Annotated in this window: 102 protein-coding genes and 1 pseudogene (1 of these 103 only partly in view); 59 read left to right on the top strand and 44 right to left on the bottom strand. The window is 70.1% G+C overall.

Annotated elements, in window-relative coordinates; genetic code table 11:
- The first annotated feature begins 151 nt into the window (after nucleotides 1-151).
- Nucleotides 152-337, top strand: a complete 186-nt coding sequence (locus ACWEIJ_RS24430) for a hypothetical protein (RefSeq protein ID WP_449839526.1) — start codon at nucleotides 152-154, stop codon at nucleotides 335-337.
- A gap of 25 nt (nucleotides 338-362) precedes the next feature.
- On the opposite strand, the gene ACWEIJ_RS24425 is transcribed toward ACWEIJ_RS24430, so the two are convergent.
- Genes ACWEIJ_RS24425 through ACWEIJ_RS24415 form a run of 3 tightly spaced genes read right to left on the bottom strand, consistent with a single transcriptional unit; the run spans nucleotide 363 to nucleotide 3,169 of the window.
- Nucleotides 363-1,127: an ATP-binding cassette domain-containing protein gene (locus ACWEIJ_RS24425; RefSeq protein ID WP_449839525.1), complete on the bottom strand. Its 765-nt coding sequence runs from the start codon at nucleotides 1,125-1,127 to the stop codon at nucleotides 363-365.
- Nucleotides 1,124-2,149 (bottom strand): ABC transporter permease, encoded by a 1,026-nt coding sequence (locus tag ACWEIJ_RS24420; protein WP_449839524.1) that lies wholly within the window; start codon nucleotides 2,147-2,149, stop codon nucleotides 1,124-1,126. Before ACWEIJ_RS24420 ends, ACWEIJ_RS24425 begins: the two co-directional genes overlap by 4 nt.
- A 3-nt stretch (nucleotides 2,150-2,152) precedes the next feature.
- Nucleotides 2,153-3,169, bottom strand: a complete 1,017-nt coding sequence (locus ACWEIJ_RS24415) for a substrate-binding domain-containing protein (RefSeq protein WP_449839523.1) — start codon at nucleotides 3,167-3,169, stop codon at nucleotides 2,153-2,155.
- Between the two features lie 157 nt (nucleotides 3,170-3,326).
- On the opposite strand from ACWEIJ_RS24415, the gene ACWEIJ_RS24410 reads away from it, so the two are divergent.
- Nucleotides 3,327-4,361, top strand: a complete 1,035-nt coding sequence (locus ACWEIJ_RS24410) for a LacI family DNA-binding transcriptional regulator (RefSeq protein ID WP_449839522.1) — start codon at nucleotides 3,327-3,329, stop codon at nucleotides 4,359-4,361.
- Here the strand turns inward: ACWEIJ_RS24410 and ACWEIJ_RS24405 are convergent.
- Genes ACWEIJ_RS24405 through ACWEIJ_RS24390 form a run of 4 tightly spaced genes read right to left on the bottom strand, consistent with a single transcriptional unit; the run spans nucleotide 4,350 to nucleotide 6,740 of the window.
- Nucleotides 4,350-5,066 carry an alpha/beta hydrolase gene (locus ACWEIJ_RS24405; protein WP_449839521.1) on the bottom strand — a complete coding sequence of 239 codons (717 nt, stop codon included), beginning with the start codon at nucleotides 5,064-5,066 and terminating at the stop codon, nucleotides 4,350-4,352. The genes ACWEIJ_RS24410 and ACWEIJ_RS24405 overlap by 12 nt on opposite strands.
- Nucleotides 5,067-5,113: 47 nt before the next feature.
- Complete coding sequence (locus tag ACWEIJ_RS24400; RefSeq protein ID WP_449839520.1) at nucleotides 5,114-5,524, bottom strand: hypothetical protein; 411 nt, start codon at nucleotides 5,522-5,524, stop codon at nucleotides 5,114-5,116.
- A gap of 2 nt (nucleotides 5,525-5,526) precedes the next feature.
- Nucleotides 5,527-5,949 (bottom strand): hypothetical protein, encoded by a 423-nt coding sequence (locus ACWEIJ_RS24395; protein WP_449839519.1) that lies wholly within the window; start codon nucleotides 5,947-5,949, stop codon nucleotides 5,527-5,529.
- 38 nt (nucleotides 5,950-5,987) lie between these two features.
- Entirely contained in the window at nucleotides 5,988-6,740 is a 753-nt protein-coding gene (locus ACWEIJ_RS24390; protein WP_449839518.1) for a sulfite exporter TauE/SafE family protein, read from the bottom strand.
- Between the two features lie 64 nt (nucleotides 6,741-6,804).
- Between ACWEIJ_RS24390 and ACWEIJ_RS24385 the strand changes: the two genes are divergently transcribed.
- A complete protein-coding gene (locus ACWEIJ_RS24385) occupies nucleotides 6,805-7,554 on the top strand; it encodes a hypothetical protein (RefSeq protein ID WP_449839517.1) in 750 nt (249 codons plus the stop codon).
- Nucleotides 7,555-7,657: 103 nt separating this feature from the next.
- On the opposite strand, the gene ACWEIJ_RS24380 is transcribed toward ACWEIJ_RS24385, so the two are convergent.
- The 4 genes from ACWEIJ_RS24380 to ACWEIJ_RS24365 are packed head-to-tail and all read right to left on the bottom strand — an operon-like array spanning nucleotide 7,658 to nucleotide 12,981.
- Nucleotides 7,658-8,632 (bottom strand): PP2C family serine/threonine-protein phosphatase, encoded by a 975-nt coding sequence (locus ACWEIJ_RS24380; protein WP_449839516.1) that lies wholly within the window; start codon nucleotides 8,630-8,632, stop codon nucleotides 7,658-7,660.
- Nucleotides 8,632-10,773: a tetratricopeptide repeat protein gene (locus ACWEIJ_RS24375; RefSeq protein WP_449839515.1), complete on the bottom strand. Its 2,142-nt coding sequence runs from the start codon at nucleotides 10,771-10,773 to the stop codon at nucleotides 8,632-8,634. The genes ACWEIJ_RS24380 and ACWEIJ_RS24375 overlap by 1 nt, the downstream gene beginning before the upstream one ends.
- Before the next feature lie 13 nt (nucleotides 10,774-10,786).
- Nucleotides 10,787-11,743 carry a transporter substrate-binding domain-containing protein gene (locus tag ACWEIJ_RS24370; RefSeq protein WP_449839514.1) on the bottom strand — a complete coding sequence of 319 codons (957 nt, stop codon included), beginning with the start codon at nucleotides 11,741-11,743 and terminating at the stop codon, nucleotides 10,787-10,789.
- The gene (locus tag ACWEIJ_RS24365) at nucleotides 11,740-12,981 is read right to left on the bottom strand and encodes a hypothetical protein (RefSeq protein WP_449839513.1); all 1,242 of its coding nucleotides are present in this window, start codon (nucleotides 12,979-12,981) and stop codon (nucleotides 11,740-11,742) included. The genes ACWEIJ_RS24370 and ACWEIJ_RS24365 overlap by 4 nt, the downstream gene beginning before the upstream one ends.
- A gap of 330 nt (nucleotides 12,982-13,311) precedes the next feature.
- Between ACWEIJ_RS24365 and ACWEIJ_RS24360 the strand changes: the two genes are divergently transcribed.
- From ACWEIJ_RS24360 to ACWEIJ_RS24315, 10 genes are read left to right on the top strand one after another with little or no spacing between them, the layout of a single operon-like run.
- Nucleotides 13,312-13,863, top strand: a complete 552-nt coding sequence (locus ACWEIJ_RS24360) for an LOG family protein (protein WP_449839512.1) — start codon at nucleotides 13,312-13,314, stop codon at nucleotides 13,861-13,863.
- The gene (locus ACWEIJ_RS24355) at nucleotides 13,860-14,714 is read left to right on the top strand and encodes an SAM-dependent methyltransferase (protein WP_449839511.1); all 855 of its coding nucleotides are present in this window, start codon (nucleotides 13,860-13,862) and stop codon (nucleotides 14,712-14,714) included. Before ACWEIJ_RS24360 ends, ACWEIJ_RS24355 begins: the two co-directional genes overlap by 4 nt.
- 39 nt (nucleotides 14,715-14,753) lie before the next feature.
- A complete protein-coding gene (locus tag ACWEIJ_RS24350) occupies nucleotides 14,754-15,605 on the top strand; it encodes a methyltransferase domain-containing protein (protein WP_449839510.1) in 852 nt (283 codons plus the stop codon).
- A 33-nt stretch (nucleotides 15,606-15,638) separates the two neighbouring features.
- Entirely contained in the window at nucleotides 15,639-16,841 is a 1,203-nt protein-coding gene (locus ACWEIJ_RS24345; protein ID WP_449839509.1) for a cytochrome P450, read from the top strand.
- A gap of 28 nt (nucleotides 16,842-16,869) precedes the next feature.
- Complete coding sequence (locus ACWEIJ_RS24340) at nucleotides 16,870-17,796, top strand: radical SAM protein (RefSeq protein WP_449839508.1); 927 nt, start codon at nucleotides 16,870-16,872, stop codon at nucleotides 17,794-17,796.
- A complete protein-coding gene (locus tag ACWEIJ_RS24335) occupies nucleotides 17,756-18,442 on the top strand; it encodes a thiamine pyrophosphate-dependent enzyme (RefSeq protein ID WP_449839507.1) in 687 nt (228 codons plus the stop codon). The genes ACWEIJ_RS24340 and ACWEIJ_RS24335 overlap by 41 nt, the downstream gene beginning before the upstream one ends.
- Nucleotides 18,443-18,455: 13 nt before the next feature.
- The gene (locus ACWEIJ_RS24330) at nucleotides 18,456-19,352 is read left to right on the top strand and encodes a transketolase family protein (RefSeq protein WP_449839506.1); all 897 of its coding nucleotides are present in this window, start codon (nucleotides 18,456-18,458) and stop codon (nucleotides 19,350-19,352) included.
- A gap of 17 nt (nucleotides 19,353-19,369) precedes the next feature.
- Nucleotides 19,370-20,068 carry an isopentenyl transferase family protein gene (locus ACWEIJ_RS24325; RefSeq protein WP_449839505.1) on the top strand — a complete coding sequence of 233 codons (699 nt, stop codon included), beginning with the start codon at nucleotides 19,370-19,372 and terminating at the stop codon, nucleotides 20,066-20,068.
- Nucleotides 20,055-21,380 carry an FAD-binding protein gene (locus tag ACWEIJ_RS24320; RefSeq protein WP_449839504.1) on the top strand — a complete coding sequence of 442 codons (1,326 nt, stop codon included), beginning with the start codon at nucleotides 20,055-20,057 and terminating at the stop codon, nucleotides 21,378-21,380. The genes ACWEIJ_RS24325 and ACWEIJ_RS24320 overlap by 14 nt, the downstream gene beginning before the upstream one ends.
- Entirely contained in the window at nucleotides 21,377-22,864 is a 1,488-nt protein-coding gene (locus tag ACWEIJ_RS24315; RefSeq protein ID WP_449839503.1) for an MFS transporter, read from the top strand. The genes ACWEIJ_RS24320 and ACWEIJ_RS24315 overlap by 4 nt, the downstream gene beginning before the upstream one ends.
- Here ACWEIJ_RS24315 and ACWEIJ_RS24310 read toward each other — a convergent pair.
- Nucleotides 22,785-23,537: a TetR/AcrR family transcriptional regulator gene (locus ACWEIJ_RS24310; protein ID WP_449839502.1), complete on the bottom strand. Its 753-nt coding sequence runs from the start codon at nucleotides 23,535-23,537 to the stop codon at nucleotides 22,785-22,787. The two genes, ACWEIJ_RS24315 and ACWEIJ_RS24310, sit on opposite strands and share 80 nt — an antisense overlap.
- 41 nt (nucleotides 23,538-23,578) lie before the next feature.
- On the opposite strand from ACWEIJ_RS24310, the gene ACWEIJ_RS24305 reads away from it, so the two are divergent.
- From ACWEIJ_RS24305 to ACWEIJ_RS24295, 3 genes are read left to right on the top strand one after another with little or no spacing between them, the layout of a single operon-like run.
- Nucleotides 23,579-25,870: a DEAD/DEAH box helicase gene (locus ACWEIJ_RS24305; protein ID WP_449839501.1), complete on the top strand. Its 2,292-nt coding sequence runs from the start codon at nucleotides 23,579-23,581 to the stop codon at nucleotides 25,868-25,870.
- On the top strand, nucleotides 25,870-26,628 hold the full coding sequence (locus tag ACWEIJ_RS24300) for an SWIM zinc finger family protein (protein ID WP_449839500.1): 759 nt from the start codon (nucleotides 25,870-25,872) through the stop codon (nucleotides 26,626-26,628). The genes ACWEIJ_RS24305 and ACWEIJ_RS24300 overlap by 1 nt, the downstream gene beginning before the upstream one ends.
- Nucleotides 26,625-27,275 carry a DUF2238 domain-containing protein gene (locus tag ACWEIJ_RS24295; protein ID WP_449839499.1) on the top strand — a complete coding sequence of 217 codons (651 nt, stop codon included), beginning with the start codon at nucleotides 26,625-26,627 and terminating at the stop codon, nucleotides 27,273-27,275. Before ACWEIJ_RS24300 ends, ACWEIJ_RS24295 begins: the two co-directional genes overlap by 4 nt.
- Here the strand turns inward: ACWEIJ_RS24295 and ACWEIJ_RS24290 are convergent.
- Nucleotides 27,226-28,182, bottom strand: a complete 957-nt coding sequence (locus tag ACWEIJ_RS24290) for a helix-turn-helix transcriptional regulator (RefSeq protein ID WP_449839498.1) — start codon at nucleotides 28,180-28,182, stop codon at nucleotides 27,226-27,228. The genes ACWEIJ_RS24295 and ACWEIJ_RS24290 overlap by 50 nt on opposite strands.
- A gap of 66 nt (nucleotides 28,183-28,248) precedes the next feature.
- On the opposite strand from ACWEIJ_RS24290, the gene ACWEIJ_RS24285 reads away from it, so the two are divergent.
- Together ACWEIJ_RS24285 and ACWEIJ_RS24280 are read left to right on the top strand one after the other, a co-directional pair.
- Nucleotides 28,249-28,725, top strand: coding sequence for a hypothetical protein (locus tag ACWEIJ_RS24285; protein WP_449839497.1), 477 nt, complete (start codon nucleotides 28,249-28,251; stop codon nucleotides 28,723-28,725).
- A 62-nt stretch (nucleotides 28,726-28,787) separates the two neighbouring features.
- Nucleotides 28,788-29,291 (top strand): DUF2087 domain-containing protein, encoded by a 504-nt coding sequence (locus ACWEIJ_RS24280; protein WP_449839496.1) that lies wholly within the window; start codon nucleotides 28,788-28,790, stop codon nucleotides 29,289-29,291.
- Here the strand turns inward: ACWEIJ_RS24280 and ACWEIJ_RS24275 are convergent.
- Both ACWEIJ_RS24275 and ACWEIJ_RS24270 read right to left on the bottom strand, forming a co-directional pair.
- Nucleotides 29,273-30,004, bottom strand: a complete 732-nt coding sequence (locus ACWEIJ_RS24275; protein WP_449839495.1) for an SDR family oxidoreductase — start codon at nucleotides 30,002-30,004, stop codon at nucleotides 29,273-29,275. The two genes, ACWEIJ_RS24280 and ACWEIJ_RS24275, sit on opposite strands and share 19 nt — an antisense overlap.
- A 496-nt stretch (nucleotides 30,005-30,500) precedes the next feature.
- Nucleotides 30,501-30,686, bottom strand: coding sequence for a hypothetical protein (locus ACWEIJ_RS24270; RefSeq protein WP_449839494.1), 186 nt, complete (start codon nucleotides 30,684-30,686; stop codon nucleotides 30,501-30,503).
- 114 nt (nucleotides 30,687-30,800) lie between these two features.
- Between ACWEIJ_RS24270 and ACWEIJ_RS24265 the strand changes: the two genes are divergently transcribed.
- From ACWEIJ_RS24265 to ACWEIJ_RS24215, 11 genes are all read left to right on the top strand, one after another.
- Nucleotides 30,801-31,388: an RNA polymerase sigma factor gene (locus ACWEIJ_RS24265; protein ID WP_449839493.1), complete on the top strand. Its 588-nt coding sequence runs from the start codon at nucleotides 30,801-30,803 to the stop codon at nucleotides 31,386-31,388.
- A gap of 80 nt (nucleotides 31,389-31,468) precedes the next feature.
- A complete protein-coding gene (locus ACWEIJ_RS24260; protein WP_449839492.1) occupies nucleotides 31,469-31,612 on the top strand; it encodes a hypothetical protein in 144 nt (47 codons plus the stop codon).
- Nucleotides 31,609-32,838 (top strand): hypothetical protein, encoded by a 1,230-nt coding sequence (locus tag ACWEIJ_RS24255; RefSeq protein ID WP_449839491.1) that lies wholly within the window; start codon nucleotides 31,609-31,611, stop codon nucleotides 32,836-32,838. The genes ACWEIJ_RS24260 and ACWEIJ_RS24255 overlap by 4 nt, the downstream gene beginning before the upstream one ends.
- Nucleotides 32,839-32,926: 88 nt before the next feature.
- Nucleotides 32,927-34,558 carry an MFS transporter gene (locus ACWEIJ_RS24250; RefSeq protein ID WP_449839538.1) on the top strand — a complete coding sequence of 544 codons (1,632 nt, stop codon included), beginning with the start codon at nucleotides 32,927-32,929 and terminating at the stop codon, nucleotides 34,556-34,558.
- Nucleotides 34,540-35,799, top strand: a complete 1,260-nt coding sequence (locus ACWEIJ_RS24245; RefSeq protein WP_449839490.1) for a GNAT family N-acetyltransferase — start codon at nucleotides 34,540-34,542, stop codon at nucleotides 35,797-35,799. The genes ACWEIJ_RS24250 and ACWEIJ_RS24245 overlap by 19 nt, the downstream gene beginning before the upstream one ends.
- A gap of 41 nt (nucleotides 35,800-35,840) precedes the next feature.
- Entirely contained in the window at nucleotides 35,841-36,347 is a 507-nt protein-coding gene (locus ACWEIJ_RS24240) for a general stress protein (RefSeq protein WP_449839489.1), read from the top strand.
- A 63-nt stretch (nucleotides 36,348-36,410) separates the two neighbouring features.
- Complete coding sequence (locus ACWEIJ_RS24235; protein ID WP_449839488.1) at nucleotides 36,411-37,115, top strand: hypothetical protein; 705 nt, start codon at nucleotides 36,411-36,413, stop codon at nucleotides 37,113-37,115.
- 68 nt (nucleotides 37,116-37,183) lie between these two features.
- The gene (locus ACWEIJ_RS24230) at nucleotides 37,184-37,939 is read left to right on the top strand and encodes a TetR/AcrR family transcriptional regulator (protein ID WP_449839487.1); all 756 of its coding nucleotides are present in this window, start codon (nucleotides 37,184-37,186) and stop codon (nucleotides 37,937-37,939) included.
- Entirely contained in the window at nucleotides 37,936-38,757 is an 822-nt protein-coding gene (locus ACWEIJ_RS24225) for an NAD(P)H-binding protein (RefSeq protein WP_449839486.1), read from the top strand. The genes ACWEIJ_RS24230 and ACWEIJ_RS24225 overlap by 4 nt, the downstream gene beginning before the upstream one ends.
- A gap of 72 nt (nucleotides 38,758-38,829) precedes the next feature.
- A complete protein-coding gene (locus ACWEIJ_RS24220) occupies nucleotides 38,830-39,060 on the top strand; it encodes a hypothetical protein (protein WP_449839485.1) in 231 nt (76 codons plus the stop codon).
- Between the two features lie 7 nt (nucleotides 39,061-39,067).
- The gene (locus ACWEIJ_RS24215) at nucleotides 39,068-40,318 is read left to right on the top strand and encodes an RNA polymerase sigma factor (RefSeq protein ID WP_449839484.1); all 1,251 of its coding nucleotides are present in this window, start codon (nucleotides 39,068-39,070) and stop codon (nucleotides 40,316-40,318) included.
- Here the strand turns inward: ACWEIJ_RS24215 and ACWEIJ_RS24210 are convergent.
- On the bottom strand, nucleotides 40,315-40,905 hold the full coding sequence (locus ACWEIJ_RS24210; RefSeq protein WP_449839483.1) for a LysE family translocator: 591 nt from the start codon (nucleotides 40,903-40,905) through the stop codon (nucleotides 40,315-40,317). The two genes, ACWEIJ_RS24215 and ACWEIJ_RS24210, sit on opposite strands and share 4 nt — an antisense overlap.
- 108 nt (nucleotides 40,906-41,013) lie before the next feature.
- Here ACWEIJ_RS24210 and ACWEIJ_RS24205 point away from each other — a divergent pair, with 108 nt between their 5' ends.
- Complete coding sequence (locus ACWEIJ_RS24205; RefSeq protein ID WP_449839482.1) at nucleotides 41,014-41,451, top strand: VOC family protein; 438 nt, start codon at nucleotides 41,014-41,016, stop codon at nucleotides 41,449-41,451.
- On the opposite strand, the gene ACWEIJ_RS24200 is transcribed toward ACWEIJ_RS24205, so the two are convergent.
- A complete protein-coding gene (locus ACWEIJ_RS24200) occupies nucleotides 41,444-42,208 on the bottom strand; it encodes an AraC family transcriptional regulator (RefSeq protein ID WP_449839481.1) in 765 nt (254 codons plus the stop codon). The genes ACWEIJ_RS24205 and ACWEIJ_RS24200 overlap by 8 nt on opposite strands.
- A 67-nt stretch (nucleotides 42,209-42,275) precedes the next feature.
- On the opposite strand from ACWEIJ_RS24200, the gene ACWEIJ_RS24195 reads away from it, so the two are divergent.
- Nucleotides 42,276-42,839 (top strand): TIGR03086 family metal-binding protein, encoded by a 564-nt coding sequence (locus tag ACWEIJ_RS24195; protein WP_449839480.1) that lies wholly within the window; start codon nucleotides 42,276-42,278, stop codon nucleotides 42,837-42,839.
- Here ACWEIJ_RS24195 and ACWEIJ_RS24190 read toward each other — a convergent pair.
- On the bottom strand, nucleotides 42,826-46,137 hold the full coding sequence (locus ACWEIJ_RS24190) for a tetratricopeptide repeat protein (RefSeq protein ID WP_449839479.1): 3,312 nt from the start codon (nucleotides 46,135-46,137) through the stop codon (nucleotides 42,826-42,828). The genes ACWEIJ_RS24195 and ACWEIJ_RS24190 overlap by 14 nt on opposite strands.
- 100 nt (nucleotides 46,138-46,237) lie before the next feature.
- Here ACWEIJ_RS24190 and ACWEIJ_RS24185 point away from each other — a divergent pair, with 100 nt between their 5' ends.
- Both ACWEIJ_RS24185 and ACWEIJ_RS24180 read left to right on the top strand, forming a co-directional pair.
- On the top strand, nucleotides 46,238-46,930 hold the full coding sequence (locus tag ACWEIJ_RS24185) for an aspartate/glutamate racemase family protein (protein ID WP_449839478.1): 693 nt from the start codon (nucleotides 46,238-46,240) through the stop codon (nucleotides 46,928-46,930).
- A gap of 96 nt (nucleotides 46,931-47,026) precedes the next feature.
- Nucleotides 47,027-50,185 carry a S8 family serine peptidase gene (locus tag ACWEIJ_RS24180; RefSeq protein WP_449839477.1) on the top strand — a complete coding sequence of 1,053 codons (3,159 nt, stop codon included), beginning with the start codon at nucleotides 47,027-47,029 and terminating at the stop codon, nucleotides 50,183-50,185.
- A gap of 142 nt (nucleotides 50,186-50,327) precedes the next feature.
- Here the strand turns inward: ACWEIJ_RS24180 and ACWEIJ_RS24175 are convergent, their stop codons facing one another.
- From ACWEIJ_RS24175 to ACWEIJ_RS24160, 4 genes are all read right to left on the bottom strand, one after another.
- Complete coding sequence (locus ACWEIJ_RS24175; protein WP_449839537.1) at nucleotides 50,328-50,741, bottom strand: YciI family protein; 414 nt, start codon at nucleotides 50,739-50,741, stop codon at nucleotides 50,328-50,330.
- Nucleotides 50,742-50,746: 5 nt separating this feature from the next.
- On the bottom strand, nucleotides 50,747-51,145 hold the full coding sequence (locus ACWEIJ_RS24170; RefSeq protein ID WP_449839476.1) for a VOC family protein: 399 nt from the start codon (nucleotides 51,143-51,145) through the stop codon (nucleotides 50,747-50,749).
- A gap of 89 nt (nucleotides 51,146-51,234) precedes the next feature.
- Nucleotides 51,235-51,906: an RraA family protein gene (locus ACWEIJ_RS24165; protein ID WP_449839475.1), complete on the bottom strand. Its 672-nt coding sequence runs from the start codon at nucleotides 51,904-51,906 to the stop codon at nucleotides 51,235-51,237.
- Nucleotides 51,907-51,917: 11 nt separating this feature from the next.
- Entirely contained in the window at nucleotides 51,918-53,075 is a 1,158-nt protein-coding gene (locus ACWEIJ_RS24160) for an MFS transporter (RefSeq protein ID WP_449839474.1), read from the bottom strand.
- A 65-nt stretch (nucleotides 53,076-53,140) separates the two neighbouring features.
- Here ACWEIJ_RS24160 and ACWEIJ_RS24155 point away from each other — a divergent pair, with 65 nt between their 5' ends.
- Genes ACWEIJ_RS24155 through ACWEIJ_RS24140 form a run of 4 tightly spaced genes read left to right on the top strand, consistent with a single transcriptional unit; the run spans nucleotide 53,141 to nucleotide 55,363 of the window.
- Entirely contained in the window at nucleotides 53,141-53,887 is a 747-nt protein-coding gene (locus ACWEIJ_RS24155; protein WP_449839536.1) for a DeoR/GlpR family DNA-binding transcription regulator, read from the top strand.
- The gene (locus tag ACWEIJ_RS24150; RefSeq protein WP_449839473.1) at nucleotides 53,884-54,417 is read left to right on the top strand and encodes an HAD family hydrolase; all 534 of its coding nucleotides are present in this window, start codon (nucleotides 53,884-53,886) and stop codon (nucleotides 54,415-54,417) included. The genes ACWEIJ_RS24155 and ACWEIJ_RS24150 overlap by 4 nt, the downstream gene beginning before the upstream one ends.
- Nucleotides 54,418-54,453: 36 nt before the next feature.
- On the top strand, nucleotides 54,454-54,771 hold the full coding sequence (gene cmtR / locus ACWEIJ_RS24145; protein WP_449839472.1) for a Cd(II)/Pb(II)-sensing metalloregulatory transcriptional regulator CmtR: 318 nt from the start codon (nucleotides 54,454-54,456) through the stop codon (nucleotides 54,769-54,771).
- Entirely contained in the window at nucleotides 54,764-55,363 is a 600-nt protein-coding gene (locus ACWEIJ_RS24140) for a cation transporter (RefSeq protein ID WP_449839471.1), read from the top strand. The genes cmtR and ACWEIJ_RS24140 overlap by 8 nt, the downstream gene beginning before the upstream one ends.
- Here the strand turns inward: ACWEIJ_RS24140 and ACWEIJ_RS24135 are convergent.
- From ACWEIJ_RS24135 to ACWEIJ_RS24120, 4 genes are all read right to left on the bottom strand, one after another.
- Entirely contained in the window at nucleotides 55,360-55,893 is a 534-nt protein-coding gene (locus ACWEIJ_RS24135; protein WP_449839470.1) for a vitamin K epoxide reductase family protein, read from the bottom strand. The two genes, ACWEIJ_RS24140 and ACWEIJ_RS24135, sit on opposite strands and share 4 nt — an antisense overlap.
- On the bottom strand, nucleotides 55,890-56,486 hold the full coding sequence (locus ACWEIJ_RS24130) for a DsbA family protein (protein ID WP_449839469.1): 597 nt from the start codon (nucleotides 56,484-56,486) through the stop codon (nucleotides 55,890-55,892). The genes ACWEIJ_RS24135 and ACWEIJ_RS24130 overlap by 4 nt, the downstream gene beginning before the upstream one ends.
- A 51-nt stretch (nucleotides 56,487-56,537) precedes the next feature.
- Nucleotides 56,538-56,906, bottom strand: coding sequence for a hypothetical protein (locus ACWEIJ_RS24125; RefSeq protein WP_449839468.1), 369 nt, complete (start codon nucleotides 56,904-56,906; stop codon nucleotides 56,538-56,540).
- A 274-nt stretch (nucleotides 56,907-57,180) separates the two neighbouring features.
- Nucleotides 57,181-57,399, bottom strand: a complete 219-nt coding sequence (locus ACWEIJ_RS24120; RefSeq protein WP_449839467.1) for a hypothetical protein — start codon at nucleotides 57,397-57,399, stop codon at nucleotides 57,181-57,183.
- Between the two features lie 117 nt (nucleotides 57,400-57,516).
- Between ACWEIJ_RS24120 and ACWEIJ_RS24115 the strand changes: the two genes are divergently transcribed.
- Together ACWEIJ_RS24115 and ACWEIJ_RS24110 are read left to right on the top strand one after the other, a co-directional pair.
- Complete coding sequence (locus tag ACWEIJ_RS24115) at nucleotides 57,517-58,374, top strand: helix-turn-helix domain-containing protein (RefSeq protein ID WP_449839466.1); 858 nt, start codon at nucleotides 57,517-57,519, stop codon at nucleotides 58,372-58,374.
- The gene (locus ACWEIJ_RS24110) at nucleotides 58,337-58,495 is read left to right on the top strand and encodes a DUF397 domain-containing protein (RefSeq protein ID WP_449839465.1); all 159 of its coding nucleotides are present in this window, start codon (nucleotides 58,337-58,339) and stop codon (nucleotides 58,493-58,495) included. Before ACWEIJ_RS24115 ends, ACWEIJ_RS24110 begins: the two co-directional genes overlap by 38 nt.
- Here ACWEIJ_RS24110 and ACWEIJ_RS24105 read toward each other — a convergent pair.
- Together ACWEIJ_RS24105 and ACWEIJ_RS24100 are read right to left on the bottom strand one after the other, a co-directional pair.
- Complete coding sequence (locus tag ACWEIJ_RS24105) at nucleotides 58,485-59,750, bottom strand: aspartyl protease family protein (protein ID WP_449839464.1); 1,266 nt, start codon at nucleotides 59,748-59,750, stop codon at nucleotides 58,485-58,487. The genes ACWEIJ_RS24110 and ACWEIJ_RS24105 overlap by 11 nt on opposite strands.
- 64 nt (nucleotides 59,751-59,814) lie before the next feature.
- Nucleotides 59,815-60,861: a 4Fe-4S binding protein gene (locus ACWEIJ_RS24100; RefSeq protein WP_449839463.1), complete on the bottom strand. Its 1,047-nt coding sequence runs from the start codon at nucleotides 60,859-60,861 to the stop codon at nucleotides 59,815-59,817.
- A 99-nt stretch (nucleotides 60,862-60,960) separates the two neighbouring features.
- On the opposite strand from ACWEIJ_RS24100, the gene ACWEIJ_RS24095 reads away from it, so the two are divergent.
- Nucleotides 60,961-61,422, top strand: a complete 462-nt coding sequence (locus tag ACWEIJ_RS24095) for a winged helix-turn-helix transcriptional regulator (protein ID WP_449839462.1) — start codon at nucleotides 60,961-60,963, stop codon at nucleotides 61,420-61,422.
- Here ACWEIJ_RS24095 and ACWEIJ_RS24090 read toward each other — a convergent pair.
- The 3 genes from ACWEIJ_RS24090 to ACWEIJ_RS24080 all read right to left on the bottom strand — a co-directional run bounded on the left by ACWEIJ_RS24090 (nucleotide 61,415) and on the right by ACWEIJ_RS24080 (nucleotide 63,536).
- A complete protein-coding gene (locus ACWEIJ_RS24090) occupies nucleotides 61,415-62,461 on the bottom strand; it encodes a M4 family metallopeptidase (protein WP_449839461.1) in 1,047 nt (348 codons plus the stop codon). The two genes, ACWEIJ_RS24095 and ACWEIJ_RS24090, sit on opposite strands and share 8 nt — an antisense overlap.
- 116 nt (nucleotides 62,462-62,577) lie before the next feature.
- Complete coding sequence (locus ACWEIJ_RS24085; RefSeq protein WP_449839460.1) at nucleotides 62,578-62,985, bottom strand: hypothetical protein; 408 nt, start codon at nucleotides 62,983-62,985, stop codon at nucleotides 62,578-62,580.
- Nucleotides 62,982-63,536 (bottom strand): RNA polymerase sigma factor, encoded by a 555-nt coding sequence (locus ACWEIJ_RS24080; RefSeq protein WP_449839459.1) that lies wholly within the window; start codon nucleotides 63,534-63,536, stop codon nucleotides 62,982-62,984. The genes ACWEIJ_RS24085 and ACWEIJ_RS24080 overlap by 4 nt, the downstream gene beginning before the upstream one ends.
- A gap of 216 nt (nucleotides 63,537-63,752) precedes the next feature.
- Between ACWEIJ_RS24080 and ACWEIJ_RS24075 the strand changes: the two genes are divergently transcribed.
- On the top strand, nucleotides 63,753-63,929 hold the full coding sequence (locus ACWEIJ_RS24075; protein ID WP_156093641.1) for a hypothetical protein: 177 nt from the start codon (nucleotides 63,753-63,755) through the stop codon (nucleotides 63,927-63,929).
- Here the strand turns inward: ACWEIJ_RS24075 and ACWEIJ_RS24070 are convergent, their stop codons facing one another.
- A complete protein-coding gene (locus ACWEIJ_RS24070) occupies nucleotides 63,930-64,421 on the bottom strand; it encodes an FBP domain-containing protein (protein WP_449839458.1) in 492 nt (163 codons plus the stop codon). It abuts the gene before it with no gap.
- Between the two features lie 67 nt (nucleotides 64,422-64,488).
- Here ACWEIJ_RS24070 and ACWEIJ_RS24065 point away from each other — a divergent pair, with 67 nt between their 5' ends.
- A complete protein-coding gene (locus ACWEIJ_RS24065; RefSeq protein WP_449839457.1) occupies nucleotides 64,489-65,058 on the top strand; it encodes a TetR/AcrR family transcriptional regulator in 570 nt (189 codons plus the stop codon).
- On the opposite strand, the gene ACWEIJ_RS24060 is transcribed toward ACWEIJ_RS24065, so the two are convergent.
- Nucleotides 65,055-66,266, bottom strand: a complete 1,212-nt coding sequence (locus ACWEIJ_RS24060) for an epoxide hydrolase family protein (RefSeq protein ID WP_449839456.1) — start codon at nucleotides 66,264-66,266, stop codon at nucleotides 65,055-65,057. The genes ACWEIJ_RS24065 and ACWEIJ_RS24060 overlap by 4 nt on opposite strands.
- Nucleotides 66,267-66,336: 70 nt before the next feature.
- Between ACWEIJ_RS24060 and ACWEIJ_RS24055 the strand changes: the two genes are divergently transcribed.
- Complete coding sequence (locus tag ACWEIJ_RS24055) at nucleotides 66,337-67,080, top strand: M15 family metallopeptidase (RefSeq protein ID WP_449839455.1); 744 nt, start codon at nucleotides 66,337-66,339, stop codon at nucleotides 67,078-67,080.
- A gap of 19 nt (nucleotides 67,081-67,099) precedes the next feature.
- Here ACWEIJ_RS24055 and ACWEIJ_RS24050 read toward each other — a convergent pair whose 3' ends face one another.
- The gene (locus ACWEIJ_RS24050) at nucleotides 67,100-67,537 is read right to left on the bottom strand and encodes an Lrp/AsnC family transcriptional regulator (RefSeq protein WP_449839454.1); all 438 of its coding nucleotides are present in this window, start codon (nucleotides 67,535-67,537) and stop codon (nucleotides 67,100-67,102) included.
- A 125-nt stretch (nucleotides 67,538-67,662) separates the two neighbouring features.
- Between ACWEIJ_RS24050 and ACWEIJ_RS24045 the strand changes: the two genes are divergently transcribed.
- A complete protein-coding gene (locus ACWEIJ_RS24045) occupies nucleotides 67,663-68,922 on the top strand; it encodes an ArgE/DapE family deacylase (RefSeq protein WP_449839453.1) in 1,260 nt (419 codons plus the stop codon).
- Nucleotides 68,923-68,929: 7 nt separating this feature from the next.
- Here ACWEIJ_RS24045 and ACWEIJ_RS24040 read toward each other — a convergent pair whose 3' ends face one another.
- Nucleotides 68,930-69,694: a hypothetical protein gene (locus tag ACWEIJ_RS24040; RefSeq protein WP_449839452.1), complete on the bottom strand. Its 765-nt coding sequence runs from the start codon at nucleotides 69,692-69,694 to the stop codon at nucleotides 68,930-68,932.
- Between the two features lie 14 nt (nucleotides 69,695-69,708).
- Nucleotides 69,709-70,533 (bottom strand): SDR family NAD(P)-dependent oxidoreductase, encoded by an 825-nt coding sequence (locus tag ACWEIJ_RS24035; RefSeq protein WP_449839451.1) that lies wholly within the window; start codon nucleotides 70,531-70,533, stop codon nucleotides 69,709-69,711.
- Between the two features lie 102 nt (nucleotides 70,534-70,635).
- Between ACWEIJ_RS24035 and ACWEIJ_RS24030 the strand changes: the two genes are divergently transcribed.
- Nucleotides 70,636-71,469, top strand: coding sequence for a helix-turn-helix transcriptional regulator (locus ACWEIJ_RS24030; RefSeq protein WP_449839450.1), 834 nt, complete (start codon nucleotides 70,636-70,638; stop codon nucleotides 71,467-71,469).
- A gap of 3 nt (nucleotides 71,470-71,472) precedes the next feature.
- On the opposite strand, the gene ACWEIJ_RS24025 is transcribed toward ACWEIJ_RS24030, so the two are convergent.
- The gene (locus ACWEIJ_RS24025) at nucleotides 71,473-71,826 is read right to left on the bottom strand and encodes a winged helix-turn-helix transcriptional regulator (protein WP_449839449.1); all 354 of its coding nucleotides are present in this window, start codon (nucleotides 71,824-71,826) and stop codon (nucleotides 71,473-71,475) included.
- A 106-nt stretch (nucleotides 71,827-71,932) separates the two neighbouring features.
- Between ACWEIJ_RS24025 and ACWEIJ_RS24020 the strand changes: the two genes are divergently transcribed.
- The 4 genes from ACWEIJ_RS24020 to ACWEIJ_RS24005 all read left to right on the top strand — a co-directional run bounded on the left by ACWEIJ_RS24020 (nucleotide 71,933) and on the right by ACWEIJ_RS24005 (nucleotide 75,275).
- The gene (locus ACWEIJ_RS24020) at nucleotides 71,933-72,229 is read left to right on the top strand and encodes a DUF1330 domain-containing protein (RefSeq protein WP_449839448.1); all 297 of its coding nucleotides are present in this window, start codon (nucleotides 71,933-71,935) and stop codon (nucleotides 72,227-72,229) included.
- 3 nt (nucleotides 72,230-72,232) lie between these two features.
- On the top strand, nucleotides 72,233-73,108 hold the full coding sequence (locus tag ACWEIJ_RS24015; RefSeq protein ID WP_449839447.1) for a PhzF family phenazine biosynthesis protein: 876 nt from the start codon (nucleotides 72,233-72,235) through the stop codon (nucleotides 73,106-73,108).
- A 178-nt stretch (nucleotides 73,109-73,286) separates the two neighbouring features.
- A complete protein-coding gene (locus ACWEIJ_RS24010) occupies nucleotides 73,287-74,462 on the top strand; it encodes a hypothetical protein (RefSeq protein ID WP_449839446.1) in 1,176 nt (391 codons plus the stop codon).
- 21 nt (nucleotides 74,463-74,483) lie between these two features.
- Nucleotides 74,484-75,275 (top strand): pentapeptide repeat-containing protein, encoded by a 792-nt coding sequence (locus tag ACWEIJ_RS24005; RefSeq protein WP_449839445.1) that lies wholly within the window; start codon nucleotides 74,484-74,486, stop codon nucleotides 75,273-75,275.
- A gap of 15 nt (nucleotides 75,276-75,290) precedes the next feature.
- Here the strand turns inward: ACWEIJ_RS24005 and ACWEIJ_RS24000 are convergent, their stop codons facing one another.
- A complete protein-coding gene (locus tag ACWEIJ_RS24000; RefSeq protein WP_449839444.1) occupies nucleotides 75,291-75,749 on the bottom strand; it encodes a hypothetical protein in 459 nt (152 codons plus the stop codon).
- Nucleotides 75,750-75,867: 118 nt separating this feature from the next.
- Here ACWEIJ_RS24000 and ACWEIJ_RS23995 point away from each other — a divergent pair, with 118 nt between their 5' ends.
- Nucleotides 75,868-76,281 (top strand): hypothetical protein, encoded by a 414-nt coding sequence (locus ACWEIJ_RS23995; protein ID WP_449839443.1) that lies wholly within the window; start codon nucleotides 75,868-75,870, stop codon nucleotides 76,279-76,281.
- A 4-nt stretch (nucleotides 76,282-76,285) separates the two neighbouring features.
- Here the strand turns inward: ACWEIJ_RS23995 and ACWEIJ_RS23990 are convergent, their stop codons facing one another.
- The gene (locus ACWEIJ_RS23990) at nucleotides 76,286-77,050 is read right to left on the bottom strand and encodes an alpha/beta fold hydrolase (protein ID WP_355438514.1); all 765 of its coding nucleotides are present in this window, start codon (nucleotides 77,048-77,050) and stop codon (nucleotides 76,286-76,288) included.
- A 124-nt stretch (nucleotides 77,051-77,174) separates the two neighbouring features.
- Nucleotides 77,175-77,711 carry a TetR/AcrR family transcriptional regulator gene (locus ACWEIJ_RS23985; RefSeq protein ID WP_449839442.1) on the bottom strand — a complete coding sequence of 179 codons (537 nt, stop codon included), beginning with the start codon at nucleotides 77,709-77,711 and terminating at the stop codon, nucleotides 77,175-77,177.
- Between the two features lie 85 nt (nucleotides 77,712-77,796).
- Between ACWEIJ_RS23985 and ACWEIJ_RS23980 the strand changes: the two genes are divergently transcribed.
- Nucleotides 77,797-79,008, top strand: a complete 1,212-nt coding sequence (locus ACWEIJ_RS23980) for an FAD-dependent monooxygenase (protein WP_449839441.1) — start codon at nucleotides 77,797-77,799, stop codon at nucleotides 79,006-79,008.
- A 10-nt stretch (nucleotides 79,009-79,018) separates the two neighbouring features.
- On the opposite strand, the gene ACWEIJ_RS23975 is transcribed toward ACWEIJ_RS23980, so the two are convergent.
- Nucleotides 79,019-80,677, bottom strand: coding sequence for a M14 family metallopeptidase (locus ACWEIJ_RS23975; protein ID WP_449839440.1), 1,659 nt, complete (start codon nucleotides 80,675-80,677; stop codon nucleotides 79,019-79,021).
- Nucleotides 80,678-80,841: 164 nt separating this feature from the next.
- Between ACWEIJ_RS23975 and ACWEIJ_RS23970 the strand changes: the two genes are divergently transcribed.
- Together ACWEIJ_RS23970 and ACWEIJ_RS23965 are read left to right on the top strand one after the other, a co-directional pair.
- Entirely contained in the window at nucleotides 80,842-81,591 is a 750-nt protein-coding gene (locus tag ACWEIJ_RS23970) for a class I SAM-dependent methyltransferase (RefSeq protein ID WP_449839439.1), read from the top strand.
- A gap of 5 nt (nucleotides 81,592-81,596) precedes the next feature.
- On the top strand, nucleotides 81,597-82,187 hold the full coding sequence (locus tag ACWEIJ_RS23965; protein WP_449839438.1) for a DinB family protein: 591 nt from the start codon (nucleotides 81,597-81,599) through the stop codon (nucleotides 82,185-82,187).
- A 50-nt stretch (nucleotides 82,188-82,237) separates the two neighbouring features.
- On the opposite strand, the gene ACWEIJ_RS23960 is transcribed toward ACWEIJ_RS23965, so the two are convergent.
- Nucleotides 82,238-82,681 carry a hypothetical protein gene (locus ACWEIJ_RS23960; RefSeq protein WP_449839437.1) on the bottom strand — a complete coding sequence of 148 codons (444 nt, stop codon included), beginning with the start codon at nucleotides 82,679-82,681 and terminating at the stop codon, nucleotides 82,238-82,240.
- 136 nt (nucleotides 82,682-82,817) lie between these two features.
- On the opposite strand from ACWEIJ_RS23960, the gene ACWEIJ_RS23955 reads away from it, so the two are divergent.
- Nucleotides 82,818-83,393: a pyridoxamine 5'-phosphate oxidase family protein gene (locus tag ACWEIJ_RS23955; RefSeq protein WP_449839436.1), complete on the top strand. Its 576-nt coding sequence runs from the start codon at nucleotides 82,818-82,820 to the stop codon at nucleotides 83,391-83,393.
- Nucleotides 83,394-83,444: 51 nt separating this feature from the next.
- Nucleotides 83,445-83,934: pseudogene (locus ACWEIJ_RS23950) on the top strand (pyridoxamine 5'-phosphate oxidase family protein); the annotation flags it as partial.
- Here ACWEIJ_RS23950 and ACWEIJ_RS23945 read toward each other — a convergent pair.
- Nucleotides 83,926-85,212 carry a M20/M25/M40 family metallo-hydrolase gene (locus tag ACWEIJ_RS23945; RefSeq protein WP_449839435.1) on the bottom strand — a complete coding sequence of 429 codons (1,287 nt, stop codon included), beginning with the start codon at nucleotides 85,210-85,212 and terminating at the stop codon, nucleotides 83,926-83,928. The pseudogene ACWEIJ_RS23950 and the gene ACWEIJ_RS23945 overlap by 9 nt on opposite strands.
- Nucleotides 85,213-85,227: 15 nt before the next feature.
- Entirely contained in the window at nucleotides 85,228-86,055 is an 828-nt protein-coding gene (locus ACWEIJ_RS23940; protein WP_449839434.1) for a M55 family metallopeptidase, read from the bottom strand.
- Nucleotides 86,056-86,100: 45 nt separating this feature from the next.
- Here ACWEIJ_RS23940 and ACWEIJ_RS23935 point away from each other — a divergent pair, with 45 nt between their 5' ends.
- The 4 genes in view from ACWEIJ_RS23935 to ACWEIJ_RS23920 are tightly spaced (at most 8 nt apart) and all read left to right on the top strand, a layout consistent with a single transcriptional unit that may run on beyond the window.
- Nucleotides 86,101-87,852 (top strand): ABC transporter substrate-binding protein, encoded by a 1,752-nt coding sequence (locus ACWEIJ_RS23935; protein WP_449839433.1) that lies wholly within the window; start codon nucleotides 86,101-86,103, stop codon nucleotides 87,850-87,852.
- A complete protein-coding gene (locus tag ACWEIJ_RS23930; protein ID WP_449839432.1) occupies nucleotides 87,853-88,803 on the top strand; it encodes an ABC transporter permease in 951 nt (316 codons plus the stop codon).
- 8 nt (nucleotides 88,804-88,811) lie between these two features.
- Nucleotides 88,812-89,636: an ABC transporter permease gene (locus tag ACWEIJ_RS23925; RefSeq protein WP_449839431.1), complete on the top strand. Its 825-nt coding sequence runs from the start codon at nucleotides 88,812-88,814 to the stop codon at nucleotides 89,634-89,636.
- Nucleotides 89,637-89,641: 5 nt separating this feature from the next.
- Nucleotides 89,642-90,469, top strand: partial view of a dipeptide ABC transporter ATP-binding protein gene (locus ACWEIJ_RS23920; protein ID WP_449839430.1) — the 5' end (the start) only. The gene runs 1,131 nt beyond the window's last position; the window shows 828 of its 1,959 coding nt (coding positions 1-828); its start codon is at nucleotides 89,642-89,644; its stop codon lies beyond the right edge, outside the window.

Raw genomic sequence — 90,469 nt, 5'->3', positions numbered from 1 at the left:
TCCTGGTTCAACGGTGACGATCCCGCGCTGGACGCCACCGGCAACGGCCACGACCTCACCGTGACCGGCCTCGATCCGGCCAGGGCAGGTCGCACACGCCTGGCACCGCGACGTCGTCCGGCGCGGGTTCTCGGACTCGGTCCAGGAGCTGATGGCCGACCTCGAACAGGAACTGGGACACCGGCCGATCTTCGAGCTGGAGGTGCTCCAGATCCCGGTCGAAGGGCAGTTCTGGCAGCGGCTGCGCCGCGACAAGGTGCTGGCGTCGGAGGAACTGCTGGCCTCCCGCAACGTCATCGCGCCGCTGGAGTCGGTGATCCGCGACCTCGTCCGATGATCCACCGGACGAGGTCGCACGGCGCCTACTCCGGCGGCTCCATCGCCCCGGTCATGATCGCCACCGCGTCCGACATCGACACCGACTTCGGGTCCACGACGGCCTTGCGGCGGCCGAGCCGCTGGATGTGGATGCGGTCGGCCACCTCGAACACGTGCGGCATGTTGTGGCTGATCAGGATCACCGGCAGACCCCGGTCACGGACCTGCAGCACCAGGTCGAGCACCGCGCGGGACTCCCGCACACCCAGCGCGGCCGTGGGCTCGTCCATGATCACGACCCGGCTGCCGAACGCCGCCGCGCGCGCCACCGCCACGGCCTGGCGCTGGCCGCCCGACAGGGTCTCCACCGCCTGGCCGGGGTTCTGGATCGTCATGATCCCCAGCGCGTCGAGCTGACGGCGCGCCTCCTCGCGCATGCCCTGCCGGTCGAGCATCCGGAACACCGACCCCAGCACACCCTTGCGGCGCCGCTCGCGGCCCAGGAACAGGTTCGCCGCGATGTCCAGCGACGGCGACACCGCCAGCGACTGGTGCACCGTCTCGATGCCGGCGCGGCGCGCGTCCAGCGGCGACGAGAACGACACCGGCTCACCGTCGACGAGGATCTCGCCCTCGTCCGGCACGACCGCCCCGGACAGGGCCTTGATCAGCGACGACTTGCCCGCGCCGTTGTCGCCGATCACCGCGAGGATCTCGCCGGGCAGCAGCTCCAGGTCCGCGCCCGCCAGCGCGGTCACCTTCCCGTACCGCTTCACCAGGCCCGTGGCCTGCAGCACCGGCGTGGTCATGCCTTCACCTTCCTGATCCACTGGTCCAGCGACACGGCCACGATGATCAGCACACCGACCGCCATCGTCTGCCACAGCACGTCCACCCCGGCCAGGGCCAGGCCGTTGCGGAACACGCCGACGATCAACGCGCCGATCAGGGAACCGACCACGGCGCCGCGGCCGCCGAACAACGACGTCCCGCCGATCACCACCGCGGTGATCGAGTCCAGGTTGTCGGTCTGGCCCGCCTGGGGGCTGGCCGAGGCGATGCGGCCGATCAGCGTCCACGCCGCCAGCGCGTAGATCAGCCCCGCCGTCGCGTAGACGCTCAGCAGCACCCGCGCCGTGCGGATGCCCGACAGCCGCGAGGCTTCGAGGTCGTCACCGGTGGAGTAGACGTGCCGGCCCCACGCGGTGTTCTTCAGCACGAACGCCATCGCCGCCACCAGCACGACCAGCATGATCGAGCCGTAGGTGATGCGGGTGCCGGCGATGTTGAACGTCTGCCCGGTCCACAGCAGCAGCTTCGGCATGTCCGTGCCGCGGATCGTGGCACTGCCGGAGTACCAGAGGTTCACCGCGAAGAACACGTTCAGCGTGCCCAGGGTGACGATGAACGGCGGCAGCTTCAACCTCGTCACCAGCACACCGTTGAGCAGGCCGCACAGCGTGCCCACCGCGAAGCCCAGCAGCAGCGCGGGCAGCCCCGGCAGGCCGGTTCCCGCCGCCACCTTGGCCATCACGATCGAGGTGAGCACCATGATCGCCCCGCACGACAGGTCGATGCCCGCGGTCAGGATCACGATCGTCTGCCCCACCGCCAGCGTGCCCACCACGGCGACCTGCTGCAGGATCAGCGAGATGTTGCCCGGCGTCAGGAACCGGTCCGACAGCAGCGCGAACACGATCACCGCCACCAGCAGCACCACCGCGGGCCCGATCGTGGCCTGCGCGTGCAACAGGTGCTGCAACCGGGTCAGGATCGAACGGTCGCGCTGCTCCGGCAGGGGAGCGGGAGGCCGGGTAGCCGTCGTCGTCATGGCTCAGCCCCAGCAGTTCTGCAGGCCGAACGCCGAGTCCTTCGACTCCACGCCCTGCGCCGGCTGGTCGGTGATCAACGTGACGCCCGTGTCGGTGTTCTGCGGCTTCGACCCGTCCTTGGCGAACTTCGTCACCGCTTCCACGCCGAGCTTCGCCATCTTCAACGGGTACTGCTGCGACGTCGCCCCGATCACCCCGGCCTTGACGTTGTTCACGCCGGGACAGCCGCCGTCCACGGAGACGATCACGACGTCCTTCTCCTTGCCCGCCGCCTTCAACGCCTCGTAGGCACCGGCGGCCGCGGGCTCGTTGATCGTGTAGACGAGGTTGACGCCGGGGTCCTTCTGCAGCAGGTTCTCCATCGCCGTGCGGCCACCCGACGGGTCGCCGTTGGTCACGTCGTGGCCCACGATCCGCGGATCGGCCTCGTCACCGATCTTGTTCTTGTCCTTCACGTCGACGCCGAAGCCCTCCAGGAAGCCCTGGTCGCGCTGCACGTCCACGGACACCTGGTTCGGGTTGAGGTCCAGCAACGCGATCTTGGCCTGCTTGCCGTTCGTGGCGAACTTCGCCTTCGCCCACTGCCCGATCAGCAGCCCCGCCTTGTAGTTGTCCGTCGCGAACGTCGCGTCCGCCGCCGACGCCGGCTCCAGCGGCGTGTCCAGCGCGATCACCAGCAGCCCCGCCGCCCGCGCCTTGTCCACCGACGGCACGATCGCCTTCGAGTCGCTCGGCGTGATCAGGATGCCCTTCGCGCCCGAGGCGATCAGGTTCTCGATCGCGTCCACCTGGGTCTGGTTGTCGCCGTCCTGCTTGCCCGCGAACGACTGCACCGTCGCACCCGAGGACGAGGCCGCCTGCTGGGCGCCCTCCTTCATCTTCACGAAGAACGGGTTCGTGTCGGTCTTGGTCACCAGGCCGACCAGCGTCGTCCCGCCCGACGAACCACCGCCCCCGCAGGCCGCCGCGGACAGCGCCAGCACCGCCACCGCCGTCAGCCCGAACGCTCTGCGCGACATGACTCCTCCTACGTCAACGTTGACGTAACCGACCGGACTGGAAGCGGGCGCGGTTACGTGAGAAGTGGGGATTCCTTTACGTCATCGTTGACGCTAGCTTTCTGGGAGAAGACGCGACAAGCGGGCGTTACGCAAGCGTTACCCGGGGTGGGCAGACATGGATCAAGCAGGCGAAAGACGCGAACCCACGATGCGCGACGTCGCGGCACTGGCGAAGGTCAGCACGAAGACCGTCTCGCGCGTCATCAACGGACTGCCCGGCGCGGGCCCGGAGGTCGTCGACCGCGTCCGCGCCGCCGCCCGCACCCTGGGCTACCGCCCCAACCTCACCGCCAGCAGCCTGCGCCGCTCCGACCGCCGCAGCGCCACCATCGGCGTGCTGTTCGAGGACCTCTCCAACCCGTTCGACTCCGCCCTGCTGCGCGCCGTCGAGGACCGCGCCCGGCAGAACGGCGTGCTCGTGCTCGCCGGCAGCAGCGAGGACGACCGCGCCCTGCAGGGCGAACTGCTCGTGTCGCTGTCCGCGCGCCGCGTCGACGGCGTCGTCGTCATGGCCGCGGGCGGCCACCAGGACGCGCTGCAGCAGGAACGCGAACGCGGCACCCCGATGGTGCTCGTCGACCGGCCACCCACCTTCGGCGGCACCGACTGCGTGACCACCACCAACCGCGACAGCTCCCGCGAGGCCGTCCTGCAGCTCGCCGCACTCGGACACCGCGACATCGCGTTCCTCGGCGACCGCCGCACCCTGTGGACCAGCCAGGAGCGCTACACCGGCTACCTCGAAGGCCTCGCCCAGGCCGGGCTCACCCTGCGCGAGGAGCTCGTGCGCACCGACCTGCACGGCGCCGACCTCGCCGAGACCGCCGCGCGGGCACTGCTCGACCTCGACCGGCCGCCCACCGCCCTGTTCACCGCCCAGAACCTCGTCACCGTCGGCGCCATGCGCGTGCTGCGCGCCCGCGGCGTGCAGCACCGCGTCGCCCTCATCGGCTTCGACGACTTCCCGCTCGCCGACATGCTCGAACCCGGCATCACCGTCGTGCGCCAGGACGTCCCCGGCCTCGGCCGCAAAGCCGCCGAACTCATCTTCGCCCGCATCGACGGCGACACCTCACCACCCGTGCACGCCGTCGTGCCGGCCGCCATCGTGCGCCGCGGCTCCGGCGAGATCGCGCCCTCAGCCGACTGACAGCACCGCGTCGACGACCTGCGGACCCGAGCACAGCGCCGCGTCGTTGTGATCGGCACCGGCCACCTCGACCAGCCGCGCCCGTGCCGCGGCCGCCACTTCGCGGCTCTGCGCCGGCGGCACCACCGAGTCCGCCGTGCCCAGCACCACGACCGTCGCGACGTCCACACCGGACACCCGTTCGGCCACGGGGTACTTGTCCTGCAACAACATCTTCACCGGCAGCCACGGGTAGTGGTGCGACCCGACCGCCGCCAGCGACGTGAACGGCGACCGCAGCACCAGCCCCAGCGGCGGGCGGTGGGTCGCGAGCTCGACGGCGACCGCCGCCCCCAGCGACTCGCCGAGGTAGATCACCGGGCCGTCGACCAGGTCCAGCGCCGCCCGCGCGTCGTAGGTCAGCCCCTCCTCCGAGGGCTTACCGGGATTGCCGCCGTAGCCGCGGTAGTCGAACAGCAGCACCGACAACCCGCGCTCGGTCAGCGACCGGGCCAGCGGCACCCGTCCCTCCCGGTTGCCGCCGTTGCCCGGGAACACGATCACCGTCGCCCGCGCGTCCGGCACCTCGAAGTGCCAGCCGTCCAGCAGCAGGCCGTCCGCCGTCACCAGCCGGACGTCGCGCCCGCCGGGCAGCACGTCCGGCGCGGACGGCACCGGACCGGGGGAGGGGAAGTAGACCAGCTTGCGCTGAAAGGCGAAGACCACGGCGACGATGGTGACAACCACCGCCGCCGCGATCAAATCAGCTCACCTCAGCAGCGCTTGTCCGTGTTCGCGAAGTACCCGTACTCGGGGTTGTCCACCATGGTCCCCTGCGCCTGCGTGCACACCGACAACGTGGCCGTGCCCTTCGACCACACCTCGCGGTCGCGGTTGGCGCCCTTGACGTAGCCCTGCGTCCCGTTCGGCGTCAGGACGCCCACGGTGACGTAGTAGTCTTTGCCCTTGTTGTGGTACGAGTCCCACACGTACACGTAGCCCCAGTTCTTGCCGCACCCCTTGAACTGCTTCACCGACGCGACCGGGCCACCGCCCTCGTCGATGTAGGCGGTGCCGCCGATCTGGGTGACCGGACCGCATCCCGGCGCCGACTCCGCGTGCGCCATCCCCGGCGACAGCATCGCGACGAACAACGCCCCGGCCAGCACGAGCGAACGCCTCATCCTCAGCACCTCCAGTCGGTCTCGGCGGTCAGCCAGGTGTCGCTGATCACGAAGTTCTTCAGGGCCCCGACCGCACGGGTGCACTGGGTCAGCGAGTTGGTGCCCTCCGACCAGCCCTCCTGCTGGTTGCGGGGGTAGGTCCGCTGGCCCTTGATCTGCTCGGCCACGTCCATGGCCACCGTGATCTGGAAGTCACCGACCTCACGGGCGAACGAGTCCCACACGAAGATGTACGCGTAGTTCTTGCCACAACCCTTGAACTGCTTCACCGACGCCTTCGCGCCCCGGGAGTCACCACCGATGTAGGCGGTCTTGCCGATCTGCGTCACCGAACCACAACCCGGCGCCGACTCCGCGTGCGCCACCCCGGACGACATCCCGGCCAGCGCGAAGGCGGCCACCGCCGCGACAGAAACGAATCTCACGCCCCGACCGTGCCCGCGACCGGTTACCCGGCGGTAAATCAGCTGGCGGTCGCGTACAGCCACACCGCCAGCGCGACGCCGCAGAGGGCGATGAGCCACCGCATGACGTCCTGACGGACCCGCCGGGCGATCGAGGGCCCGATGAGCCCGCCGACGACAGCTCCCGCGCCCAGCGGTACCGCCGCCTGCCAGGCGACGGTGCCGGTGAGCGCGAACAGCACCGCCGGCAGGACGTCCGACGCCAGCAGGATCACGTTCTTCATCGCGTTGGCCCGGTGCAGCACCGGTTCCTCGGTGAACAGCAGCAGCGCGATCAACAGGATGCCCGAGCCCGCGCCGAAGTAGCCGTTGTAGAGCGCGACCCCGCCGAGACCGCCCAGGACCGCAGGACGGTTCCAGTTCTGGTCACGCTGCCAGCGGCTGATGGCGGGTTGCAGCAGCAGGATGAGCGACCCGGCGAGCACCAGGAACGGCACGATGCGGTCGAAGACCTCTCCCGGCGTGACGACCAGCAGCACCGCGCCGGCCAGCGAGAACACCACGCTCAGCAGAGCCCACCGGCGGATGGTCGCGCCGTGCCCCGCCACGTCCGGCGCCGCCCGGCTCGCGGAGCTGATCCCGCTGCCGAGCAGAGCGACCGAGTTGGTCACGTTCGCCGTCAGCGGCGGGATGCCCGCGGCCAGCAACGCCGGGTAGGCGACGAGACTGGTGATGCCACCCGCCGTGCCGATGACCCCCGCCACCACACCCGACGCGAACAGGAACAACGCGACCAGGACGGCGTGGGACACAGGCCGATCATGCCAGCAGCGTTCACCGGGCACAGCACGCGAGTGCTCGTCTCGCCACGAGGAATTGCGCGCAGAAGAGCGGGCGCCGTTCCCGTTTCACTTCCGCCATCACTCGAACGGTCGCTGGCCGGAATGGGAGGCGCGGGCAGAGAATCGCTTTCCCAATCGGCGTGAAACAAAGGGAAAGATCGTCATGAAGGCAATTCGCGTTCTTGTCGCGCGCGTGAATCGTGCTTTCCGGCCCTCCGCCACTTCCTCGAGAACCCGCCGCGGCCGGCACGCGGCCGCGGTGCTCGCGGTGAGCCTCGTCCTGAGCTCCGCCGTGGCCGCGCCCGCCGCCCACGCGGCCCTGGGCGACCTGGTGTGCACCGGCGCCTTCCAGCTCGACATCGACCCGCCGCTCACCCCGCTGCGGCTCACCTCGACCGCCTACGCCACCGGCGAGTTCACCAACTGCGTGTCGCTCAACGGCAACTACGCAGGCATCCAGTCGGGCGCGATCGCCACCCCGGCGACCGTCAGCGCCAACGGCAGCGCCCTCAACATCTGCCAGCTGCTGCTGACCTTCACCGGCGGCAACGCGGCCGCGAGCACCTTCGTCTGGCAGCCCGGCGCCGGAACCAGCCACTACACCTGGAGGATCAACACTGATCCCACCCAGGGCCAGATCACCCTCGAAGCCGCCCTTTCCAGCGGCCCGATGGCCGGTGACAAGGGAACGGCCGTTCCCGTGCTGGCGAATCCCAACCCGGACTGCGCGGTCAACGGCCTCAAGTACCTGACGGCCGACGTCGGCGCGTTCAATTTCGGCTGACCGAAGGAGGCTCCGCCGATTTCCGGCGGAGCCTCCGATAAGAATTCTCAATCATTGTCACGACGACGCAGGCGCGCTCAGCATCGAATTCCCGAATAACGCGTCACTCGACAGGACGAGGCGTGAACGGCACCAGCACCACGGTGATGTTGTCGTGGCCACCGGCGTCCAGGGCCACCTTCACGAACTCCTCCGGCCCGGACCCCAGCAGCGGCTCCAGGTCCTCCGGCTGCGGCCGGTAGTTGTGCAGCCCGTCCGAGCACAGCAGGAACACCCCCGGCGACGTCGGCTGCAGCGTCACGACCTGCGGCTCCACCCGCCCGGCGTCCGCGCCGATCCACCGCGACAGCACGTGCGCGCGACGGTCCGTCCGCGCCTGCTCCTCGGTCAGCACACCCTCCGCCACGAGCTGCGCCGCCCACGTGTCATCGGTGGTGAGCTGCTCGGAGCCCTCCGCCGACAACCAGTAGGCCCGCGAGTCACCGACCCACCCGACCGTCGCCGAGGAGTCCGTGACCAGCACCGACACGAACGTGCACGACGGCGCGACACCCCGGCCGCCCGCCTCGACCGGCTCGGCCTCCACCAGCTGCTCGACCGCGAAGCACGACGCCGCCACGGCGTCGACCATCGCCTGCTCCGGGTCCGCGGTGTCGATCAACGCGTTGATCAGCACGTCCACCGCCGCGTCGGCGGCCGCCTGCGAGGCCTGCTCCGCCCGTTCGGACGACGCCACGCCGTCGCAGACCACGGCGGCGACACCCTTGCCCGCGACGTGCCCGAACGCCATCGAGTCCTCGTTGCGCGCCCGCCGCTTGCCCCGGTCCGACACCCCGGACACCGCGCCGAGCGTGTACTCGACCCTGTCCCGCGCCGACGGCTGGTGCCGTCCGCACTGGGTGCAGTAGTCCTCGTCGTCGATGTCGGGTGAGCCGCACAGGATGCACGAGGCCTGCGCGGGACCGGTCGGTCCGCCCAGCGGCGTGCGGCGGACCAGCAGGTTGCGTCCGCACGCCTCGCAGAACCGGTCCTCCGGCGCGACGGGCGCGAAGCACTCCGGGCACTTCAGGGTGTCCATCAAACCAACGTCCTAGGCCTTACCGCGTTCGCGCGGTCCACCAATGCGATCCGTTCCTCCGGCGTGGCCGCGAACCGGGCCAGCGTGCGGTAGCGCCGCTCGAGACCCAGCCGAAGCTCGTGTTCGGAGAGTGCACAGTCCAGCACCCTGCCCTCGGCGGCCTGATTGCGGGTCACGTAGTCGTACGCCGCCTCCAGCACCTCCGCCGACAGCTGGGTGTGCGAATGCACGTCGATGTCCAAGGCGTGCAAGCGTTCCCCGGCCGCGACGAGGTCCTCCGCGCCGCAGTCGCCGAGCTGCGCGCGCACCGCCGCGATCTGCGCGGCGAGGTGTTGTGAGGAAGTGTCCGGAACGGACAGCAACACGTCGACCGCTCGCGCACGGTCACCGCACGCGAGCAACACACGCGCCAGCCCGAACGCCGCCGACACGTACGCGTGGTCGGTCCGCCACACCAGCTCGTACCAGCCCGCCGCCGCCTTCAGCTCACCCGTGGCCTCGTAGCACGCGCCGAGCGCGAGCTTGGGCGCCGCCTCGCCCGGCACCGCCGAGCACACCGCGTCGAAGAACCCCAGCGCGTCCCGCGCGCGTCCGTCGGTCAGCGCGGCCAGACCCCGGTACCAGTCGGGCCGCCAGTCCTCCGGATCCAGTTCGGACTCGTCGAACATCGACGGCGCCGTCAACGCCTCCAGCTCGCGCATCGCCGCCTCGGTGTCCCCGGACTCGATCAGCACCCGCACGATCCGCAACCGGACCTCCACGGTGTACTCAGGAGCCTTGCGCAGGCCTGCCGGATCCGACGTCGTCGCCGTCGCGAGCCACGACGCGGCCGCGTCCGACGTGCTCACGCTCGGTGCCGGCAACGCCAGCGCCACCTCCGCCAGGTCCAGCGCGCCCTCCACCCCGAACCGGCGGCGTTCCGGCGTGAACTGCCGCGACAGCCCGGGCCGCTGCTCGCCGTCCTCGATCGCCAGCACCTCGCGCAGCACGCCCGTGAGCTGCTCGGCCATGTCCTCCGCGGAGGAGAACCGCAGCTCGGGGTTCGGGTTGGTGGCGCGCAGCAGCAGCCGGTGGAACGACTCGAACCGGCCCAGCAGCGGTTCCTCGTCGATCGTGGGCAGCCGGTCCTTGCAGCGGCCGCGGAAGTCGAACGGGAAGCTCATCACCGCCAAAGCTCGCCCGATCGTGTAGATGTCGGAGAACACCGACGGGCCGATCGTGCCGATCTCCGGCGCCTGGTAGCCGATCGTGCCGTAGATGGGGGAGTGGTGGTCGTCGATGCGCCGCACCGCGCCCAGGTCGATCAGCTTGAGCTGCTCCTCGGTGTGGATCATGTTGTCCGGCTTGAAGTCGCAGTACAGCAACCCGACCCCGTGCAGGTAGCCGACCGCGGGCAGGATCTCCAGCACGTACGCGATCGCCTGCGCCAGCGGCAACGCCTCGTCGCCGCGGCCCTCCCGGCGCCGGCGCGTGATCATGTCCTTGATCGACTCGCCGCCGACGTACTCCATCACGATGTAGTCGACCAGGTTGCCGCTCTTGCGGTCCGCGTGCCGGATGAAGTTGTGGATCTTCACGATGTTCGGGTGCTCGACCTCGGCCAGGAACCGCCGCTCCGCCAGCGCCGCCGCCATCGCGTCCGCGTCACCGGAGTCGAGCAGGCCCTTGAGCACCACCCACCGGTCGCTCACCGCGTGGTCCAGCGCCAGGTACAGCCACCCCAGACCACCGTGCGCGAGACACCCCAGCACCTCGTACTGGTCGTGCAGCAGCTCACCCGGCTCCAGCTTCGGCGTGAACGAGTACGCGTGCCCGCACTGCGGGCAGAACCCCTCCACCCGGCCCGGCTTGCCGTCCTTGCGCCGCCCGACCTTCTTGCCGCACCTCGAGCAGAACCGCTTGGCCTCCGGCACCTCCGGGTTCTCCAGCACCGCGGTCTTCGGGTCCCGGTAGGGCACCCGCGGCACCTCGACCAGCCCGGCACCCAGCCGGCCGCGGCTCATCGACCGGCCGCTGCCCCTGCGCGCACGCCCCGAACTCGAGCGCGACAACCCCCGCGAGGCCTCCTGCGACACCGACCAGGGTGCGGTCCCCGGCGACGTCGCGGGCCCCGTGACGGGCAGCTCCAGATCCTCACTCATCTCGCGACCCTCCCTAGTCCCGATAACGAGCGACGGGCGGCGTCGGTGCCGGACCCAGCCGGTTGAGCCACCGCGAGTAAATCCCGGTCCACGTGCCGTCGCCGCGCATCCGCTCCAGCACGCCGTTGACGAACCTGACCAGGTCCTCCTGCCCCTTGGGCATCCCCACGCCGTACGGCTCCTCGGTGAACCGCGCCCCCACCACCTCGGTGTACGGGTCCTGCGCCGCGAGGCCCGCCAGGATCGTGTCGTCGGTGGAGATCGCGTCGGTCTGCCCCTGCTGCAGCATCACCAGGCAGTCCGTCCAGTTCGGCACGCTCACCGTCGTCTTCGCCCGGCCCACGACGTTGCCCAGCGACGTCGACCCCGTCGCCACGCACACCTTCTTGTCCTTCAGGCCGTCCACGCCGGTGATGCCCGAGTTGCCGCGCACCAGCACCCGCTGCCCGGCCTGGTAGTAGACCTGCGAGAAGTCCACGTCCGCCAGCCGCTGGCAGGTGATCGTCATCGTGCGCACCACGACGTCGACGTCACCGTGCTGCAGCACCGGGATCCGCTCGGCCGCCGTGACGACCTTGAACTGCACCTTCTTCTCGTCACCGAAGATCGCCTTGGCGATCTGCCGGGCCACGTCGACGTCGAAGCCCTCGATCTCGCCGGTGAACGAGTTGCGGAACCCCATCAGGTACGAGTTCTGGTCCACCCCGGCGATCAACCGGCCCCGCTTGAGGATCCGCTCCATGTTCGAACCCGCCGGCATCTGCCCCGCGGGCGGCAACGGGCCCGGCCGCAGGCTCGCCGTCGCGTCGCACGACGGCGCCGGCCCCGCCGAGCTGCTCGGCGCGGCCGTGACCGTGCTCGCGTCGCCCGGCTGCGGCGCCGGAGCGTTGCGCGGCACGACCTCGCTGGGCGCCGGACCCGCCGAGCACGCGCCCACGAGCAGGACCGCCGCCAGTGCCAGTCGCCTCATCGGTACTCCTTGAGCCGCTGCCACAGTCCCATCGTCGACCCCACCGCGCTGATCACCGCCAGCACCAGCACCCCGACCACCGTGCCCGCGAGCGCCGCCCGCGCCACCGCCACCTCGTCGCTGAAGTCCTGCCGCGCCCGGCCGATCGCGCGCACCAGGTCCTGGTCCAGCGAGTCGAAGAACGGGTTGTCGATCAGCGCCACGGCGTCGTTGTACTGACCGGCGTCGTCCGCCGCGCGGATGCGCTGGTGCACCTGCTGCCACTGCCGGAAGTGCCGCATCGCCTGGTCGACCGCCTCGCTGTTCTCCTGCTGCTTCGCCCGGTCCAGCAGGCCCTCCAGCCGTTCGGACACCTCGACGAAGTTCTTCTCGTACGTCTGTCCCGATCCCCGCGCGACCAGCGTCAGCGTCTCCTCACCCCGCGCGGTGAGGGTCGCGATCCGCGCCTGCGCCAGCACGTCGACCTTCTCCGACGCCGACCGCGAGCCCGCGACGTCACGCATCACCAGCACCGACACCGTCGTCGCCCACAGCAACGACACCACCGCCGCGGCCGTCGCCACCAGCAGGCCGATGTTGAGCAGGCGGTTCGTCCTGCGGGTCAGGTAGACCTGGGTGAGCACCAGCGCGACCACGAACGCCAGCGCCACGGTCACCGAACCCCACGGGAAGTTCGCCTCGTCCTGCGCCCGCGCCACCCGGTCGGTCTCCGCCCGGTACAGCTCCTGCGCCGACGGCAGCAGCTGCGTGCGCATCAGCCCCGAGGCCTCCCTCAGGTACGCGGCGCCCACCGGGAAGCCCTGCCGGTTGTTCGTGCGGGCGGTCTCGATCAGCCCCGTGTAGACCGGCAGCTGAGCCGCGAGCGTCGCCGTCAGGTCGGGAGAGGAGGCGGTGGCCACCGACAGCGCCGCCTGCGCCTGCGCGATGTCCGCCTCGTAGCGTTCCCGCAGCTGAGGAGGCTCCAGGCCGCCGGACAGGAACGCGCTCGCCGCCGTCGCGTCCGCGTCCTGCAACGCCCGGTAGACCTCCTGCGCGGCGTGCGCGAGCGGCTCCGACCGCGTCGCGAGGTCCTCCAGCGCCTGCTGCTGCCGGTTCACGCTCCACGTCGTCAGCCATCCGCTGGCCAGGCTCGCCACGACCAGCACCACGACGATCAGGCTCAGCCGCCCCGGTGTCGACCGCGCCAGGCCGGTGACCCGGCGCACCAGCGCCTGCCGCGGCTGCGAGTCGATCACCACGAGCGGGCCTCCCGACGGCAAGTTGATCGGCGTGGCGTAACTGTAGGCATCCGGACCACACCGCGTGGGAATTAGCGGCTCATCCCGCGAGGTGTCACCAGGCCGTAACCACCCGATCAAGCTCACGACCGCACCGCCAGGGGCCACCGGACGGCACACGTCCGCCTCCTGCACCGCGAACTCACGTCCGCGATTGAAGTTTCGGACACGGTCGGCGTGCATTGACAAGAAGCCGTGCACTGGATGACAAGAACGCCGAATTCCGCTCTGGCACTCTCGTGGTGTGGCAACCAAGAGCATTGTCAAGCGAACTCGACACGGGTGCCTTCGGTGAACAGCGTCACCGTTTTCTGCGGAGCGCATCCAGGGCGTGCCGAGGCTTATGCGAATGCCGCGGCCGAACTGGGCCGGGCGATCGCGCAGGCGAATCTCCGGCTCGTCTACGGCGGGGCCGGATTCGGGCTCATGGGGATCGTCGCGGACGCGGCGCTGAGCGCGGGCGGCACCGTCGTCGGGGTCATCCCGGAGAGCCTGGGCGGCCGCGAGGTCGCACACACGGGACTGACCGAACTGCACGTCGTGCCCGACCTGCACCGCCGCAAGGCCCTCATGGCCGAGCTCGGCGACGCTTTCGTGGCACTTCCCGGCGGGCTGGGCACCGCCGAGGAGTTCCTCGAAGTCCTCACCTGGTCCAAACTCGGCCTGCACCGCAAACCCTGCGTGCTGTTCGACGTCAACGGCTATTACCGATCCCTGCTCGCCTTCCTCGACGATGCCGTTCACGAAGGCTTCTTCGTCCCCGACTCCTCTCAACGCGTCATCGTGTGCCAGAAAGCCGACCAGGTCCTCGCGGCACTCGACGGAGAAATGGGAAACCAATGACCACCACGACGGAAAGTCATGCGCGCGACGACTACGAACGCACGCTGAAAGCGCATTGGGACGCCAAGACGGCCGACGACATCAATTTGTTGCTCGGCGCCGAGGACGACCTGTACCACCACCACTACGCCATCGGCGACTTCGACCACTCGGTCCTCGACGCGCCCGCCGACCGGCGCGAGGAGCACATCCTGCGCGAGCTGCACCGCATGGAGAGCGAGCAGGTCCGGCTGATCCTCGACGCCCTCGGCCCGACCCCGGCCACCGCGCGGGGCATGGACGCCGGATCCGGGCGCGGCGGCACGTCGTTCACGCTGGCCCGCGAGTTCGGCTGCCGGATGGACGGGGTCAACTTCTGCGACCACCACGTCGAGTTCTCCGAACGGATCGCCCGCAAGCGCGGCTGGGACGACCTGGTCCGGTTCCACCTCGGCAACATGCTGCAGACCCCGTTCGACGACGGCACGTTCGACTTCGTCGTGTCGAACGAGACGACGATGTACGCCGACGCGTTCGAGGCGATGCGGGAGTTCTCGCGCGTGCTGCGGCCCGGCGGGCGGTACGTCATGACGACCTGGTGCCGAGACGACGTGGTCGACCCGCGGTCGGAAGCCACTCAGCGGATCGACACCCACTACGTCTGCAAGATGCACCGGCGCAGCACCTACTTCGCCGCGTTCAAGGCCAACGGCCTGGTGCCCTACTACGCCCAGCGGTACACGCGTGAGGCCATGCCGTACTGGGAGCTGCGCAACCACAGCAGCCTGTGCACCGGCGTGGAGGACGCGTTCCTGGAGGGCTACCGCGACGGGTCCCTCAACTACCTGGTCGTCGCGGCCGAACGCGTCTGATCGCCCGGAAACCCATCTCTACCAAGGAGTGACGCAGAAATGTCGCAAATGGACGTGGTCACGCTCGGCGAGCACGACGCGGAGCAGCGGGGCTACTGGGACGCCAAGCGGTCCGACGACATCAACCTCCTGCTGGGGGCCGACGACGGGCTCTACCACCACCACTACGGCATCGGCGACTACGACCACGCCGTGCTGGACGCCCCGGCCGAGACGCGGGAGGAGCTGATCCTGCGCGAGCTGCACCGCCTGGAGGGCGCCGAGACCGAGCTGATCCTCGACGCGCTGGGCGACGTGCGGCCCGAGCACCGCGTGATGGACGCCGGGTCCGGCCGCGGCGGCACGTCCTTCATGATCGCCGACCGGTTCGGCTGCCGCGTCGACGGCGTGAACTACTGCGCCCACCACGTCGAGTTCACCCAGAAGCTGGCGCGCGAGCGCGGCAGCGCCGACCGGGTCGGGTTCCACTTCGCGAACATGATGCAGACCCCGTTCGAGGACGACACGTTCGACTTCATCGTGTCCAACGAGACCACGATGTGCGTGGACCTCGACAAGGCGTTCGCCGAGTTCGCCAGGGTGCTGCGCCCCGGCGGCCGCTACGTGGCCGTCACCTGGTGCCGCAACGACGTCGTCGAGGACAGGTCGGTGGCCTCCCAGCAGATCGACGACCACTACCTGTGCGCGATGCACACCCGCAGCAAGTACTTCGAAGCCTTGTCCGCCAACGGTTTCGTGCCGTTCCACGTGCAGCGCTACACCGACGAGGCGATTCCCTACTGGGAGCTGCGCGAGCACTCCACCATGCGCACGGGCGTCGAGGAGCCGTTCCTGACCGGCTTCCGCGAGCGCAGCATCGACTACCTGGTCATCGCCTCCGAGCGGCTCTGACGGTCAACATCGAGAGGAGTGGGGTGACGGGCGATGACAGAAGCGCCGGAGCTGTCACTGGATTTGCGGCGGGACGGGCTGGACCCGGTCGAGGAGCTCGCCAGGGCGCGCGACGACGAGGGCGTCGTGCAGGTGCCGACGTTGTTCGGCGTGCCCGCCTACCTGGTGTGCCGGTACGAGGACGTCCGCGAGGTGCTGGCGGACTCGGCCCGGTTCAGCATCGCCCGCACGCCGCTGTTCGGACTGGCCGAGGGCGGTGACGTGAGCGAGGAGGAGCTCGCCCGGATGCGGGCGGGCAACCTGCTCGGCTTCGACCCGCCCGAGCACACGCGGCTGCGCCGGATGCTCATCCCGGAGTTCACGGTGCGCCGGATGAACCGGCTCGAACCGCGGATCGTGGAGATCGTCGACGCGGCTCTGGACGACCTGGAGCAGGCCGGCAAGCCGGCCGACCTGATGACGCACTTCGCCCTGCCGGTGCCGTCACTGGCGATCTGCGAGCTGCTGGGCGTGCCCTACGCCGACCGCGACGACTTCCAGGACCGGTCCGCCCGGCTGCTGGACCTGTCGCTGCCGCCGGAGGAACGGATCGCGGCACGGCGGGAGGACCAGCAGTACATGATCGACCTGGTCACCCGCGCACGAGCCGAACCGGGTGACGACACGCTGGGCATGCTGGTGCGGGAGCACGGCGACGAGCTGAGCACCGACGAACTGGTCGGCATCGCCAGCCTGATCGTGCTCGCCGGGCACGAGACGACCTCGAACATGATCGGCCTGAGCACGCTGGTCCTGCTGCGCGACCCGGACCAGCTGGACCTGCTGCGCACCGACCCCGCGCGGATCGACTCCGCCGTCGAGGAGCTGCTGCGCTGGTTGTCCATCGCGCACTCGCTGCCGCCCCGCACGACCACCACCGAGGTCGAGATCGCCGGGCACGTCATCCCCGAGGGCTCGTTCGTGATCCCCTCGATCCCCGCCGCGAACCGCGACCGCGCCTTCGTCGACGATCCCGACACCCTCGACCTCACCAGGGAACCCGGCAGCCACCTCGCCTTCGGCCACGGCGTGCACTTCTGCCTCGGGCAGCTGCTGGCGCGGATGCAGCTGCGCATCGCCCTCCCCGCCCTGCTGCGGCGCTTCCCCGGACTCGCACTGGCCGATCCGGACGAGGAGATCGAGTACCGCGCCTCCAGCCTCGTGTTCGGCCTCAACTCGCTGCGCGTGACCTGGTGACCAGCGGCGAGGAGGGGAGGAGGTCGACATGGCGATGACGATGCTCGAACGCACGGCGAGCGATGCCGACCGCAGCGTGAAGTACGCGTGGTCCCTTTCGGACGGTTCAGTGGTCGAGTCGGTCGCCTTCTGGAAGGACGCGTCGTGGGTGAAGCAGCAGCGCGACCGCGGTGAGGAGGCAGACGTGCTGCACGTCTGCCTCTCCTCCCAGGTCGGCTGCAACGTCGGTTGCACGTTCTGCGCCACCGGTCTGCAGAGATCGCGGCGCAGCCTGACCGCCGCGGAGATCCTCGAGCAGCTCGACGCCGTGCTGGCCGACAGCCCGGGCGTCCGGGACGTCGGCGTCACGTTCGCGGGCATGGGCGAGCCCCTGCTCAACTTCCGCGGCGTGACCGAGTCGGCACGGCGGATGATCGCCGACGACCGGATCGCCAACGTCTCCCTGTCGAGCATCGGCATCGTGCCGAACGTCTACCGGCTGGCGGACCTGCGGCTCCCGTTGCGGCTGTTCCTCTCCCTGCACGCCCCCGACGACGATCTTCGCGAGCGGCTGATCCCGTTCAACAAGCACTTCCCGCTCGACGAGGTGATCGCCGCGGGCCGCGCGTACGCGGACCGGACCGGGTCACGCGTCGAGGCCAGCTACCTGCTGCTGGCCGGGGTGAACGACGACGAGGAACAGGCGCGCCGCCTGGCGCGGCAGCTCGACCCCGACCGGTTCAACGTGCAGATCCTCATGTGGAACAAGGTGCCGGGGTTCGACTTCGAGCGGGCCACCGACGAGCGGGGCGAGCGGATGGCCGCGGTCTTCCGGGAGTTCGGCTTCCACGCCTATGTGATGGGGTCCAAGGCCCGTGAAATCCAGGGCGCCTGCGGGCAGCTCGCCGGCCGCACGACAGTTGGAGGGAGACGGGATGACCACGTCCGTGACATTCGGCTACGACGACCTTCCTGACCTGATCGCCCGGATGACCGGCGACGAGCGGCACTCCTTCTCGTCGTCGTCCACCAAGGACGTTCTCTGGGTGCTCTACGACCGGGTGCTGAACGTGGCGCCCGACCGGCTGGACGACCCGGACCGCGACCGCTTCGTGAACTCCAAGTCGCACGGCCCGATGGCCTACTACGCGGTGCTCGCCGCGAAGGGGTTCATCCGGCCGGAGGACCTGGACGACTGGGGCGCGTTCGACTCGCCGTTCGGTTACGTGCCGGACCGGGTCAAGGTGCCGGGCGTGGAGCTGTCGGGCGGTTCGCTCGGCCACGGCCTGCCGGTCGGGGTCGGGATCGCGCTGGCCTGGCGCGTGCAGAAACGGCGTGCGCCCAGGGTCTTCGTGATGATCGGCGACGGCGAGTTCGACGAAGGCAGCAGCCACGAGGCGATGGCCTTCGCCGGCAGGGCGAAGCTGAACCAGCTCACGGTCATCGCACTGGACAACGGGACGTCGAGCCAGGGCTGGCCGGGCGGGATCGACCGGCGGTTCGCCGGTGAGGGCTGGGACACCGCCGTCGTCGACGGCACGAACCACGACGAGATCTACGCCGCGCTGACGCAGGAACACCCGGACCGGCCGCTCGCGGTCGTGGCCACCGTCACCCGCTAAGGAGTGGATCACCATGGACATGTGGAGCGCCTTCGGCGCGACGATGTCGAGCGCACTGGACACCGACCCGCGGGCGGCCGTCGTGCTCGCCGACATCGGCACCCACTTCTTCAAGCAGGCCAAGCAGAAACACCCCGATCGGGTGATCAACGTGGGCATCCGGGAACAGCTCATGATGGGCGTGGCCAGCGGGCTCGCGATGTGCGGCCTGCGGCCCGTGGTGCACACCGTCGCCTCGTTCCTCGTCGAGCGCCCGTACGAGCAGGTCAAGCTGAACTTCGGGCAGCAGAACACGGGAGCGGTGCTCGCGAGCTGGGGTGCCTCCTACGACCTCTCCGAGTTCGGCTGGTCGCACTACACGCCAGGAGACGTCGCGGCACTCGACTCGCTGCCGAACTGGACGGTGCACGTTCCCGGGCACCCGAAGGAGGCCGGCGAGCTGCTGCTGCGCTCGCTGTCCGGAGACGACCGGGTGTACGTGCGGCTGTCGAGCCAGGCCAACGAGGAACCGCACGGCGTGCCGGGCTCCTTCACCATGATCAAACAGGGCGACCGAGGGGTGGTCCTCGCGGTCGGCCCGACCCTGGACCGGGTGCTGGCCGCGACCGCCGCGCTCGACGTGACCGTGCTGTACGCGTCGACGATCCGGCCGTTCGACTCGACCGGGTTGCGCACCGCGGTGCTGGCCGGGAGCCAGTCCGACGTCGTCCTGGTCGAGCCCTACCTGGCCGGCACGTCGGCGCACGAGGTGGCCTCGACCCTGGTGAACGTGCCGCACCGGCTGCGCTGCCTGGGCGTCCGGCGAGACGTCGAAGTCCGCCGCTACGGCACGCCCGAGGACCACGACCGCCTGCACGGCCTCGACGCGGCGAGCCTGGGCGAGCAGATCAGGTCTTTCTTCATCCTCTAGGCAAGGGGGACCGTCTGATGCTCGTGCGCGCGATCGTCGGCCCGACGGGAATCGGGAAGAGCGCGGTGGCGACCGAACTGGCCTCCGCCACCGGAGCGCCCATCCTCGTGGCCGACCGGATCCAGTGCTACACCGATCTGACGGTGTCGAGCGCCCGTGCCGAGAGTGCGGAAGGGGTGCACCGCGTCTGGCTGGCCGAACGAACCGTGGGCGACGGTGACTACCCACCTGGCGATGCGGCGGAAATGCTGCTGACCAGGCTCTGCGACCTCGTCGAACACCATCGGCTCGTGGTGCTGGAGGGCGGCTCGATCTCCGTCATGCTCCGCTTCGCCGAGAACGTCGGCCGGCTGCCGTTCCCGGTGTCCGTGCAGGTCCTGCGCATCGGGGACAAGCGGGACTACGTGGCGCGGCTGCGGGCGAGAGCACGGAGCATGCTCTTCCGCGACCAGCTCGGCAGAAGTGTCCTCACGGAGTTCGTCGCGGCCTGGACCACACCGGGACAGCGACTCTTCACGGCGTCGCTCAGCGGGATGGACTCCATTCTCGAATGGTGCGCGAAATATTCCGTGCCACCGGAGGACATCGCGGACATCGACATTCCGCCGGAGAGGTTCGACGAGCTGGCGGGCATGATCGGCGAGCGGTACGCCGAGCACGGTTTCGTGCAGGACAAGGTCTTCGCGGAGGTCTTCGGCCGACATGCTGGACATTGACGGAAAGTGGCACACCGACGAAGCCCGGCTGACGAGCGCGGCCGATGACTTCGGGCATTGCGTCCACGCGAAGCCCGCGGCGGTGCTCGTGCCCGGATCAGCGGCCGAGATCAGGGAAGCGGTGTCGTTCGCGGCAGCGAGAGGCCTGCCGATCGCCGCACGAGGCGCCGGGCACTCGACCTACGGTCAGGGCCAGGCCGCCGGCGGGCTCGTGGTGGACATGACCGGCCTCAACACCGTGCACGAGGTCGAGCGCGGCCACGTCGTGGTGGACGCGGGAGCGCTGTGGTCCGACGTCGTCGACGCCGCGCTTGCGCAACTGCGGACACCACCCGTGCTGACCGACTTCCTCGGCACCACGGTCGGCGGCACCCTGTCGGCCGGCGGTTTCGGCGGAGCGAGCCACCGGCACGGCCTGCAGACCGACAACGTGGTGGCCCTGGAGGTCGTCACCGGGACGGGCGAGCGGATGACGTGCTCCGCGACCGAGAACCGCGCCCTGTTCGACTGCGTGCGCGGCGGCCTCGGCCAGTTCGGCGTGATCACCAGGGCGACCGTGCGACTCGCGCCCGCGTCCGACCGCACCCGCTGGTACAAGCTCTGGTACGACGACCTGGCGGTCTTCCTCTCTGACCAGGCACGTCTCGTGCGTGAAGGCCTGGCCGACCACGTGGAGGGCAGGATCGTCGCGGGGGAGAACGGCTCGTGGCGCTACCGGCTCGACCTGGCCCAGCACTTCTCCACCGATGACCGCACCCTGATCCGGAGTCTGCGGCACGAGCGCGCCACCGAGCACGCCGAGGACCTCCCGCACGCGGACTTCCTCGACCGGATGGCCGCCGGTGAACGAGAACTGCGCAGGACCGGGGAGTGGTTCCACCCCCATCCGTGGCTCAACCTCCTGCTCCCCGCGAGCACCGCCGAGCCGTTCATCCGGCACGTTCTCGGCGGACTGACCGCGGCCGACATCGGGAGGTCGGGACTGGTCATCGTCTACCCGATGCCGACGGAAAGGCTGAGAACACCACTCGTCCGCAAGCCGGCCGGCGCGATGGCGTTCATGTTGGCTTTGCTGCGCACGTGCCCGCCCGGCGAAGAGCCCTCGATGATCTCGACCAACCGGAGCATCTACGACCAGGCGCTCACCGCGGGCGGGGTGGCCTATCCGGTCAACGCGCTGCCGATGTCGCCCCAGGACTGGTGCCGGCACTTCGGGCCGAGATGGCACGACTTCGTCCAGGCCAAACACCGCTTCGACCCGCACGGGATCCTGACGCCCGGCCACGGCATACGAATTCGAGGCCTCGCATGACCGACGTCGCGCACCCTTCTGCCCGCCGGCGCTGGCCGGCGTTCGCCCTCCTCGCCATGACGCAGTTCGTCGTGGTCCTGGACATCACGATCGTCAACGTCGCCCTGCCGTCGATCGAGACGTCCCTGGGCTTCTCCCGCGCGGGCCTGGCCTGGGTCATCGACGCCTACCTGCTCACCTTCGGCGGGTTCCTGCTCCTCGGCGGCCGGGCGGCGGACCTCTTCGGGCGCAAGCGGGTGTTCCTCACCGGCCTGGCGATCTTCGGCCTCGCCTCCGTGGCCTGCGGTCTCGCCGCGACCGGCGGCCAGCTCGTCGCCGCCCGCGCCGTGCAGGGCCTCGGCGGCGCGATCCTCTCACCGGCCGCGCTGTCCCTGGTGACCGTGACCTTCCCACAGGAAGCGGAGCGGAACAGGGCCATGGGCATCTGGGGCATGGTGGCCGGCGCCGGCGGCGCCACCGGCGTCGTGCTCGGCGGCGTGCTCACCGCAGCCCTCGGCTGGGAGTGGGTGTTCTGGGTGAACACACCCCTGACCCTCGGAGGCGCCCTGCTCGGCCTCAAGCTGATCACCGGCACCGAAGCCCGGCGCGGCACGCCGCTGAGGGAGTTCGACGTGCTCGGCGCGATCACCGCCACGGCCGGACTGTCCGCGCTCATCTTCGGGCTGATCCAGATCGGCGAGCACGGCGTCGGCTCGGCCCAGGGCCTGGTCGCGTTCGTCGTGGCCGCGGTGCTGCTCGGCGCCTTCGCCGTCACCGAACTGCGCGTCCCCGCACCGCTGGTCAGCTTCGGCATCTTCCGCTCGCGCCCGCTGAGCGCGGCCAACGGCATGATGCTGATCTTCATCGCGGGCGTCGTGGCCACGAACTTCTACGTCACCCTCTACTGCCAGCAGGTCCTCGGCTACGGTCCCGTCGCGTCCGGTCTGTCGCTCCTGCCACTGGCGCTGGGCCAGATCCTGTTCTCGCAGCTCGCCCCGCGCGTGCTCGCCCGGTTCGGCGTGCTCACCGTGCTGGTCATCGGCATGGGCGCCGCGATCCTCGGTTTCTGCTGGTTCTCGCTGGTCTCGCCCGGCGGGTCCTTCCTCGCCGACGTCCTCGGCCCGGCGATCCTGGTCTCCGTCGGCGGCGGCTTCGGCTTCGTCGTGCTCATCGTCATGGCCGTGTCCGGGGTCGAACCGCGGCAAGCGGGCCTGGCCGGCGGCCTGATCAACATGTCGCAGCAGGTCGGAGGCGCCCTCGGGCTCGCCGTGCTCGCCTCGCTGGCCACCTGGCGGACCGCCCGGCAGATCGAGGCCGGCGTGGCCGTGCCCTCCGCGCTGACCGGCGGCTTCCAGCTCGGCTTCCTGGTCGCGGCCGGACTCGTCCTCGCGGGCCTGACCGCGGCCACCCTGACCCTGCGGCCGGTCAGCCGCGTGCGGCGATCAGCCGCGCGACCCCGTCCAGGATCATCTCCAGACCGAACTCGAACGAGTGCTCCGGGCTGAACGCGCTCTGGTGCGCCTGCCCGACGGCGTCACCGACCCGTGCCGCGACGGGATAGCGCGCCGGGTCGAACACCGTCATCAGGAACGGCACCGCCGCGTCCCACCACTGCTGGTCGGTCAGCCCGGTCTCCTGCTCGGTCACCGCCGCCGCGGTCAGCCCCCGCGCCGAGTTCTGCACGTGTCCGAGCACGAGGTTGAGCACCGAGTCCATCTCCACGTCCGACAGGCCGATGCCCTCCAGGCCGCGCAGCTCGAAGTCGTACTTCGCCGCCACCTGCGGGCCCAGCACCGTCCGCGACGGCGCCACCTGCAGCAACCACGGGTGCCGCCGGTACAGCGCCAGGTTCTCCCGCGCCACGTACGTCAGGTGCTCGCGCCAGCCCTCGACCACCTCGCGCCCGGTCGCGGCCTGCACGGTGTCCACCATGACGTCGATCAGCTCGCCCTTGCCGGGCACGTAGGTGTAGAGCGACATCGTCCCGACGCCCAGCGACTCGGCCACGCGCCGCATCGACAGCGCCTTCAGCCCGTCGGCGTCGGCGAGGGCGATGCCCGCCTGCACGATGCGGTCCACGCTCAGGTCGGGCTTGCCCCTGCGGCTGGTGCGCTCCTGGGTGCGCCACAGCAACGCGAGCGTCCGCGCCGGGTCACCGCTGCCGGTGTGTTCGATCACGAGCGCGACCCTACCGTACCGTATGCTGTACGGTACAAGATATGTTCGGTCAGCTCAGGGGGAAAGCCCTGCTCGAAGCCCTACCCGACGCGCTGAACGACTCCGGTTACTGGGGAGTGGCCACCGCGACGGCGCTCAACCTCGTCGCCCGCGGCCGGATCGTGCCGAGCGTGACGGACGACGGCCACGACACCTGGCGGATCGGACCGCTCGACCACGCCGACGAGGTGCACCTGCGGCAGCTCGCGGCGCACGGCGACTACAACGAGCTGCGGGCGTTCCTGGACGCCGTGGCGGACGTGCTGCCCCGTGGTGGCGAAGGCCCGTTCGCCGACCCGGAACCCCACCACGTGCCCGAGCTCAAGGCGTGGGCCGACGGGCAGATCAGGCTCTCCCTGCGTGTCGAGACCACCGACGACCTGCGGTTCCGCGCGATCGTCCAGATCCGCGGCATCACCGACCCCTACCCGCGCGACGTGCGCGGCTCCGGCCGTGAGCTCGACGCGATCCGCGCGATCGGTCGCGCCACCTGGCCACCGCTGCACCGCCTGCTCGACCAGGCCGACCTCACCGACGACGAGGTCGCCGAGCTCCTCGGCACCGACCTGGAGGTCCACTGGCCCAAGAACCTCACCACGTCGTTGTCCGCGAAAGCCGTCATCGGCGAGCCCAGCGGCAGGTTCCGGGCCGACGACCTGCTGAGCCTCGACTGGCGGCTCGCACTCGGCGGCGACGAGCTCACCGACGCCGAGAAGGACGTCATCGCCGACGCCGCCCGCCCGGTCGTGCGGCTGCGTGACCAGTGGGTGCTCGTCGACCCGGAGCTCAGGGAGAAGGTCCGGCGGCGACTCGGCCCGATCACCGCGGTCCAGGCCGTGACCGCCGCCCTCACCGGCTCCGCGCTGATCGACGGCGAGCACGTCGACGTCGCCCCGCACAGCCTCACCACCGCCATCACGACGATCCCCGAGATCCCGCCACCGGCCGGACTGAACGCGATCCTGCGCGACTACCAGCTGCACGGCCTGCGCTGGCTCGCCCACCTGACGAGCCTCGGCCTCGGCGCCTGCCTCGCCGACGACATGGGCCTCGGCAAGACCGTCACGCTGATCGCCCTGCACCTGCACCGCGACCAGGAGCCGACGCTCGTCGTCTGCCCCGCCTCGCTGCTGGGCAACTGGGAACGCGAGATCCGCCGCTTCGCCCCCGGCACCCGAGTCACCCGCTACCACGGTCCACAACGGACACTCGCGACCGACGGCATCGTGCTCACCACCTACGGCACCATGCGCCTGGACGCCGAAGCGCTCCGCGACCACACGTGGGGCATGGTCGTCGCCGACGAAGCGCAGCACGTCAAGAACCCGCACTCCGGCACCGCCAAGGCACTGCGCTCCATCCCGGCGGGCGCCCGCGTCGCACTGTCCGGCACCCCGGTGGAGAACTCGCTGGCGGAGCTGTGGTCCATTCTGGACTGGACGACACCGGGCCTGCTCGGCACGCACCGCGCGTTCCGCACCCGCTGGCCCGAACCCGACGACACCCTCGCGAAGGTCGTCAAACCGTTCCTGCTGCGCCGCCGCAAGTCCGACCCCGGCGTCGCCCCGGAACTGCCCGCCAAGACCGAGACCGAGCTGCCCGTCTCGCTCACCACCGAGCAGGCGGCCCTGTACGAGGCGCTGACCAGGGAGACCCTCGACCGGATCGCGCACAGCGACGGCATGGCCCGCCGCGGTCTCGTGCTGAAGCTGCTGACCGGCCTCAAGCAGATCTGCAACCACCCGTCGCACTACCTCGGCCACCCCGAGCTGCGCGGGACCTCGGGCAAGCTCGACCTGCTCGACGAACTGCTCGCCACGATCGTCGCCGAGGGCGGCTCGGCGCTGGTCTTCACCCAGTACGTCGGCATGGCGAGGCTCCTGGAGCAGCACATCGGCCACCCCACCCGGTTCCTGCACGGCGGCACCCCGATCCCGCGGCGCGAGCGGATGGTCGAGGACTTCCAGCAGGGCAGAGCACCGGTGTTCCTGTTGTCGCTCAAGGCCGCCGGCACCGGCCTCAACCTCACCAGGGCCGACCACGTGATCCACTTCGACCGCTGGTGGAACCCCGCCGTCGAGGACCAGGCCACCGACCGCGCGTACCGCATCGGCCAGACCAGGCCCGTGCAGGTCCACAAGCTCGTCACCGAAGGCACCGTCGAGGAACGCGTCGCCGCGCTCCTGCAGGACAAGCGCGACCTCGCCGACGCCGTCCTGCACGGGGGAGAGGCCGCGTTCACCGAACTGACCGACGCCGAACTCGCCGAACTCGTCCAGCTCAGGAGCGCCTGATGACCGCACGCGGGTTCGCCGCGTTCCCCAAGGTGAAACGCCGCGTCGCCACCACGTGGTGGGGCAAGGCCTGGGTCAGGGCGCTGGAGGACACCGCGCTCGACACCGGCCTGGTCCGGCTCGGCCGCCGCTACGCCCACGCCGGCGTCGTCGGCCCGATCACCGTCAGCCCCGGCCGCCTGCACGCGCAGGTCCACGACGACGACACCGTCCACAGCACCACGGTCCACGTCCCGCAGCTGCCGGAAGTCCACTGGGGACGGTTCCTCGACCGCGTCGCCGAAGACGCCGGCCACGTCGCCGCCTTGCTGGACAACGACATGCCGCGCGATCTCGTCGCGGCCGCGGAAGAGTCCGGTGTGGACCTGCTGCCCGGCATCGGCGACCTGGAACCGGAGTGCGACTGCGACGGCTGGGAGCTGCCGTGCCGGCACGCGGCCGCGCTGGCGTTCCAGGTCGGCTGGCTGCTCGACGCCGACCCGTTCGTGCTCCTGCTGCTCAGGGGCAAACCGGAGCAGGAGCTGCTCGACGCGCTCCAGCAGCGCGTCGCCGGACCCGTCGGCACCAGAACACCTGTGGTGGTTTCGCTCGAACCCGCAGGTCAGCTGCCCGCGAAACCCGGGCTTCCGGCCACCACACCTGTGGTGCTCGCGGTCGAACCGCCGCCGGGAGTCGATGCCGAGCAGCTGACCGCGTTGATGGAGACAGCCGCGAGGAGGGCGCGCTCGCTGCTGCAGTCCGGCACTCTCGACGGATGAAGCGCACCGCCGCGGAGCCGTTGGTCCTGCTCGCGTTGACGGCCATTGCCCTGATCGTGTCGGGCATCGGCCCCTACAGCCGCACGACCTGGTACCTCGAAGTGGCTCCGGTCGTGATCGGCGCCGTCGTCCTGGTCGCGACGTACCGGCGCTTCCCGCTGACACCCCTGCTGTACCGGCTGATCTTCCTGCACGCGCTGGTACTGATCCTCGGCGGTCACTACACCTACGCGCGGGTGCCACTGGGGTTCTGGCTGCAGGACCTGCTCGACCTCGGGCGCAACCACTACGACCGGCTCGGTCACTTCGTGCAGGGCTTCGTGCCGGCGATCCTCGCCCGCGAGATCCTGCTGCGGAAGACGCCATTGCGGCCAGGCGGCTGGCTCTTCGTCCTCGTCACCTGCGTGTGCCTGGCGTTCAGCGCGACCTACGAGCTGGTCGAGTGGTGGACGGCCGTGCTCGGAGGCTCGGCGGCCGACGACTTCCTCGGCACCCAGGGCGACGTCTGGGACACGCAGTGGGACATGTTCATGGCCCTGCTCGGCGCGCTCACCGCGCAGCTGACCCTGGCCAGGGCCCACGACCGGCAGCTCGCCGTCAGCGCGACGGGAGGTAGATCGACGCCAGCCGCCGCACCGCCGTCGTGACGTGGTCGCGCAGCTCCGGCGGCGCCAGCACCTCGACCTCACCGCCCATCCGCAGCAGCATGCCCGTCGCGTGCCCGATCGACTCGATCGGGATCGTCACCCGCACCCACTCGCCGTCGTCCACAGCGGACTCCGCCGCCGCACGCGCGACCGCGGGCAGCACGTGCGAGGAGAACGACGCGAAACCGCGCGCGGACAGCCTGATCACCGCCTCACCGGTGTACTGCCGCGCCTGGAAGTCCTCCAGCGACGCCGCCCAGTGCGCCGCCAGGTCGAACCCGGAAGGCCGCTCGAACGACTCGTCCAGCACGGTCACCGCCTGCATCTGCGACACCCGGTACGTCGAGATCCGCGACGACCCCCGCGCGACCAGGTACCAGCGCCCGGCCTTCAGCACGAGCCCCAACGGCCGCAGCGTCCGCGTCACCTCCTCCGGCGCCTGCCACCGCCGGTAGGAGACCTCCAGCAACCGTTCCCGCCACACCGCGTCCGCCACCAGCTCCAGGAACGGCGCCCGCTCCGCGTCGTAGTACCAGGCAGGCGCGTCCAGGTGGAACCGTTCCGCCATCCGCGAGGCCCGGTCGCGCATCGGCGACGGCAGCGCCGCCATCAGCTTGAGCTGCGCCGCCGACACCGCGTCCCCGAGCCCCAGCTCCGCGGCCGGACCCGGCAGCCCGGCCAGGAACAACGACTCCGCCTCCTGCTCGGTGAGCCCGGTCAGCCGCGTGCGGTAGCCGTCCAGCAACTGGTAACCACCGGCAGGTCCCGCGTCGCCGTACAGCGGCACGCCGGCCGCGTGCAACGACTCCACGTCGCGGTAGATCGTGCGGACCGACACCTCCAGCTCGTCGGCCAGCGCCTGCGCGGTCATCCGCCCCTTGGTCTGCAACAGGAGCAACAATGACACCAACCGGCTCGCACGCACGCGAACACACTGCCACAGGATGTCAGTGATAGCTCATATGTTCGACCCATGGCTTTCTACGAGAAGCAGCTGGCGGTCAAGGAACCGCTGGTCGTCGCGGGCAGGCACGTCAAGCGCTACGAGGTCGTCACGCCCGGCCTCGAGATCACCGACGACATCCGCGCGGCCGCCTACGCGTTCCTGCCGAAGATCTACCCGGACTTCGCCGATCCGACCCCGCTCGCCACCGTCACGGTCCTGCACCGCAGCGCCGCGGGCATGTACCTCAACGCCTACAACTGGGTGTGGGACAACGTGCTGCACTGCCGCACCGCCGTGTCCGGCGACCAGCCGTTCCTCGGCTCGACCGACCCGGACCTCACGCACTTCAGCGTCATCCCGAAGGACCTCATCGGCTGCGTGTGGGAGCTGCCGCCGCTGTCGCACGAACGCACCGCGTGGGTGCGGCACGTGCTGGAACCCGACGAGCCCGACTTCGAGGCCTACCTCGCGGACACCATGGCCGAGGGACCGGTGGGCAGATGAGGGACTGGCAGGGCGCGCCCTCGCGCTGAAATCGGGTGGACGGCGTGGTTACGGTCGCAGACATGACCACACCGGAAAACGTTGTGCGCGTGCTGGCCGAACCGGCGAGGCTGCGGGCGTTCGCCGCGGTCGTCCTCGGCGCGGGGACCCTGGCCGACGTCGCCGCCGCCTCCGGGCTCAAGGTCAAGGACGCCGACACCGCGCTGCGCAAGCTCCGCGAGGCCGGGCTGGTCGAGGGGGACCCGGCCCGGCCGGCCGACCTGAAGCCGCTCGCCGCCACGCTCACCGAGTCCGTGCCCGCCGACGGCCTCGCGCCGTTCGTGCGCGGCGACAAGCTGATCTCGCTGCCGGTGGCGTTGGAACGGCGCCGCAAGATCCTCGAACATGTCGCGTCGAAGGCCTTCGTGCCGCAGACGTACTACGAGGAGAGCGAGATCAACGAGCGGCTGCAGGCGTGGTGCGACGGGGGAGAGGTCGACCACGTGACCATCCGCCGCTACCTCGTGGACTTCGGGTTGCTGGAGCGCGGCGGTGGTTTGTACCAGGCTCAACCTCTGCCGATGTAGGGCATCGTCGTGGCCATCACGGTCATGAACTGCACGTTGGCGTTCAGCGGCAGCTGAGCCTGGTACAGCACCGCGTCGGCCACGTGCTGCACGTCGAACGTCGGCTCCGGCCTGGTCTCGAAGTTCGCCTGCAGCACGCCCTGGCCCATCCGCGCGGTCATGTCGGTCGCGGCGTTGCCGATGTCGATCTGCCCGCACGCGATGTTGTGCGCGCGGCCTTCCAGCGACAGCGACTTGGTCAGCCCGGTCATGGCGTGCTTGGTCGCGTTGTAGGCGACCGCGTTCGGGCGCGGCACCGACGCCGAGACCGAGCCGTTGTTGATGATCCTGCCGCCGCCGTGGGTCTTCATCACCTTGAACGCCTCACGCGCGCACAGGAACGCACCCGTCAGGTTCACCGCGACGACCTTCTCGAACGCGCTGAGGCTGAACTCCTCGATCGGCGTGGCGCTCACGTTCGTGCCCGCGTTGTTGAACAGCACGTCCACGCGGCCCCACTGCTCGACCACCGCGGCGAACAGCGCGACGACCGAGTCCTCATGCGACACATCGGTCGGTACGACCAGGGCGCCGTCGGTGAAGCCGGAAGCCGTCTCCTGCAGCGCTTCCGCGCGCCGCCCGGCCAGCGCCACCTGGAAACCGGCCGCCAGCAGGGTGCGCGCCACCGCGCGACCCACTCCGGAACCGGCTCCCGTCACGACCGCGACTGTCATCGGTGATGTCCCCTCGATTCAGCGATTGCGGCCAGTGTCCCCTGTGGAGTAATTACCTTGCGTGGAGTGTGAAGAGGACACCTGCCTGCTCTGCGCGGGGTCCGGAACCATGACCTGGCAGCAACCTGTTCCCGGGCCGCAAGGCCTTGTGCTACATGAGATGTCGCATCCGTGCCCACGTGGCTGTTCGGGCTGGTGGAAGCTCCCGCACGGCGAGGGCGGAACCGTCGTTCCCGGTCTTGTCGCAGGCAATGTCGCACGTGCCAACGAAATTCCGGCGGGACCGTCCACCTCGGCCTGATCACCGAGCGTGAACGATGGGGGTCACCCATTATTGCCGGGACGGTCCCTGCTTGGCGGCTGCGTCCACTCGGAGTAGAGGCGGACACTGATCCTCTGTGAAGGAGTGCAGCCGTTGCCTTGGTTCCGGGCTCAACGAGGACCGGACCGCCTGCCGGGTCTGCGGTGGGCTGGGCCAGGTCCCCGACCGCTAGGACTATTTCTTCGTCATCAGGGTCGGGCCGAGGATCCGGCGGGCGATCCGGCGGGTGAGCGACTTGCGCGGGCGCGCGGGTGCCTGCGCGGCAGGGGTCGCCGGCACTGTCGGTTCCTCGGTCGTGATCTTCGCGAACACCTGGGTCTCCGGCTCGACACTGCCGGACTGCTGCTGCTCGATCGGCACGCGAAGATCTTGCCATCGGGGTCGTCCACGCCTGCCGTGAGGGGCGGATCCCTCCGCGCCGCGTGACGGGCGTCACGCAGCACACTGGGCGCTCCCGGCCCCAGGCGGAGTGTGATGACTGAGACGACCGAGCGCGCGGACGTGGGGCCGCCGCCGGACGCGCACCTGTGGGACCGGATCGCCCAGGGCGACCACGCCGCGTTCACCGAGCTGTTCGAACGTCACGCCGAGGCGGTGTGGAACTACGCCTACCGGCTGACCGCGTCCTGGTCGCAGGCCGAGGACCTGCTGTCCGCGACGTTCCTGACCGCGTGGCGCAAGCGCGGCCAGGCCCAGCTGGTGCGCGACTCCGCCCTGCCCTGGCTCTACACCGTGACGGCCAATCTCGCCCGCACCGAGTGGCGGGCGTCGCGCCGGGCGCTGCGGCTGGTGGCGAGACTGGCCCCGCAGCACGAGCGCGACCACGCCGACGAGGTCGCCGCCCGCACCGACGCCCAACGACGGCTGGCGGAGGTGGTCGCCGCCATCGCGAAGCTGCCGCCGTCCGAACGCGAGATCGCTCAGCTGTGCCTGCTCGGCGACGTCTCCACCGCCGACGCCGCCACGCTGCTCGGCATCGCCGAGTCGAGCGTGCGCGCCCGCGTCGCCCGCACCCGCACCCGCACCCGCCTGCGCGGCCTGACCTCCGAGGGCGACGAATGATCCGCCAGCTGCCCGAGCGCTGCCGCTCCTTGCTTGCCCGGCGACGCCCGCCTGCGCGACCTGACCTCGGAGGACGGCGAATGATCCGCCGGCTGCCCGAGCACCGCCACTCCCCGCCTGCCGACGTCCGCCCGCGTGACCTGATCCCCGTAGGACGACGAATGACCGACCACCTGTCCGGCGACGTCCGCCCGCGTGAGCTCACCCCCGAGGACAACGAATGATCGACCAGCTGCCCGAGCACCGCCCCCTGCCCGACGACGTCCGCCTGCGCGCCCGCCGCCGCCTCGCCGAGGGCATGGACCCCGCCGCCTCCAACCGCACCCCCGCGCTGATCGCCGCCGGCGTCAGCCTGCTCGCCGCGGGCGCCGTCTTCGCCGGTCAGGCCCTCGTCGGCGGATCCGCGGAGCTGGCGGACCCCACGGTGCAGCACAACGGCGAGTTCGTCGGCAAGGACCGCGCGGTCGTCAACCACGTCGAACGCGGCGCGGTGAACCCGGATGCGCTCGCGCGGTGCGTCGCTGCGGCCAAAGGGCACCCGCCTGCTGCTGAGTGGCAGGCCATCGCCACGAGCCGCCAGAACGGCACGACGCTCACTGCGTTCCGCGGCCCGACCGGAGTGTTCTTCTGCGCGAACACCGTCACCACCACCACGATCTCCGCACCCGACCCGGTGAAGGTCGAGGACGGCCGGCTCAAGGTGAAGGTGCTGTTCAGCACGCCTACCGGGGCGATGGCGGGCCTGGTGTCGCCGGACGTGAAGTTCCTCAGCCTGTCCCGCATCGGCGACCAGGGCTGGAACACCACCTCGCCCGCGCTGGTCGACGGACTGTTCCTCGCCCCCAGCGGTTTCACCAAGGCCGAGAACGGCACCCAGGCGCTGGTCAACGGTGAGGAGATGGCGCTGCGCGGCGTGCCGAAGCCGACCCCGTCGGTCGCCGATCGGCCGCTGCCGCCCGCCGTGCGCGACACGCCGGAGGCCGCGCGGTTCGCCGAGTGCCTGAAGGACCGGCCGGTGCCGGACGCCGACCAGTTCTGGCTCGGCGTCACGGCCAACGTCAGCGCCACCGACACGATCGTGCTCGGCCGCTTCGGCGACGTCCTGGTGTACTGCCTGGACAGCGCGCAGCGGCCGTTGCGCGGCATGCTCTACGAGCCCGACGGGATGGACGAGGTCCACGGCCGGACGATCGCCGCGGCGCCGGCGTTCTACGACTTCGTCAAGCGCGAGGACGGCTCTTCGGCCAGTTCGAGCCTCGCCGTCGTCGGCCTGGTCCTGGACGAGAAGGTGGCTTCGATCACCTACACCCGGCCCGGCATGGCCGACGTGCCCGCCTCGCTCGCCAACGGCACGTTCGTGCTGGCCGCGCCGCTGATCGACCATCACCCCGATGCGCGCGTCGTCGTGCGGGACGCCTCGGGGACGGTGCTGGAGACGATCAAACCGTAGACAGGTTGTTTAGCATGGCGAAGTGACGTTACAAGCGGAGGCTCCGGCCGGGTACAAGTGGATCGCGCTGTCCAACACGACCCTGGGCATGCTGATCGCGACGATCAACTCGTCGATCGTGCTGATCGCGTTGCCCGACATCTTCAAGGGCATCGCGATCAACCCGCTCGACCCGGCCAACACCGGCTACCTGCTGTGGATGATCATGGGCTTCCTGGTCGTCACCGCGGTGCTGGTGGTGAGCTTCGGGCGGCTGGGCGACATGTACGGCCGGGCCCGCATGTACAACCTGGGCTTCGCGATCTTCACGTTCTCGTCGATCATGCTGGCCGTCACGTGGTTCCACGGTGACGCCGCGGCGATGTGGCTGATCGGGTGGCGGGTCGTGCAGGGCGTCGGCGGGGCCTTCCTGATGGCGAACTCCTCGGCGATCCTGGCCGACGCGTTCCCGGTCACCCAGCGCGGCATGGCGCTCGGCATCAACGGTGTGGCCGCGATCGCCGGCTCGTTCCTCGGTCTGGTGATCGGCGGCCTGCTGGCGCCGGTCGACTGGAACCTGGTCTTCATCGTCTCCGTGCCGTTCGGCCTGTTCGGCACGGTCTGGGCCTACCTGAAGCTGCACGACACCGGCGAACGCCGGCACGCCGAGATGGACTGGTGGGGCAACATCACCTTCGCCATCGGCCTGATCGCGGTGCTGGTCGGCATCACCTACGGCATCCAGCCGCACGGCACCTCCCAGACCGGCTGGACCAGCCCGTTCGTGCTGACGTGCCTGATCGGCGGGGTGCTGGTGCTGGCCGCGTTCGTCGTGATCGAGCACCGCGTGCCCAACCCGCTGTTCGACCTGCACCTGTTCCGGCTGCGGTCGTTCACCTGGGGCAACGTCGCGAACTTCACCTCGGCGCTGGGCCGCGGCGGGCTGCAGTTCATCCTGATCATCTGGCTGCAGGGCATCTGGTTGCCGCTGCACGGCTACTCCTACGAGGAGACGCCGTTGTGGGCGGGCATCTACATGCTGCCGATGACCGTCGGGTTCCTGCTCGCCGCGCCCACCGCCGGCATCCTGTCCGACCGGCTCGGCAGCCGGATGCTCGCCTGCGCGGGCAACCTGGTCGCGGCGCTGACGTTCGCGCTGCTGATCGCCCTGCCGGTCGACTTCCCGTACTGGGCGTTCGCGCTGATCCTCGTGTTCACGGGCATCGGCATGGGCATGTTCTCCTCGCCCAACCGCGCCGAGGTGATGAACTCCCTGCCCGCCAACGCCCGCGGCTCCGGCAGCGGCATGATGACCACGTTCCAGAACACCGCGATGGTGCTGTCGATCGGGTTCTTCTTCAGCCTGATCATCGTCGGCTTCTCCCAGTCGCTGCCCGGCTCGATGCGGACCGGTCTGGTGGAGCACGGCGTGTCCCCGGCCGCCGCCGCGCAGGTCGCGTCGCTGCCCGCGGTGGCCGTGCTGTTCGCCGCCTTCCTCGGCTACAACCCGATCCAGCAGCTGCTCGGCGACCAGCTGGCGACCCTGCCACCGGACCAGGCCGCGTTCCTGACCGGTCGCGGGTTCTTCCCGAGCCTGATCGCCGGACCGTTCGCGCAGGGGCTCGCGATCGCGTTCGGCTTCGCGATCGTGCTGTGCCTGGTGGCCGCCGCGGCGTCACTGCTGTGCGGTAAACCGGTGGACAACCGGGGCACGATTTCGTCGTGGAAACCGAACGACTGACGCTGCGCCCGCTCGGCGAGTCCGATGTGGACGAACTTGACGCTCTCCACGCCGACCCCGAGGTGATGCGGTTCCTGGACCCCGAACCGGTCGAGCACTACCTCGGCGACAGCTTCCTCGCCGCGCACGAGAAGGACAGCGGCCGGTTCGTCGGCTGGTTCGAGTTCAAGCCCGTCGGCGACGGCGTGGCCGAGCTCGGCTACCGGCTGCACCGCGAGTTCTGGGGCCGCGGCTACGCCACCGAGGGCGGGAAGGCCCTGATCGCACGGGGTTTCACGACCGGCGACGTGCGGCGGGTCGTGGCCACCACGATGTTCATCAACGCCGGGTCGCGCCGCGTGATGGAGAAGTGCGGGCTGCGGCACGTCCGCACGTTCCACGTCGACTGGCCCGAACCGCTGCCCGGCTCCGAGCACGGCGAGGTCGAGTACGCGCTGACCCGGGAGGAGTGGCGGAGCGTCGCCCTGTGGCAGACGGACCTGGTGGACCTCGACGCGTACTTCGAACGTACCGGGGCGTCGGCGTCGAGCTCGCTGACGGAGCTGCACGAGAAGCACGTGCGCGCCATCCCGTTCGAGAACATCGACGTGATGCTCGGCCGTGTGCCGTCGCTGGATCTGGCCGACATCCAGGCCAAGATGGTCGGCCGTCGTCGTGGCGGCTACTGCTTCGAGCACCAGCTGCTGTTCACGGCGGTGCTGGAACGTCTGGGCCACACCGTGGCGCGCCGCATGGGCCGGGTGATGACCGGGCCGCGCACGCACTTCATGTCGATCGTCGACGACCACCTGCTCGATGTCGGCTTCGGCGCCGGGATGCTGCACCCGATGCCGCTCGTGGACGGCGCCGTCGTGGACCAGGCGGGGTGGCCGCACCGGCTGCGTTTCGCCGAGGGGTGCTGGGTGCTGGAAAAGGAGACGGCGGAGGGGTGGCGGCGCATGCACGCGTTCGAGCCCGACGTCGAGCAACTGCCGGTCGATTACATGATGGCCAACTACTACATCGCCACGCATGAGCGTTCACCGTTCAGCCGTCAGCTCGTTGTCATGCGTCTCGAACCGGGACTGAGCCGTCGATTGGTCGGATCGACCCTGACCGTCGAACGCCCTGGTGAGAAACCTGAGAATTCTCAGGTTGAGGACCTCGGGAAAACGCTGGAATCGCTGGACATCACGCTCACCGAAGGGGAGCTGAGTCACATCGGCGCAATTGCGGGAACAATCGCGGGCGCACGTTCGTAGTACTGGGCATAAGGGGATCGCATATCGGAGGTGTTGCACAAATGACCACCGCGACTCCGTTCACCGCGGGTGCCGACACCGGCATCAACGCACTGCCCACGCCGCCCTCGGGCTGGCCGATCGGTTCGTACGCCACCTACGAGGAGGCGCAGCGGGCCGTCGACCACCTGGCGGACAACGACTTCCCGGTCGCCGACGTCACCATCGTCGGCGTCGAGCCGATGATCGTCGAACGCGTCACGGGCCGGCTGACCTGGGGTCGCGTCCTCGGCGCCGGTGCCGCGTCGGGTGCCTGGTTCGGTCTGTTCGTCGGTCTGCTGCTCGGCTTCTTCTCGACCGGCGGCGCGCTGGCCCCGATCATCACGGGCCTCGTCGTGGGTACCGTGTTCGGCCTGGCCGGCGCCGCGATGCGCTACTCGGCCCAGCGCGGCCGCCGCGACTTCGCCTCGACCACCCAGCTCGTGGCCGGCCGCTACGACGTGCTCAGCCAGCCGCGCAGCGCCGAGCGCGGCAAGGAGATGCTGGCCACCCTGGCCTGGCGGTCCTGACCACCACCTCATCCGAAAACGCCGTCCCGGCAGCCGGGGCGGCGTTTTCCGCATACTGGCCAGGTGTGGATCACTGGGGTGCGTGCGAACTGGTGGCGTTTTGCGTTGGGTGCCGCGGGACTGGCCGTCTCCGCGCTGGCTCCGGATTCCAGGTTGTTCGGCATCCTGCCGATCCTGTTGTGGTGCGTGCTGGCGCGGACCCGGCGGACCGGGCTCGCGGTCGGGCTGGTCCTGCTGGCGCTGCAGGCGTGGTTCGTCCTGCCGCGCGGCCTGGGCTGGTCCGGGCCGTGGGTGCCGTCCGCGCTGGACGGGCTGTGGCTCTACCCGGTGCTGACGGCGGTGGTGAGCTCGGCCGGCCTGCTCGTGGACCGGCGGTGGCTCGCCGGCGTCATCTGGCTGGCGGCCTTGGCGGGGCTGGGATTCCTGAGCGCCGCGTTCGTGGTGGTGGTCGTCTACGAGGGCGCCGCACCGAATGACGAAGGCGTCCTGCCCGGACCGGCCGGGGTCCGGGTCAAGGAGGTCGACGGCTGGTGCGGTTCCGGCCACGGGGCCAACTGCGCACGGGTGCTGGAGGCGACCGGTGACCGCGCCCACGACGTGATGCGCGCCCATCTGCAGTCACATGGCTACACCTCGGCGACGCCGTTCAACACGGACGAGAGGTTGTGCCGGAGGACCGGGCTCGTGTCGGTGCAGGAGGTGTGCGCCGACCTGAAAGACCTGTCGGCGACCAGCGTGCGGGTCACCTGGTACGTCAACAGGACCTGACCCGAGCCGCCATTTCCGCAGGGCGTACGGTATTGTTTTCGTATGGCCTACGGAAATGGGGTGGACGGATGGCCGCCGAACGCAGCGGCGGGGGAGACCCGGTCAGGACGCTCGCGCTGCTCTGGCGCAGACCGCCGGAACCGAAACCGGTCGGCAGGAAGCCCAAGGTGAGCGTCGACCAGATCGTGACCGCGGCGATCGCGGTGGCCGACCGCGAAGGGCTCGGCGCCATGTCGATGGCCCGCGTCGCGCAGGAGCTGAGCGTCGGCACGATGTCGCTCTACGGGCACGTGCCCGGCAAGGCCGAGCTCATCGACCTGATGGCCGACACGGTGCTGCAGGAACGCGACCTCACGCCGGAGGGCACCTGGCGCGAGCGCGTCCAGCACTACGCCGACCGCACCCGCGCCGTCTACCAGAAGCACCCGTGGATGCGGGACGTGTCGATGGTGCGCCCGCCGCTCGGCCCGGGACTGATGGACGGCCAGGAGTTCGTGCTGGCCGCGCTCGCCGACGCCGGTCTGGAGCCGCGGCAGGTCACCGTGGCGCACGTGGCGATCGAGGGGTTCGTCCACGGCGCGGCGGCGTCCGAAGTGGACGATCGGCAGCTGGAGGAGAAGACCGGCGAGTCCGGTGACGCGTGGTGGCGCGAACGGCAGGTGTTCTGGGACGACTACTTCGACGTCGAGCGCTACCCGACGATGACGAGCCTGTGGAACGCGGGCGCCTACGACACCGGCGGCACGCTCGCCGACACCGCGCGGAGCTCGTTCGACTACGGCTTGGCGAGACTGCTGGACGGAATCGAAGGGGCACTGCGATGACGATTCTGGTGACCGGCGCGACGGGCAACGTGGGCCGCCTGGTGGTGCGCGGCCTGGCCGGACGAGCCGAGGTGCGGGCAGTGAGCCGCAAGCCCGCGACGGGAACGGTGTACGGCGACCTGGACGACCCGGACAGCATTCCGTTCGACGGCGTGGAGAGGCTCTACCTGTTCGCCTACCCTCCGACGGCACAGGAGGTCGTCGACCGCGCGGTGAAAGCGGGCGTGCGCCGGATCGTGACGTTGTCGTCGGGCGCGGTGACCCACGGCTACGACACCAGCCACCACCTCCCGGTCGAGCAGGCCGTGGAGGCGTCCGGAGTCGAGTGGACCCACCTGCGGCCCGGCGAGTTCGCGGCCAACAAGATCGACCTGTGGGGTCCGTCCATCCGCGAGGACGGCACGATCGTGCATCCCCGCCCCGACGACTTCGGCCAGCCGATCCACGAGGCCGACATCGCCGAGGTGGCGGTGAAGGCGCTGCTGGAGGACGGGCACGCGGGCAAGGCCTACGACCTGACAGGCCCGCCGCGGCTCACCCAGCGGGACATGGCGAAGGCCATCGGTGAGGCGATCGGGCGCGAGCTGACGTTCCGCGACGTCACGGCCGAGGAGGCGCTCGCCTACTACGTCAGCGTGGGCTGGCCGGAGGAGATCGCCCGCTACATCCTCGGCCTCGGCGGCTACGAAGGCGGCGACCCGGACGACTTCACCGGCTACGAGTTCGTCGTGTCACCGGACTTCGAGGCGGTGACCGGCAAGCCCTACCGCACGTTCGCCCAGTGGGCGCGCAATCACGCAGCCGACTTCACGGCCTGAACCGGGCTGATCATCCGTCGATTCCGGCCCCTCCTCGTTCGACGTACGGGTAACAGCGAACGAGGAGGCCCGGTGCGGTTCATGGTGTTCGTCAGAAGCCCGAAACCGGTGGCGGCACTGCACGGGGACGCCCTCCTGCGCGCGGGCGTCCTGCTCGACGCGGGCGATCTCGTCCCGCACGCCTGCGGGGTGTCCGGCTACTGGCTGATCGACGTCCGCAACCGCGAGGAGGCCGTCGAGCGGATCAGGCGCATCCCCCTTCCGGCGTGCGTCGTGGAAATACGGCAGGTGGCTGTGGTCTGATGCCCCCATGGGGGCTACTACCTCGGTGCACCGCACCATCGACGCGGTCTGGCGGATGGAGTCGGCGAAGGTCATCGCCGCGCTCGCCCGGTACACGCGTGACGTCGGCCTGGCGGAGGAGATGGCCCAGGACGCCCTGGTCGCGGCACTGGAGCAGTGGCCGGCCGAAGGCGTGCCGCGCAATCCCGGGGCGTGGCTGATGACGACGGCCAAGCGCCGGGCGATCGACCAGATCCGGCGGCGCGAGAACTTCAACCGCAAGGTCGAGGAGATCGGCCGCGAGGTCGGGGAGGCGACGCCGGACGCCAGCGAGGGCGTCGACGACGAGATCGGCGACGACCTGCTGAGCCTCATCTTCACGGCCTGCCACCCGGTCCTGGGCACCGAGGCGCGGGTCGCGCTGACGTTGAAGATGCTGGGCGGCCTCAAGACCGAGGAGATCGCCCGCGCGTTCCTGGTCAGCGACGCGACCGTGGCCCAGCGCATCGTGCGCGCCAAGAAGGCGCTGGCCGACGCCGGGGTGCCGTTCGAGGTCCCGGAAGGCCCCGAGCTCGCGACCCGGCTCGCCAGTGTCCTCGAAGTGATCTACCTGATCTTCAACGAGGGCTACTCCGCCACGCAGGGCGACGACTGGATGCGCCCGGAACTGTGCGCGGAGGCCCTGCGGCTCGGCCGCGTGCTCGCCGAGCTGGCGCCGAAGGAGGCCGAGGTCCACAGCCTGGTGGCGTTGATGGAGATCCAGGCCTCCCGCGCCAAGGCCAGGACCGGCCCCAACGGTGAGCCGGTGCTGCTGCTGGAGCAGGACCGCGGCAGGTGGGACTGGCTGCTCATCGGCCGCGGTCTCAAGGCCCTCGAACGCGCCGAGGCCCTCAACCAGCCGCCCGGCAACTACTACGTGCAGGCGGCCCTCGCCGCGTGCCACGCCCGCGCCCGCAGGCCGGAGGACACCGACTGGCAGCGCATCGCCGCGCTCTACCAGGTGCTCGCGGAGATCTCGCCGTCGCCGATCGTCGAGCTCAACCGCGCGGTCGCGTTGTCGATGGCGTTCGGTCCCGCCGCCGGTCTCGCGCTGGTCGACGAGATCTCCGGCGAGAAGGCGTTGCGGGGCTACCACCTGCTGCCCAGCGTCCGGGGCGACCTCCTGGCCAAGCTCGGCCGCACGGCGGAGGCGAAGGCCGAGTTCGAGAAGGCCGCCTCGCTGACCCGCAACGAGCGCGAGAAGACGCTGCTGCTGGAACGTGCCGCCGCCTGCGGTTAGGTCAGCGCGAGCTTCGCGCCCAGGGCGGCGAACGACGCGGCGAAGAACCGGCGCAGCCACACCACCACGCGCGGCCGGGCCAGCACCCGGTCGCGCATCGACGCCGCGAACACCCCGTACACGGCGAAGACCACGAACGTCAGCGCCATGAACACCGCGCTCAGCGTGACCATCTCGCCGAACCCCGTCGCGAACTGCGGCAGGAACGCCACGAAGAAGATCGTCAGCTTCGGGTTGAGCAGGTTGATCAGCACGGCCGACACGACGATCTTCCGCGCGGACGCCGGCGCCGTCCCGGGATCGACCACCAGCTCGCTCTTGTCCCGCAACGTCGTCCACGCCAGGTACACCAGGTACGCCACACCCAGGTACTTCACGATCTCGAACGCCACCGCGCTCGCGTGCAGCAGCGCCGCCAGTCCCGTGACGGTTGCCAGCACGTGCGGCACAATCCCGAGGGTGCAGCCGAACGCGGCGATCACGCTGGCTTTGCGGCCGTGTGCCAGACCGGCCGACAGGGTGTACAGCACTCCGGTGCCGGGCGTGGCGACCGCGATCAGCGTCGTGATCAGGAAGGCGAGGCTCATGCCGGTGACTCTGCCGCCAAAGCGGTCCAGAGAGCAGAGCCAGAACTCGTCTTCGAAGTTGGACCACTTCGGATGTCGAGAACCCGTCCGCGACTCCGTCCCAGCGGCATGACCATCAAGAGCATGCACCACCTCGGCATCACCGTCACCGACCTCGCGGCCGCCGTCGCGTTCTTCACCGACCTCGGCATGGAGCTCGAAGGCAAGGCCCACATGGAGGGCACCTTCGTCGACAACGTCATCGGCCTCGACGGCTCCGACAGCGAGATCGCGATGATGCGCACCCCGGACGGCCACCACCGCATCGAGTTCAGCCAGTTCCAGACCCCGTCCGCCATCGACGGCGGCTCCCGCAGCCCGATCAACGCGCTGGGTCTGCGGCACGTCGCGTTCGTCGTGGACGACCTCGACGACACGCTGGCCCGGCTCAAGCCGCACGGTGCCGAACTGGTCGGCACCGTCGAGACGTACGAGAACATGCTGCGGCTGGTCTACGTCCGCGGTCCCGAGGGGATCATCGTCGAGCTGTGCGAGTACTTCAGCTGAGTGCCCGCGCATAGGCCGTGGGAGACACACCAACGGTCTGGGTGAAGTCCCGCACGAGGTGGGCCTGGTCGCTGTAACCGAGGTCGGCGGCCAGCCGAGCCCACTCCACCTCGGACTCGGCGCGCTCCAGCGCCTCGTGGATGCGGTACCGCAGGATGACCCACTTCGGGCTCACCCCGACGTAGTCCGCGAACAGCCGTTGCATCGTCCGCACCGACACGCCCGCCTCCCGCGCGAAGTCCGCGACCCGGCGGATCTCCCGGTCGTCGCGGATCCGTTGGACCAGGTCCATCGCCAGCGTCGCCTGCGGGTCGGCCACCGGTCCCATCGTCAGCAGGAACCGGTCGAGCGCGGCCACCCGGTCGTCCTCGTCGAGCACCAGCGACGAGGAGACCTCGGTCAGCCGCACGTGCCGGCCGGTCCACTCCGACACCGGCTCGGCGCGGAACGGCCGGAACCCGCCGGGCCGGAACTGCACTCCCGCCACCCGCACCCGCCCGCGCAACGTGCGGCTGAACAACCCGAGCCCCACCCCGGCGATCTCCGGGTGCGCGTACCCGTGTTCGAAGACGATGTTCACCGATGGATGCGGCACGACGTGCGAGGTGTACGGCTCGTCGAGCACACCGTCGATCAGCCAGTAGTGCTCCAGGTACGGCTGCAGCTCCGCGCACGGCAGCCGGCGGCGGAACCGCACGCGGGCGAACAGCTCGCGCGCGGCCACGATCCCCCGAGTGTCCCGGCGCGGCCCCTGCACAGCGCCGATCCTAGGTTGGCGCGTTTCTTCAAGAGCGGGGAACCTCACGGGCCATAGCGTCGAGCCCATGAAGCTCAGTGTTCTGCTCGACCGCGCCCGCGACCACGCGTTGCCCGTCATCGCGTCCATCCGCGACGAAGACCTGACCAAGCCCACCCCGTGCGCCGACTACGACGTCCGCGCCCTGCTCGATCACCTGCTGCACGTCGTCGTCGAGTTCCAGAAGCTCGCCGTCAAGCAGGACGCCGACTTCAGCCACACACCGTCCTATCCGGACTGGCGCACGCGGTTCCCCGCCGAGACCGCGAACCTCGTCGAGGCGTGGGGCCGGCCCGGCGCGGACGAGGGCATCGCCGGCAACATGCAGCTGCCCGCGCAGACCGTCGGCGGCCTCGCGTTGCTGGATCTCACGATCCACGCCTCCGACCTGGCGAAGGCGACAGGCCAGACCTTCTCCCCGGACCCCGAGGTGTTCGCTGAGGTCGCGAACCTGGTCGAGCAGATGGGCCCGACGGCCATCGAGTGGAACGTCTTCAAGGCCCCCGTCGAGGCCCCGGCCGATGCCTCGGACCTGGACAAACTCCTGGCTCGCACCGGCCGAGACCCGCGCTGGAACGTCACGACTCCATGAGTGCGTTGATCGCGTCCTGATCGACCTCGCGGAGAACGGCCAGGTCGCGGAGATCGTCGCGGAAGTCCATGACGGCCTCTCGGCTCGGACTTCGCTGCAGGACGTCGCGCGCCACCGCCGCGGCCTGGTCGTACTCGTGCAGCGCGGCGTGGTAGACCGCGATGTTGAAACGCTCGTGGGCAGCGTTGGGATTTTCCTCGACGTACTGCGCCGACAGGCCGATCGCCGCGCGGATGTCCGCCTCGTCGCCCCGCGCCAGTCCTCGGCTGTACCACGCCCAGCCACTGGCGGGGCGCAGGTCGACAGCGCGGTCGAGATCGGCGATGGCAGCCTCCTGATCACCGCTGAGCAGGAGGGCAATGCCTCGATTGGTCAGTGCCCAGCCGTCAGGATCGAGTTCGACGGCCCGGCTCAGGTCGGAGATCGCTTCTCGGTGACGGCCCAGCGCCATCAGCGTGCGGCCGCGCATCTCCACCGCCCAGTCGTAGTCAGGCTCGAGTTCGACCGCGCGGTTGAGGTCCGCCAGGGCCTCGTCGTGACGGCGTTCCCCGCGCAGGGCGTGCCCGCGGTGGGCGTGGAACGACGCGGAATCCGGCTCCAGCTCGATCGCGCGAGTGAGGTCCGCCATCGCCTCGGCCTGGCGGCCCGCCGCGCGGTGGGCGATGCCGCGCTGGAGCCATGTCCAGCCGTTGTCGGGGTCGAGCTCGATGGCCCTGTCGTAGTCGGCGATGGCGTCGTCGTACCGGCGCAACGACCAGTAGGTCGCAGCTCTGCGGGTCAACGCCCAACCGTAGGCCGGGTTCAGCTCGATCGCGCGGGTGAAATCGGCTATCGCCCGCTCGTGGTCTCCTGCCAGAAAGTGGGTCTGGCCGCGTCCGCCGAGGGCCCAGCTGTAGTCCGGGTCGAGCGCTATGGCTCGGTCGTAGGCGGCGATCGCCTCGTCGTACCTGTCCAGCAGCCGGAGGGCTTCACCCCGGCTGGCGAGCACCCAGTCCGTGGGCTCCAGCTCGATCGCGCGATCGAAGTCCGCGAGAGCTCGGTCGTAGTCGTCCATCCGGATGCGGATGGTGCCGCGCTGGGCGATGGCCCAGTGGTAGTCGCCGTCCAGCTCGATCGCGCGATCGAAGTCCGCGAGCGCCTCGTCGAGCCTGTCGCTGGACAGGTAGGTCATCCCCCTGTGTGCGAGAGGCCACGAGGCAGTCGGGTCCAGTTCGATGGCTTTCGTGAAATCTGCGATCGCGTCGCTGTACCGCTCTGCCTGGCGGTGGCATTCGCCCCGCATGGAGAGGTACCACGCACTCGTCGGGTCGAGTTCGAGCGCGCGGTCGTAGTCGGCGATGGCGAGGTCGTGGTCGCTGTTCGACGAGTGCACACCACCGCGGCTGCCCACGATCCAGATGCTGGTGGAGTCGAGCTCGATCGCACGGGTCAGGTCGGCGAGGGCACGGTCGTTGTCGCCCATGGCGTGGTAGGTCTGGCCGCGGGTGCCGATGGCCCAGCTGTCCGAGGGGTCGAGCTCGACGGCCCGGTTCAGGTCGGCGAGCGCTTCGTCGTGGCGGCCCATGAGCCGGTAGGTCTCGCCACGTCCCGCGATGGCCGACTCGAAGTTCGGATCGAGCGCGATGGCCTGGTCGAAGCCCTGGAGCGCGGCGTCGTACCGTTCCGCGTCGCGATGGGCCCTCGCCCGCATCCGGATGGCTTCTTTGCGTGCCGAGATGTCCAGCCCGCCGTCGTCGATCAACGCGGTGAGGTAGGCGACGCCGTCGTCGTTCTGGTCGATCGCCTCGGTGAGGCGCTGTGCCCACGTCCGGGCCTGCTCGATGTCGGAGTCCTGGCCCGCGGAGAACAGCACCTCCGCCCAGCGGCGGGCCATGGCGGTGCTGTCCCACACCGCGAACACCGCGTGGTTCAGCGCGACGGGCAGCGCGGTCGCGGGGTCCGCGCAGACCTCGTGGTAGGTCTCCTCCAGCCGGTGGTCCAGCCAGGCCGTGTCGAGCCAGCAGTCCTCGCCGTGGACGGGCAGCGCTTCGCGTTCGGCCTTGAAGTGGGCGGCCAGCTTGTGGTGGTGGGCCCGCCAGCGATGCGGGGACTGGGTGCGCAGCAGGCGCAGCATCGGGGCTCTGGCCACGTCGTGGTAGCGCCAGTAGCTCGCGGTCTTGGTGACGAACGGCAGGCCGCGCAGCCAGCCGAACATCTCGCCGGGCGACTCGGTGTCGCACAGGGCGCCCACGACGTCTTCGTTCAGCTTGCGCGGCAAGGCCCCGGACAGGGCGATCGCGCGGCGGGCCTCGTCCGGTTCCCACTTCAGGAACCGTTCCACCGCGCCGTCGGTGGGGTCGGTGACGTCGTCCTCGCCGGCCGGCGGGCGGTCGGCCAGGGTGGCGAGCCACAGCGGCAGGCGGCCGGACAGGGACAGGATCAGCTGGACCACGTGTTCGTCGTGAACACCGCGGGCGGTGAGGAGTTTGCGGGCTTCCTCGTCGGTGAACGGCACCAGCGGCACGTCGGCGACGATGCCGCGGTACGGCGCCCAGCGGTTGGAGCCGAGTGCCTTCTGGCCCGCGATGGTGATCACCAGCTGGCCGGGCAGCGCGCCGTAGCGGGAGTTCAGCAGGTCCAGCAGCCAGTCCTCGAGGAACGGCGCTGTGCGTTCGTAGGTGTCGAAGAACAGGGCCACCGGGCGGTCGTGGGCGAGTTTGCGCAGGTCCGAGACGAAGAACTTGCTCAGCGACTCGGCCGGGGACAACAGCAGCTGCACGTCCTCGGAGTTGCGCAGCTTCTTGCTCAGGTGCGCGCGCAGCCGGTCGACCTGGTCGGCCGTGGCTTTGGCGTCCAGCGCGCCCGCCGCCGTCCCCACCACCGGCACGATGCGGGCCGCGGCCAAGCCGATCTCCACGGCGGAGCGGGTCACGCCGCTCTGCGCGGCCGGGTCGGCCTCCAGCTCGTGGCGGCGGCGGTGGTAGACGGCCAGCTTCTTGTCGAAGCTCTTCAACGGCAGGTCCTGCGCGGCGAAGTCGGCGGCCAGGGCGGTCATCGTCTCCAGCACGTCGAAGCAGCTCTCGTCGGCGTAGCCGCACAACGCGTCGACCTGGGTGGCCACCCGGCGGAACTGGTGGGTGAGGAAGGTCTTGCCCACACCGGCGACGCCGTGGACGTTGAACACGAACCGGCGGCGGTGGTCGGTCAGCGGCAGCCGGAGGTTCTCGCTGAACTCGACCAGGCGCTTCTCGCGACCTACGAAGTCGGACTCCTGCCGTCGTCGGATGATGTCCTGGAGGCTCAGGCCCTCATCGACCACGTCGACCCCTTCCCACGCGCCACACGTTCGGCATCTTATGGAAGGCCGTCGGCCGGAAAATGCGAATCGGTCAGCGCCACCCGAATGCTTGACTGGGTGCATGCTGACCATCGGGATGCTCGGCGGGATGAGCTGGGAGAGCAGCGCGGAGTACTACCGGCTCGCGAACGTGATCGTGCGGGAACGCCTGGGCGGCCTGCACTCCGCGAAGATCGTGCTGCACTCGGTGGACTTCGCCGAGATCGAACGCATGCAGGTCGAGGGCCGCTGGGACGACGCGGGCAAGGCGCTCGCCGACGCCGCCGCACAGGTGGAGGCGGGCGGCGCGGACTTCCTGCTGCTGTGCACCAACACCATGCACAAGGTGTTCGACCAGGTGCAGGCCGCCGTGAGCATCCCCATGATCCACCTGGGCGACACGACCGCCGAGGCGATCAAGGCCGCGGGCCTCACCGCGGTCGGACTGCTCGGCACCGGGTTCACGATGGACCAGCCGTTCTACCGCGAACGCCTGGAGTCGCACGGTCTGCGCGTCCTGCTGCCATCCACTGAGGACCGTGCGACGGTGCACCGGATCATCTACGACGAGCTGTGCCTCGGGGTCGTGCGCGACGAGTCCCGCCGCGCCTACCAGGACGTGATCGCCCGGTTCGACGGTGCGCAGGGCGTGATCCTCGGCTGCACCGAGATCGAGCTGCTGATCACCCAGGACGACGTGCCGCTGCCGGTGTTCCCGACGACCCGGCTGCACGTCGAGGCGGCGGTCGAACGGGCGATCCGGCCGAATCTGTGAATATGTGATGTGAAACCGGTTGCAGCGCGATCACGGTGAGAAGTGGTTCTAGTCGGTGAGAGCTGACATCTCCACTGTGCACCACGGGAGTTCGCGTTGAAACGATCACATCTCGCCGCAGGGCTGACGGCTGTCGTGGTTGCCGCCACGGCAGCCGTTCCTGTTTCTGCGGCAGCCGAGCCGCAACAGCAGGTGCGTGCCGACGGGCTGACCACGAAGGTCACGCTCCTCACCGGTGACGAAGTCACCGTCACCAGCGGAACGGTCCGAGTCAGAAGGGCGCGCGGCAGACAGGACATCGCGTTCCGGACCTTCACCGACCCGCGGGGCGACCTCCACGTCGTACCCTCGGACGCCCAGTCGCGACTGAGCTCCGGCGAGCTCGACGCACGGCTGTTCGACGTCTCGCTGCTGGCCAGATCCGGGTACGACGACGCGTCCAGCAAGACCATTCCGCTGATCGTGCAGGGGCAGGGGATCAGCGCCGCCACCGCCAGGGGGTCCTTGCCGAGCATCAACGCGCACACCGCGAGCGCGGACAAGAACGGCGGCTTCTGGTCCGGTGCGCGGGTGGCGGACACCGGGAAGGTCTGGCTCGACGGCAAGGTCACCGCGTCACTGGACCGCAGCGCCGCGCAGGTCGGCGCGCCAGAGGCGTGGGCCAAGGGCTTCACCGGGGCCGGCGTGACCGTCGCCGTGCTCGACACCGGCGTCGACGAGACGCACCCGGACCTCGCGGGCGCCGTCGTCGAGTCGAAGAACTTCAGCGGCAGCGACACCACCGACGACCGCTTCGGTCACGGCACGCACGTCGCATCGATCATCACCGGCGAGGGCAAGTACAAGGGCATCGCGCCGGACGCCAAGCTCGTCAACGGCAAGGTGCTCGGCGACTCCGGCGACGGTAGCGAGAGCGGCATCATCGCCGGCATGGAGTGGGCCGCCACCAGGGCCAGGGTCGTCAACATGAGCCTGGGCAACTCGTGGCCGGACGAGGGCACCGATCCGATGTCGCTCGCGCTCAACCGGATCACCGCCCAGACCGGTGCCCTGTTCGTGGTCGCCGCCGGCAACTCCGGCGGCCCGATCGGCTCGCCCGCGTCCGCCGACGCCGCCCTCACGGTCGGCGCCGTGGACCGCGACGACAAGCTCGCCGACTTCTCCTCACGCGGCCCGCGCTGGACGAACAACGCGATCAAGCCCGACATCACCGCGCCCGGCGTCGACATCGTGGCGGCCAAGGCCCGCAACGGAAAGGTCGGCACGCCCGTCGACGAGGGGCACGTCGCGTTGTCCGGCACGTCGATGGCCACGCCGCACGTGGCCGGCGCGGCGGCGATCGTCGCCGCCCAGCACCCGGCGTGGCGGGCGGACGACATCAAGGCGGCGCTGATGAACAGCGCCAAGCCCAACCCGTCGTCGACCGTCTACGAGCAGGGCGCCGGACGGCTCGACGTGGGTCGCGCGGCGTCGTCACCGGTGAGCACCACCGTGGGCAGCCACTCGCTGGGTACCGCGTTGTGGCCGCACGACGACGACAAGCCCATCACGCAGAAGCTGACCTACCGCAACAGCGGTTCGTCCGATGTGACCGTGGACCTCAGCGTCGCCGACGTGAAACCCGCCGCGTCGGGCCTGTTCAGCGTCTCGCCGGCGAAGCTGACGATTCCCGCCGGCGGTTCCGCGGACGCCGTGCTCACCGCCGACACGCGTGCCGCCGTGCCCGACGCGATCTACGGCGCCGCGGTGGTGTCGTCCGACGGCGTGCGCGTGGTCGTGGGTGTGGTGAAGGAGGTCGAGAGCTACGACGTTAAGCTGACGTTCCTCGACCGCAACGGCGACCCGACGCCGAACCACACCTACCGGTTCGTCGACGTGAACCAGCCCAAGGCGTACTTCCAGTCCGACCCGTCGGGCACCCTCGTGCAGCGCCTGCCCAGGGGAACGTTCTTCCTCGACGGCTCGATCTACACCCCCGCGCCCGACCCGGCGCAGGGCGGTGTGACCACCGCCCTGACCGAACCGGCGCTCGAGATCACCGCCGACACCGACCTGGTGTTGGACGCCCGCCAGGCCAACGAGCCGTCGATCACCGTGGACCAGGGGGACGCGGCGCCGGTGAGCGCCGAGCTGCACTTCGACATGCAGGCCAACTGGGGCCCGACCGGCGCCAGCTGGATCGTGTCCCGGCTCGCGGGGTTCTTCGTCCGCCCGTCCAAGACGTCGTGGCCGAAGTTCCAGTTCCACGCCCAGCAGGTCATGGCCAGGCCGGACGGCAAGGGCCACTTCGACGGCAGCCCGTACCAGTACCACGTGCGGATCTCCGAGGACGGCCGCGTGCCGGCGGACGTCCAGCGCTCGGTCCGCGACCGGGACCTGGCCCACGTCGACTCCGTCACGCACGCCCGCGTGCCGGGCTCGACCGGCCAGCGCGACGAGGGCGCCTCCGGCCCGCTGCCGTTGCGGCTCAAGGAGTTCTACACGCCCGACGTCGACTGGGCCGGCTCGCTCAGCGAGTTCGTGAAGCTCGGCGAGTACCCGAGCCTCAGCTACCAGTCCTCGGTGCGGCCGCGCGTGTTCAAGCTCGGTCGCACCGTCACCGAGCACTGGAACAGCGCGGTCTACGGGCCCAGCCTGCCGAACGACCCGCGTTACGTGCAGCACGCCGGCCGCCTGGGCAACACGCTGCGCCTGGACGTGCCGATGTTCGGCACGGACGGTATGAACGGCCGCAGCCAGCACACCGGCCGCACGGTCGTGACGCTCGACGGCAAGGTCATCTACGAACAGGCCTACGCGGGCTCGGCCTTCATCCCGGACGTGCCGGCCGGGAAGAAGCGCTACCAGGCCCACGCCGAGGCCACCCGCGACTCGCAGACCTCGCGGCTCACCACCGACTGGACGTTCACGTCCGAGAACGTGCCCGGCGAGGAGTACAAACCGATCCCGCTGCTCGCGGTCCGGTTCACGCCGCGGCTGGACGAGTACAACCGGGCCGGCCGGGTCGTCACCGTGCCGATCACGGTGGAACGCAACGGGACCGGTGTCGTCACCGACATCGAGGACCCGGCGGTGGAGGTCTCGTTCGACGAGGGCGGGACGTGGAAGCCGGTGCCGCTGCACCGGACGCGCAACGGCTGGCAGGTCACGTTGTTCCACCCGCACGGGGCCAAGAACGTGTCGTTCAAGGCGCGGGCGGCGGACGCGGGCGGTGAGGTCCAGCAGACCATCATCCGCGCGTACGACCTGAAGTAGTCGTGGGTGAGGGGCCGGGTTCGCTCAGGCCCGTCACCGCTTGAACAAGCGCCGAGCAACTGACCACAGGCGCCCTCAGCCCGATACGCCGGTTCCCCTCTCCACATGTCGTGCCGAGGGGAACCGGCGTATCGGACCTGGGCTACTTCTGGTACGGCGCGAACGTCTCCGGGTCCTCGGTCGGCGGCCCCATGATCGGGTGCACCTCGATCGGCGCGTTCATGATCTTCCCGCCGGGACCGGGACACGCCGAGGCCCGGCGGGCGATCTCCACGACCCGCTCGTGGCTGTCCACGTCCACCACCCAGTACCCGGCGATGACCTCCTTGGACTCCGCGAACGGCCCGTCGACCACGATCGGCCTGCCGTCGTCACCGCCGCGCACCACGAACGCCCGCGCCGGGCCGCTCAGGCCCTCGGCCTGCAGCAGCTCGCCGTTGGCCTCCAGCTCGGCGTTCAACGCGTGCATGTAGTCGACCATGCGGTGCATGTCCTCGTCCGACCACGCGGCGATGCCCTCCCAGTCCTCCTGGTTGCCGCCGAAGGTCACCAGCATGTACTTCACTTCCACTCCCCACCGGTAGCGCGGGCCTTGATCTCCTGCACGGCCCAGCTGTTGCCGTCCGGGTCGTCGAAGAAGATGAACGACCCTCCGTCCATTTCGTTCATGCGCACGATCTCACCGACCTCGACGCCCCGCTCCACCAGCTGCGCGCGGGCCTTCTCCAGGTCGGAGACGACCAGCTGCACACCCTTCAACGAGCCGGGCTCGCCCTTGACGATGCCCTTGCCCAGCACGATCGAGCACCCGGAGCCGGGCGGGGTGAGCTGCAGGACGCGGGTGTCGGTGTTGAACGTCGTGTCGTGGTCGACCTTGAAGCCCAGCTGCTCGGAGTAGAAGTGCTTCGCGCGGTCCAGGTCGGACACCGGTACCACGATGACTTCCAGGGTCCAGTCCATGTCGAAAGTTCCTCTCAGCGGCTGCCTTGCACGGATCCGTCGAAGGGCGCGGAGACTTTTCGACACGGGGTCCGGGTCCGCATACCGGCTCACTCCTCGACGGCGCCGCCGATCTTGCGCAGGTGCTCGCGGAACGTGAGCCCGCTCGCCAGGTACTCGGCGAACCGCAGCTGACCGCGCAGGGACTCACCCTGCCGCACTCGGTCGGCCTGCGCGCGTTCGACGTCGCGGATTCCGGCGGCCTTGGCGAGCACGACCTCCACCTCCGACGCCGGCACGAACAGCACGCCGTCGTCGTCACCGAACACGACGTCGTCGGAGGTGACGGTCCACTGGTCGACCTGCGCCGTCGAGAGAGCCTCCGGTGCGCGGTCGCGCAGGCTCAACGGGCCCGTCGGGTTGCTGCCGAGGCTGAACACCGGCAGGCCGATCGCCCGGATGTCCGCGGTGTCGCGGTGCAGACCCCAGATCACGACCCCGGCCAGGCCCGCGGCCTGCGCTTCGAGCACGATCAGGTCTCCCACGCAGGCCTCGTCCACGCGGCCGTCGTTGTCGACGACCAGCACGTCACCGGGCCGTGCGCGGTCGATGGCCTCCAGGAAGACGTCGACGCTGCCCGCGTGCCGGGCGGGCAGGACGCGGCCGGACGTCCTGGTACCGGGGACGACCGGCGCGAGCACGGCCGTGCGGACCGGGATGCCCACGCGGATGCAGGCGTCGGCCAGGTGTGCGGTGGTGAGATCCAGTGCAGCCAAATCCATGCCCGACAGTCTTACGCGGACACCCGCTCCTCGGCGGGTTCGGCTCGCAACACGTTCGCCGAGAGCGCCGCGACCACGCAGAACGCCACGGGCAGCAGGAACGCGATGTTGAGCGGCACGACGTGTGTCAGCCAGCCGATCACCGCAGGTCCGGCCAGCACGCCGAGGTAGCCGAGCCCGGCCACCCGCGACACGTTCGCCGCGGCCGCGCCGGCCTCCGCGTGCCCGGCCGCGCTGAACAGCTGCGGCACCGTGCCCGACAACCCGGCGCCCGCGACCGCCCAGCCCGCGAGCGCGAGCCAGACCCACGGCGACAGCGCGGCCGTCGCGATGCCCGCCGCGCCGATCACCGCGCCCCAGCGCAGCACGGCCACCGAACCGACCCTCGCGGTGATCCGGTCCGCGAGCAGCCGGCCGGTCGTCATCGTGGTGGCGAACGCGCCGTACGCGAGTGCGGCGATCTGCGGTGCGGCGCCGAGGACGTCCTGCAGGTGCAGCACGCTCCAGTCGTTCGCCGCACCCTCGCTCAGCATCACCAGGCCCGCGAGCACCGCCATGACCCAGATCCGGCGCGGCACCTTCCGCTCGCCGGTCGGCTGCACGTGCTGTTCTTCCTCCCCGTCGAGCAGAGCTTTCGCCGTCACGAGGCTGATCACGACACCGAGCGCGGCCGCCGCGCCCATCGTCACGGCGGGGGAGAGCTGCCAGCTGAGTGTGCGCGCTCCGGTCAATGCCGCCGCCACACCGCCGAGCGACCACGTCGCGTGGAACGCCGACATCACCGGCCGCCTGTAGTGCTGTTCCAGCACCACGGCGTGTGCGTTCATGCTGACGTCCATCAGCCCGTTGCCGATGCCGAAGAGGAGCAGCGCCGCACCGAGCGTCCACTGGTCGACGGCGAGCCCCGGTAGCAGGGCGGTCACGCTGCAGAAGACACCGGCGACCGGCACCACGACCTTCACGCCGGCCCGATCGGTGACCTTGCCCCCGATCCGCATGCCGATGAACGCGCCCAGCCCGAGCAGGAGCAGCAACCGGCCGAGCTCGGCGTGGTCGATGCCGGTGCGCTGCTCGACGGTCGGGATGTGCACGAGCCACAGCCCGAGCAGGAACCCGTTGAGCGCGAAGTACGTGAAGGTGGCCACCCGCGCGGCCTTGAGAGCGTTCACTTGCCCCACGCTAACGAACGAATACCGTGTTCGAAAGTTTGTGTTTCGAACACCACTGATGTTCAATCGCGTTCGTGTCCCGCTTGAAGCAGATCACCGAGGCCGTCCGCGACGCCGGCTCCCTCGGCGTGGCCGAGCTCGCCGCGCTGACCGGCGCGTCCGAGATGACCATCCGCCGCGACCTGGAGGTTCTCGCCGCCCAGGGTGTCCTCGAACGGTTCCGCGGTGGCGCCCGCAGCCTGCTGCTGCGCGGCTCCGAGCCGCCGTTCGCGCTGCGTTCCGACGAGAACACGGACGCCAAGCGCCGCATCGCCGCCGCCGTCGCGGGCCTGATCGCGGACGGCGAGTCGGTCGTGCTCGACAGCGGTACCACGTGCCTGGAGGTCGCCCGGCTGCTGCACGACCGGCGCCTGACCGTCGTGCCGTTGTCGCTGCACGCGGTGAACGCGCTGGCCACGTCCACTTCGTTGACGCTGCTGGTGCCCGGCGGCCGCCCGCGTCCCGGCGAGCTGGCGCTGACCGGGCCGTTGACGCTGGCGTCGTTGCAGGCGCTGCGCTTCGACACCGCCGTGATCGGCTGCTGCGGCCTGTCCGCCGCGCAGGGGCTCACCGCTTTCGACCTGGAGGACGCCTCGGTGAAACGTGCCGCCATCGCCTCGGCCCGGCGCGTGATCGCCGTCGCCGACGCGTCGAAGCTGACCCGCACCGCGCTGGCGTTCGTGGCCCCGGCGTCCTCTTTGGACGCGGTGGTGACCGACGCGGACGGCGACGAGGACCTCACGGCCGCCGGTGTCACGGTGGTGGCCGCGTGATCGTGCTGTTCGACATGTTCGGCGTGATCGCGCGGGAGCAGTCGCCCGAGGTCATGGCCTCGATGAGCGCCGATCCGAAGTTCTGGGACGCCTACTGGGCCCACCGTCCCGCGTACGACCGCGGTGACGTCACGGCGCAGGAGTACTGGCGGCTCGTCGGTCACGAACCGCTCGTGGAGGCGGACGTGGCGAGCTGGAGCCGGGTCGACTACGAGATGGTCGCGTTGCTGCACGAGCTGCACGGTGCCGGTCAGCGCATCGCGTTGCTGTCCAACATCCCCGAGGACCACGCGCGCAACTTCGAGCGCACGCACGCCTGGCTGGAGCTGTTCGAGGTGCTCGGCTTCTCGTGCCGGATCGGCCACGCGAAACCGGACCGCGCGGCCTTCGAGTGGTGCCGCGACCGGCTGGGCGGCGACGACATCCTGTTCGTCGACGACAAGCAGGAGAACGTGCTGGCCGCCGAACTGGTCGGCATGCGCGGTCACCACTTCACCGGGATCAACGGGCTGCGCGCGGTGCTGGGCTAGCAGCCTATGTTCAGCACCGGCTGTATAGTTCAGCCTATGCTGACGTGTGAGACCAGGGAGACCGCGCTGTCGAGGCTGGGCAAGGCGCTGGCCGACCCGACCCGCTGCCGCATCCTCGTGGCGTTGCTCGACGGACCGGGCTATCCGGCCCAGCTGGCCGAGAAACTGGGTCTGACCAGGTCGAACGTGTCCAACCACCTGTCCTGTCTGCGCGGCTGCGGCCTCGTCGCCGCCACCTATCAGGGCCGCCAGGTGCGCTACGAGCTGGCCGACCAGCGCCTCACCCGCGCCCTCACCGAGCTCGCCGACGTCGTGCTCGCCGTCGACCCGCAGCCGGAGTGCGTCGATGACTGACCTCCGTCAAGCCGTGCTCACCCGGCGCGTCCGGCTCCTGGTCGCCGCGACGATCACCTACAACGTCGTCGAGGCGGTCATCGCGCTCGCCGCGGGCACGGTCGCCTCCTCGACCGCGCTGATCGGGTTCGGCCTCGACAGCGTGATCGAGGTGGCGTCGGCGGCCGCGGTCGCGTGGCAGTTCTCCGGCAGCGATCCCGAAGCACGCGAACGCACCGCGCTCAGGGTGATCGCGGTGTCCTTCTTCGCCCTCGCGGCCTACGTGACGTTCGAGTCCGCCGCGGCCCTGTTAGGCCAGGACCGCGCCGAGCACTCGACCACCGGCATCGTGCTGGCCGCCGTCTCCCTGCTGGTCATGCCCGTGCTGAGCTACGCGCAACGCCGAGCCGGCCGCGAGCTCGGCTCGGCGAGCGCGGTGGCCGACTCGAAGCAGACGCTGCTGTGCACCTACCTGTCCGCGGTGCTGCTGGCCGGCCTCGCCGTCAACAGCCTGTTCGGCTGGTGGTGGGCCGACCCGCTGGCGGCTCTGGTGATCGCCGCGGTGGCCGTGCACGAGGGCAGTGAGGCCTGGCGCGGCGATCACTGCTGCTAGACCAGCGTCGACCAGTAGAACCAGAACGCCTGCAGCACCCCGGCCGCGATCACCAGGTACCACAGGATCAGCACGACGCTGTGGTACTGGAACGACGGCCGGAGGTTGCGCAGCGTCGTGTACCAGAAGATCGGGATCGTCACCGCCCACACGACCATGCAGTACGGGCACAACGCCCCGATCTCGTACAGCGACTGGTAGATCAGCCAGTGCACGAACAGCACGCCCGCCGTCACGCCCACCTGCAGCCCGATCCACACCCAGTTGGGCAACGACACGCCGGCGAGGAGCAACACCCCGAGCGTCGTCACCACCGCGAACCCCGCGATGCCCAGCAGCGGGTTCGGGAACCCGAGCACCTCGGCCTGCGGCGTCCGCATGATCGAACCGCAGCTCAGCACGGGGTTGATGCTGCACGTCGGCACGTAGAACGGGTCCTTGAGCAGCGCGATCTTCTCGACCGTCAGCACGAACGAGGCGACCAGCCCGACGAACCCTCCGATCGCCAGCACCCACGACACGGGCCTCACGACAGCGCCCGCTCGATCGCGGCCTTCAGGTTGGCGTAGCTCGGCGCGCCGCTGAACTTGGTGCCGTCGACGAAGAACGTCGGCGTGCCCTGCACCCCGGCCTTCGCCCCCTCGGTCCGCTCGGCGAGCACCCGCTCCCGCAGCGCGCTGTCGTCCAGCCCGGCCTCGAACTTCGCCTGGTCGAGCCCGAGCCGCTGCCCGAACCCGACGAACACCGCCCGTTGCGACGTCGGCTGCCCGCCCCACTCCGGCTGCGACTCGAACATCAGCTTGATCATCTCGTCCCGCTTCCCCTGCTGCGCGGCCGCCTCCACGGCGACGGCGGCCAGCTCACCGTTGCGGTGACTGGGAATCGGGAAGTGCTTGACGACGAACGTGACCCGGTCTCCGTACTCGACCTTGAGCTTCTCCACGCCGGCATACGCGGCACGGCACGACGGGCACTCCATGTCGAGGTACTCGACCACGGACACCTTGCCGTCACCGGACCGCGGTGCCGCAGTCGTGTCGTTGCGGGAGAACAGGAGGAAACCGGCGACCACCACCGCCACCACGGCGACGATGATCAGGGACAATCGAGCGTTCTTGGACATGGCAGAACTCCACGAGGGTTGGCGCGAACAGGACCGGAGAACGGGTCCGGTCTAGGCGCGCAACACGCAGAGCTGTGCCAGCCGCACTTCCAGCCGACGTGACGGACTCGACCACACGGGCGAAGGCACCGGCGGAACTCGGAACGCCCCGTCCCGCCGCAGCGCGGCGAACCCGATCAGCACGGCGAACCCCGCCACGAGGAACGCGCCCGCCAGCAGAACGGCGTCGAGCCAGCCGGTGTCGTCGACCTGGTCGGAGTGCGCCACCACCTGGGTGCTCGACGTGGGGCACTGCGCGGTCCAGGCGATCTCGGTCCGGCACGGGGCGCCCTGCATCATCGCCACCGCGGCCACCAGCGCGAGCACGGCGAACAGCCGCGCGAGGTTCGCGCGGGTTCGTGAGCTGCGGGTGCCGGGCACGTGATCCAGGGTAACCAGTGTCGCCTACGCTGGGTCACGTGGGGGAGAAGTTGCACGAATCGGACGCGTCGGCGCCGCTCGATCCTGACGCGGGCAGCGAGATTCCCAGGCTGCTGCGCCATGCCGCCGGGACAGCGCGCCGAGGTCCGTGCGCTCGCGGCCGCGTTGCCGCAGCAGGAACGCACCAAACCCACGCGCATCGCCAGGCCGGCAGGTTCGACGCCGGGGCAGATCGTCCTCGGTCTGCTCGCCAACCGGAACCTGACCCTGAGCGTCATCGCGAAAGCGGTCCACGAGGTGGGCCGAGGCCGCCGGTGTTGGGCCGCTTCCACAACTCACGCCCGACCTGCTCGGTGACTTCGCCGTACTGCTGAACATCCCCGCCGACGAGCTCGAAGCGCTGACCGGCATCGCTCCGCAGGGCACGCCTGACCCGGAGGTCGGCGAGCTCGTCTGGGAGCTCCGGCGCCTCACCCACGACCAGGTCAGGCACCTTCGTGAGTTTGGAAGTCCGCCAAACAGCATGCTTTCAGGTTGATCTGCGTTGAACGGGTGGAGCCAAACGGAGCGCCGGTTCTACCGTCCCCGCATGCCTTTGCGGAGATCCACGGTGCGCGGCCGCGAGTTCGGCGACGCGATAAGGGCGCTGCTGCGGGCGGCAGATCTGACGAATCGTGCCGCCGCCGATTTGCTGGGCTGGCAGGAGGCGAAGATCTCGGAGCTGGTCAACGGCAAGGAAGGCACCACCGACATCGAACTCGCCAAGCTTCTCGGGTTGCTGCGCACGCCGCCCGCCGAGTTCGACCACCTGATGGCCCTGCATCACGACACGAACGTCCGGGACTGGTTGCAGCCCACCAAATCCGGCATGACCGACCGTGCCCGCACACTCCGCGAGCACGAGAAGATCGCCTCCAACATCACCGGGTGGTCGATGAACGTCGTGCACGGCATGTTGCAGGTTCCCGACTACACGCGCCACCTCGCCCTCGCTAAACCGTTGGCACCAGAGGAGGCACAAGCGCTGGTGGAGAATCGGACCGCCCGTCAGAAGGCGGTTCTCGACGGCTACCGAACCGTCACGATCTTCATGCATGAGCAGGCGCTGCGGCTGCCGGTCGGGAGCCCGGGGATCATGGCCGAGCAGTATCACCACCTGCTGCGTCTGTCCGTCCGGCCGTACCTCACGATTCGCTTGATTCCGACTGCATTCGGACCGCATGCGGGTCTGGCCGGTGACTTCGATCTGCTTCAGTTCAAGAAGATCCCACCGATCGTCTACGTCGAGAGCGAGGGAGCTAACGTCTTCCTCGAAGATCAGCCTTCTGTCGGTCTCTACGACACCGTGGTGACGTCACTCAGTCGGACGGCGTTGGACGAGTCGCAAACGAGGAAGCTGATCACCGACATCATCGGTGAGGAGGCTCGTGATGACGACCAGGTGGCGCAAGAGCAGCTACAGCGCTAGCGACGGCAACTGCGTCGAAGTGGGCCGCGGCGTCGGCGTCCGGGACAGCAAATCGCCGTCGGTCGAACTCCCGCTCACGGCCCACCAGTGGACGCTGCTGCTGCGCCTGGTCAAGTCCTGACGTAGAGGTTCATGCCGGTGAAGTCGAGCGTGACGCTGTAAGGCTTCCAGAAGCACTGGAAGAACGCGGCCGGCACGTCGAACCCGAGCCCGGCGGTGTCGGCGGTCGGGTGCGATTCGCAGTAGATCTCCTTGGCGACGGCACTGCCGACACGGAGTTCCTTGGGGTAGCACGGGTAGACGACGGTCGGCGTGCTGTGCGCGGACGTCTCCAGCGGGCGGCCGCGGTCGGTGCGGACGCCGAGGCGTTCGGCCGTGTCCCCGAAGAGGACCGCGGCCATCTCGCCGCTGCCGCCGAAGTTCGTGCCCACCACGCGCGTGCCGGAGCCGGCGACGCTGCCGAGGCTGTGCAGGTAGTGGTCGGCGGCCAGCCACAACGGCAGTGGTTTGGCTCCCGTGCGCGCCTCCCTGATCGCTTCGGGGGTCGGACGGCGCAGGACGAGGGCTCGGTTCGCGTAGTCGAAGGTCGTCAGCAGGTGGTAGAAGACCCACGTGCCGATCATGCCGTCGTGGTCGGTGTCGACGTCCTCGCCCGACTCGGTCGCGGACCAGCCCACGGGGACGTTGCGCAGTTCGAGGCCGCCCAGCTTGAACGACTCCAGCACCCCGTAGTACGCCCAGATCTTGCCGCCCTCGAAGTCGATCTCCTGGCTGGCGACGGCCTTGAGTCCGGCTTCCTCGGCGAGCGTCGAGGTCAGGCTCAGCGTCGGGGCGCCGGTGTAGAACGTGAAGCGCTTCGGCGGTCCGCCGTTGACCGAGGCCTCCACCTGCGGCATCGGGTCCAGCTTCTGCAGCTCGGCCCGGCCGACGTCGCCCTGGATCTGGTACGGCTCGCCGCGCACCGCCGAGAACCACTTGGCGTAGGACTCCTCGCCGATCGCCCGCCAGTGCGGCACGGAGAGCGCGAGCTTGTCCTGCCGCAGGTAGCAGTCGGCCAGGAAGCCGTGGGCGGCCTGGTCGCCGGGCGCCAGGTCGAGCGCCGTCTTGAGGTACTTCTCGGCGTCGGCGAACCTGTTGGCCAGCAGGCCCACGTAGCCGCGTTGGCGGGCCGCGTGCACGTTCGCGGGATCTGTTCGCAGGATCTCCTCGTACGCGCGGCCCGCCTCCTCGAACCTGCCCGCCTTGAACAACGCGTCCGCGCCACCGCCCAGCGCCGTGGCCACTCCGCCCAGCAACGGTGTTGCCGCGGCGGCACCGGCCACCGCGGCAACACCTCGCAGCAACGAACGCCGGCTCCACTGTCCCCCAGTAGTCATGCGATCAGCGAAGACCGGGAACCGTTGCGGGGACGTATGCGTTTTTCGATACGCCCGCGATAGGTCAGGCGCGTTTGGCCGGGGGCTGCCAGCCGCCGGTGACCTCCTTGACGGGCTTGTGCGGGAACCGGCGCCGGGCGTGTTCCCGCGCCGCCGAGCCCGGCAGGACGTAGAGGGTCTCGGTCTTGTCCTGGAGCGGGCGCAGCACGGTGTCCATGAACGTCCTGCGGTCGTCGAGGTACGGGCCGAGGACGTCCTCACCGGCGGGGCAGACGGCCACGCAGTAGCCGGACTTGTAGCCGGGCGGGGAGGCGAGGCTCTGCCACATCGAGGCGCTTTCGGAGTCGGTGACGCGGGAGCGGTAGTCGGCGGCGTCCTCGCTGTCGGCCACGGTCTGCACCCAGTCGGTGAACCCGCTCATGAACTCGCGGTAGTTGTGCGTCGCGCAGGCCAGCGCGTCGAACTCGCCGGTCTTGCGGATGGCGCCGACCGGGCACGCGGCGACGCACAACTTGCAGTCGATGCACGGGTTGTAGTCCAGTGCCTGGCCGTACTCGCTCACCTCCGCGTCGACCAGCACGGTGGCCAGCAGCACGAAGCTGCCGAACTTCGGGTGGATGACGTTGCGGTGCAGGCCCATCACACCGAGCCCGGCGGCCACCGCGACGGTCTTGTGCGCGACCACCCAGATGCGTCCGGGATAGCGGTCCATCTCCTGCGGGAAGCCGACCGACGGGTTGAGCGCGCGGTGGCCGGCGTCCTGCAGCGACCGGGTGATGGTGCGGGCGGCGTGGTTGGCGAGCTCGTCGGTCTGGTGGAACTCCTGGTTCGCGACGCTGCGCGCGGGGGAGCGGCAGTTGTCGCGGTTCATCCGGAACGCCATCGCGACGAGCGAACGGGTGCCGGGCAACGCGGCCAGCACGTGCTCGCGTTCGCCGGCCAGGTCCGGGTGGTCCAGGCTGACCACGGCCACGTCGTCCGCGCCCGCCGCCAGGCACAGTTCGCGCAACCAGGCCGCGTCGATCACGGCCGGCGGGCTCGGCCGGCGCTGGGCGAGGACGGCGCGCACCGACGGGTGCGCGGCCAGCTTGGGCGGGAGCTTGGCGGTCATCTGCACCTCGTGGTGAGCGTGTTGTGTTTTCCTACCGACCTGCCGTGACGGTAGGCCAGTAAGTTGGAAAACACAACACACCACGGTTAAGCTGAGACGATGACCGAACCGCAGCCCGGAATCCGCATGGCGGACCTGCCCGTGGGGGTCCGCCCGTGCTCACTCGCGGCCGCGCTGGAGATCCTCGGCGAGCGCTGGTCGCTGCTGGCGCTGCGGGAGATCGGCTACGGCGTGCACCGCTTCGCCCGCATCGCCGGCTACACGGGCGCGTCGCGCGACATCCTCGCCGAACGGCTGCGCAAGCTGGAGGCCGCCGGGGTGATCGAGCGACGGCTCTACAGCGAGCACCCGCCGCGCCACGAGTACCACCTCACCGAGGCCGGCCGGGAGCTGTTCCCCGTCATGCTGGCGCTGGTGCAGTGGGGCGACAGGTGGGCGGTGGACAGTCCCGCCGTGCTGCGCAGGCACTCGTGCGGCGAGCTGGTCCAGGTCGACCTGGTCTGCCACCACTGCGGCGATCCGGTCACCCGCGACACGATCCACACCGAGCTCGCTAGCTGACGCCGACGTCGTTCCACGAGGCGCGCACGACGCCGGCGACCTCCGCGCCGAACAGCGACTGGGCGGACGCCACCGTCGCGGCAGCGGCCTCGGCGAAGTCGGAGTTCACCCGCAGCTTCGTGGTGAGCGCGTCGAACCAGAGCCTGCCCGCCCGCTCCCACGCGTTGCCGCCCAGCCGGGTCGCGGTCAGGTAGAAGGCCTTGTTGGGGATGCCGGAGTTGATGTGCACGCCGCCGTTGTCGTTGCGCGGGTTGCCGTCGTCGGGCAGGTCGGCGTACGCGCGCATGTGGGCGGGCTGGCGGTCGAGCTGGTGCGCGGTGCCGGGGTCCTTCATCGACCGCAGCGCGACGCCCTGCAGCTGCGTGCCGAGGATGCCGGCGCCGATGAGCCAGTCGGCCTGGTCGGCGGACTGGCCGAGCGCGTGCTGCTTGACCAGTGAGCCGAAGACGTCGGCCATCGACTCGTTCAGCGCGCCGGACTGCTTGTGGTAGCGCAGACCCGCGGTGTACTGGACGACGCCGTGGGTGATCTCGTGGCCGACGACGGAGGTGTCGCGGGCGAGGGCGCCGGGCTGGAAGATCTTGCCGCTGCCGTCGCCGTAGACCATCTGCGTGCCGTCCCAGAAGGCGTTGTCGAAGCCGCGGCCGAAGTGCACCGACGAGACGAGCTTGAGGCCGTTGCCGTCGACGCTGTGGCGGCCGTACACGTCGCGGTAGAAGTCGTAGGTCCGGTCGGCGTTGTCGAACGCGTCGTTGACGGCCGGATCGCCGACGACGCCGTCGCCCTCCTTGCGGCGCATCACGCCGGGCAGGTTGCGCTCGTCGCCGCCCTGGACGTCGTACACGGCCTTGAACTCGGCGGCGGGCGTGGGCAGCTGCCCGGCGTCGAGGCCGAGGAACTGGATCGCCTCGGTGAGCGTGGCGCGCTGGGCGCGCAGGGCGGCCGAGGCGAGCAGCGTCGGAATGGCGTCGCGCAGCTCGATGTTGCCGGCTTCCGCGAGCTCGATGACCAGGTGCGCGGGCAGGATGAAGCAGACCATGGTTCCCCCTTCTGGCTCCCCTTGTACCAGAGGAGGAGTCGCCGCATCGCCCGCAAATACGTGACGGTCCGCGGTTCGGCGTCGTCATATCGGCCGTGAATTGCTCAATTCAGGTCTTATCGCCGAGCCCATTGAGTGACGACGGGAGTGCCGTCCTCGGCCGTCACCCGGACGCGCACCAGCCCCGGTGGCACCTCCGTCGCCGTGAACCAGCCGTCGTCGATGGGCACCGCACGGCGTGACCGCGGCGTCTCCACCACCGCCTCCCCCTCGGCACCCGTGACGAACCCGCGCACCGTGGTGTCGCTGATCTCCAGGCTGACCGCGACCCGCTCCGACTCGAAGGCGAGCGTCGCCGGGCCGTCGCCGCGCACCAGGGCCTCGGACTCGACGAGCTCGGCCAGTTCGGCGTCCAGGGTCCGCAACGCCAGGGCCGCGCTCGCGTCGCGCAGCACACCGGCCGGCACCGGGTCGAACTCGTCGGCGGCGGCACGCAGGACGTCGAGGAAGTCGTCGTCGTTCATGAGCGCTCCTCCAGCACTTCGACGCCCGCGACCAGCGCTTTCAGCCTGCCGAGGCAGCGCTGCCGGATGGGTCCGATGCTGCCGACCGGCATGTCGAGGGCGAGCGCGACCTCGGCGTAGGCCGGTGGCGGCGAGGCCATCAGCACGCGCAGCAGGCTCCGGCAGCGGTCGGGCAGCTCCTCGAAGACGCGCCAGAGCGCGGCGTTGCGTTCGCGGACCAGCAGCTCGTGGTCGACGGCCGGGGCGGGGTCGGGGGAGTCGGCGATCTCCTCCGCCGGTTCCGGCAGGCGGCCGTTGCGGCGCAGCAGCTGCAGGCACTCGTGCCGCGCCGTCGTGGACAGCCAGCCCGCGAGGCGTTCCGGCTCGGTGATGCGGTCGAGGTGTTCGACCAGCTTGATCCACGTGCACTGCACGACGTCGGCCGCGTCGGCGTCGTTGAGGCGGTAGGCGCGGGCGATCGACCACAGCAGCCCGGTGAACTGTCTGACCAGGGCGTCCCACGCGCTCTGGTCACCACGCGCGGCCGCCGCCACCAGCGCCGGTATGTCCATGTGAACATGATGCCCCGCGATCGGGCCGTGATTCGCTATTTGCACCCGATGGTTGTTCGGTTCCTGACGAACCCTGAGCAGGGGTCATCAGGAACCCCGATCGGCCGCTCGTGAAGGACGACCCGCCGAAACCTTTCGTTTGGCGTAATTGCCGCCCAATTCGTGCGTCTCGGGTGCATCCTGGTCTCCGACAGCTCAACCCGAGGACTGATGACCATGACGAGTGCGACCGCGTCCTCCCGCCACAACTGGGAGTCCGACCTGGAGCGCTACCGGACCAGAGCGGTCCAGGTGCTCGACACTCACCTGCCCGCGACGACCGGGTGCACCGAGTGCGGTGACCCGTGGCCCTGCGCCCGCGCCTGCACAGCCGAGCTGGTGCTCGAACTCTGATCAGGACTCCACCCGCGCGAGGAACGCCGCCACCCCGGTGACGATCCTCGCGGCCTGCTCCTCCTGCGTGATCGACTCGCGGAACCGCGAGCCGGGTCCCGCGCTCTTCTTCCCGCGCAGGTACAGCGAGCACTGCAGGTCGGCGCACACGTAGGCACCGACCGAGTTGCCCAGTTGCCCGGACTTCCCGGCCTTGCGCGCGGTCATCAGCGACACGCCGTCCCCTGAATGCGTGGTCAGGCACCACGCGCACATCGTCTTGCGCGCGTGCCCGGTCTGCGCCGCCCTGCGCAGCGCGATGCCGACGGCGCGGCCTTCGAGCTCGATCACCAGGTACGCGCGGTCGGGTGCGGCCGGGTCGCGCCAGCCGAGGAAGTCCAGGTCGTCCCACGGTCGTTCGGCGAGATCCCTGGGCACGTGCATGCGCTTCGCCTCGCCCTTGGTGGAATTGACGAAGGACGCGCGGATGTCGGGTTCGGTCAACGGCTTCACGACCAGGGACGCTAGGCTTACCTAGAGGTCCTAGGCAAATTATTAAGGACCCTAGGAAGGGTGGCGCATGGCACGCGCGGGGCTCACCGCCGACCGCCTCACGCAGGCGGCCGCGGAGCTGGCGGACGAGGTCGGCTTCGAGAACGTGACGGTGTCCGCGCTCGCCCGGCACTTCGGCGTGAAGGACGCGTCGCTCTACTCGCACATCCGCAACGCCCACGACCTGCGCGTTCGCCTCGCGGTGCGGTCACTCGCCGAGCTGGCGGACCGGGTCGCGGACGCGCTGGCCGGCCGTTCGGGCAAGGACGCGCTGGTGGCGTTCGCCCACGCCTACCGCCGATACGCCCACGAACACCCCGGCCGGTACGCGGCGACGCAGATGGCGCTCGACCCGGACACCGCGGCGACCAGCGCGGCCGGTCGGCACGCCGAGATGACCCGCGCGATCCTGCGCGGCTACGACCTGTGGGAACCCGACCAGACCGACGCCGTGCGGCTGCTGCACAGCACGTTCCACGGATACGTCTCGCTGGAGCGCGCCGGGGCGTTCCACAGCCACCCGCGCGGGGTCGAGGCGTCGTGGACACGTGCCCTGGACGCGCTCGACTCCCTGCTGCGGGCCTGGCCGACCGCCTAGCTCCTGCGGCCGCGGAACGTGCGGCGCAGGTCGCTCACCCACGCGTCGGGGTTCTCCCACGGGATGAAGTGGCCGCCGCGATCATGGGCGTTGACGTTGACGTGGTTGAACCAGCCGGCCGGCGGACCCGACTTGAACGCCCGCACGCGCTCGTCGGCGGTGTGGACGCCCGGCGGGTTCTCGTAGGTGACGAAGGTGATGCCGACCGGCGCCTGCACGACCGGGGTGCGGTCGTGGGACGGCGTCCACGGGTAGCGGTTGGCGTTGGCGTAGTAGCGCATCGACGTGGCGATGGAGTTGTTCGCCCAGTAGATCGTGGCGTGCGTGAGCAGGTCGTCCTTGGTGAACACCGACTCGATGTCGCCGCCGTTGTCGCTCCAGTCGTGCCACCGCTTGAGCAGCCACGCGAGCAGTCCCGCGGGTGAGTCGCTCAGCCCGTGCGCGAGCGTGGCGCCGTCGAGCACGTGCACGGCGAGGTGCGTTGCCCAGCGGTGGTCCTGCTCGATGACGCGGGCGCGGATCTCGGCGGGCTGGTCGTCGGTGAGAGGCCGGTTGCGGGCGAAGTCCCAGGCGCGGTCGCCGGTGAAGAAGTCGAGCGGCAGCCCGGAGCCGATGTGGATGCCGTACAGCGCGTCGGCGTACTTGTGACCGAGCTGGCTGGAGACGATGCCGCCGATGTCGCAACCCCCGGCCGCGTACTTCGGGTAGCCCAGCGTCTCGGTCATCAGCGTGTGCCAGAGATCGGCGACCTTCCAGAAGTTGACGTCCGGGAAACCGGTGAGCGGACCGGGAAACCCGAAACCGGGCAGCGACGGCACGATGACGTCGAACGCGTCCGCCGGGTCGCCGCCGAACGCGGCGGGGTCGGCGAGCGGGCCGATCACCTTCGACCAGTGCCAGAACGTCCACGGCCAGCCGTGCGTGAGGATCAACGGGACGGGGTTCGGGCCGCGGCCGGGCTTGCGCAGGAAGTGCACCGGGACACCGGCGACGGTCACCTGGTGGTGGTCGTGGGCGTTGATGGCGGCCTCGGCCCTGCGCCAGTCGTACCCGTCCCGCCAGTAGGCGACCAGCTCACCGAGGTAGGCGGCGGGGACGCCGTAGGACCAGTCCTCGTTGCCCTCGTCCAGCGGCGCACGGGTCAGCGCGAGGCGGGTGCGCAGGTCGTCGAGGACGGCGTCGGGGACGTGGATCGGGGTGGGTTCCATGGTTCCTTCCGGTTCCGCTCAGCGGTCTCGGGACTGCGCCGGTGACGCGCGCGCTGCTTGGATGAACGCCATGCGCGCCCTGCTGCTCTCCGTGCTGCTGACCGTGTCGTTCGCGATGCCGGCCCAGGCCGCCGGCGGGTTCGTCGTGCTGCGCGACGTCGACCCGACGATCATGCACGACATCCGCTACTTCACCGCCCACAACTTCGTCGGCACCCGCATCGACGGCTACCGGCAACCGCTGTGCATCCTGACCAGGCCCGCGGCGCTCGCACTGCGGTCGGTCCAGCGGGAGATGCTCAAGCAGGGGTACACGCTCAAGGTCTACGACTGCTACCGGCCGCAACGCGCCGTCGACCACTTCGTGCGGTGGGCCCGCGATCTCGCCGACCAGCGGATGAAGGCCGAGTTCTACCCGAGGGTCGACAAGACGCGGCTGTTCGAGGACAGCTACATCGCGGAGAAGTCCGGGCACAGCCGCGGGTCGACGCTGGACCTGACGATCGTGCAGCTGCCGCCGCGCCCCCAACGCCCGTACGTGCCGGCGGAGCCGCTGGTGAACTGCTACGCGCCCAACCGGTTCCCCGACAACACCGTCGACATGGGCACCGGGTACGACTGCTTCGACACGTTGGCGCACACCGACGACCCGCGCGTCACCGGGCAGGCCCGGGAGCACCGGCAGCTGCTCAAGTCGGCGATGGCGCGGGCCGGGTTCCGCAACCTGCCCGAGGAGTGGTGGCACTTCACCCTCAACGGCGAGCCCTACCCGGACACCTACTTCGACTTCCCGGTGTCCCGCCGTCTCGGCTGACCATCGCGGCGCCCCGAGATCACAGGCGCGGCCGGCTCAGCAACCGGGAGAGCACGATCGCGCTCTCGGTCCGCTGGATCGGGGCGGTGGCGCGGACGCGCTGGATGGCGTGTTCGAGGTGCGGGATGTCGCGGGCCAGCAGGTAGAGCATCGCGTCGGCGGCACCGGAGACGGTGCACGCCTCGACGACCTCGGGGATGTCCTCCAGCGCGCGGCGCAGGTCGGCGGGAGTGGGGTTGCCGGCGCAGTAGACCTCCACGAACGCCTCGGTGTGCCACGCCAGCGCCTGCGGATCGACCACGGCGGTGAACCCTCGGATCGCACCGCTCGCCACCAGGCGATCCAGGCGCCTCTTGGCGGCGGACGGCGACAGCCCGGCCGCCTTGCCGATCTCGGCGTACGTGGCGCGGGCGTTGTGCAGCACGCACTGGATGACCGCTTCGTCGATGGTGTCCACGTCGCCGAGGATGCGGCATGCCGCAAAGATTTGCCACAACACGGCAATTTTTGCAAAGAATCCGGCATGATGCGCCGGAAATGGCAATTGTTTGCATCGTTCACGCGAACCTAGTCTCACGGCTCATGACGACGAGCGAGGTGGAGGCGGCCGCCCTGGCCGCGGTCGACGAGGCGGCGATCGGCCGGCTCCTGCTGGAGCTGCTGGAGGTGCCGAGCGTGACCGGCAGTGCGGCGGAGTCCGAGCTGCAACACGTGCTGGCCGGGCACCTGGAGCGGGCCGATCTCGACGTCGACCTGTGGTCGATGAACCTGCCCGAACTGCGGGCGCACCCCGACTTTCCCGGCGGCGAGGCCCCGCGCACCGAGGCCTGGGGCCTGGTGGGCAGCAGCCAGGGCGACGGACCGACGCTGATCCTGCAGGGGCACGTCGACGTCGTTCCTCCCGGCGACCCGGCGCAGTGGGCGGGCGACCCGTTCCGCCCGCGCGTCGCCGGAGACGTGGTGCACGGCCGCGGCGCGTGCGACATGAAAGCCGGTGTCGTGGCGATCCTGGCCGCACTGGCGGCGATCCGCGCGGCGCAGGTGAGGCTGCGGGGGCAGGTGTCGGCGCACTTCGTCGTCAGCGAGGAGGACGGCGGCCTCGGCGCGTTCGGCACTCTCCAGCGCGGCCACACCGGCGACGCCTGCATCATCACCGAACCGACCAGCGGTGCCCTCATGACCGCGAACGCCGGCGCGCTCACGTTCCGCATCGAGGTCCCGGGCCGCGCCACCCACGGCAGCACCCGGTACGTGGGCGTCAGCGCGATCGACGCCTACCTGCCGATCCACCAGGCGCTCGCCCGGCTGGAAACCCGCCGCAACGTCGACCGCGACCCACTCATGGCCGACTACCCCGTCCCGTACCCGCTGTCCGTCGGCACCGTGCGGGCCGGCGACTGGGCCAGCACCGTGCCCGACCTGCTGGTGGCCGAGGGACGACTGGGCGTGCGGCTGGGGGAGGACCCCGCCGGTGCCCGTGCGGACCTGGAGCAGTGCGTGGCCGAAGCCTGCGCGGCGGATCCGTGGCTGCGCGCGCACCCCGCCACCGTGACGTGGCCCGGTGGTCAGTTCGCGAGCGGCCGCCTCGCTGCCGGGCATCCGCTCGCGGACCTGGTCGGCGCCGCGCACGCGGAGGTCACCGGGGCGCGGCCTGCTGAGCGCGGTGCTCCCTACGGCAGTGATCTCCGGCTGTACGCGGGGGCGGGCGTCCCAACGTTGCAGTACGGGCCCGGTGACGTCCGCCTGGCGCACAGCCCGCACGAGCAGGTCCGCGTGAGTGAGATCGTCACGGTCACTCAGGCTCTGGTGCTCGCGACGCTGCGCGCGGTCGGTACCAGGTAGGCGCGGTTCACGGGCCGATCCAGACGTGCTGCGGCACCCGTGCGTACTCGGTGATGCTTTCGACGATCGCCGGGAACTGCGGGTGCTGCGGTCCGATGATCCGTTTCGCCTGGTCCAGAGGCTGTCCGGCCAGCAGGGACGACAGCTCCTCGAACGCCTCCTCGGTGTGCCCGCGGGCGTTCCACAGCAGGCACGGTCCGGGCACTCGGGTGGAGACGCGCTGCCCCAGCGCCGTCACGATGATCTGCGGACCGCCCAGTTCGCTGTCGAGCAGGCACAGCGACGCGCCGGTCGACAGCGCCAGCGTCGCGAAGGTCTCCCGGACGGACGACGAGATCAGGAACAGCCGGCTCTGCGAGTTGGTCGCGGGCATCAACCCGAACCTCAGGTGGTCCGGCAGCAGGGCGTGGGTGTCGCTGATGGTGAGGTAGATGTAGCCCACCACGACCCGGCCGCCGCGATCCAGATCCATCTCGTCCTGGTAAGCCCGCAACGGCTCGTCCACCGGGAAGCAGAGGGACAGGTCGAAGCTCTCCCTCGCACCGTCGGTGATGGCGACCGTTTTGCCGCTCACGAACCCATGAGTGCCTGGCAACCGCACCGATCCGCCGTCGGGGAGAAGCACGTTGGTCCATCGTGTCCCTTGCGGGTCGCAGAGCTCCGCGACCGCCGCCAGGAAGCGGCCGGAATCCCGCCGGTGCACGTGGAACTCGTAGTCGAAGTCGATGCCCATGTGTCCCCCACGCCGGTCGGTGTCCCCGTGCAAGATCATGCCGTCTGATGTGGCTACGTGACGTAGCGCGTGGCGAGCGCCGGCGACTGGCCGCCGAAGGCTTTCAGGTCGGCGGTGAAGACGTCCTGCAGGAGCTGGTCGTCCTCGACGCCGGGGGCGATGACCCGTTCGCCGAGTTCCAGGCCGCGCAGGGCACCGGAGACGACGTCGTCCGCGCTCATGCGGGGAACGGCGCTGAGGTCCAGCCCCTGCGAGGAGTGGAACTCGGTGGCCACCACGCCGGGGCAGACCACCGCGACGGTGACGCCGGAGTCCTCGACCTCGGCGGCCAGGGTCTGGGTCATCGCGACCAGGTACGCCAAGGTACCCGCGTACACGGCGCGGCGGGGCAGGACGCTCTTGTCCGCGGGTCCGGAGAAGGCGATCATGCCCGCCACGTTCAGGATGGTGCCAGTGCCGCGCTGCTGCATGGGGCCGACCGCGGCGCGCATGAGCTGGGTGGGCGCGAGAACCTTGACGTTGACGAGTTCGCGGGCCTTGCCGGCGGGCAGGTCGGCCAGCGGCATGTAGTGGGAGACGCCGGCGTTGTTGACGAGCACGTCCAGCGGTTCGGTGGCGCAGATCGCCGCGAGGGTGTCGATGCCCTCCTCGGTGGAGAGGTCGGCGGTGACGGCGCGGACGGTGACGTCGGGGTGGGCGGCGGCGAACTGTGCGAGGCGTTCCCGGCGGCGGCCGGCGATGATCAGGTCGTAGCCGCCGGCGGCGAAGCGTTCGGCGAAGGCCTCGCCGATGCCGGAGGTCGCGCCGGTGACGAGAGCGAGCTTGCGCGTGAGGGGGGTGTCCCCGGGAGCGTTCTTCGATGCTGGTGTTCCGTTCACGAACGCAGCGTCCGCACCATTCGCGCCAATAGCCAGTAGACGCTCTTTCCTGGGACCATCAGTACCAGGAAAGAAATAATGCCCTTTTGTCACAATGACGCCATGGCCTCCAGCGAACTCGGCGAAGCCCTGCACACCTGGCGGGACCGCGTCACGCCCGAGCAAGCCGGCCTGCCCGGAGGTGGCCGCAGACGCGCCCCAGGGCTGCGGCGTGAGGAACTCTCGCAGCTCGCCGGGATCTCCGCGGACTACCTCATTCGCCTGGAACAGGGCCGGGCCCACAACCCCTCACCCACCGTCGTCGAAGCCCTCGCCCGCGCGCTGCGCCTGGACTCCGGTGAACGCGAACACCTCTTCCGCCTCGCGGGTCTCGCCGTGCCCGGTCCCGGCATGATCCCCCGCCACATCACCCCCGGCGTTCACCGCGTCCTCGACCGCTTGGCCACCACTCCGGTCGCCGTCTACGACGCCACCTGGACACTGCTTCTAGCCAACCCGCTCCACACCGCCCTCATGGGGGAGTGGACCGGTCCCGACCGCAACGCGGCCTGGCGTGCCTTCGTCACCTCCACCACCCGCGTGCGCCACACCCCTGAATCCAACGGCGCTCTCCAGCAGCTCGTCGCGGCAGACCTCCGCCGAACCAGCGCCCTCTACCCGAACGACCAGGCCCTGAACGACCTCATCGCCCAGCTGCGGCGGCGCAGCACCCGCTTCAGCGAACTCTGGGACACCGGCAGCGCCGCCGAGCACGAAGCGAGCCGCAAGACCATCGACCACCCCGCCGTCGGCGCGCTCACCCTGGACTGCGACGTCCTCCACGTCGCCGGCAACGACCTGCGCATCATGGTCTACACCGCCAAACCCGACACCGAGGACGCAGAACGCCTCGCCCTGCTCTCCGTCATAGGGACTCAGGTGCTCACCGGGGCGTGATCTTCACGTCTCCGCCGGCTCCTGGTCGTCGCGCCCTTGCTCCCGCGCCCAGGTGATCGCCCATTCGTCGAGCGGACGGAGGGCATCTCGGAGCGCTGTCCCCAGCCGGGTCAGCTCGTAGCCATCGGCCGAGGCAGCGATGATCCCGCTCGAGGTGAGTTCGCGGAGCCGCTGGTAGAGGACGCTGGACGACAGCCCTTCGCACCGTGCCAGCAGCGCGCGGGCGCCGAGCGGACCCGCGCGCAGTTCCCACAGAATTCGCAGCGCCCACCGACGGCCGAACAGGTCCATCGCGGCCATGAGGGGATGGCCGGTGGTCGATCCGCGAACCGGTGTTCCTGGACGCGGTGTCGCCATGGACCCTCCTTGCGTTTCGTTATTCGAAACACTAGCATCCAGTCGGCGTTTCTGATTTCGAAACGACTCGACGGGGAAGCACTCGTCCCAACACCGGAGAGGTTCCATGCCCAAGGGCTACTGGGTCAGCGTCTACCCCACCATCGAGGACCCCGAGAGGCTTGACGCCTACAACGGACTGGCACGTCTGGCCGTCCAGGCCGCAGGCGGGCGGGTCCTCGCCCGCGGCGGCAGCCGGGTCGACCCGCACGAAGCCGGAATCGCCGAGCGCGTCGTCCTGATCGAGTTCGAGAGCTTCGAACAGGCGGTCGCCGCACGCGCGAGCGCGGCCTACCAGGAGGCGCTGGCCGAACTTCCCGACGGCTTCGAGCGCGACTTCCGCATCGTCGAAGGCATCGCCTGACCGATGTCCTGGCCGAACGTCACGGTGGTCGACGCGTGCGTGCGGCGCGACGGCAGCGGCGGTAGCCCCACAGCCGTCACCGACGACGACCCGGCGGCGACGGACGCGGACCGGCGTGCGGTCGCCGCCGCGGCCGGCACCTCGCACGCGGCGTTCCTCGGCCTTGGGCGGACGCGGGACGGTGGCCGGCCGGTCCGGTTCTTCACCGCCACCGCCGAACTGTCCGGCTGCGGCCACGGCACGGTCGCCGCGCAGGCCGTGCGGTTGACCCGCACCGCGCTGGACGAGCTGAACGACCGCCAGCACACCGGCGGGCGCACGTTCGACACCGTCGCGATCCGCCGCCCCGCCGGTATCGAGGTGTGGTTCGACCAGGGCCTCGTCGCACTGCGTCACCCGGAACCGGACGAGCGCGCTGAGATCGTCGCCGCGCTCGGGCTCACCGCGGACGATCCGCATCCGGCCGACGTGCCGCGGATCGCCGCGCCCGGCGCACCACGCGTGCTGGTACCGGTCCACGACCGGTCGGCGCTGCTTCGAGTCCGCCCACATCTCGGCCGGCTGGCAGCGGCGTGCCGGCGGTACGGGCTTCTCGGCTGTTTCGTGTACGTACCGCCGGTGGATGACCGACCGGCCGCGGCGCGGATGTTCGCGCCGGCGATCGGTGTCGACGAGGACGTCGCCAACGCCAACAGCACCGGCTGTCTGGCCGCCCACCTGCTCGACACGGCAGGGGCGCAGACGGTCTCGATCGAGGTGGAGCAGGGCGACAGCCTCGGTCGGCCGTCCAGCGTGCTCGCTTCGGCCCGGCGCGGGCCGGCGGGCATCACGGTCCGGCTCGGAGGGTTGGCGGTGGTCCGGGCCGGCTCGGACGGCTGAGGCGGAAAGCCTCTTCATGTTCCCAGCCGACGTCGTAGACCAACCACGCTGCCGGATCACATCCAGAGTCCTGACCGCCGATAATGTTCACTTATCGGCGGTCAGACTTTTCGTGCTCAATTGGGTAGCGTTGCGTTGAATAACGTAACTGCACACGTAACTCTGCTACGCTATTGCGGTGGAGACGAGCTGCAACTTCCCCGGCTGTGAGCGCCCCGTTTTCCGAGGTGGCGGGCCCGGCAGGCCGTCGGAGTACTGCGACCTGCCCGAGCACACGCGCTGGCGGGCGTGGCGGGAGCGGCAGCGGCTGGCCGCGGAGCCCGAGCAAAACCTGGAGGTCGTCACCGTGACGAATCTCCCGAGGGTCTCCGGTACCGCCAAGATCAGGGCCGAAGAGCTCCTCGACCGCTTCCGGGTGCTGTCCGAGCAGATGACGCAGACGCTCGGGCGGGCCGTGGGTGAGCTGAACGCGATGGCGGATCCGAGCGTCGCGGAGAGCATGGTCCAGGCGGCGGAGGCCGAGGCCGCGCGACGGGTCGCCGAGGCGCAGTCCGAGCTGGCGGCCGCCGAACGTCGCCGGCACGAGGCGGAGCAGGCCCGCAAGGCCGCTGAGGAGATGACCGAGCAGGCGGTGCGGGCGGCGGAGGAAGCCGACGAGGCCGCGGACAGGGCGTTGACCGAGCGGGATGAGGCCCAGGAGGCGGCGCGGGTCGCCGGTGAGCAGGCCGAGGCGGCGATCGCCGAGGTGCGGGTGCAGGCGGCGGCTGTGATCGAGGAGATCCGGGCCGAGGCGGACGCGAAGGTGCGGGAGGCGCTGGAGGCGGCGGAGCAGGCGCGGGCCGATGCGGTGAAGCACGCCGAGCAGGCGCGCAGGCAGGCCGCGAAGGAGATCGAGCACGCCCGTGCCGAGGCCAAGGCGGAGGCTGACCGGGCGCGTGAGGCGGCCGAAGCCGATGCCGAGGTGCAGGTCGAGCGTGCTCGGGCGGATGCCGCGGCCGCCGACCAGGCTCGTGCCGAGGCCGTCGCGCAGGCGGAGCTGGCTCGGCAGGAGGCGGCCGAGACCGTCAGCCGGGCGGCCAAGGCTCGTGACCAGGCGGTGGTGCGCGCGGAACGGGCCGAGCAGGCCGCCGCGGACGTCCGGGCGGAGCTGGAGCGGTCACGCGGCGAGCTCGACGCTCGGCTGGCGCAGGTCAGGCAGGAAGGTGCGGACCAGGTGGCGGCGGTGCGGCAGGCGCTGGCCGCGGTGGAGGACGCGCGGGCGCAGACGCTGGCCCGTGCGGAACGGGCGGAGCGTCAGCTCGACGAGACGGCCGCCGAGCTGCGGGCGTTGCGCCAGGCAGGGCGGCGGGAGTGAAGGTGCGTAGGCTGATCACCGATGGATGAGCTGAAGGGCGACTGCGCCAACTGCTTCGGGCTGTGCTGTGTGGCGCTGCCGTTCGCGAAGTCGGCGGACTTCGCGGCCACCAAGGACGCCGGGACGCCGTGCCGCAACCTGCTGGCCGATCACCGCTGTGGCATCCACGACTCGTTGCGGCAGAAGGGATATCCCGGCTGCACGGTCTACGACTGCTTCGGCGCGGGCCAGCGGGTGTCACAGGTGGTGTTCGGGGGCGACGACTGGCGCACCGGCGAGCGGCAGAAGATGTTCGCGGTGTTCCCGGTCGTGCGGCAGCTGCACGAACTGCTCTGGTACCTCGCGGAGGCGCGGCGCCTCGATCCGCACGACGATCTCGGTGAGGCCTACGCGGAGGTGGAACGGCACACGGTCGCGGACCCGGACGAGATCCTGCGGCTCGACGTCGCGGAGATCCGCGCCAAGGTGAACGTGTTGCTGCTGCGCACGAGTGAGCGGCTGCGGGCGAGCGCGAAGTCGTACCGGGGCGCGGACCTGATCGGCGCGCGGCTGCGGAACAGGAACCTGAGCAACGCCGACTTCCGCGGCGCCTACCTGATCGGCGCGGACCTCGCCAACGCCGACCTGTCGCGGGCGGACATGATCGGTGCCGATCTGCGGGGTGCCGACCTGTCGGGGGCGGATCTGAGCACCTGCCTGTTCCTGACGCAGCCGCAGGTCAACGCCGCGCGCGGAGACGCGAGGACGAAACTGCCGAATTCGTTGACCCGTCCGGCGCACTGGAGTCAGGCAGGTGCCGGGAAAAGGCGCTGAAACAGCGGGCCGGTCTCAGACGAGATCGTCGAGAATCAGCCGCATGTCAGCTTTGACGGCGTTGGCGAGGGCGGGGTCGTTGATCTGGGAGTCGGCGATCCGGAAGTGGTCCTTGGCGGCGCGGTGTTTGCCTTCGGGGTCGATGACTTCGGTGGTCTGCGTGAACGTAGCGGCGTTCTCGTCCCATTTGTAGAACACGTGGTTGTTGTGGGCGCGAGTCAGCGTGAGGTGGCATAACTCCCAGGGGTCGCTGTCGACCTTGGTGTTCGAGACCGGTGATTTGGTGATGGTGATGTGCGCCTCGAACACCTCCTTGCCGAGTGTCACGAGCATGCCTTCGAGATACACCCACGCTCCGTTGCCGCTGTAGTTGACGGCGACCTTCTTCTCGTCGAACGAGATGGTGTTCAGCTTGTTCTTGAGGGTGTGCCGGAGTTTCGGCCAGTTTTCGGCGCTCGTGTGCGTCGAGGGCATTGCCCACCTGCTTTCGCGTAGTCGGTCAATGCGGAAGTCGCCGTGAATCGTGGGCCGTTACACCGATTCCGGGTGAGGTGTCAGCGCGATGTCAGTGGCCGGTGCGAGAGTGCCGATCATGAAGAAGGCACTACTGATCACCGCCGCCGCGGTGTCGACGCTGCTCGTGCCCGGTGTGGCGCAGGCGGAGACGCCGCCGGGCTGCTCGTCGGCCCAGCAGATCGGCTCGACCGCGTACGTGAAGTTCGCCGACGGCACGACCGCCGCGTCGGTCAAGCAGTTCGCCGGCTGCGGCACGAACTGGAGCTACGTGTTCGTGTGGGCGGACTGGGCCTCGCGGCACGACGACTTCCACGTCGTCACCGCGGTGACGACCGACGACAACGTCGACCACGGCAAGGTCACCGGACGGCTCAACCAGCGCGAGGTGTGGTCCAAGCCCACGAACACCGTCAACCGGTGCACGCGGGCCATGGGCCTGGTCGCGCTCGGCGAGGACGGCTGGAGCGCCTACACCGGCCGCCGCTGCTGAGGTTCTAGACCGACAGGCGTTGCTGGGCGACCGCGCGGGCGAAGCCCTCGACGTTGTCGATCATGATGTTGTGGCCGGTGTTCGGCACGGAGATGACCTGGACACCGGCCGCGGTCAGCTCGCGGGCACCGGAGGGCGGGGCGTCCTCGGGGTGCAGGAAGACGCGCGGGATCTCCAGTTCCAGCAACAGCTTGCGCATGGTCGGCGAGGTGCCGCGGACGAGGTCGACGGCGCTGCGGTAGAGGGCTTCGCGGCCGGCCATGCGCATGGTGGCCGCCCAGTGCGGGCCGACGTCGCGCAGGACGCGGTCGAAGCCGTGCGAGAGGAAGTCGGCCTCGCCGTAGGCGGCGATGCCGCGGCTGCCGGGGGCGCCGAGCGCGGGTGTGGCGGGGTCGACGTGGGGGTCGACGAGGACGAGCGAGCGCACCATCTCGGGGTGGCGGGCGGCGAGCACGATGGCGACGGCGCCGCCCATGCTGTGGCCGATGATCTCGCTGCGGCGCAGCCCGATCTTGGCCAGTGCCACCGCGAGCGCGTCGGCGTGGCCCTCCAGGGAGTAGGCGAAGCCGGTGGGGCGGTCGCTGATGCCGAAGCCGAGCATGTCCATCATCAGGCTGCGGCGGCCGGCGAGCAGCGGGTGCGCGACGGCTTCGGCGTAGTAGGGCGCCGATGACGCGCCGAGGCCGTGCAGGTAGACGCGAGCGGGCGTGGCGCCCGGTACTTCGACCCAGCGGATCCGGACCCCGGGTCTGATCTCGACGGCGCGCATTTCTCTCCCCGCGTGAATTCGGTGCCCGGACCCTACCTCGCGTCCACGGCCGGTGAGACCGGTTTCGAGACCGGGTTCTCACCTCGTCGACGCTGATCCTAAGTCGGCATGTGGGCGCGTTCGGTCAGCTGATTCCCAGCGCGGCGCACGCGGCTTTCACAGTCGCCGCCTTCAGTTCGTCGAACGGCGCGTCGGGGAACTGCATGGTGCAGTCCTGCGTGCCGCCGAACGCCAGCACCGCGCGGGTCTCCTGTTCCAGCGTGGGCTCCGGTCCGAACATCATCCGGGTGAGCCGGGCCCGCCAGGCCAGCACGGTGTCGATCAGGCCGAGCTCGGCGAGGGTGGTCATCTCGGTGAGCAGCAGCAGGACGTCGGCGCGGTGGCGGTGGTGGAAGTCGAAGAAGCCCTCGACGAGCTCGCGGGGTGGCACGTCGCCGCGTTGCTCCATGCGCGTGAGGAACTCCTCGCCGTCGTCGAGCAGCGGGGTCACGATGCTGCGGATCAGCTCCTCGCGTGAGGAGAAGTGGTAGTAGAGCGCGGGTTTGGTGATGCCGAGGCGGTCGGCGATCTCCTGCAGGCTGGTCTGCTGCACGCCCTTGGTGGCGAACAGTTCGCGCGCGGTCTGCAGGATCCGCTGTCTGGTGTCGGACTGTCTGGCCACGGCCGAATCTTACTTAACGGTCGGTAAGTGTGGGTGTAGGCTCGCGGACGGGTCACTTACCGACCGTTAAGTAAGGGGGGTTGAGGTGCGGATTCTCGTCTCCGGCGCCAGCATCGCGGGTCCGGTGCTCGCCTACTGGCTCACTCGCCACGGGCACGAGGTGACGGTGGTGGAGAGGTCACCGGTGCTGCGCAAGACCGGCGGGCACGCGGTGGACCTGTTCAAACCGGCGATGGACATCTCGGAGAAGATGGGCGTGCTGCCGCGCATCGAGTCGCTGGCCACCGGTACCGAGCGGCTGTCGTTCCTGCGCGAGGGCACGCGCAAGCCCATCACCGGTGACGTCACGAAGATCTTCGCCGCCGCGTCCGACCGGCACGTCGAGGTGATGCGCGACGATCTGAGCGAGATCTACTACGACGCCGGGCGGGAGGACGTCGAGTACCTGTTCGGCGACTCGATCACCTCGATCGGCGAGGACGGCGACGTCACGTTCGAGGTGGCGCCGGCGCGGCGGTTCGACCTGGTCATCGGGGCGGACGGGTTGCACTCGAACGTGCGGCGGCTGGTGTTCGGGGAGGTCGCGAAGACGTTCACGGGCGCGTATCTCGCGGTGTTGTCGGTGCCGCGGGAGCTGGGGGTGCCGGGAGCGATGTCCGGGCACATCGGGCCGGGGCGCAGTGCGCAGGTCTACGGGGCGCGGCACATCGACGACGCGCGGGCGGTGTTCCTGTTCCGCTCACCCGAGCTCGAGTACCACCACCGGGACGTGGCGCGGCAGAAGCAACTGCTGCGGGAGGCGTTCGCGGGTCTGCACCCGCAGGTCGACGAGTGGCTGAGCTACCTCGACAGCGATCGGGTGTTCTACTTCGACTCGATCACGCAGCTGCGGGAGGACAACTGGTCGCGCGGGCGGGTCGCGCTGGTCGGCGACGCGGCCTACTGCCCCGGCCCGGCGATCGGCGGCAGCACGAGCCTCGCGGTGCTGGGCGCGTACGTGCTGGCCGGTGAGCTGTCGTCGGGCTCGGACCACGAGGCGGCGTTCGCGCGCTACGAGCACGAGATGCGGGACCTGGTGCACGCCAGCAGGGCGTTCGCGCTGGGGGTGGCGAAGACGCTGATCCCGACGACGCGTGCGGGTGTGTGGACGCTGGTGCGCGGCATGCAGCTGGTGACGTCGTTGCCGTCGTGGCTGGTGCGGCCGCTGGCCAAGCTGAACTCGAAGGGCATCCGGCTGCACGACTCGATGGACGTGAAGGACTACGAGCGTCAGGGCGCCGGCATGCCGACGCCCTGACCCCGTCACGTCAGAACTGCAGGCTCCACTTGTCGAGGAACCCGGTGTCCTGGTTGGCGTTGTCGTTGACCCGCAGCTGCCAGGTGCCGTTGGCGACCTCGCTGGAGGCGTTGACGGTGTAGGTGGTGTTGATGTTGTCCGTGCCGCCGCCGGTGCGGTTGTGCAGGACGTAGGAGGTGCCGTCCGGGGCGATCAGCTCGACCTTCAGGTCGCCCTGGTAGGTGTGCTTGATGTCCACGCCGACCTTGAGCGTGGCCGGCGCGTTGCCGGTCACCTCCGACACCGTGATCGGCGAGTTGATCGTGGTGTTGTCGTTGATCGGGAAGTCCGTGGTGTTCTCGAAGTACTTGCCGGGGTTGGGCGGGGTGATGCCGCAGTACTGCTGCTCCTTGCCGATGGCCTTGTACGGGCAGTCGGCGCGTTCCAGCAGCTGCAGCACGGCCTCCTTGTTGCGGGAGGTCTGCGCAGGGATCACCTCGTCGGGCGGGTAGAAGCCGCCGCCACCGGACGAGCCGGGGTACATCTCGAAGGTGTAGGCGAACACGCCCTGCGAGCCCCACAGCCAGTCGGGGATCGAGCCGTCGGTGATGTACAGGTCGCTGGACTGCTCGGGCGTGTAGCCGTTGGTGGCGGCCATGTCCTGGCCGATCTTGGCGAACGTGTCGCGCTGGTCCTGGGTCAGGCCCGGTGCGACGTCGTCGTAGGTCCAGCCCCACGGCCACAGGATGAGCTCGCTGTAGGTGTGGAAGTCGATGGACGCGGTGATCTGCTGCTTGCCGCCGACGTTGCGGCCGCGCACGAAGTCGGCCACGACCTTGACCTCGGGCGCGGACTCCGCGCTCGGCCCGCGGTAGGTCTCACTGCCGGTGCTGCCCGACGAGCCGCCGCAGCAGCCCCACTTGTAGTTCCAGTTGCGGTTGAGGTCGGTGCCGACGTTGCTCGAACCGGCGTTGGGCTGCCGGTTCTTGCGCCACGACCGGTAGGTGCCGGTCGCGATGTCGTACTCGCCGCCGTCGGGGTTGACGTCCGGGATGATCCAGATCTCGCGGCTGTCGACGAGGCCCTTGATCCGGGCGTCGGTCGCGTACTGGCTGGTGAACTGGTTGAGCAGGTACAGCGCCATCTCGACGGTGAGGTGCTCACGGGCGTGCTGGTGGTGGGTGAACAGCACCTCCGGCTCGTCCTCGTCGACGCCGACGTTGTCGCTGATCTTGAGCGCGACGATGTCGCGGTTCTCGTAGGACTTGCCGATGACCTGCTTGGAGACCAGGTTCGGGTACGCGGCGACGACCGAGTCGATCTCGGCGGTCATCTCGGCGTAGTTGTGGTAGTTCGAGTCGGCGGCGGGGAAGTCGAACGGCCCGATCTCGGAGTTGGCCTCCATCCGCTTGGGCAGCTCGGTGACCTCGAAGCCCTGGGCCTTGAGGTTGCGGACCTCCCGCTCGGTGGCGGTGATCACGACGATGCCGTGTTCCTCGACCGAGTCGATCGCGGCCCCGGACTTGGCGAGCTTGGTGCGCTGGTCGACCGTGCGGACGTTGCTGACCTGGTAGTTCGTGGACGTCTCCTGGGCGCCGGGGGCCGCGCCGGTGGGCACGCCTCCCATGGCGAACACGACGCTCGCGGCGACGGTGACCCCGATCAGGGGTCTGAGGTGGTTCTTTCGCATGCAGGGCAACCCTTTCCTACCACGGCAGGGACATGGCTCCGCCAAGTGAAGTGCGTGTGAAGGGCCACTGTCATCCCGCCATCCGTATGGGGTTATCAGGTGGGATTGGTGACTTTGTGCTCAGACGCGCGCTTCGGGCGCTGTGGGTGCGGTTGCCTGGACGGATGACGCGCTACGACGCTGTGGAGGCCGCCTCGTACCGGGTGGCCAGGGAGATCGCGCTGACGGGGTTGTCGTCGTGGCGGGACGCGGTCGCGCCGTACTTCCTGCCGGGGCGGACGGTGCTGGACCTGGGGGCCGGGACGGGGTTGTTCGTGCGGGCGTTCGGGGCGTGGTTCCCGGACGTGCGGGTGGTCGCGGTGGAGCCGTCGGCGGACATGAGGTCGGCTTCGGGGCTGCTGATGCTGGAGGGGCGCGCGGAGGCGATCCCGTTGCCGGACGCGTCGGTGGACGTCGTGTGGATGTCCACCGTGGTGCATCACGTGCGGGATCTGCCGGCCGCCGGGGCGGAGTTGCGGCGGGTGCTGCGTCCGGGCGGGGTGGTGGTGTTGCGGTCGTTGTTCCGGGAGCGCCACCACGGGATCGGGTTGTTCCGGTTCTTCCCCGAGGCGGTGCGGGGCCTGGCGGGGTTTCCCTCGGTGCGGGAGGTGGCGGACGGGCTGGGGTTCGTCGTCGACCGGCTGGAGGCGGTGCCGCAGGTGACGGCGGAGTCGTTGGCGCAGAAGGCTTCCGACGTGCGGCAGGAGGCGGACACGTTGCTGCGGTCGCTGTCGGCGGCGGAGTTCGAGGCGGGGCGCGCGCGGCTGGCGCGGGCCGCGCTGGTGAAGACCGGGCCGGTGGTCGACCACCTGGACCTGCTGGTGCTCGGATTGCGGAAAATCGGGTCCGGCTCGGCGGGTGCTCTGAAAAGCTGACCGGCATGGCCTCAGATCCGAAAGCCGAACTGCACCGCTATCTCCGCGGCGCCCGCGAGGTGCTGCGGTGGAAGCTCGACGGGCTGTCCGAGTACGACGCCCGCCGTCCGCTCACCCCCACCGGCACGAACCTGCTGGGTCTGGTCAAGCACCTGGCCACCGTCGAGCAGGAGTACTTCGGCGACTGCATGGGCCGCAAGTTCCCCGAGACGCTGCCGTGGCTGGAGCGGATCGTGGACGGCACGGATCCGAACGCGGACATGTTCGCCACCGCGGACGAGTCGCGTGAGGACGTTCTCGCCTTGTACGGCCGGGTCGCGGAGTTCGCCGACAGCGTGATCTCCGAGCTGCCGCTGGACGCGCCGGGGGTGGTGCCGTGGTGGCCGGAGGAACGCCGGTACGTGACGTTGCACCTGCTGCTGGTCCACATGATCGCGGAGACGAACCGGCACGCGGGGCACGTGGACATCCTGCGCGAGGGGCTGGACGGGATGGCCGGGCTGCGCGACGGGGTGTCGAACCTGCCCGACCAGGACTGGGCGGCCTACCGGGAGCGGGTGGAGCGGGCGGCGAAGGCGGCGTCGGGGCGGGCGTGACCCCCTGCCGGTCGGCCGAGATGCTCGCGGCCGGCGGGGCCGACCCGGGATCACCGGAAAATCGGGCGTCCTCCTCGGGAGGCGTTGCTCGATGCCGCGACCTCGAGCAGCGCCCAGCCGAGGAACACCAGGTAGGCCAGCGCGCAGGCCAGCGCAACGGGCGTGGTCCAGGCTCCCCAGTCGTCGCGGTTCCCCGGCAGCCTCAACAACTCGAACAGGGGAATGGTCGACTGCGGCACGTCGCCCGCCCCCACGAGCAGCGCGCTGGCCAGCACCATCGAACCGGACGCGGCCGCCAGCGGCACCCACACGTTCGCACCGAGCCGATCGCGCCCCAGCATCCCCAACGACACAAGGCTGGGCAGCAGCATCATCACCGGCCCGATGATCGACATGGCGAACGCGAGCGTTTCCCACCCGCCCCAGCTCAGTCGCAGGTAGACCGACAGCACCAGAGCTGCGACGTGCATTGCCAGGTTCCGCCCGGTGGTCATGTCACCAGCGTGCGGCACCTCGCGGCGCGATCACATCAGTAGAACTACGCGTCGCTCAGGCCGTCCCGGCCGGAGCTGGTTCAGCACCTGGGATTCACGGCTGACAGGTTCCGCCGGGCCGTCGATACTGCGGATCATGGGTAAGGACTACGAGCGGATCGAGCCTCGGCTGTGGGAGTTCATCGAGAGCCAGAAGGTGTTCTTCGTGGCCAGCGCGCCGCTGGCCGGTGACGGGCACGTCAACCTCTCGCCCAAGGGCCGTGAGGGCACGTTGCGGATCCTCGACGACCGCACGGTGGCCTACCTCGACTTCGGCGGCAGTCACGCCGAGACGATCGCGCATCTGCGGGAGAACGGCCGCATCACGTTGATGTGGTGTTCGTTCGAGGGCCCGCCCACCGTCCTGCGGATCCACGGGCGTGGTGAGCCGGTGTTCCGCGACGACCCGCGGTTCGCCGGGCTGGTGGCGGGGTTCGGTGACGCGGACGGGCCGGCGTTGCGGGCGGTGATCGTGGTGACGGCGGAGCTGATCTCCGACTCGTGCGGGTTCGCGGTGCCGTTCATGGACTACCGCGGCGAGCGCGAACTGCACGCGGACTACTTCGGCCGCAAGTCCGACGAGGAGTTCCGCGAGTACACCGGTAAGAAGCCGTACAACCAGGCGAGCATCGACGGTCTGCCCGCCGTTCCGCTGCCGTTGCCGCCCCGCTGAAAATCTTGGCGCGGGATGTGGAGAACAGCGGGCCGGCCGCGTCCCGGTGGCATGACGACAGAAGAGATCGCCGAGGTCCTGAACCGCCCGCTGAGCCGTGAGCTGCTGGCCCGTGACCTGGCCAGGCTCGCGTACGTGGCCAAGGACGGCACGCCGCGCTCGATCCCGATCGCGTTCACCTGGAACGGCGAGCAGGTCGTGCTGTGCACGTCGAAGAACGCGCCGAAGCTGCACTCGCTGCGGGCGAACCCGGTGGTGGCGCTGACTTCTCGACTCCGAGGTGCACCCGCCGAAGATCCTGCTGATCCGCGGCACGGCCGAGCTGGACCCGGTCGACGGCATCCCGGAGGAGTTCCTGCGGATGAACGGCAGCTACGAGATGTCGGCGCGGCAGCGGGTGGAGTGGGAGCGCGAGGTGCGCTCGCTCTACGACGACGGCATGGTCCGGATCGTGATCACGCCGACGTGGGCGAAGCTGATCGACTTCGAGACCACGTTGCCGACGCCGGTGCAGGAGCTGGCGCAGCGGCGGTCAGCTCGACAGGAAGCGGTCCAGCACGCGGACGCCGAACTCCAGGCCTTCGACGGGGACGCGTTCGTCGACGCCGTGGGCCATGGCGCGGTAGTCGAACCCGGCCGGCAGCGACAGCGGCGCGAACCCGTAGCAGTGGATGCCCAGGCGGCTGAACGCCTTGGCGTCGGTGCCGCCGCCCAGGCAGTACGGCACGACGACCGCGTCGGGGTCCTCGTCGCGCAGCGCCTCGGCCATCGCGGCGAACCACGCGGTGTCGACGGGTGCTTCCACGGGCGGCTGGTGTTCGAGGAACTCGCGGGTGACGCCGGGTTCGAGCAACGCGTCGATGGTCGCTTCGAGCTCGGCGACCGTGCCGGGCAGGGTGCGGACGTCGAGCTGCGCGGTGGCGGTGCCGGGGATGACGTTCACCTTGTACCCGGCCTGCAGCATCGTGGGCGTGGCGGAGCAGCGCACGGTGTTCTCGACGAGCTTGGCGGCGGGTCCGAGGCGGGCGATGGTGGCGTCGACGTCGTCGAGATCCACTTCCACGCCGAGTGCCTTGGCCGCGCCGACGAGGAACGCCTCGACCGTGGGCGTCAGGCGCACGGGGTGTTCGTGGGCCGCGATCCGCGCCAGTGACGTGACCAGGGCGGTCACGGCGTTCTGCGGGTTCTTGCGCGATCCGTGGCCCGCGCGGCCCACGGCGGTGAGCTTCATGTGCGACGTGCCGCGCTCGGCGGTGCCGACCGGGTAGAGCCGCACGCCGTCGGCCTCGAAGGAGAACCCGCCGGACTCGCTGATCGCGGCCTGCACCCCGGCGAAGTGGGCGGCGTGGTGCTCGACGAGCCAGTGCGCGCCGTGCGCGCCCTGGTCCTCCTCGTCGGCGACGAACGCCAGCACCACGTCGCGGCGCGGCCGGCGGCCCTCGGTGTGCCAGCGGTGGACCACGGCCAGCGTCATGGCGGCCATGTCCTTCATGTCGACCGCGCCGCGGCCGTGCACGAACCCGTCGCGGATCTCGCCGGCGAACGGGTCGAAGCTCCACTCGCCCGCGTCGGCGGGCACGACGTCGAGGTGGGACTGGACCAGCACGGCGGGCAGCGACGGGTCGGTGCCGGGGATGCGGGCGAGGACGTTGGTGCGGCGCGGCGCGGGTTCGAGCAGGGTGGTCGGGACGCCGTTGTCGTGCAGGACTTCCGCGACGTGTTCGGCGGCCTCGCGTTCGCCCGCGCAGTCGCCGCCACCGCGGTTGGTGGTGTCGAAGCGGATGAGCTGCGCGCACAGCTGCGCCACGTCCAGCGTCATGCCGTCACCCTACGGTCAGCCGTAGATGCCTTCGATCGCCCCCGCCGCGACGTGGGTGACGACCTTGAACGCCTTCATCGCCTCGGTCATGGACGCCGCGTCGAACCCGACGCGGCGGGGGCCGGTCAGCTCGACGGTGGGCACGACGGCGGCGGCGTCGGCCAGGTGCGTGGCGTCGAACTCGACCTCGACGCGGTGCGCCGACACGGCACCCTCTGATCGTCCGGCGGCCGCCATGGCTGTGGTGGCGGCCTCGGTGATGCGTGCGTGGGCCACGGCGGGTGGCAGGCACACGGCCGCGTAGCGCGACACGCACTCCTTCACCGCCACGAGTTCGGCGTGTGGCGCGTAGGCCGCCGCGTCGGCGCAGGTGAGGTCGTCGCCGGTGACGAGCAGCACCGGCACCCCGTGCTCGGCGGCCAGGGCGGCGTTGAGGCGCCCTTCGGAGGCGTGCACGCCGTCGAGCCACACGCCGGTGATGGAGTTCTCCAGGTAGGTGTGGGCCAGGACGCCGGGTGCGCCGGCGCCGGTGTGGTAGCCGAGGAAGACGACCCCGTCCACGCCGGTGTCAATGCCCTGCATCATCGACAGCGGTTTGTGGCGGCCGGTGAGCAGGCGCGCGCCGGTGTGGAGGTCTTCGAGCAGGAGGTTGCGCTGCGACGAGTGCGCCTCGTTGACGATCACCTCGCTCGCGCCGCCCGCGACCAGCCCTGCGACGCAGGCGTTGACGTCGCCGGTGAACAGCCGCCGGAACCGTTGCCACTGCTCGGTGCCGGGCACGACGTCCCCGGTCCAGGTGACTCCGGTGGCGCCTTCCATGTCCGCCGAGATCATGATCCGCACAGCTGAGTAACGTAGCGGTGGGCTGCTGGGGAAGAGGGGTATTTCGTGCGTGTGAAAGCGTGCGCGTTGCTTGCAATAGCAACGACACTGGGGCTGCTGACACCACCCGCCACCGCTGCGGGGCCGGTGATCCTCAAGGTCGCGATCGTCCAGCAGATCGACTCGATGAACCCGTTCCTGGCCGTGTTCCAGTCGAGCACCGAGGTCGGCCGGTTGATGTACGACTCGCTGACCGCGTACGCGGCCGACGACCAGCGGGTCACCGAGGGCATCGCGAACAAGTGGGAGTCCTCGGCGGACAAGCTCACCTGGACGTTCACCGTCCCGGACGGCAAGAAGTGGTCCGACGGCCAGCCGATCACCGCGCAGGACGTCGCGTTCACCTACAACCTGATGCTCACCAACGAGGTCGCGCGGACCGCGAACGGCGGCTTCGTCGCCAACTTCTCCTCCGTCACCGCGCCCGACGACCGGACCGTGGTGATCAGGACGAAGGCGCCGCAGGTGACGATGCTGGCGCTGGACATCCCGATCGTGCCCAAGCACGTGTGGGAGAAGGTCAGCGACCTCAAGAACTACGCCAACGACCAGATGCCGGTCGTGGGCTCCGGCCCGTTCGTGCTGACCGAGCACGTGCCGGGGCAGTTCATCAAGCTCAAGGCCAACAAGAACTACTGGCGCGGCGCGCCGAAGTACGACGAGCTGCACTTCGTGTACTTCCAGAACTCCGACGCCGCGGTGCAGGCGCTGGCCAAGGGCGAGGTCGACCTGGTCAACCGGATGGCCCCGGCCCAGTTCGACTCGCTGGCGGGCAAGGACGGCGTCACGCGCAACAAGGCGCAGGGCCGCCGGTTCACCGAGCTGCTGATCAACCCCGGCGCGCAGACCAGGACCGGTGAGCCGATCGGCAACGGCAACCCGGCGCTGAAGGACGTGCGGGTGCGCCGGGCGATCGGGCAGGCGATCGACCTCGACGCGCTGGTGCAGCGGGTGAGCCTCGGGTACGCGGAGAAGGGCTCCGGGCTGGTGCCGCCGGTGTTCGGCAAGTGGCACTGGGAGCCGGACGCGCAGCAGCTGCGCAAGTTCGACCCGGCCGCCGCGAACGCCGCCCTGGACGCGGCGGGCTATCCGCGCAAGGACGGCACCCGGTTCACGCTGCGGCTGATCGGCCGCTCTGGCCGGGCCTACGACGAGCAGGCCTCGGAGTACCTGAAGCGGTCGATGAGCGATGTGGGCATCGGGCTGGACGTGCAGATGGTGTCGGACAACCAGCTCAACGAGATGACCACGGCGGCGACCTACGACCTGGCGTTCTCCGGCTGGGCGACGAACGTGGACCCGGACTTCGTGCTCGGCCTGCACACGTGCGCGCAGCGGCCGGGCGCGGACGGCAAGGGCGGCACCACCGACGCCTACTTCTGCGACGAGACCTACGACCAGCTCTACGCGCGGCAGCTCTCGGAGTTCGACGAGGCCAAGCGGGTGGAGATCGTCAAGCAGATGCAGGCGCGGTTCTACGACCAGGCGCCCGCGGTGGTGCTGGCGTACGAGAACGCGCTGGAGGGCTACCGGTCCGACCACTTCGCGCACTTCACGACGCAACCGGCGCAGGGCGGCGTGATCATGGCGCAGAACGGCGTGTGGGGCTACTACCAGGCCGAACCCGCTGTCCGGCCCGAACGCTCCTCGCGCGGGTGGTACGGGCTCGGGGCGTTCGCGGCGGCACTGAGCGCGACGGTGATGGCGATCGTGGTGGCCATGCGCCGGCGCAGCGCCACGGCCGGGGAGCGCGAGTAGGTGCGGCTGGTCGGTCGGCTCGCGGGTGCCGCGCTCAGCCTGGTGATGGTCGCGGTCCTGGGCTTCTTCCTGTTCCGGGTGGTGCCCGGTGACCCCGTGGTGTCGATGACGCGCGGGCGGCCGACCACGGCGGCGATGCAGGCCGAACTGCGGGCGCAGTTCGGCCTGGACCGTCCGCTGCACGAGCAGTTCTGGAGCTACTTCACGGCGTTGCTGCGCGGTGACATGGGCACGTCGTTCACGTTCCGCCGGCCGGTGTCCGACGTGATCCTGGAGCGGCTCGGGCCGACGCTGCTGCTGGTCGGCACGGCGACGGCGATCGCGGTCGGGCTGGGGTTGTGGCTCGGGGTGCTGGCGGCGTGGCGACGCGACTCGGCGTTCGACCGGGCCACGACGGGGGTGTCGCTGACGTTGTGGGCGGTGCCGACGTTCTGGCTCGGCATGCTGCTGATGATGGCGACCGGCGACCTGTTCCCGTCAGGGGGCATGCGCGACACCGACACGCCGCCGGACTTCCTCTCGCAGGCCCTCGACGTCGGCCACCACCTGGTGCTGCCGTCGGTCACGCTGGTCGCGGTGGTGTGCGCGGAGTACGTGCTGGTGATGCGGTCGTCGTTGCTGGAGGAGCTGCACGCGCCGTACCTGACGACGGCGCGGGCGAAGGGCCTGCGCGACGACCTGGTGCGGCGCCGGCACGCCGTGCCCAACGCGGTGCTGCCGGCGATCACGCTGGTGTTCCTGCGGTTCGGGCTGGTGGTGGCCGGGGCGATCACGACCGAGACCGTGTTCTCGTGGCCGGGGCTGGGATTGCTGTTCTACGACGCGCTGACCGGCCCGGACTACTTCCTGCTGCAGGGGTTGCTGGTGGTGACGGCGGGCGCGGTCGTGGTGATGAACCTGCTGGCCGACCTGCTGCACGGGGTGCTGGATCCGCGGGTGAAGGTCGTATGAACGGTGGCATGAGCAGGTTTCTCGCGCATCGGGCGGGCGTGGCCGGTGCCGTGATCCTCGCGGCCGCCGCGCTGGCCGCCGTCCTCGCGCCGCTGCTGATCCCCGCCGACGCCCTGGACGTGACACGGGTGACCGACGCGCCGTGGCAGCCGCCGGGTGCCGGGCACTGGCTGGGCACCGACCACACCGGGCGGTCGGTGGCGCTGCTGGTGGTGCAGGGCGCGGGAACGTCGTTGTTCGTCGGGCTGACCGCGGCGGTGCTCGCGGTCGGCATCGGCACGCTGGTCGGGGTCCTGAGCGGTCATTTCGGCGGGCTGGTGGCGGGTGCGTTGCTGCGGGTGACGGACTTCTTCCTGGTGCTGCCCGCGCTGGTGCTGGCGATCGCGCTGTCGACGGTCCTGCCGCGCGGGCTGGGCACGATCGTGCTGGCCATCGGGCTGACGAGCTGGCCGTCGACGGCGCGGATGGTGCGGGCGCAGACGCTGACGATCGAGGCGCGGCCGTTCGTGGAGCGGGCGCGGGCGCTCGGCGGCGGGCACGGGCACGTGATCGGGCGGCACGTGCTGCCGTCGGTGCTGCCGTTGGTGCTGGTCAACGCGACGCTGGCGGTGGCGTCGTCGATCGTGGCGGAGTCGACGCTGGCGTTTCTGGGCCTGGGCGACCCGACGCGGATCTCGTGGGGCGCGATGCTGCACCAGGCGCAGCTGCACGGGGCGGTGCCGCAGCGGGCGTGGTGGTTCCTGTTGCCGCCGGGGGTGGCGATCGTGGTGGTGGTGCTGGCGTTCACGCTGGTGGGGCGGGCGCTTGAAGCCGTTGTGACGCCGAAGAGGTGACCGGGTTGCTGGAGCTGAGGAACCTCACTGTCCACTACGGACCCAAGCGGGTCGTCGACGGCGTGGACCTGACGCTGGCGCCGGGGCAGACGCTGGGGCTCGCGGGCGAGTCGGGGTCGGGCAAGTCGACGGTGGCGATGTCGGTGCTGCGGCTGCTGCCGAAGTCCGCGCGGGTGGACGGCGAGATCCTGCTCGACGGTGAGGATGTACGGACGATGTCGTGGGGCCGGTTGCGGGCCGTGCGGTGGGCGTCGGCGTCGATCGTGTTCCAGGGGGCGATGCACTCGCTCAACCCGGTGCGGCGCGTCGGGGAGCAGATCGCCGAGCCGATGCGCCTGCACGGCACGCCCGGCAGCGTCCGCGAGCTGCTGGCGCAGGTGGAGCTGCCGCACGACAAGGCGCGGGCGTATCCGCACGAGCTGTCCGGCGGGCAGCGGCAGCGGGTGATGATCGCGATGGCGCTGGCGTGCTCGCCGCGGCTGGTGATCGCGGACGAGCCGACGACGGCGCTGGACGTCGTGGTGCAGGCGCAGGTGCTCAAGGTGCTCAAACGTCTCGTGGCCGAGCAGGACCTGGGGTTGCTGATGATCAGCCACGACCTGTCGGTGCTCGCGGAGACGTGCGCGGACCTCGCCGTGATGCACCGCGGTGAGCTGGTCGAACGCGGGGCGACGCGCGCGGTGATCGCGAACCCCCGGCACCCGCACACGGCAGCCCTGACCGCCGCTTTCCCCACGATCGGCGACCCCGCGTCCCGTCTGGCCGACCCGGCAGACGCCACGCGGGGACCTTCCGTACTCCAGGACCGCACACCGGGCCCCCGCGCGGACCCA

This window comes from Lentzea sp. NPDC004789 (assembly GCF_053601075.1).
The sequence above is the reverse complement of the archived record's forward strand: the minus strand, read 5'-3'. Positions and strand labels throughout refer to the sequence as shown.

Bases quoted from the DNA above. Each gene is read 5' to 3' on its own strand.
- ACWEIJ_RS24430 (WP_449839526.1), top strand. From the start codon at position 152: ATGGCCGACCTCGAACAGGAACTGGGACACCGGCCGATCTTCGAGCTG.
- ACWEIJ_RS24425 (WP_449839525.1), bottom strand. From the start codon at position 1,127: ATGACCACGCCGGTGCTGCAGGCCACGGGCCTGGTGAAGCGGTACGGG.
- ACWEIJ_RS24420 (WP_449839524.1), bottom strand. From the start codon at position 2,149: ATGACGACGACGGCTACCCGGCCTCCCGCTCCCCTGCCGGAGCAGCGC.
- ACWEIJ_RS24415 (WP_449839523.1), bottom strand. From the start codon at position 3,169: ATGTCGCGCAGAGCGTTCGGGCTGACGGCGGTGGCGGTGCTGGCGCTG.
- ACWEIJ_RS24410 (WP_449839522.1), top strand. From the start codon at position 3,327: ATGGATCAAGCAGGCGAAAGACGCGAACCCACGATGCGCGACGTCGCG.
- ACWEIJ_RS24400 (WP_449839520.1), bottom strand. From the start codon at position 5,524: ATGAGGCGTTCGCTCGTGCTGGCCGGGGCGTTGTTCGTCGCGATGCTG.
- ACWEIJ_RS24380 (WP_449839516.1), bottom strand. From the start codon at position 8,632: ATGGACACCCTGAAGTGCCCGGAGTGCTTCGCGCCCGTCGCGCCGGAG.
- ACWEIJ_RS24375 (WP_449839515.1), bottom strand. From the start codon at position 10,773: ATGAGTGAGGATCTGGAGCTGCCCGTCACGGGGCCCGCGACGTCGCCG.
- ACWEIJ_RS24370 (WP_449839514.1), bottom strand. From the start codon at position 11,743: ATGAGGCGACTGGCACTGGCGGCGGTCCTGCTCGTGGGCGCGTGCTCG.
- ACWEIJ_RS24355 (WP_449839511.1), top strand. From the start codon at position 13,860: ATGACCACCACGACGGAAAGTCATGCGCGCGACGACTACGAACGCACG.
- ACWEIJ_RS24350 (WP_449839510.1), top strand. From the start codon at position 14,754: ATGTCGCAAATGGACGTGGTCACGCTCGGCGAGCACGACGCGGAGCAG.
- ACWEIJ_RS24345 (WP_449839509.1), top strand. From the start codon at position 15,639: ATGACAGAAGCGCCGGAGCTGTCACTGGATTTGCGGCGGGACGGGCTG.
- ACWEIJ_RS24340 (WP_449839508.1), top strand. From the start codon at position 16,870: ATGGCGATGACGATGCTCGAACGCACGGCGAGCGATGCCGACCGCAGC.
- ACWEIJ_RS24335 (WP_449839507.1), top strand. From the start codon at position 17,756: ATGACCACGTCCGTGACATTCGGCTACGACGACCTTCCTGACCTGATC.
- ACWEIJ_RS24330 (WP_449839506.1), top strand. From the start codon at position 18,456: ATGGACATGTGGAGCGCCTTCGGCGCGACGATGTCGAGCGCACTGGAC.
- ACWEIJ_RS24325 (WP_449839505.1), top strand. From the start codon at position 19,370: ATGCTCGTGCGCGCGATCGTCGGCCCGACGGGAATCGGGAAGAGCGCG.
- ACWEIJ_RS24320 (WP_449839504.1), top strand. From the start codon at position 20,055: ATGCTGGACATTGACGGAAAGTGGCACACCGACGAAGCCCGGCTGACG.
- ACWEIJ_RS24315 (WP_449839503.1), top strand. From the start codon at position 21,377: ATGACCGACGTCGCGCACCCTTCTGCCCGCCGGCGCTGGCCGGCGTTC.
- ACWEIJ_RS24305 (WP_449839501.1), top strand. From the start codon at position 23,579: ATGTTCGGTCAGCTCAGGGGGAAAGCCCTGCTCGAAGCCCTACCCGAC.
- ACWEIJ_RS24300 (WP_449839500.1), top strand. From the start codon at position 25,870: ATGACCGCACGCGGGTTCGCCGCGTTCCCCAAGGTGAAACGCCGCGTC.
- ACWEIJ_RS24295 (WP_449839499.1), top strand. From the start codon at position 26,625: ATGAAGCGCACCGCCGCGGAGCCGTTGGTCCTGCTCGCGTTGACGGCC.
- ACWEIJ_RS24285 (WP_449839497.1), top strand. From the start codon at position 28,249: ATGGCTTTCTACGAGAAGCAGCTGGCGGTCAAGGAACCGCTGGTCGTC.
- ACWEIJ_RS24280 (WP_449839496.1), top strand. From the start codon at position 28,788: ATGACCACACCGGAAAACGTTGTGCGCGTGCTGGCCGAACCGGCGAGG.
- ACWEIJ_RS24275 (WP_449839495.1), bottom strand. From the start codon at position 30,004: ATGACAGTCGCGGTCGTGACGGGAGCCGGTTCCGGAGTGGGTCGCGCG.
- ACWEIJ_RS24265 (WP_449839493.1), top strand. From the start codon at position 30,801: ATGACTGAGACGACCGAGCGCGCGGACGTGGGGCCGCCGCCGGACGCG.
- ACWEIJ_RS24260 (WP_449839492.1), top strand. From the start codon at position 31,469: ATGATCCGCCGGCTGCCCGAGCACCGCCACTCCCCGCCTGCCGACGTC.
- ACWEIJ_RS24255 (WP_449839491.1), top strand. From the start codon at position 31,609: ATGATCGACCAGCTGCCCGAGCACCGCCCCCTGCCCGACGACGTCCGC.
- ACWEIJ_RS24250 (WP_449839538.1), top strand. From the start codon at position 32,927: ATGCTGATCGCGACGATCAACTCGTCGATCGTGCTGATCGCGTTGCCC.
- ACWEIJ_RS24240 (WP_449839489.1), top strand. From the start codon at position 35,841: ATGACCACCGCGACTCCGTTCACCGCGGGTGCCGACACCGGCATCAAC.
- ACWEIJ_RS24230 (WP_449839487.1), top strand. From the start codon at position 37,184: ATGGCCGCCGAACGCAGCGGCGGGGGAGACCCGGTCAGGACGCTCGCG.
- ACWEIJ_RS24225 (WP_449839486.1), top strand. From the start codon at position 37,936: ATGACGATTCTGGTGACCGGCGCGACGGGCAACGTGGGCCGCCTGGTG.
- ACWEIJ_RS24215 (WP_449839484.1), top strand. From the start codon at position 39,068: ATGGGGGCTACTACCTCGGTGCACCGCACCATCGACGCGGTCTGGCGG.
- ACWEIJ_RS24210 (WP_449839483.1), bottom strand. From the start codon at position 40,905: ATGAGCCTCGCCTTCCTGATCACGACGCTGATCGCGGTCGCCACGCCC.
- ACWEIJ_RS24205 (WP_449839482.1), top strand. From the start codon at position 41,014: ATGACCATCAAGAGCATGCACCACCTCGGCATCACCGTCACCGACCTC.
- ACWEIJ_RS24195 (WP_449839480.1), top strand. From the start codon at position 42,276: ATGAAGCTCAGTGTTCTGCTCGACCGCGCCCGCGACCACGCGTTGCCC.
- ACWEIJ_RS24185 (WP_449839478.1), top strand. From the start codon at position 46,238: ATGCTGACCATCGGGATGCTCGGCGGGATGAGCTGGGAGAGCAGCGCG.
- ACWEIJ_RS24175 (WP_449839537.1), bottom strand. From the start codon at position 50,741: ATGCTGGTGACCTTCGGCGGCAACCAGGAGGACTGGGAGGGCATCGCC.
- ACWEIJ_RS24170 (WP_449839476.1), bottom strand. From the start codon at position 51,145: ATGGACTGGACCCTGGAAGTCATCGTGGTACCGGTGTCCGACCTGGAC.
- ACWEIJ_RS24165 (WP_449839475.1), bottom strand. From the start codon at position 51,906: ATGGATTTGGCTGCACTGGATCTCACCACCGCACACCTGGCCGACGCC.
- cmtR (WP_449839472.1), top strand. From the start codon at position 54,454: ATGCTGACGTGTGAGACCAGGGAGACCGCGCTGTCGAGGCTGGGCAAG.
- ACWEIJ_RS24140 (WP_449839471.1), top strand. From the start codon at position 54,764: ATGACTGACCTCCGTCAAGCCGTGCTCACCCGGCGCGTCCGGCTCCTG.
- ACWEIJ_RS24130 (WP_449839469.1), bottom strand. From the start codon at position 56,486: ATGTCCAAGAACGCTCGATTGTCCCTGATCATCGTCGCCGTGGTGGCG.
- ACWEIJ_RS24110 (WP_449839465.1), top strand. From the start codon at position 58,337: ATGACGACCAGGTGGCGCAAGAGCAGCTACAGCGCTAGCGACGGCAAC.
- ACWEIJ_RS24105 (WP_449839464.1), bottom strand. From the start codon at position 59,750: ATGACTACTGGGGGACAGTGGAGCCGGCGTTCGTTGCTGCGAGGTGTT.
- ACWEIJ_RS24100 (WP_449839463.1), bottom strand. From the start codon at position 60,861: ATGACCGCCAAGCTCCCGCCCAAGCTGGCCGCGCACCCGTCGGTGCGC.
- ACWEIJ_RS24095 (WP_449839462.1), top strand. From the start codon at position 60,961: ATGACCGAACCGCAGCCCGGAATCCGCATGGCGGACCTGCCCGTGGGG.
- ACWEIJ_RS24090 (WP_449839461.1), bottom strand. From the start codon at position 62,461: ATGGTCTGCTTCATCCTGCCCGCGCACCTGGTCATCGAGCTCGCGGAA.
- ACWEIJ_RS24085 (WP_449839460.1), bottom strand. From the start codon at position 62,985: ATGAACGACGACGACTTCCTCGACGTCCTGCGTGCCGCCGCCGACGAG.
- ACWEIJ_RS24080 (WP_449839459.1), bottom strand. From the start codon at position 63,536: ATGGACATACCGGCGCTGGTGGCGGCGGCCGCGCGTGGTGACCAGAGC.
- ACWEIJ_RS24075 (WP_156093641.1), top strand. From the start codon at position 63,753: ATGACGAGTGCGACCGCGTCCTCCCGCCACAACTGGGAGTCCGACCTG.
- ACWEIJ_RS24065 (WP_449839457.1), top strand. From the start codon at position 64,489: ATGGCACGCGCGGGGCTCACCGCCGACCGCCTCACGCAGGCGGCCGCG.
- ACWEIJ_RS24060 (WP_449839456.1), bottom strand. From the start codon at position 66,266: ATGGAACCCACCCCGATCCACGTCCCCGACGCCGTCCTCGACGACCTG.
- ACWEIJ_RS24055 (WP_449839455.1), top strand. From the start codon at position 66,337: ATGCGCGCCCTGCTGCTCTCCGTGCTGCTGACCGTGTCGTTCGCGATG.
- ACWEIJ_RS24045 (WP_449839453.1), top strand. From the start codon at position 67,663: ATGACGACGAGCGAGGTGGAGGCGGCCGCCCTGGCCGCGGTCGACGAG.
- ACWEIJ_RS24040 (WP_449839452.1), bottom strand. From the start codon at position 69,694: ATGATCTTGCACGGGGACACCGACCGGCGTGGGGGACACATGGGCATC.
- ACWEIJ_RS24030 (WP_449839450.1), top strand. From the start codon at position 70,636: ATGGCCTCCAGCGAACTCGGCGAAGCCCTGCACACCTGGCGGGACCGC.
- ACWEIJ_RS24025 (WP_449839449.1), bottom strand. From the start codon at position 71,826: ATGGCGACACCGCGTCCAGGAACACCGGTTCGCGGATCGACCACCGGC.
- ACWEIJ_RS24020 (WP_449839448.1), top strand. From the start codon at position 71,933: ATGCCCAAGGGCTACTGGGTCAGCGTCTACCCCACCATCGAGGACCCC.
- ACWEIJ_RS24015 (WP_449839447.1), top strand. From the start codon at position 72,233: ATGTCCTGGCCGAACGTCACGGTGGTCGACGCGTGCGTGCGGCGCGAC.
- ACWEIJ_RS24005 (WP_449839445.1), top strand. From the start codon at position 74,484: ATGGATGAGCTGAAGGGCGACTGCGCCAACTGCTTCGGGCTGTGCTGT.
- ACWEIJ_RS24000 (WP_449839444.1), bottom strand. From the start codon at position 75,749: ATGCCCTCGACGCACACGAGCGCCGAAAACTGGCCGAAACTCCGGCAC.
- ACWEIJ_RS23995 (WP_449839443.1), top strand. From the start codon at position 75,868: ATGAAGAAGGCACTACTGATCACCGCCGCCGCGGTGTCGACGCTGCTC.
- ACWEIJ_RS23990 (WP_355438514.1), bottom strand. From the start codon at position 77,050: ATGCGCGCCGTCGAGATCAGACCCGGGGTCCGGATCCGCTGGGTCGAA.
- ACWEIJ_RS23975 (WP_449839440.1), bottom strand. From the start codon at position 80,677: ATGCGAAAGAACCACCTCAGACCCCTGATCGGGGTCACCGTCGCCGCG.
- ACWEIJ_RS23970 (WP_449839439.1), top strand. From the start codon at position 80,842: ATGACGCGCTACGACGCTGTGGAGGCCGCCTCGTACCGGGTGGCCAGG.
- ACWEIJ_RS23965 (WP_449839438.1), top strand. From the start codon at position 81,597: ATGGCCTCAGATCCGAAAGCCGAACTGCACCGCTATCTCCGCGGCGCC.
- ACWEIJ_RS23960 (WP_449839437.1), bottom strand. From the start codon at position 82,681: ATGACCACCGGGCGGAACCTGGCAATGCACGTCGCAGCTCTGGTGCTG.
- ACWEIJ_RS23955 (WP_449839436.1), top strand. From the start codon at position 82,818: ATGGGTAAGGACTACGAGCGGATCGAGCCTCGGCTGTGGGAGTTCATC.
- ACWEIJ_RS23945 (WP_449839435.1), bottom strand. From the start codon at position 85,212: ATGACGCTGGACGTGGCGCAGCTGTGCGCGCAGCTCATCCGCTTCGAC.
- ACWEIJ_RS23925 (WP_449839431.1), top strand. From the start codon at position 88,812: ATGAGCAGGTTTCTCGCGCATCGGGCGGGCGTGGCCGGTGCCGTGATC.